Source organism: Paraburkholderia sp. (assembly GCF_024281035.1).
In the GTDB taxonomy this organism is placed as follows: domain Bacteria; phylum Pseudomonadota; class Gammaproteobacteria; order Burkholderiales; family Burkholderiaceae; genus Paraburkholderia.
Genome location: NZ_JAMXLH010000078.1, coordinates 113232 through 210688 on the forward strand (window position 1 = coordinate 113232; position 97457 = coordinate 210688).

Annotated in this window: 101 protein-coding genes and 1 pseudogene; 47 read left to right on the top strand and 55 right to left on the bottom strand. The window is 61.9% G+C overall.

Annotated features, from left to right (window positions below):
* Positions 1 to 460: 460 nt before the first annotated feature.
* A complete protein-coding gene (locus Q0L30_RS25210; protein ID WP_296663461.1) occupies positions 461 to 1141 on the top strand; it encodes a class I SAM-dependent methyltransferase in 681 nt (226 codons plus the stop codon).
* A gap of 161 nt (positions 1142 to 1302) precedes the next feature.
* Here the strand turns inward: Q0L30_RS25210 and Q0L30_RS25215 are convergent, their stop codons facing one another.
* From Q0L30_RS25215 to Q0L30_RS25255, 9 genes are all read right to left on the bottom strand, one after another.
* A complete protein-coding gene (locus Q0L30_RS25215; protein ID WP_296663463.1) occupies positions 1303 to 1674 on the bottom strand; it encodes a Mor transcription activator family protein in 372 nt (123 codons plus the stop codon).
* On the bottom strand, positions 1671 to 2030 hold the full coding sequence (locus Q0L30_RS25220) for a regulatory protein GemA (protein WP_296663465.1): 360 nt from the start codon (positions 2028 to 2030) through the stop codon (positions 1671 to 1673). The genes Q0L30_RS25215 and Q0L30_RS25220 overlap by 4 nt, the downstream gene beginning before the upstream one ends.
* Before the next feature lie 64 nt (positions 2031 to 2094).
* On the bottom strand, positions 2095 to 2256 hold the full coding sequence (locus Q0L30_RS25225; protein ID WP_296663467.1) for a hypothetical protein: 162 nt from the start codon (positions 2254 to 2256) through the stop codon (positions 2095 to 2097).
* An 88-nt stretch (positions 2257 to 2344) separates the two neighbouring features.
* The gene (locus Q0L30_RS25230) at positions 2345 to 2674 is read right to left on the bottom strand and encodes a hypothetical protein (RefSeq protein WP_296663470.1); all 330 of its coding nucleotides are present in this window, start codon (positions 2672 to 2674) and stop codon (positions 2345 to 2347) included.
* A gap of 1 nt (position 2675) precedes the next feature.
* On the bottom strand, positions 2676 to 3890 hold the full coding sequence (locus Q0L30_RS25235; protein WP_296663471.1) for an AAA family ATPase: 1215 nt from the start codon (positions 3888 to 3890) through the stop codon (positions 2676 to 2678).
* The gene (locus Q0L30_RS25240) at positions 3887 to 5692 is read right to left on the bottom strand and encodes an integrase (RefSeq protein ID WP_296663474.1); all 1806 of its coding nucleotides are present in this window, start codon (positions 5690 to 5692) and stop codon (positions 3887 to 3889) included. Before Q0L30_RS25240 ends, Q0L30_RS25235 begins: the two co-directional genes overlap by 4 nt.
* An 8-nt stretch (positions 5693 to 5700) precedes the next feature.
* Entirely contained in the window at positions 5701 to 6663 is a 963-nt protein-coding gene (locus Q0L30_RS25245; RefSeq protein WP_296663476.1) for a hypothetical protein, read from the bottom strand.
* A gap of 51 nt (positions 6664 to 6714) precedes the next feature.
* Positions 6715 to 7023 (bottom strand): helix-turn-helix domain-containing protein, encoded by a 309-nt coding sequence (locus Q0L30_RS25250; protein ID WP_296663705.1) that lies wholly within the window; start codon positions 7021 to 7023, stop codon positions 6715 to 6717.
* A 306-nt stretch (positions 7024 to 7329) separates the two neighbouring features.
* The gene (locus tag Q0L30_RS25255) at positions 7330 to 7581 is read right to left on the bottom strand and encodes a DNA-binding protein (protein ID WP_296663477.1); all 252 of its coding nucleotides are present in this window, start codon (positions 7579 to 7581) and stop codon (positions 7330 to 7332) included.
* 52 nt (positions 7582 to 7633) lie between these two features.
* Here Q0L30_RS25255 and Q0L30_RS25260 point away from each other — a divergent pair, with 52 nt between their 5' ends.
* The 23 genes from Q0L30_RS25260 (at position 7634) to Q0L30_RS25370 (ending at position 26139) form a co-directional block, all read left to right on the top strand.
* Positions 7634 to 8002: a helix-turn-helix transcriptional regulator gene (locus Q0L30_RS25260; RefSeq protein ID WP_296663480.1), complete on the top strand. Its 369-nt coding sequence runs from the start codon at positions 7634 to 7636 to the stop codon at positions 8000 to 8002.
* Between the two features lie 585 nt (positions 8003 to 8587).
* Positions 8588 to 8935: a putative holin gene (locus Q0L30_RS25265; RefSeq protein WP_296663482.1), complete on the top strand. Its 348-nt coding sequence runs from the start codon at positions 8588 to 8590 to the stop codon at positions 8933 to 8935.
* Positions 8936 to 8937: 2 nt separating this feature from the next.
* A complete protein-coding gene (locus tag Q0L30_RS25270) occupies positions 8938 to 9555 on the top strand; it encodes a transglycosylase SLT domain-containing protein (RefSeq protein ID WP_296663485.1) in 618 nt (205 codons plus the stop codon).
* Positions 9556 to 9614: 59 nt separating this feature from the next.
* Complete coding sequence (locus tag Q0L30_RS25275; protein ID WP_296663488.1) at positions 9615 to 10151, top strand: hypothetical protein; 537 nt, start codon at positions 9615 to 9617, stop codon at positions 10149 to 10151.
* Positions 10152 to 10529: 378 nt separating this feature from the next.
* The gene (locus Q0L30_RS25280; protein WP_296663490.1) at positions 10530 to 10730 is read left to right on the top strand and encodes a hypothetical protein; all 201 of its coding nucleotides are present in this window, start codon (positions 10530 to 10532) and stop codon (positions 10728 to 10730) included.
* Positions 10730 to 11203: a Gp37 family protein gene (locus Q0L30_RS25285; RefSeq protein ID WP_296663492.1), complete on the top strand. Its 474-nt coding sequence runs from the start codon at positions 10730 to 10732 to the stop codon at positions 11201 to 11203. Before Q0L30_RS25280 ends, Q0L30_RS25285 begins: the two co-directional genes overlap by 1 nt.
* Positions 11200 to 11433 (top strand): hypothetical protein, encoded by a 234-nt coding sequence (locus Q0L30_RS25290; RefSeq protein WP_296663496.1) that lies wholly within the window; start codon positions 11200 to 11202, stop codon positions 11431 to 11433. Before Q0L30_RS25285 ends, Q0L30_RS25290 begins: the two co-directional genes overlap by 4 nt.
* Before the next feature lie 3 nt (positions 11434 to 11436).
* Positions 11437 to 12891: a phage tail sheath subtilisin-like domain-containing protein gene (locus Q0L30_RS25295; protein WP_296663497.1), complete on the top strand. Its 1455-nt coding sequence runs from the start codon at positions 11437 to 11439 to the stop codon at positions 12889 to 12891.
* Positions 12892 to 12893: 2 nt separating this feature from the next.
* Positions 12894 to 13418, top strand: coding sequence for a phage major tail tube protein (locus tag Q0L30_RS25300; RefSeq protein WP_296663500.1), 525 nt, complete (start codon positions 12894 to 12896; stop codon positions 13416 to 13418).
* Positions 13419 to 13583: 165 nt separating this feature from the next.
* Complete coding sequence (locus Q0L30_RS25305) at positions 13584 to 13862, top strand: phage tail assembly protein (RefSeq protein WP_296663502.1); 279 nt, start codon at positions 13584 to 13586, stop codon at positions 13860 to 13862.
* Positions 13863 to 14065: 203 nt separating this feature from the next.
* Positions 14066 to 16846, top strand: a complete 2781-nt coding sequence (locus Q0L30_RS25310; RefSeq protein ID WP_296663505.1) for a phage tail tape measure protein — start codon at positions 14066 to 14068, stop codon at positions 16844 to 16846.
* 1 nt (position 16847) lies between these two features.
* Complete coding sequence (locus Q0L30_RS25315; RefSeq protein ID WP_296663507.1) at positions 16848 to 17783, top strand: phage tail protein; 936 nt, start codon at positions 16848 to 16850, stop codon at positions 17781 to 17783.
* Positions 17783 to 17989, top strand: coding sequence for a tail protein X (locus tag Q0L30_RS25320; RefSeq protein WP_296663510.1), 207 nt, complete (start codon positions 17783 to 17785; stop codon positions 17987 to 17989). Before Q0L30_RS25315 ends, Q0L30_RS25320 begins: the two co-directional genes overlap by 1 nt.
* Positions 17977 to 19191, top strand: coding sequence for a phage late control D family protein (locus Q0L30_RS25325; RefSeq protein WP_296663512.1), 1215 nt, complete (start codon positions 17977 to 17979; stop codon positions 19189 to 19191). The genes Q0L30_RS25320 and Q0L30_RS25325 overlap by 13 nt, the downstream gene beginning before the upstream one ends.
* The gene (locus Q0L30_RS25330; protein ID WP_296663515.1) at positions 19188 to 19802 is read left to right on the top strand and encodes a phage baseplate assembly protein V; all 615 of its coding nucleotides are present in this window, start codon (positions 19188 to 19190) and stop codon (positions 19800 to 19802) included. The genes Q0L30_RS25325 and Q0L30_RS25330 overlap by 4 nt, the downstream gene beginning before the upstream one ends.
* A 113-nt stretch (positions 19803 to 19915) precedes the next feature.
* Positions 19916 to 20209 (top strand): GPW/gp25 family protein, encoded by a 294-nt coding sequence (locus Q0L30_RS25335; RefSeq protein WP_296663517.1) that lies wholly within the window; start codon positions 19916 to 19918, stop codon positions 20207 to 20209.
* A complete protein-coding gene (locus tag Q0L30_RS25340; RefSeq protein ID WP_296663520.1) occupies positions 20206 to 21336 on the top strand; it encodes a baseplate J/gp47 family protein in 1131 nt (376 codons plus the stop codon). Before Q0L30_RS25335 ends, Q0L30_RS25340 begins: the two co-directional genes overlap by 4 nt.
* On the top strand, positions 21329 to 21970 hold the full coding sequence (locus tag Q0L30_RS25345; RefSeq protein ID WP_296663522.1) for a phage tail protein I: 642 nt from the start codon (positions 21329 to 21331) through the stop codon (positions 21968 to 21970). The genes Q0L30_RS25340 and Q0L30_RS25345 overlap by 8 nt, the downstream gene beginning before the upstream one ends.
* 11 nt (positions 21971 to 21981) lie before the next feature.
* On the top strand, positions 21982 to 22527 hold the full coding sequence (locus tag Q0L30_RS25350) for a phage tail protein (protein WP_296663524.1): 546 nt from the start codon (positions 21982 to 21984) through the stop codon (positions 22525 to 22527).
* Positions 22528 to 22540: 13 nt separating this feature from the next.
* Positions 22541 to 23998 (top strand): hypothetical protein, encoded by a 1458-nt coding sequence (locus Q0L30_RS25355; protein ID WP_296663526.1) that lies wholly within the window; start codon positions 22541 to 22543, stop codon positions 23996 to 23998.
* A 26-nt stretch (positions 23999 to 24024) separates the two neighbouring features.
* On the top strand, positions 24025 to 24438 hold the full coding sequence (locus tag Q0L30_RS25360; RefSeq protein ID WP_296663529.1) for a hypothetical protein: 414 nt from the start codon (positions 24025 to 24027) through the stop codon (positions 24436 to 24438).
* Positions 24439 to 24509: 71 nt separating this feature from the next.
* Positions 24510 to 25712: a hypothetical protein gene (locus tag Q0L30_RS25365; protein WP_296663531.1), complete on the top strand. Its 1203-nt coding sequence runs from the start codon at positions 24510 to 24512 to the stop codon at positions 25710 to 25712.
* Positions 25713 to 25725: 13 nt separating this feature from the next.
* Positions 25726 to 26139: a hypothetical protein gene (locus Q0L30_RS25370; RefSeq protein ID WP_296663534.1), complete on the top strand. Its 414-nt coding sequence runs from the start codon at positions 25726 to 25728 to the stop codon at positions 26137 to 26139.
* Between the two features lie 514 nt (positions 26140 to 26653).
* Here Q0L30_RS25370 and cyoD read toward each other — a convergent pair.
* The 5 genes from cyoD to Q0L30_RS25395 all read right to left on the bottom strand — a co-directional run bounded on the left by cyoD (position 26654) and on the right by Q0L30_RS25395 (position 33228).
* Entirely contained in the window at positions 26654 to 26983 is a 330-nt protein-coding gene (cyoD, locus tag Q0L30_RS25375) for a cytochrome o ubiquinol oxidase subunit IV (protein WP_296663537.1), read from the bottom strand.
* Positions 26980 to 27594 carry a cytochrome o ubiquinol oxidase subunit III gene (cyoC, locus tag Q0L30_RS25380; RefSeq protein ID WP_296663538.1) on the bottom strand — a complete coding sequence of 205 codons (615 nt, stop codon included), beginning with the start codon at positions 27592 to 27594 and terminating at the stop codon, positions 26980 to 26982. Before cyoC ends, cyoD begins: the two co-directional genes overlap by 4 nt.
* Complete coding sequence (gene cyoB / locus Q0L30_RS25385) at positions 27594 to 29630, bottom strand: cytochrome o ubiquinol oxidase subunit I (protein ID WP_296663541.1); 2037 nt, start codon at positions 29628 to 29630, stop codon at positions 27594 to 27596. Before cyoB ends, cyoC begins: the two co-directional genes overlap by 1 nt.
* Before the next feature lie 7 nt (positions 29631 to 29637).
* The gene (gene cyoA, locus Q0L30_RS25390; RefSeq protein ID WP_296663543.1) at positions 29638 to 30525 is read right to left on the bottom strand and encodes a ubiquinol oxidase subunit II; all 888 of its coding nucleotides are present in this window, start codon (positions 30523 to 30525) and stop codon (positions 29638 to 29640) included.
* 1239 nt (positions 30526 to 31764) lie between these two features.
* Positions 31765 to 33228: a catalase gene (locus Q0L30_RS25395; RefSeq protein ID WP_296663545.1), complete on the bottom strand. Its 1464-nt coding sequence runs from the start codon at positions 33226 to 33228 to the stop codon at positions 31765 to 31767.
* A 530-nt stretch (positions 33229 to 33758) separates the two neighbouring features.
* Here Q0L30_RS25395 and phaP point away from each other — a divergent pair.
* Positions 33759 to 34307, top strand: coding sequence for a phasin family protein (gene phaP, locus Q0L30_RS25400; protein WP_296663548.1), 549 nt, complete (start codon positions 33759 to 33761; stop codon positions 34305 to 34307).
* Positions 34308 to 34477: 170 nt separating this feature from the next.
* Here phaP and Q0L30_RS25405 read toward each other — a convergent pair whose 3' ends face one another.
* The 4 genes from Q0L30_RS25405 to Q0L30_RS25420 all read right to left on the bottom strand — a co-directional run bounded on the left by Q0L30_RS25405 (position 34478) and on the right by Q0L30_RS25420 (position 37911).
* A complete protein-coding gene (locus Q0L30_RS25405; RefSeq protein ID WP_296663550.1) occupies positions 34478 to 35167 on the bottom strand; it encodes a FadR/GntR family transcriptional regulator in 690 nt (229 codons plus the stop codon).
* Positions 35168 to 35271: 104 nt separating this feature from the next.
* Complete coding sequence (locus tag Q0L30_RS25410) at positions 35272 to 36195, bottom strand: aldose epimerase (protein ID WP_296663553.1); 924 nt, start codon at positions 36193 to 36195, stop codon at positions 35272 to 35274.
* A 23-nt stretch (positions 36196 to 36218) separates the two neighbouring features.
* Positions 36219 to 37151, bottom strand: a complete 933-nt coding sequence (locus tag Q0L30_RS25415) for an SMP-30/gluconolactonase/LRE family protein (RefSeq protein WP_296663708.1) — start codon at positions 37149 to 37151, stop codon at positions 36219 to 36221.
* 25 nt (positions 37152 to 37176) lie between these two features.
* A complete protein-coding gene (locus tag Q0L30_RS25420) occupies positions 37177 to 37911 on the bottom strand; it encodes a ribonuclease activity regulator RraA (protein ID WP_296663555.1) in 735 nt (244 codons plus the stop codon).
* A 490-nt stretch (positions 37912 to 38401) separates the two neighbouring features.
* On the opposite strand from Q0L30_RS25420, the gene Q0L30_RS25425 reads away from it, so the two are divergent.
* The 4 genes from Q0L30_RS25425 (at position 38402) to Q0L30_RS25440 (ending at position 42279) form a co-directional block, all read left to right on the top strand.
* Positions 38402 to 39649: an MFS transporter gene (locus Q0L30_RS25425; RefSeq protein WP_296663710.1), complete on the top strand. Its 1248-nt coding sequence runs from the start codon at positions 38402 to 38404 to the stop codon at positions 39647 to 39649.
* A gap of 62 nt (positions 39650 to 39711) precedes the next feature.
* On the top strand, positions 39712 to 40539 hold the full coding sequence (locus Q0L30_RS25430) for an NAD(P)-dependent oxidoreductase (protein WP_296663558.1): 828 nt from the start codon (positions 39712 to 39714) through the stop codon (positions 40537 to 40539).
* 276 nt (positions 40540 to 40815) lie between these two features.
* Positions 40816 to 41085 (top strand): MoaD/ThiS family protein, encoded by a 270-nt coding sequence (locus Q0L30_RS25435; RefSeq protein WP_296663560.1) that lies wholly within the window; start codon positions 40816 to 40818, stop codon positions 41083 to 41085.
* Between the two features lie 33 nt (positions 41086 to 41118).
* Positions 41119 to 42279 carry an exo-alpha-sialidase gene (locus tag Q0L30_RS25440; protein WP_296663562.1) on the top strand — a complete coding sequence of 387 codons (1161 nt, stop codon included), beginning with the start codon at positions 41119 to 41121 and terminating at the stop codon, positions 42277 to 42279.
* Positions 42280 to 42324: 45 nt separating this feature from the next.
* On the opposite strand, the gene Q0L30_RS25445 is transcribed toward Q0L30_RS25440, so the two are convergent.
* From Q0L30_RS25445 to Q0L30_RS25480, 8 genes and pseudogenes are all read right to left on the bottom strand, one after another.
* Entirely contained in the window at positions 42325 to 43677 is a 1353-nt protein-coding gene (locus Q0L30_RS25445) for a TRAP transporter large permease (RefSeq protein ID WP_296663565.1), read from the bottom strand.
* Positions 43678 to 43683: 6 nt separating this feature from the next.
* Positions 43684 to 44163 carry a TRAP transporter small permease gene (locus tag Q0L30_RS25450; RefSeq protein WP_296663566.1) on the bottom strand — a complete coding sequence of 160 codons (480 nt, stop codon included), beginning with the start codon at positions 44161 to 44163 and terminating at the stop codon, positions 43684 to 43686.
* Between the two features lie 178 nt (positions 44164 to 44341).
* Complete coding sequence (locus Q0L30_RS25455; RefSeq protein ID WP_296663568.1) at positions 44342 to 45331, bottom strand: TRAP transporter substrate-binding protein; 990 nt, start codon at positions 45329 to 45331, stop codon at positions 44342 to 44344.
* Positions 45332 to 45697: 366 nt separating this feature from the next.
* Positions 45698 to 46867 (bottom strand): porin, encoded by a 1170-nt coding sequence (locus Q0L30_RS25460; RefSeq protein WP_296663571.1) that lies wholly within the window; start codon positions 46865 to 46867, stop codon positions 45698 to 45700.
* A 126-nt stretch (positions 46868 to 46993) separates the two neighbouring features.
* A complete protein-coding gene (gene araD / locus Q0L30_RS25465; protein ID WP_296663573.1) occupies positions 46994 to 48742 on the bottom strand; it encodes an L-arabinonate dehydratase in 1749 nt (582 codons plus the stop codon).
* A gap of 139 nt (positions 48743 to 48881) precedes the next feature.
* Positions 48882 to 49298, bottom strand: a pseudogene (locus Q0L30_RS25470) (ATP-binding cassette domain-containing protein); the annotation flags it as partial.
* 186 nt (positions 49299 to 49484) lie between these two features.
* Complete coding sequence (locus tag Q0L30_RS25475; protein WP_296663577.1) at positions 49485 to 51065, bottom strand: aldehyde dehydrogenase (NADP(+)); 1581 nt, start codon at positions 51063 to 51065, stop codon at positions 49485 to 49487.
* Between the two features lie 35 nt (positions 51066 to 51100).
* Complete coding sequence (locus Q0L30_RS25480) at positions 51101 to 52039, bottom strand: dihydrodipicolinate synthase family protein (protein WP_296663580.1); 939 nt, start codon at positions 52037 to 52039, stop codon at positions 51101 to 51103.
* A 182-nt stretch (positions 52040 to 52221) separates the two neighbouring features.
* On the opposite strand from Q0L30_RS25480, the gene Q0L30_RS25485 reads away from it, so the two are divergent.
* From Q0L30_RS25485 to Q0L30_RS25495, 3 genes are all read left to right on the top strand, one after another.
* On the top strand, positions 52222 to 52419 hold the full coding sequence (locus Q0L30_RS25485; protein WP_296663583.1) for a hypothetical protein: 198 nt from the start codon (positions 52222 to 52224) through the stop codon (positions 52417 to 52419).
* Between the two features lie 548 nt (positions 52420 to 52967).
* Positions 52968 to 53126 (top strand): hypothetical protein, encoded by a 159-nt coding sequence (locus Q0L30_RS25490; RefSeq protein WP_296663585.1) that lies wholly within the window; start codon positions 52968 to 52970, stop codon positions 53124 to 53126.
* Between the two features lie 54 nt (positions 53127 to 53180).
* Positions 53181 to 53522, top strand: a complete 342-nt coding sequence (locus tag Q0L30_RS25495) for a DUF4148 domain-containing protein (protein WP_296663588.1) — start codon at positions 53181 to 53183, stop codon at positions 53520 to 53522.
* Positions 53523 to 53578: 56 nt separating this feature from the next.
* Here Q0L30_RS25495 and Q0L30_RS25500 read toward each other — a convergent pair whose 3' ends face one another.
* Positions 53579 to 55207 carry a methyl-accepting chemotaxis protein gene (locus Q0L30_RS25500; protein ID WP_296663590.1) on the bottom strand — a complete coding sequence of 543 codons (1629 nt, stop codon included), beginning with the start codon at positions 55205 to 55207 and terminating at the stop codon, positions 53579 to 53581.
* A gap of 478 nt (positions 55208 to 55685) precedes the next feature.
* Between Q0L30_RS25500 and Q0L30_RS25505 the strand changes: the two genes are divergently transcribed.
* The 4 genes from Q0L30_RS25505 to Q0L30_RS25520 all read left to right on the top strand — a co-directional run bounded on the left by Q0L30_RS25505 (position 55686) and on the right by Q0L30_RS25520 (position 60949).
* A complete protein-coding gene (locus Q0L30_RS25505) occupies positions 55686 to 58076 on the top strand; it encodes a DNA polymerase II (protein ID WP_296663593.1) in 2391 nt (796 codons plus the stop codon).
* Between the two features lie 243 nt (positions 58077 to 58319).
* Positions 58320 to 58994 (top strand): response regulator transcription factor, encoded by a 675-nt coding sequence (locus Q0L30_RS25510; protein ID WP_296663596.1) that lies wholly within the window; start codon positions 58320 to 58322, stop codon positions 58992 to 58994.
* A gap of 209 nt (positions 58995 to 59203) precedes the next feature.
* On the top strand, positions 59204 to 59896 hold the full coding sequence (locus Q0L30_RS25515) for a response regulator transcription factor (protein ID WP_296663599.1): 693 nt from the start codon (positions 59204 to 59206) through the stop codon (positions 59894 to 59896).
* 186 nt (positions 59897 to 60082) lie between these two features.
* Entirely contained in the window at positions 60083 to 60949 is an 867-nt protein-coding gene (locus Q0L30_RS25520; RefSeq protein WP_296663601.1) for an EAL domain-containing protein, read from the top strand.
* A 50-nt stretch (positions 60950 to 60999) separates the two neighbouring features.
* Here the strand turns inward: Q0L30_RS25520 and Q0L30_RS25525 are convergent, their stop codons facing one another.
* From Q0L30_RS25525 to Q0L30_RS25535, 3 genes are all read right to left on the bottom strand, one after another.
* On the bottom strand, positions 61000 to 62190 hold the full coding sequence (locus tag Q0L30_RS25525) for a diguanylate cyclase (RefSeq protein WP_296663604.1): 1191 nt from the start codon (positions 62188 to 62190) through the stop codon (positions 61000 to 61002).
* A gap of 178 nt (positions 62191 to 62368) precedes the next feature.
* Complete coding sequence (locus Q0L30_RS25530) at positions 62369 to 64528, bottom strand: EAL domain-containing protein (RefSeq protein WP_296663606.1); 2160 nt, start codon at positions 64526 to 64528, stop codon at positions 62369 to 62371.
* Between the two features lie 915 nt (positions 64529 to 65443).
* Positions 65444 to 65890, bottom strand: a complete 447-nt coding sequence (locus Q0L30_RS25535) for a CBS domain-containing protein (RefSeq protein WP_296663609.1) — start codon at positions 65888 to 65890, stop codon at positions 65444 to 65446.
* A 561-nt stretch (positions 65891 to 66451) separates the two neighbouring features.
* Between Q0L30_RS25535 and Q0L30_RS25540 the strand changes: the two genes are divergently transcribed.
* From Q0L30_RS25540 to Q0L30_RS25555, 4 genes are all read left to right on the top strand, one after another.
* Positions 66452 to 68695 carry a TonB-dependent siderophore receptor gene (locus tag Q0L30_RS25540; RefSeq protein WP_296663611.1) on the top strand — a complete coding sequence of 748 codons (2244 nt, stop codon included), beginning with the start codon at positions 66452 to 66454 and terminating at the stop codon, positions 68693 to 68695.
* 3 nt (positions 68696 to 68698) lie between these two features.
* Positions 68699 to 69454: a tetratricopeptide repeat protein gene (locus Q0L30_RS25545; RefSeq protein ID WP_296663614.1), complete on the top strand. Its 756-nt coding sequence runs from the start codon at positions 68699 to 68701 to the stop codon at positions 69452 to 69454.
* Positions 69451 to 70134 (top strand): Fe2+-dependent dioxygenase, encoded by a 684-nt coding sequence (locus Q0L30_RS25550; RefSeq protein WP_296663615.1) that lies wholly within the window; start codon positions 69451 to 69453, stop codon positions 70132 to 70134. Before Q0L30_RS25545 ends, Q0L30_RS25550 begins: the two co-directional genes overlap by 4 nt.
* A gap of 263 nt (positions 70135 to 70397) precedes the next feature.
* Positions 70398 to 70730, top strand: coding sequence for a DUF6693 family protein (locus Q0L30_RS25555; protein ID WP_296663617.1), 333 nt, complete (start codon positions 70398 to 70400; stop codon positions 70728 to 70730).
* Positions 70731 to 70794: 64 nt separating this feature from the next.
* Here the strand turns inward: Q0L30_RS25555 and Q0L30_RS25560 are convergent, their stop codons facing one another.
* From Q0L30_RS25560 to Q0L30_RS25650, 19 genes are all read right to left on the bottom strand, one after another.
* On the bottom strand, positions 70795 to 71163 hold the full coding sequence (locus Q0L30_RS25560; protein ID WP_296663619.1) for a hypothetical protein: 369 nt from the start codon (positions 71161 to 71163) through the stop codon (positions 70795 to 70797).
* A gap of 93 nt (positions 71164 to 71256) precedes the next feature.
* Positions 71257 to 71643 (bottom strand): BON domain-containing protein, encoded by a 387-nt coding sequence (locus tag Q0L30_RS25565; RefSeq protein WP_296663621.1) that lies wholly within the window; start codon positions 71641 to 71643, stop codon positions 71257 to 71259.
* 61 nt (positions 71644 to 71704) lie between these two features.
* On the bottom strand, positions 71705 to 72757 hold the full coding sequence (locus Q0L30_RS25570; RefSeq protein WP_296663622.1) for a porin: 1053 nt from the start codon (positions 72755 to 72757) through the stop codon (positions 71705 to 71707).
* Between the two features lie 126 nt (positions 72758 to 72883).
* Positions 72884 to 73705 (bottom strand): alpha/beta fold hydrolase, encoded by an 822-nt coding sequence (locus Q0L30_RS25575; RefSeq protein WP_296663625.1) that lies wholly within the window; start codon positions 73703 to 73705, stop codon positions 72884 to 72886.
* 56 nt (positions 73706 to 73761) lie between these two features.
* The gene (locus Q0L30_RS25580; protein ID WP_296663626.1) at positions 73762 to 73953 is read right to left on the bottom strand and encodes a 2-hydroxymuconate tautomerase; all 192 of its coding nucleotides are present in this window, start codon (positions 73951 to 73953) and stop codon (positions 73762 to 73764) included.
* A 13-nt stretch (positions 73954 to 73966) separates the two neighbouring features.
* Positions 73967 to 74755 carry a 2-oxo-3-hexenedioate decarboxylase gene (gene dmpH / locus Q0L30_RS25585; RefSeq protein ID WP_296663629.1) on the bottom strand — a complete coding sequence of 263 codons (789 nt, stop codon included), beginning with the start codon at positions 74753 to 74755 and terminating at the stop codon, positions 73967 to 73969.
* Positions 74752 to 75816 (bottom strand): 4-hydroxy-2-oxovalerate aldolase, encoded by a 1065-nt coding sequence (gene dmpG, locus Q0L30_RS25590; RefSeq protein ID WP_296663630.1) that lies wholly within the window; start codon positions 75814 to 75816, stop codon positions 74752 to 74754. Before dmpG ends, dmpH begins: the two co-directional genes overlap by 4 nt.
* 77 nt (positions 75817 to 75893) lie before the next feature.
* The gene (locus Q0L30_RS25595) at positions 75894 to 76817 is read right to left on the bottom strand and encodes an acetaldehyde dehydrogenase (acetylating) (protein ID WP_296663632.1); all 924 of its coding nucleotides are present in this window, start codon (positions 76815 to 76817) and stop codon (positions 75894 to 75896) included.
* A gap of 56 nt (positions 76818 to 76873) precedes the next feature.
* Positions 76874 to 77656, bottom strand: a complete 783-nt coding sequence (dmpE, locus tag Q0L30_RS25600; RefSeq protein ID WP_296663634.1) for a 2-oxopent-4-enoate hydratase — start codon at positions 77654 to 77656, stop codon at positions 76874 to 76876.
* A gap of 28 nt (positions 77657 to 77684) precedes the next feature.
* Entirely contained in the window at positions 77685 to 79196 is a 1512-nt protein-coding gene (locus Q0L30_RS25605) for a 2-hydroxymuconic semialdehyde dehydrogenase (protein ID WP_296663637.1), read from the bottom strand.
* A 53-nt stretch (positions 79197 to 79249) separates the two neighbouring features.
* The gene (locus Q0L30_RS25610; RefSeq protein ID WP_296663639.1) at positions 79250 to 79699 is read right to left on the bottom strand and encodes a heme-binding protein; all 450 of its coding nucleotides are present in this window, start codon (positions 79697 to 79699) and stop codon (positions 79250 to 79252) included.
* A gap of 13 nt (positions 79700 to 79712) precedes the next feature.
* Positions 79713 to 80657, bottom strand: coding sequence for a catechol 2,3-dioxygenase (locus Q0L30_RS25615; RefSeq protein WP_296663641.1), 945 nt, complete (start codon positions 80655 to 80657; stop codon positions 79713 to 79715).
* Positions 80648 to 81040, bottom strand: coding sequence for a 2Fe-2S iron-sulfur cluster-binding protein (locus Q0L30_RS25620; protein ID WP_296663645.1), 393 nt, complete (start codon positions 81038 to 81040; stop codon positions 80648 to 80650). The genes Q0L30_RS25615 and Q0L30_RS25620 overlap by 10 nt, the downstream gene beginning before the upstream one ends.
* A gap of 1 nt (position 81041) precedes the next feature.
* Positions 81042 to 82106 (bottom strand): NADH:ubiquinone reductase (Na(+)-transporting) subunit F, encoded by a 1065-nt coding sequence (locus Q0L30_RS25625; RefSeq protein WP_296663646.1) that lies wholly within the window; start codon positions 82104 to 82106, stop codon positions 81042 to 81044.
* Positions 82107 to 82179: 73 nt separating this feature from the next.
* On the bottom strand, positions 82180 to 82536 hold the full coding sequence (locus tag Q0L30_RS25630) for a phenol hydroxylase subunit P4 (RefSeq protein ID WP_296663649.1): 357 nt from the start codon (positions 82534 to 82536) through the stop codon (positions 82180 to 82182).
* A 16-nt stretch (positions 82537 to 82552) separates the two neighbouring features.
* Positions 82553 to 84103 carry an aromatic/alkene/methane monooxygenase hydroxylase/oxygenase subunit alpha gene (locus Q0L30_RS25635; protein ID WP_296663652.1) on the bottom strand — a complete coding sequence of 517 codons (1551 nt, stop codon included), beginning with the start codon at positions 84101 to 84103 and terminating at the stop codon, positions 82553 to 82555.
* 59 nt (positions 84104 to 84162) lie between these two features.
* Positions 84163 to 84432, bottom strand: coding sequence for an MmoB/DmpM family protein (locus Q0L30_RS25640; RefSeq protein WP_296663654.1), 270 nt, complete (start codon positions 84430 to 84432; stop codon positions 84163 to 84165).
* 49 nt (positions 84433 to 84481) lie between these two features.
* Positions 84482 to 85480, bottom strand: a complete 999-nt coding sequence (locus Q0L30_RS25645) for an aromatic/alkene monooxygenase hydroxylase subunit beta (protein WP_296663657.1) — start codon at positions 85478 to 85480, stop codon at positions 84482 to 84484.
* Positions 85477 to 85704 (bottom strand): phenol hydroxylase subunit, encoded by a 228-nt coding sequence (locus Q0L30_RS25650; RefSeq protein WP_296663658.1) that lies wholly within the window; start codon positions 85702 to 85704, stop codon positions 85477 to 85479. The genes Q0L30_RS25645 and Q0L30_RS25650 overlap by 4 nt, the downstream gene beginning before the upstream one ends.
* A gap of 294 nt (positions 85705 to 85998) precedes the next feature.
* On the opposite strand from Q0L30_RS25650, the gene Q0L30_RS25655 reads away from it, so the two are divergent.
* The 4 genes from Q0L30_RS25655 (at position 85999) to Q0L30_RS25670 (ending at position 89221) form a co-directional block, all read left to right on the top strand.
* The gene (locus Q0L30_RS25655; RefSeq protein WP_296663661.1) at positions 85999 to 87705 is read left to right on the top strand and encodes a sigma-54-dependent Fis family transcriptional regulator; all 1707 of its coding nucleotides are present in this window, start codon (positions 85999 to 86001) and stop codon (positions 87703 to 87705) included.
* Between the two features lie 2 nt (positions 87706 to 87707).
* Complete coding sequence (locus Q0L30_RS25660; RefSeq protein WP_296663711.1) at positions 87708 to 88418, top strand: GntR family transcriptional regulator; 711 nt, start codon at positions 87708 to 87710, stop codon at positions 88416 to 88418.
* A 215-nt stretch (positions 88419 to 88633) separates the two neighbouring features.
* Positions 88634 to 88933, top strand: coding sequence for a hypothetical protein (locus Q0L30_RS25665; RefSeq protein WP_296663663.1), 300 nt, complete (start codon positions 88634 to 88636; stop codon positions 88931 to 88933).
* A 60-nt stretch (positions 88934 to 88993) separates the two neighbouring features.
* The gene (locus tag Q0L30_RS25670) at positions 88994 to 89221 is read left to right on the top strand and encodes a hypothetical protein (protein WP_296663714.1); all 228 of its coding nucleotides are present in this window, start codon (positions 88994 to 88996) and stop codon (positions 89219 to 89221) included.
* 193 nt (positions 89222 to 89414) lie between these two features.
* On the opposite strand, the gene Q0L30_RS25675 is transcribed toward Q0L30_RS25670, so the two are convergent.
* The 3 genes from Q0L30_RS25675 to Q0L30_RS25685 all read right to left on the bottom strand — a co-directional run bounded on the left by Q0L30_RS25675 (position 89415) and on the right by Q0L30_RS25685 (position 91999).
* Positions 89415 to 89837, bottom strand: coding sequence for a hypothetical protein (locus Q0L30_RS25675; RefSeq protein WP_296663665.1), 423 nt, complete (start codon positions 89835 to 89837; stop codon positions 89415 to 89417).
* A gap of 88 nt (positions 89838 to 89925) precedes the next feature.
* A complete protein-coding gene (locus Q0L30_RS25680) occupies positions 89926 to 91170 on the bottom strand; it encodes an FAD-binding oxidoreductase (protein WP_296663667.1) in 1245 nt (414 codons plus the stop codon).
* A gap of 31 nt (positions 91171 to 91201) precedes the next feature.
* Positions 91202 to 91999, bottom strand: coding sequence for an ABC transporter substrate-binding protein (locus Q0L30_RS25685; protein ID WP_296663669.1), 798 nt, complete (start codon positions 91997 to 91999; stop codon positions 91202 to 91204).
* Positions 92000 to 92158: 159 nt separating this feature from the next.
* Here Q0L30_RS25685 and Q0L30_RS25690 point away from each other — a divergent pair, with 159 nt between their 5' ends.
* Both Q0L30_RS25690 and Q0L30_RS25695 read left to right on the top strand, forming a co-directional pair.
* Complete coding sequence (locus Q0L30_RS25690) at positions 92159 to 93136, top strand: ornithine cyclodeaminase family protein (protein ID WP_296663671.1); 978 nt, start codon at positions 92159 to 92161, stop codon at positions 93134 to 93136.
* Positions 93137 to 93201: 65 nt separating this feature from the next.
* Positions 93202 to 93879, top strand: a complete 678-nt coding sequence (locus Q0L30_RS25695; protein WP_296663674.1) for a PAS domain-containing protein — start codon at positions 93202 to 93204, stop codon at positions 93877 to 93879.
* Positions 93880 to 93910: 31 nt separating this feature from the next.
* Here Q0L30_RS25695 and Q0L30_RS25700 read toward each other — a convergent pair whose 3' ends face one another.
* Positions 93911 to 94315: a hypothetical protein gene (locus Q0L30_RS25700; RefSeq protein ID WP_296663677.1), complete on the bottom strand. Its 405-nt coding sequence runs from the start codon at positions 94313 to 94315 to the stop codon at positions 93911 to 93913.
* Between the two features lie 4 nt (positions 94316 to 94319).
* Entirely contained in the window at positions 94320 to 95222 is a 903-nt protein-coding gene (locus Q0L30_RS25705) for a LysR family transcriptional regulator (RefSeq protein WP_296663679.1), read from the bottom strand.
* 843 nt (positions 95223 to 96065) lie between these two features.
* On the opposite strand from Q0L30_RS25705, the gene Q0L30_RS25710 reads away from it, so the two are divergent.
* A complete protein-coding gene (locus Q0L30_RS25710; protein ID WP_296663682.1) occupies positions 96066 to 96986 on the top strand; it encodes a LysR family transcriptional regulator in 921 nt (306 codons plus the stop codon).
* 103 nt (positions 96987 to 97089) lie between these two features.
* Here Q0L30_RS25710 and Q0L30_RS25715 read toward each other — a convergent pair.
* The coding region (locus tag Q0L30_RS25715; RefSeq protein WP_296663685.1) for an alginate export family protein at positions 97090 to 97457 on the bottom strand (368 nt) is incomplete at its 5' end.

Genomic DNA, 97457 nt, shown 5'->3' on the forward strand with positions numbered 1-97457 from the left:
CGGGATGAAAAGGACAGTGCGCTGTGGCGCGACGACGCGCGACCAGAACGCGCACAAGGTCGACTGCCGCGGAACAGAGCCCATTATGCAAATCGGATCACGGCGACCTGAGAAAGAGGAATAGCTAACGCTTCTAATCGCGACGCCCCGTCGCATTCCTTCTGGATACGCAAGGCTTATACTTCACCTCGTCTCCTCCATGTTTTACCTCAATATGGATTCAAGCCCGCTATCTCGCGGGCTTTTTTTTTGGTTCATCGAAGCGTACCGATCGAATCCGCCATCCCTGCGCGGCGGTCAGTCTCGTCCGGAGCACTCGCTCAATGCGGACTTGCGGCAACGGCCAAAACCGCTGTCACGATGTTCTGCGACACTGCGAATTGCGTGATCGCGCGCGACTGTGCAGCCTCCTCGCTCATCGCACCGAACAGGAAACCCCACCAAATGTCACGGATGAGCAATGCCGAACAAACGGTCCGAATTTTTTACCAGGGTCTACAAGGAAAATCTCTGGAAGAGCGAAGAAAGCCGATCAGGATATGGGTCGGCTCAGCGTTTCACAAAGAAGCTGGCCGAAGGACTCCCCATCGCTTTGCGAAAACTCGGCGTGTCTCGTCTGCTCGACCTTCCGTGTGGTGACTTCAACTGGATGAAGACCGTCGATTTGACCGGCATCGATTACGTCGGCGGCGACATCGTCCCCGACATGATTAAATCCAACACCGCTGCCTATGGTTCGTCCTCTCTGAAGTTTGTTGTACTTGACATCGCAACAGATATTCTGCCATCGGCAGACATGATCTTCATACGTGACTGTTTCATCCACTTCTCGAACGAGCTTATCTTTCAGTCATTGAAGAACATCATTCGAAGCGATATTCGGTATCTGTGTTTGGGTACGCTTCCTCGCAGGCTTTATCCTCAAATCGCCAACATCGATCTGGCTAGAAATCAGAATGGCGTCAACTTCGAATACCGGCCTGTCCAATTCGAATCGCCACCCTATTCTTTTCCCAAGCCAATTCTTGAGATAGAAGACCACACGGCAGATTCTGGCGCTCACTGGGTCACGACAATGGCGGTATGGGAAATGTCTACTATTCGGGATTTGCTGCTCGACGCGACCGCGCTACAGAAGTAGTGGCCGTAATTGTCTGAACGGAGATGAGATAAACAACCGGAAACCCGTGCGATAAATGTAGCTCTCGCCGGTACGGGCCGCGATCAAATGGCAAGAACGTTGAAAATCTGTTCCAACATTTGAAAATGGCAGCGACCTTGCAAACCGACCACCGCCGTCATTCAAACATCATCGCCCGCATCGAAAAGCCGGCTCTGGCGTCGCTCGATTTCCTCTTGACGAACCGCCTTCACGATCGCATAGACCCATTGCAGCGACAAGCCGAACTTCCGCGCCAATTCGCTGTGATTCTCCCCATTGAACTCGGCGTATATCTGGCGATCTCGCCGGGACAGCTTCAGAGCCTTGCCCATCGGGAAATAGAGATTCTGGCCGCCCCAATGCAACGCCATGCGCTCGGCAACCTCTTCTCCGATCATGGCGGCCACATCTTGCCGAACGGTTGCCAGCTCGACGAGCATGTGCGCTACCTGTTGTGCAAGATCGGTCAGCAACTCCAGGTTTCTTTTCTGCTGCTTCGATTTGGTCTTCATACTGCCTCCTTCATGCGATCCCGCCACCGCTTTAAATGTTCGATGACCCGCGATGCCTGCGCGGAACTGAGCCAGTCGAGTGCGTCGACACCTGTCATGCGTTTAACGAAATCGGCCAATGCTTCCTCGGCCCGATTCTGCACAACGCCGCGTTCCGCCAACTCGAGCCACAAACCACGGATCATCCTCGATTGGGCGTCATCGGCCTGCCGACGCCCCCCTTTACTGGAGCGAACCTTAAACCCGCAGCGCTTCAGATGCGCCAGAACCTTCTCCAGTTCCGTAACCGTAAGATCGGCGGCAGATGCTTTCCCGCCAATCTGCCTCAGCACGCCGCGGTAGCTGTCGTCGTGCATGTTTAAATCCCGTTTTGCAACGTGAATCAAACGAATGAGCCTCGGCCGAAACTGAGGCCCCCGGTCAGGTTTCGAATGCATTGATGTCCTCCGCTTTCATCGCCACTCCGTAGGGTGAATACCGCGAAACGCTCACGGCTAGCGAGATTGCCCAACGTCGCGCTTTCGCGTTCGCGATATCGAGCAGAATCTGGATGTATTGGTCGGTGATTGATCGAAAGTTCATCGGCGCTTCCTCCAATGGCGTATTTCCTTGCGGCAGAGGCAGATAAGGAAAACCACGCCGACGACGATAACGACACTGTCGACGTCGATCATGTCGCCACGTCCCACGTCACCCGTACGCCCATCCAGATGACGCAGGCAAACTGACGATGGCCTCGCCGCAGGATAGATACGCCGCCCGCGAGCTGTCGCAACAGGTCTGACGATTTCTCCGTGTACGGACGAATGCGGATCGTCGGCCGGCCGCCATCCCGAGGCGCAATTTCTTCCGATAGCACGCGGTGGCCCAGGCCACGCAGCGCCCGCGCGCAAGCGTTAAGCAACGTGAGGCGCGACACACATTCCGCATCGAATACCCGTGCGCCATCAGACAGGCGCTCTCGCGGGGCCGACAGGTTCATCTGCACGATGGCGCTCATATCAGACTCCCCTGACGACGTCCGCTGTCACGACCGGCACGCCGAGGCCGGCGGCCAGATTCATCGCGGCGGTCATTAGATTGCCAACCGCCAGCGGGTACAGGAGCGACACAGTTTCGGCACGATCGCGCCGCGTGCTGGTCATCGTGAGCCGCGCACGCAGCGCGTCGATGCCGCTGGCGTCGATCACGTCGCCGACCGGTTTGTCGAGGCGGCCGAATCTGAATCGCAGGTATTCGTCCAGGCGGGCGCTGTCGAACGGAACGAGCTCGACCATTTCGCATCGCTGCACGACTTCACGGACATCCTGATTGCGCTCGGAGAGTTTGACCTTCAATTCCGGCTGGCCGATCAGGATGATCGACAACAGCTTCTTAAAGCCCATTTCCAGTTCGAAGAACCGCTTCAGATGCTTGAGCGTAGCGATCGACAATGCGTGAGCCTCGTCGATTACGAGGCAATGGCGATAGCCCGCTGCATGGCTTTCCTTTAGTGCCTTGTGCAATTGCGCGAAACGCGCTTCGGGGCTGCTCCTGATTTTTTCCAACGGAGCGACAGCGGCCATGATCGCCTCGGCGATATGCGTAGCCTTCAGCGTTTTACCCTTCTTGTCGTTGTCTTCCATCGCCAGCACATACGGCTTGATCACGATGATCGAGTGATTCTCGCGCGTCACCCGGTCTTCGAGGTCGCGCATCAGCGTCGTCTTTCCGCCGCCTGATTCCGACACAACCGCCAGCAGCCCGCCATGCTTCGCGGTCTGAAACATCGCCTCGCGGACATAGCGAATGTCGGGACTGACGAACATGTCTTCATGCGAGTGGATGTCGTCCGCGAACGGATCGCGGAACAGACCAAAGTGTTTCCGTGTGGCAGGTGCGAGAACCTGTTTGCGCAGCAACATAGATTCCTCCTGGTTGAGATCGGTATGGCCGTTCGGCCGGGGGACCGGGCAGTCCGCCGTATCCGCCAGGATTCTTTGCGGACTGCCCACCTTCACGACTTCATCGAAGACGCCGGAGTCAGCATCCGGTACGCCCTTGTGCTGTAAGTAATCGAGAATGCGCATCTGTAGTGCGACGTTGTCGAGGCTGCGCGGCCACGCACCGTGATTGACGATCTGAGCGACCGCTGCATGCGAGAGATTGAGATGCTTTGCGAGTTCGCCCTGTTTAAGGCCGGCGCGTTGCAGGACGTTTTTCAGAATCAGCATCATCGACCTCCCGCCGCTGCGCGCACGACCTGCAGCGGCTGCTGAAGATCCGCGCGCGGGCCGGTCAGTTCGGCCACGATTGCGTCGAGTTTCTCTTGCGAAACGCCATCGGGATAGCGCTGCTGCAGCCAGCGAAAGCGCTCGGATGACCATTCGCCGCCCGCCGTTTCGACAGCTGCCTTGATCCGTATCGCGGCCTCGATCAGCGAAAGCGCAGCCACTTCGATTTTGGGTGCGGACAGCTCATGCGCAGTCCCACGACGCGGCAGGTAGGTCGGCAACTCGACATCCGCCAGATACGAATGCGCGTCAAGGCGGCCTTCGAATGGCGTAACGCGCCTTGCGCGCGCGGCCTCGGCCTCTTTCGACGACATGCCTGGATAGGCCTGAGCGTCCATGTCGGCTGCGGCGCGCTCAATAGCGGTATGCGGCATGGCCTTGTATTCCTCACCGACAATGGCCGCGTTCAATGACTGGCCGAACGCGTCGTAGCTCTGCTCCGGTTCGACCTGATACACACGGTCCTCGCCGTTGTAGACGCGCACCGTCACCTGAATGGCGCGATCACCGAAGATCAGCGCGGATACCGAAACCTCGTCGCCGCAACACACGCCGTCGAAGCCGCGCAAACTATAGTCGGCAGAACGTTTTGCCTGAGGGTGCCGAAAGGAAATCATCAGATCTGCACGCACCTTGCGCGTTTCTTCCCGGGCCGTCATGAATGCGCGGCAGACGTCAACTGGCGGCAACAGCACCAGCTGTTCGGGACGAATCAGCTGCCATAGGTCGAAGCGCGCAACAGGCTCGTCCAGCCCAGGCCGGTGCAATCGCGTGTCCTGGCCGGGGATCAGGCCGGCGTTCCACGGATTGCTCCAGGCCACCGCCGCCGCGTTTAGTTGTTCGATGCTGTCCACGGGTTCAAACCGCAAACGCGATTCGAACTGCGTTTCCACGATGTTGTTGCCGACTTCGACGCCGCCCTTGACGCGCGCCTGACCCGCCTTGTGTTCGAGCGTGCGAACGCCGAGCGCACGGCACAGGTTTCCGATCGCGGCACTGGTGTTCGCGCTCCCCTTGTCCCACAGCAGGAACCGGCACAGGCCATGGAAGACGCGGCCCGGCTGCTGCCCCCAGGCGAACATCAGAAAATTGAACAGGTTGTGCTGATTCTCGCCCGCCGCTTCGCAATACCACACGATAATCACGCCGCTCGCGCGGTCGTACAGAACGTAGCGCCATACCTTGAACTTGACCTTGGCGTAGTTCTCCAGCTTGTTCTTGTAGAACTCGCGATCGCGCATGATGTACTGGCTCCCCTTGAGGTAGTACACCAGGCACAGCGACGGATCGACCTCATGCAGATAATTCGGATGCGGAGCGCGCAGCGCCTGCACCGGATTTGCGTGCCGCTGCGAACCGGCATTCAGCTTGCGATCGCGCATCAGGCGGTTGAGCTGGCCGTTACTCACCTTCAGTCCGACGCCGTTTTGCTCCAGCAGGCCGCGCGCAGTCGTGGTGAACAGCGTTTGCTTGCCGTTGTCGCGCACGGCTTCGCGTTGGACCGAACCGAGCATCGTCAACGCCTGTTCGCTGACCGATGTCGAGCCCTTGTCGGCGCGCGCTTTCCGGGTCGTTTTACGCCCGGCCACCCGCTTTAGCTGGCGATAGACCGTCTGAACCGACCACCCGAGGAACTCTGCCGCCTCCTGCACCAACGGAGTTTGTTCGCCGTGACGGGCGGCGTCGAGTCGGCGGGCCAGGTCACGCAGCATCTCGCGTACGTCCGGAGGCACCGAAGTTGCCATGGTCAGCCTCATGCGTCGGCATCGAGAACGTGTCGGCGCGCATCGGCAATATCGCCGCCGAATCGCAACCGCAGCTCGTGTTGCAGCCCGGCCGCGAGTGACGCGGTGCGATTCACCGCGTCGTCCAGATGCAGCAGTACGGCGCGCACCGGCGGCGGCAACGCGACAGGGGCTTCCGGATCGTAGTCCGGCTGGCTGGTGATCTCGGTCGTCAGCCACGCGTCCAGCGCCTCGACGGCCTTTTTATGCTGTCCAATCGCCGCGTCCAGCAGCGATTGCCGTTCGGTAATTTCCTTCTGGAACGGCGCGACGCGCTCGTCCCACGGCACGACCGCGAGCGGTTTCGACAACCGGATCACCTCGCGCTGAAGCTTGTTGATGGTCTCTTCCTTGCCCTGCGCGACGCGCTCGCTCGCCTCTTTGTCGGCGGCGATGGCTTCCACTTCCTTGGTCAGCGCGTCCTTCTCCTTCGCGTGCTTCGCGATCATGTCTTCGGCCAGTTCGAGGAATGAATCCTTGTCGCCAGACCTGGCGACTTCAATGAGCGCGCTCTTCTGGTCCTCCGGCAAGCGACGGAACTGGCGCAGCTCGCGGTAGCCGATGCCCATGCGGGACATGCTTTCGAGCGCCTCTTCACCAAACGACCGGAGATTGGCGATATCGCGCTCGACGTGTTCCCGTGAGCGCCCGATCAAACGGCAAAATTCATCCCAGGTTCCATCCAGAAACTGGTCACCGTGTCCGGATTTAATTCCCTTCAAGGCCCGATAGAGCTTGTTTTCCTTTACGAAAGCCAGTTTTGAAGTGGTCACGGTGACCGAAAATCTGGCGAACGCATCCGCCATCTGAGCCTGTCCAAGAAGCTGGTTGAGCAGGTCTCGCTCATCGTTGTAGTTCGCCTGAACAGCGGCCAAAACGTTCGCCGCTTCCGCGCTTTCTTGCAGCACTGGTGCGAGCGGCTCAGGCGTCAAATTGACGGTCGTGGGCGTGGCCTTTTTACGTGCCATGGTTACTCCGGGCGGTTATTGGGGTGTACAGACGCGGTGGACGATTTCGTCGACACGCTGCCGGGCGGAATCGAGGCTGCGCAGGATGACGACGGCCTGCTGGGCGAGCCGGACTGAAGGGCGAATACGCCCGGTTTCGGCGACACGCTCTGCGAAGCCCTTCTCTTCGAGAGTCGCGATATAGCGCGTGATATTCGACGGCGACAGACTGGTCGCCTTCGCCAGTTCGCCGGGCGTCAGCCCGTGCGCGAAGTTTCCGAGCAGAACATTGAGGACTTCCAGCACCTTTCCGGCGGATTGGGCCGTACTTTTCTGCTCACTCATCTTGATCACGGTAAAACCTCCTCTTCATCGAATCCGCGCCCGCCTTCGCGTGCAATGACCTGGCGCAGACGATTCAAATCTGGCTGCATATCTGGATTCCTAAATAAAACGAAGGCGATTAATCCTTTTCCGGCGACGCTCACTTGAAGTTCACGCGTCCGGATTCTCGGCTTCCGAAGCAGTCAAGGGATATTCAGGCAAGGGTAATGCGACGCAGCAGGCACGACATGTGAACGCCGCAGAAATACGAAACAGCCATGTGCTTGGCCGACGCGGCCGGCACCCATTGCGGCAGGTTTCGCATCGTCAACTTCCGGCAGCACCTTGCGACGGCTGCATGCCGGTCATGCACAGATAACGAACCGGCTCAAGCGTGCCTGCCTTCAAGCCGAGCGCTACCGCCACCTTGTGGGCATCCCCACGCGTTGCGGGTCGGCCCGCCAGTACGCCATGGACCGTGTTCACGTGAACGCCGAGATCGCGAGCGACTTCAGCAACCGCCTTACCGCTCTCGGAGAGCATTTTCCGAACCTCCGTCCTCGTTCGAAGTTGCGTCATCGTGTGATACCGTGCTCAATCGTGTTGGTGCGTGTCACTATAAGTTCCATAAATGGAACTGTCAAGCCTACTAGGTTCATTTATGGGAATTGGGGATCGACTAAAAGAGGAGCGCGTCCGCCTGGGATATACGCAGCCCGACTTTGCTGCACTGGTCGGGGCGTCAAAAAGCTCGCTCATTCGCTGGGAGGCCGGCACAAAGTCGCCCGACATTGCCCATCTCGCCGAATGGTCCAACGTGGGCCTCGACGTGCTTTACGTTGCGACCGGTACGCGATCCCAGCCGCTTGAGAGCACGCTGACAAAAGAGGAAGAGGTGTTGCTGGACAACTACCGCCACAGCGCGCCCGAAGACCAGGCCGTCGTTCGGAGGACGGCCTCTGCAGTCGCGAAACCAGGGAAGCGCAGCTCGGCCGCCTGATGGCCTGCCGCCGGATCGAATCGAGATCGTTTGCGACGAGCATGGACGCAGACATCGTTTTGTCGTTCGGGCCGAACGCATCGATGACGAGCGCATTGGAATGATCGCTGCGGAATCCGGCGGCGGCGGAATGGAGGTACGCGCAACATCCCGAACGGCGACGTATCCAGTATTGCTCTCGCGACTGCGAGAGAAAATCAGGCGCCGGATGACGATCGTGATATTGTTTTTCGCGGTCGGCTGCAGCGATGACGTGACATTTCAATACGCTGAGGAAGAGAGAGCGGGAGACCGGCGACAGCGAACCGCCAGCCTCCGCTTTCGCACAGCGTCAAACAAGATCAGGCAGTCGTCGTTTATTGCCTGCAACAGCCCGAGTTCCGCGCAACCTTGCAGTGCATGGTTCAGCCCCGATTCTTCGGTCTTTTTGACCGTGCCGAATCGGGTGCTCCTCTCCCGGCATGCATGCGCGACGGAAAGCGCTGTCCAGTCCGCCGCGTAGTGCGGCGTCGCTGCTAAACCCGATTAAAAGACCCCCTCCTGACTTGCGCCGATCATGGCGCCATGTTGACTCAGGAGGCGCACATGTCTTTCAGCACCCGCTTTCCGCGCATGGTCGGCTGGCTTGTTGCCGCCGTGCTGCTCGTGGTTGAGATCGCAATCATCTCCCCGCAACAACTCCCCGTCTCGCTCTATAAACTGAGCCTCATCAGCCTCGCCGCGGTCGTCGCGTACTGGCTCGACCGCGCGCTGTTTCCGTATGCACGCCCGGACAGCTACCTCGAATTCGACTGGCGATCCGGTTCAGCCGAACCTGCGCTCGACGCGGATTACCGCGTGGTCGCCGGATACGAACTCGTGTTCGCCGCCGCCATGCTCCGGCGCGCGCTGATCGTTTTCGGTGTCGTGGTCGGCGTCGCGCTGGGCCTTTGATCATGCGTGTGCTGACCGCCGTCGTCCTCGCGCTCATCGGCGTGACGGCATTCGCGCAGGTGCCCGCTCAGGTGCCTAAGGAAGCGCTGGCGTATCGCGCCGAGCTGACGCGCAACGCGCGCGCCATCTGGGGAATCGATGCGCCTGTCGCATCGTTCGCCGCGCAAATCCATCAGGAGAGCCGCTGGCGTGCTGACGCCGTCAGCGTCGTCGGCGCACGCGGGATGTCGCAATTCATGCCCGCGACGGCGGACTGGATCGCCGGAGCCTATCCCGCCGAACTCGGCGACGCGCGCCCATTCAATCCGTCCTGGTCGATTCGCGCGCTCGTGCGTTACGACCGGCACCTGTGGCAGCGCATCATGGCAGCAAGCGCGTGCGAACGCATGGCGATGACGCTCTCCGCCTATAACGGCGGCCTCGGCTGGGTCTATCGCGACCAGCGACTCGCGCTGACAAATGGTGCCGATCGGCAACGCTGGTTCGGCCACGTCGAACGATTCAACGCCGGTCGGCATGCCGCCGCTTTTCGAGAAAACCGCGGCTACCCGCGCGTCATTCTGCGCACGTTCGAACCGCGTTACATGAAGGCCGGATTCGGGCCGGGAGTGTGCTCATGAGTTTTCCTGCCCCGCGGTCGCGCGGTCGGTGCGCGACGGCGGTCATCAGCATCGCCGCGATGATCGCGGTGGCGGCGGGCGCAATCGCCTACTTCAGCGGATATCACGCAGGCGCGCGTGCTGGCGACGCGAAGGTCGCGGCGCTCGAACGCCAGTACGCGGATCGCGCACGCGCCGCCATCGAACAGGCCCGCGCGAAGGAACGCCAGCAAACGCAACGCGCAGCCGCCCTGGCGGGCGACCTGTTTGCCGAGAAAGCCCGGCACGCACTCGAAGCCGATGAACTGAAACGGAGCATAGCCAATGTCACGAGTCAATATCGCCCAACGCCGGAAGCGCCTCTCGAGGATCTGCCTCGCTGTGTGTTCACTGGCGGCTTTGTCCGCTTGTGGAACGCCGCTGCCGCCACCGATGACGTGCCCTCAGCCGGTGCTCCCGCCGGAACTGTTGCGCAGGCCGACGCCGATGAAGCCCTTGATTCCGGGGTATGCCTGGGCGACGTCCTCGCGCATCACGTCGACGCCGCCCAGCGCGCCCGCGACATCGAATCGCAACTGAACAGGCTGATCGACTTTATCGAGGGAGAAGCGCGGTAACGAATGAGGTGGCATCATGGCGACGCGTCTCGATGCCCGATCCGATCAGCCGCTCGATGAATTCCTTCTCCAGCATCGAGCGTAACGTCCTTAAATAGCAGCTCCAGTCTGAGGCCGCACCCGAAGTGCAGGGCGCCGTCTTGCGTCATCTTCGCGACGCGATCTGAGAATCGTCTCCGTAACGGCCCGGTGTTTCCAATCCGCCCGAAGCCACCCGCCCGAGCCTGGCGGACCACCGAATCGTTTTATAAACCTGTTGCTGCGCGTCTATGATGCGAGGGGCGGCATGCGTTTCTCTCTCGTTTCCCTCGCGCGTCCTTTCGCGCATACCGCCCTACTCTTCACGTCAATTAAAAGACCGTACCGGTCAGCCGCCCCATGATGGGCGGCATGGACACAACGCCCCTCCACATTTTTCAATCCGGCCAGCGGACCGCCCTGAGCGGCCGCGTGCTGAACATTTCCGAAGCGAAATCTGCCGCAACGGCGAGCACCTGTGATCCGAAGCAGTACGAATCGCTAAACGCGAACCAGAAACAAAAGCTTGCCGATGGCCGCCCCGCGCGGGAGCGCGACTGATGGCGACGACCCTCGAAATGATCGACACAATCGTCGCGCGACTGAAGGCGAAACTACCGGCGCTCGCGGTGGAGTATTTCCCCGAGCGGCCATCGGATTACCGGCTGAACGATTCGGTCGGCGCACTGCTGGTCAGTTATCCGGGCAGCCGGTTCGATGCAACCGTCGACACCGCAGCCGTCGTGCAGCCGCGACGCATTCAATTCTCCGTGACGATCGTCGCGCGTCAATTGAACGGACGCGGCGGTGCGATCGACGTGCTCGATCAGGTTCGCGCCGCCCTGGTCGGTTTTCGACCTCCAGACTGCTCGAAGCTTGCAGCGGTCTCCGAAACATTTCTCGGCGAAGAAGCCGGGTTATGGCAGTACGCGCTGGACTTGTCGTCCGCCTCCGTCATCGTGGAGGAAAGCGCCCCCAATGATGCGCGGCCGCTTACGCGTGTCCAATACGAACCCGATGAGGAACACTCATGAAATACATTTACAGCGGGCCGCCCAGCGGTGTCACTTTGAAGGATGGCGACAATGTGCGCGAGATCATCCTCCTCCCCACGCGCGAGGTCGATCTTCCGGAAGCGCACGAATATACCCAGACGCTGCTCGCGCTCGGGTACGTGACGCCCGTTTTGGCCGACGAATCTGCATCCGGCCAGCAAGAAACTGCATCGGCCGGCGAGGCCGGTGCCACGAAACAGGGGGAATAAGCGATGCCCGCTAACTATCTGCATGGTGTCGAAACCATCGAGAGGGAAACCGGCGCGCGTCCGGTCAAGGTCGTTAAATCCGCCGTTATCGCGCTGATCGGCACGGCGCCGATTGGGCCGCTCAATGAACCGACGCTGTGCTTATCTGAAACGGATGCTGAACAATTCGGCAAGGCGGCACACCGTTTTGCGAATCCGGACAACTATGCATTCACGATTCCGCAGGCACTGAAGAGCATCTACGATTTCGGCGCAGGTACCGTCATTGTCGTGAACGTGCTCGATCCGAACGTGCACAAAACCTTCGTTCCCGGACAGCCTGTAGTGTTCAACCCGGTGACGAACCGCGCCCGCTTGCCACATCGGGATGTCTGGCACCTGACACTGAAGGACGTCACTAACAAAACCGAATTCGTGTATGGCGCCGACTACATCTACGATCGGGCTTCGGACGAGTACGTGCGCATCGAGGGTGGCGCACTCGTGCCGAACGTCCAGTACTACGCCCATTACAATTTTGCCGATCCGAACAAGGTGACTGCCGCCGATATCATCGGCGGCGTCGACGCCGCAGGACGCCGACTGGGAATGAAGGCGCTGAAGGACACCTTCAATCTGTACGGTTTCTCCGCGAAAATCCTGATCTCGCCCATGTACGGCTGCCTGAATTCTGTGGCTGCCGAGCTTGACTCGATGGCGAACCAGCTCGGCGCGATCGCATACATCGATGCGCCAATCGGCGTCACGTTCGACCGGGCGATGGCCGGTCGAGGTCCGTCTGGCGCGATCAACTTCAATACGTCGAGCGATCGCGTGCGCCTTTGCTATCCGCACGTCAAGGTATACGACCCGACAATGGACACGGAACACCTCGAACCCCTGTCGATCCGCGCAGCCGGCCTTCGCGCGAAGGTCGATCTGGACAAGGGCTACTGGTGGTCGAGTTCGAACCAGCCGCTCATCGGCGTCACGGGCGTCGAGCGCCCGCTGACCGCGATGATCGACGATCCGCAATCCGAAGTGAACCTGCTCAACGAGGCAGGCATCACGACGGTATTCAGCAGCTACGGCTCGGGCTACCGTCTGTGGGGCAACCGCACCGCTGCCTTCCCCACCGTCACGCACATGCGCAACTTCGAAAACGTGCGGCGGACGGGCGACGTCATCAACGAATCACTGCGGTATTTCAGCTTGCAGTACATCGACATGCCCATCGACAACGCATTGATCGATTCGCTGATCGAATCGGTGAACGGTTTCGGCCGCAAGCTGATTGGCGACGGCGCGCTGCTCGGCTTCAAGGCATGGTATGACCCGAGCCGGAATCCGGAGCAGGAACTGGCGGCCGGGCATCTGTTGATCAATTACAAATACACGGTGCCTCCGCCGATGGAGCGCCTGACGTTCGAAACCGAGATTACGTCGGAATATCTGCTGACGCTCAAGGGAGGGAAGTAATCATGGCAGGCGGTATCCAGATCAACCGTATCGTGAACGCCAACGTATACGTGAACGGCAATTCGATGCTCGGCAAAGCCGAAGAAATCAAGCTGCCGGACGTGCAGACGATCATGCAGGAGCACAAGGCGCTCGGCATGGTCGGCAAGATCGAACTGCCCGCTGGTTTCGACAAACTCGAAGGCGAAATCAAGTGGAATTCGCTCTATTCGGACGTCGCGCTCGTGATGGCCAATCCGTTCAAGGCCGTGCAACTGCAATGCCGTTCGAGCATCGAGCAGTACACGACGCAGGGCCGCTCGCGCGAAGTCGCACTCGTGACGTACCTCACGGTGATGTTCAAGAAGAATCCGCTCGGCACGTTCAAGCAGCACGAGAACGTCGATCTTTCGTCGTCGTTCGGCGCGACCTACGTCAAACAGGTGGTCGACGGCGATGAAGTGCTGGAGATCGACTACATGGCGAACATCTTCCGCGTCGGCGGAAAGGATGTGCTCGCAACGTACCGGTCGAACATCGGCGGTTAAGAACCTTCGAAGGTCATTCACCGGCGCACGCCGAAGACCCGCTCCGGCGGGTCTTTTCCCCTTTTTTCACCGGGGCAGGCATGAACGTCCGTTAATAGCCTGCGGCGTGCCGTCCGCCGACAATGGCCTCATCTGTTACGCACTCTTCATTCAACGGAACGAACGATGTCTACCATCATCCCCTTGAAATTCCCGATTAAAAGCGCCACCGGCGCGACGATTTCGTCGCTCACGCTTCGCCGCGGCAAGCGCAAGGACATTGCCGCCGCCGCAAAGCACAGCGACGATCCGGCCGAGCAGGAAGATTTTCTGATGGCGCGCCTGACCGATCTCACGCTGGAGGACATCGGCGAGCTCGATATTTCCGATTCGAAACAGCTCACCGATTCCTTTCGTGACATGGTTGACGGCATCGCGGCAGGCGACGCAAAGCAAGCCGCGTAACTCCCGGCGAACACGCGAATCGCTCGATGCGATGTTGCGTCCGCTAGACGAATTGATGTTGCTGGTGATGAAAATGCAGCCGTCCGAAATTGCCGAACTCGACATGGACGACTACTGGTGGTGGGTCGGTGCGGCGGAGCGCGAGGTGGCGCGCCGGATCGAGGGCGCGCGCGGATAACGCACGATAATGCGCAAGGATTGACATGGCAGGCAAGTTCTACGTTGGCGCCAAGAGCGGCGCAGGGATCATGGGTAGCTTCAGCGCCGGGATCATGGCGAGCTTCGGCACCTTGTTTTCCGGCACCCGAACCACGCTCCGCGACCTCGGCCAGCTTTCCGGCGAACTGCGTGCCAGGCAAGCCCACCTGGGCAAGACGCTGGCCCATCCGCCCAGTTCACGCATGCGCAACGGCCCCGCGCGCAACACTGGCGAAGTGCGCACCGAGCACAAGCAGCTTGGACAGACGATCGAACAGGTTAAGGGCCAGCAACGGACGCTCACCGACCTGCGCGCGCGCGGCAACGCGCTGCGCCAGGAACGCGGCGCCATCTGGTCCCAACTGACGGGCTCGCAAGGAGCGCACGTTGCGACCGGGCCGTCGGCCATCGGCACGGTCAAGTTCGTGGCAGCGCCGATGATCAGTGCCGCCAATCAGGCGGCGAACTTCCAGGCGAAGCTGCGCGACATTGCGATAGCGGGCAACCTCTCCCGCCAGGAAGAAACCGCACTTGGCAAAACCCTCCGGGAAGCGGCGGTCACGTCGAATCAGAGCCACGATGCGATTCTTGGCGGCACCAAAGCGCTCGTGACGGCGGGTATGAAGCACGGCGACGCCGGGCGTTATGCCGGGCTGCTTGGCAAGGTCGCCACGGCGACGCAGTCCGAGATAACCGATCTCACCGGCATGACCGTGTCGTTTACCGAAACGCTTGGCCTTAAAAACGAAGACCAGCTCAAGGAAGCGTTTGGCAGCGTGGTGTATGGCAGCAAGATCGGGCGTCTGGATCAGAAAGACCTGGAGCAGAACCTGCCGGAGTTGAACGCGGCATTTGCCGCCGAAGGCATCACGGGGCAGGACGCGCTCACCCAGATCATGGCGAGCCTCGCAGTCGGGCGCGAAAGCGCCGGTTCGGGCGAAGATGCCATGGCCAACATGCGCAGCTGGGTTGCGCACATGAGTGCGCCCTCAACGATCAAGGCCTATGAGAACGCAGGCGTCGACTATCGGCAGTCGATGTCGAGCCTCGTTGCAGAAGGCAACTCAAGCTATGAGGCATCGCTTGCCATTGCGATGAAGCTCATCGAATCGCGCGGCGACGCATTCGTCAAACAGTGGAAAGAGGCGGCGGCCAGAGGGGACGAAAACACGCAGCGCCAGCTGATGGAAAGCAACGGTCTGGGTGAGATTTTTCAGGACACCAGGAGCGTCAACCACGTGCTGGCCATGCAGGAAGGCGGAGATAAATACAGGCAAAGCAAGGCGGCGATCGCGAGCTCGCAGGCGCGCGGCACAATCGACGGCGACTTCGCCAGGCGCAGCGAAACGACCCAGTTGGCATGGCTGCGCATGAAAACGCAGCTTGCCGAGCTGGGCATTACGGTCGGCAACGCGTTGCTGCCGCCTCTGGTCACCCTGATGAACACGCTCACGCCGATCATCGCGCGCGTCAATGAGTGGGCGCAGGCGCACCCCGGGGTCGTTCAGGCTATCGCCGGACTGGCCATCGGCATTGCCGGCTTCAGGGCTATCGGACTGGGCGCCCTCTTCGGCGTCAACCTGGTCCTGTCCGCCTGGAATATCTTCAAAACGGTCATTGCGCTGTTCGCCTCCAAATGGACGCTGCTGCGCTCGCTCTGGAGCGGCGGGAAAATGGCGTCGGGCCTCGGCGGTTTCTTTCGCGGCGCACTAGGGCTCGGCAAAGTGCTCGGCGGCATCCTGCTGCGCAGCGCGTTGACGATCGGGCGCATCCTGCTATGGGTTGGCAGGCTGTTCCTGACGAGCCCGATCGGCCTGATCGTGACCGGCATCGCGACCGCGGGTTACCTGATCTATCGCAACTGGGACAAGATCAGCGAGGTCTTCGGCAAGGTCGTCGGCGCGGCGAAGAAATATTTGGGCGAGCTCTGGACGAGCGTCGCGGAACTCCCCGAGCGCTTCCTCGCCATCGGCCGCGACATTGTCATCGGCCTCATCAACGGCATACAGGAAAAGCTGGCCGCCGTGAAGGACGCCATCTTCGGGATTGCCGACAACATCAAGAACTGGTTCGCCGAAAAGCTCGGCATCGGGTCTCGCTCGCCCGTCGCCGACGCCACCGGCGGCAATGTCGTGCAGGAGAACGCCGCGAAGGACCACGTCACGCACGGCACGGTCATCGGGAATGGCGGCGAGTCGCCGATCACGTCGCACGGCGCACCTGGCGCGGTGCTCAAAGAGCGGGCTGCCACGCCGGTGGTCGACGGGACGAAGGACAGCATTGGCGGCGCGTCGCCGATCACGCCGCATACCGCGACCGGCACGGTGCTCAAGGCGCAGGTGGCTAAACCGGTCAGCGGCGCGAAGAACAACATCGTCCAGTCTGGCGGCGGCATCGAGAACAGCGTCGCCACCACCACACTCGGCCTCCGGTCTCCCTCGCCTGTATCCATGCGCCCGCGCAGCGACATCGCCCAGCGCGCGACCATCGGCATCGGCGACGCGACGGTAATCGCGTCGCGCGCCACGGCCGGCACGGCACTCCAGGCCAAAGCGGCTGCATCGGTCAACCGTATTCAGACCGCGCGCGCAGGCGGCAAAACCAGCGGCACATCGACCGGCGGCCCCGCCATCACGGTCCATTTCTCACCGACGATCACGATTCAGGGCGGCAACGGCGGCGCCAGGGAGCAGGTCATGCAAGGGCTCAAAGTGTCGCTGAACGAGCTTGAACAGATGATGGCCCGGGTCACGGCCCGACAGGCCCGCCGATCATACGGAGGGTGACATGTTTGCATTATTGGGCGACATCCAGTTCGACCTGATCGGCTACTTCGACGGCTTCGAATCCACCTTCGGCGCGAACTACGCCGAGCACGGGCTGATTCACGGCAAGCCGCGCCTGCAGCGCGTCGGCGACAACCTCGACGAAATCCGCATCGCGCTTTCATTTCACTTCAAGTACTGCGACCCGGAAGCGGAACTGCTCAAGCTGCGCACGGCGCTGGCGGCGCGGCAGGCGATGGCGCTCGTTTTCGGCAACGGCGATTACAAGGGCTGGTTCGTGCTAACGACGGTCGAAGCCACCAGCAAGCAGACCGACGCGTCGGGCACCGTGATGGCCCTCGAAGCCAACATTACGCTGCGCGAATTCGCGGGCGACAAGAAGCGTCCGCTCAATCCCCCCGCCGTCAAGCCGAAGGTGCCGCCCGTCGCCGCGAAGGCGGCCAAGGCGGTTGCGCGCGCACCGACAGCGGCTGGGACGGCGACAGGGTCGGCAATACAGTCGGCGGAAAAATCTGTACGCAAGATCGTCAAGCAGGGCGTCGCATATGCGAACCAGGCGCGCACGGCCATTCGTATCGCAACCGATACCGTGCAGGCCGCGAAGCGGCTGACGCGAGATCCGGCCGGCGCATTGGAGCAAATCGGCGGCATCGTCGGCGATCTGCAACGCGCATCGGGGCCGCTCGCGAAACTCGGTTCGGTCCTCGCGCCGCTCGCCGAGCCGCTGCCCGATGTGGTGAGCGTCATACGCGCGAGTTCGACTGCGCTCGACTCGGTTCGCGGCGCAAAGAATGCACTGGCATCTGCCAACCTCGGCAATATCGGGCAGGTGCTCGACACCACGCTATCGAATCTGTCGAATGCAGCGGATGCCTTCAGCAACGCGGAACCGGCAATCAGCCGGCTCGCCGCCAGGGTCATCACGAGGGCAGACTAATGTTTTTGAGCCACGTGACACGCGATGGTGAGCGCTGGGATCAGCTCTCCTACCACTACTACGGGACGCCGTTCGAGTACGAACGCATCGTCGGCGCGAATCCGGATGTGCCGATTACACCGGCCTTGCCGGGCGGCCTGCTGCTCGCCATTCCCGTGATCGCCACCGATGAACTGACCGGGGATTTGCCGCCGTGGATGCGATAAACGATCTCGCTCCCGTGGCGGCCGCCGCGGTTCCCATGCCGATTTTCGTGCTCATGTACGAGCAGAAGGACATCACCAACGATGTCACGCCGTACGTGATCTCGGTTTCCTATACGGATTATCTCGACGGGCAATCGGACGAACTGAACGTCGAACTCGAAGACACGGACGACCGCTGGCGCAATGCGTGGTACCCGGGCAAGGGAGACACGTTGTCGCTGAAGATCGGCTATGAAGCCGAGCCGCTGCTGCCATGCGGGAGCTTCGAGATCGACGAGATCGAGTTCGCCGATCCGCCGTCGACGGTCACGATCCGTGGCCTCGCGACCGGCGTCAAGAAATCCGTGCGCACGCGCCAGCCGCACGCGTACGAGCAGACGACGCTGGCTGCGATTGCCGAGCGTATCGCACGGCGCAATCATTTGACGCTGGTCGGCACGATCCGCGATATCCGCCTCGATCGGGTGACGCAATTCCAGGAGCGCGATGTCGCATTTCTCGCACGGCTGGCGCGTGAATACGGCTATGTCTTCAAGATCACCGGGACGAAACTCGTATTCACCGAGCATGCCGCACTACGTGAGGCCGATCCGGTCATTCGCCTGGGGCCGTCCGACCTGACGTCGATTCGCCTGCGTGACAAGATCAAGGATATCTACGCGCAGGCCAAAGGCGCGTACCACGATCCGAAGACCAAAAAGGCGGTGTCGAACAAGCTGGTTGCCAATGACGATAAAGACGGAAAGGTTGCGGGCACATCAACGAAACCCGCCGACAAGCCGCGCTCCGGCCAGGAAGCCAGCGGCGATACGCTGCGCCTTTCGGCGCGCTCCGGATCGAAGGCCGCATTGGAAACGAGGACACAGGCGGCGCTGGATCGCGCGAATCTTCAGCAAACCAGCGGCTCGCTGACGACTGCGGGCAATACCCGACTTGTCGCGGGCAACACGTTTGCCTTCGCGGAATACGGACGATTGTCGGGCACATATCTGATCGAATCGGCGCGGCATCAACTCAATCGCGGCGGCGGCTATACGACCGAGATCGAAATCAAGCGCGCATCGCAGGCTGTCAAGTCGCATAAAGGCGGCGCAGCGAAAAAGTCGAAGAACGAAGCACCGGCTGTTTACGGCGATATCGGCGGAAAAGTCGACGCTGCCGGAACGACATCCGTGAAACGAAACCCCATAAACAACCCATGAATGGCATCGACGAAACATTCGACGAATTCGGCGCGACGATCAAATACGGCACCGTTAGCGCCTCCCGACCGGGATTCGCCCGCGTGCGCCTGACCGATCTCGGCAACCTGCGCACCATGTGGTTGCCGATCGCATACCCGAAGACACAAGACGATCAGTGTTGCTGGACCTACGACAACGGCGAGCACGTCGCACTGCTGCTTGACCGGCGCGGCGAGGATGGCGTGATTCTCGGCGCAATCTATTCCGACGTGGATCGCCCTCCCGTCACCGATCCGAACAAATTCGTCATCCGATTCAAGGATGGCGCACTGCTCGAATACGACCGCGCCACGCATGTATTGCGAATATCGGGTATGCAGCGGGTCGAGATGGAAGCCGGTGTCGAGGTCGTGGTGCGCGCACCGAAAGCACTGTTCGACGTGGCCGACACGCGGTTTACCGGCAGCGTGACAATCGACGGACAACTGGCCTACAAGGGCGGCATGTCCGGCTCCGGCGGCGACGGCGCGACCGCGGTCATCAAGGGCCGCGTGCGCGTCGACGGCGACATCGAAGCCTCGGGCAAGGTGATGGACGCGGGCGGCAACTCGAACCATCACAGGCATTGAGTCTTTAAGCTACATGAATAGCCAGCCTGCCGGCAGCGCCGCATCATACCGGCATGACGCGCTTATCCGACATCACCTCCGTTCACTGGCAGCCCGCCCTTAACCGCGACGACGTGGTCGAAGGCATCGACGATATCGATCAATCGATCCGCATCATCCTCAAGACTCCGAAAGGTAGCGACCCACATCGGCCGGAGTTCGGATCGAACCTGCATCTGTATCTCGACATGCCGATCCAGCAGGCCACGCCGCACGTCGTGCGCGAGTCGGTCGACGCGATTCGCGAGTGGGAACCGCGTTGCGAAGTTGTCCGCGTCATTCCCGCAATTGATGAAGCACGCGAAACGTTGCGGGTGCAATGGCGTTTGGCCGATGGCCTGATCCGCGAAACGGAGGTGCCGCGATGAACCTGCCCGAGCCGCATTTCATTGATCGCGATCCGCAGGCGATCACGGCGGAGATCGTTGCGGACTACGAGAAACGATCCGGCAAGACGCTTTATCCCGCGCAAGTCGAGCATTTGCTGATCGACCTGATTGCTTACCGCGAAAGCCTCGTGCGTATCGGTTTGCAGGAGGCCGCGAGACAGAATCTCGTGGCTTACGCGCGCAAGCCGATGCTCGACTATCTCGGGGAGCTCGTGGGCGTGACGCGCCTGCCGGAGCAGCCCGCCCGAACGACGCTGCGATTTGGCGTCGGAACTGCCCTCGCACATAACGTGCTGGTGCCAGCCGGAACGCGCGCCGAGAGCAGCGACGGCGCTGTGATCTTTGTGACGAGCGCGGATGCCGTGCTCCAGGCGGGCCAGCGGTCCGTGGATGTTGGCGCGGTCTGCGAAACAGACGGCATTGTCGGCAACGGGCGTGCGCCCGGGCAGATCAACCGTCTGTTCGATGCGCTCGATGTGAGCGATGACGTGGAAATCACCGTCGCCAACATCTCGCCAACAGACGGCGGCGCCGATGAAGAAGAGGATGACCCGCTGCGCGAACGCATTGTTCTGGCGCCCGAAAACTACAGCAACGCCGGACATGGCGAAGCCTACGAGGCCCGGGTGCGCGCGGTTCACCAGAACATCATCGACGTGGCGGTGCTCGGCCCCGAGGATGGCCTGCCCGACGGGCACGTCGAAACGTACCCGCTCACGCGTGACGGATTGCCCGGCGACGATCTGCTGGTGTTGATCGAAGCGCAACTGAACCAGCGCAAACGACGGCCTTTGACGGACTATTTCCGGGCGAGGACGCCGCAGGAAGTGCGCTATCGCATCGCTGCCGAACTCGTGCTATTGCGCGGTTTCGATCAGGATGCCGTCATGAGTCGTGCGCTGGCAGCCGCGCAACGCTATGCACAGGATCGCCGGAGCAGACTCGGCCGCGATCTGGTGCGCAGTCAACTAAGCGCTGCATTGCATGTGCCAGGCGTTTATCGCGTGATCCTGAATGACGCGTTCCCGGATCGCGAACTGGCTCGTCATGAATGGGCGACGTGCGAGGACATCGAGCTGGCCATGCAGGGCATTCACGATGAGTAAGACGCCGTTGACCCCGGTTCTGATGGCCGACGAGCGCTTTCGCATTCTGGCGGAACTGGTCGACGAGCGCTTCGGCAACATCGATCTCTCGGCGCTGCTCGTCTATCTGATTGACACGGTTCACGAAAGCGCTCTGCCCCACCTCGCCGAACAATTCCATGTCATGGGTTTCGAGGGCTGGGAACTGGCGAGAAGCGCGGAGGAACGCCGGACGTTAATCCACAACGCCATCGAACTGCACCGCTACAAGGGCACGCCGTGGGCGATCGAGCAGATTCTCGTGACGCTCGGCATGACCGGCGTGGTTTCCGAATGGTTCGAGTACGGCGGCAGCCCGTATCGCTTCAGGCTCGATATCGATCTGTCCGGCCGCGGCGTCAACGCGGCCGAATACGCGTGTCTGGAAGCGCTGATCCTGAAGTACAAGAACAAGCGCTCGCGCCTCGAGGCGCTGACGATGAACGTGACGGTGCGCTCGTCCATTCCGGCGTTCGCCATGGCGGTGTCCGCCGGCGAAATCGTCACCGTCTACCCCTGTAGCGTTTCCGAGCTTGACCAGATGAATCCGTTGCCGCGCATCGGCATCGGTCACTGGGGCGTCGAAACCGTTTCGGTCTATCCGTGTACTGCGTAGAAGGAGCCTTCATGGCGAGTGAATTTTTTACGATCCTGACCGCCGTTGGCCGCGCCAAAATCGCCAGCGCCATGGCGGGCGGCCCGAAACTGGCGTTGACCGAAATCGCGGTCGGCGATGGCCGTAACGGCGCTTATTACGATCCGGACGAAGCGCAACGCGCGCTTCATCACGAAGTCTGGCGCGGCCCGATCAATCATCTCGAAACGGATCCGGCCAACCCGAGCTGGGTGGTTGCCGAACTGGTGATTCCCGATCAAGTGGGCGGTTGGTCCGTCCGCGAAGTGGGACTGTTCGATACCGCTGGCGACATGATCGCGGTCGGCAAATATCCGGAGAGCTATAAGCCTTCGATGTCGGCGGGCTCGAACAAGCAGTTGTACATCCGCATGATCGCCGATGTGACTAACGCATCGGCGGTCGAATTGAAGATCGATCCGGATGTTGTGCTTGTCACGCGCACCTCGCTCGATCAGATCCAGTCCCGGCAGCTTGCGGCCGTGCTCAAGGCTTTGTGCGACACGAACCGTGTGCTGCTTGGCCAGCATTATTTGTAGGAGATCGTGATTCATGAGTCTTTCTGAACAACTTACTGACGCCATTGACGCGCAGAATGCATTGACCCAGGCCGTCGCGGACAAGATGGGGCAAGTCGGTGGTAGCGTCGGCCAATTTCAAGGTCGTGTCGATCAACTCGCGAACGACATTGCCGCGCAGATGGCGTCGACCCAGGCCGTTGCGGGCAAGGTGGGGGAAATCGATGGGCGTGTGGAGCAATTTCACGGTCGCATCGAGCAACTCTCGAACGACATTGCCGCGCAGATGGTGTCAACCCAGGCCGTTGCCGGCAGGGTGGGGGAAATCGATGGGCGCGTCGAGCAATTCATCAAGAACTGGGGGATCGACGGCTATACCACGCTTGAGGTCGGTTCTGGTAAGCCGTTCGACAGCATTCAGGCCGCGTGGGACAGTCTGATCGGCAAGACCTTGAAGGCGGACGTGCTGATCAAGGTGGCTGATGGTGTGCATACAACCACCGGCTTTACCTTGACGAATCAACCCTTTGCGCAGCGCATCCGTATTGAAGGCAATGTTGGCGATCCTGCAGCATGCCAGATCAAATTCACGCCCGATGCGAACGGCGCGAGCCACGGCGTGATCTTCGATAACGTGCGCAACGTCGTCTTTAGCGGGTTCAAACTGGTCGGTGAGACAACCGATAAAAACTGGACGATCCGGTGTCTGCTGATTCATCTAGGCAGTCGAGTCTGGAGCGCGCCTGGCAGCGTGCAAATCCAAGGTGGTGCGTACGGTCTCTTTGTCGATCACGGGGCGCAGTACGAGTGTAGCAAGCTGCACATCTCCAACACGGTGATATGGGCTGCGTATATCACGGCTGGATCGCGGGCCAATCTGCCGTCGCTCCGTCTGGCCGGTCCCGGTAAGGACGTTCGAGCTACCCTTCCTGCTGGCATTTATGGTGTTGAATCAACCACGGCATCTCATGGATTAGTTGTCCTCGACGGCGCACAGTGTTGGGCCGGCGAGGCGCATATCACGGACTGGTCGCACGGCGCGCACGTTGAGCGCAATGGCTACCTCTGGTGTGACGTCGTGAGGGTCGAGCGCTGCGAATATGGCTGCTACGCTGCGCAAGGCGGGGTGTGCTGGTCGTTTTGGTGGCCCGTAGCGCCCGGACGTCCAGTGGAACGACGGTCCAGCGTCGTAGGCGCGGCCGTTGGGTTCTTCGCGGACCTCGGTGGAAAGATCGTCGCCGTCGGCGCCGAAGCTGAACGATGCAACACCGGTTTCCACGCCGCTTACCATTCACTGCTCTATGCAAACGAGTCGTTCGCGTCTAGATGCATCACGGGCTATTCGTCGCACGCACAATCTACGGTGATTGCCTACAACGTTACGCTATACGAATCGCATACCGACTTCACGCCACCGACTTCGGACGTACCGGGCAATGGCAACGCAATCATTCGCTATGGCAACGTCTCCTACCTCCGCCCGTATGACTGACATTCGCCGCTGACCAGGACCGCAAGATGAATTACACCGATTTTTGTACGACGACTAGCGTCATATTTCCCGCAACCGCAATCGACGGCGCACGTGCCCGCCTGAACCAGCTGCGTAACCGGATCAATACGGTAGCCGAACCGCTGTCGCGCGAAGGCACGATGTCTGACGCGCTGGTCGTGTTGATGACGAGCTACGCGGAACTGGTCACAGCACTCGCCACGGCCACGGATCTGAAGAGCGTGGGCGCGGCGGTGAAACATCAGGCCGCGCTCGTCAAGCCGATCATGGACGGTATCGCTGACGTGACGCTGCGATTCCCGTTCCAGTCCAAGCAAGTTGACGCTGCAGCCGTCATCGCGGAATTCATCGACTTGAATAAGGGCGTTTCAGCGGCCTTCGAACAAGAGGGTTTGGCATCCGTGAATTTGGATAACTGATCGATCACGAAAACATTGAGCGACACGAACCGCGTGCTGCTACCAACATCATTTGCAGGAGATCACGATTCATGAATCTTTCTGAACAACTTACGGATGCCATTGACGCGCAGAATGCGTTGACCCAGGCCGTTGCGGGCAAGATGGGACAAATCGATGGCCGCGTCGAGCAATTCATCAAGCAATGGGGGATCGACGGCTATACGACGCTTGCGGTCGGTGCTGGTAAACAGTTCGGCAGCATTCAAGCCGCGTGGGACAGTTTGATCGGCAAGACGCTGAAAGCCGACGTGCTGATCAAGGTTGCCGATGGCGTGTACACCACCCACGGCATCACCTTGCACAGTCAACCCTTTGCGCATCGTATCCGCATTGAAGGCAACGTCGGAAATCCTGCCGCATGCCAGATCAAATTCACGCCCGATACGAATGGCGTGAGCCACGGCGTTATCTTCGATAACGTGCGTAACGTCACCTTTAGCGGTTTCAAGCTGATCGGTGAGACAACTGACCAGAACTGGACGTACCGGTCTCTGCTGATTTACGTTGGCAGTCGAGTCTGGAGCGCGCCTGGCAGCGTGCAAATCGAAGGCGGAGCAAACGGTCTCGCGGTCGATCAAGGGTCGCAGTATGAGTGCAGCAATTTGCAAATTTCCAATACGCGGCAGTGGGCCGCGCATATTTCGTCTGGAGCGCGGGCCTATCTGCCGTCACTCCGTCTGGTCGGTCTCGGCAAGGACTTTCGAACCACCCTTCCTGCTCGCATTTACGGTGTTGAATCAACCACGGCACCTCATGGGTTGGCTGTCGTCGACACCGCACAGTGCTGGGTCGGCAAGGCGCAAATCACGGATTTTTGGCACGGCACGTACGTCGAGCGGAATGGCTACCTCTGGTGCGACAGCATGAAGATCAAGTGCTGCGAATATGGCTGCTACGCCGGGCACGGCGGGGTGTGCTGGTCGGCTTTATCAGGCACAGTGGAACAACGCGCTACGATCGTGGATGCACGCTTTGGTTTCCTCGCGGACCACGGTGGAAAGATCGTAGTCAACCACGCCATCGTTGAACAATGCGAGAAAGGTTTCCACGCCGCTCACCATTCACAGATCCTTGCCAACGATTCGATCGCGCGTAACTGCGGGACGGGCTATGCGTCGCACGGACAATCTACGGTGCTTGCCTATAGGGCTACCCCGAGCGAATGCCAAATCGACTACACCCCGCCGAATCCGGACGTGCCGGGCAACGCCAACGCAATCATTCGCCGCTAACAAGGAGCGCAAGATGGACTACACCGATTTTTATACAGCAACCGACGTCATGTTTCCCGAAACGGCAATCGACGGCGCACGTGCCCGGCTGAACCAGTTGCGCAACCGTATCAACACAGTTGCCGAACCACTGTCGCGCGAAGGCACGATGTCTGACGCGCTGGTCGTGTTGATGACGAGCTACGCGGAGCTGGTCACGGCACTCGCTACGGCCCCGGATCTGAAGAGCGTGGGCGCGACGGTGAAACATCAGGCCGCGCTCGTCAAGCCGATCATGGATGGCATCGCTGATGGGACGCTGCGGTTCCCGTTCCAGTCCAAGAAGGTTGACGCTGCCGCAGTCATCACGGAGTTCGTCGACTTGAATAAGGGCGTGTCGGCGGCCTTCGAACAAGAGGGCTGGGTGTCCAGGACGTTGGAAAGCTGAGCGATCACGAAAAAACAGCGCGGCCGCTTCGGGTGCAGATACATCAGAAGCGGCCGCCGCATTTCTAACGCAGCCATTGAATCAGCCAACGCCCCTCCACCTTCCGGAACGCGGTGTAGTTCTAGCCCACGAAACAGGCTTTCACCACATGAGCCAGCGCTTCACCGAAAGTCGCTGGCCGTCACGGCGCAATCAGCCCATCAAGGCCGCGGTTTGCAATTCCTTTGCGACATATGCAAACCCAGCCCCGCCGATTTTTCGCACGCCAACACGCTCAAATATCGCGCCGCGCTTCAGCGTAGATCGACGCCGACAATCAAACAAATTGTCCGCGCCAGAAAATTGAAGTTGGTAAAACTGGAAACGCACGCCTCGGCGATAACCGATGAAAGTCTTTGCGACTTCATCACTGCACACACGCAGTTGGCGGGAAATGGAAGCAGGAAGGAAAACAGCGGAGTGAAACGACCGAAGAGTCTCAAGAGCAACAAGACTCTCCGGTCACGATGCCCTTTTAACGCGACATCATATTCATACTGACGTTGTGCATGACCCAGACCGTGCCGACGATAACGATCAGCACCGTCATCACCGTGAAGCCGAACGCCGTGACGTTCCAGCGCTGGCTCGACGACGAGTTCATGTGCAGGAAGAACACGAGGTGAACGACGATCTGCACCGCAGCCAGCACTGCAAGACCGAGCAGCGCGGTCTCATGCGGAAAACCGCCGTGCAGCACGAGCCAGAATGAAGCGGCCGTGAGCACCACCGCCAGGACGAAACCCGCCGCATAGCTGCCGTAGCTGCCGTGGCCTTCTTCTTCGTGGATGGAATGAGCACTCATTTAATCACGCTCGCAAGATAAACAAAGGAGAACACGCAGATCCAGACGATGTCCAGGAAGTGCCAGAAGAGGCTCAGGCACGTCAGTCGGCGCAATTCGCGCTCGCCCAGCGTCGGCGCCTGCACGACCTGAATCATCAGCACGATCATCCACAACATGCCGAACGTCACGTGCAGACCGTGCGTCGCGACCAGCGTGAAGAACGACGAGAGGAACGCGCTGCGGCTCGGGCCCGCGCCAAGTTCGATCAGGTGCGCGAATTCATGCAGTTCGAAATACAGGAACGTCGCGCCCAACAGGAACGTGATGGCCAGCCAGAACAGCACCTGAGAAGTACGCTTCTTGTACGCGCCGATCATCGCGAAGCCGTACGTGATGCTCGAAAACAGCAGCACGGCGGTTTCCAGCGCGACTCCGGGGATGTCGAACAGGTCCTTGCCCGAGGGGCCGCCTGCGAACTGGTTCTGCATCACGGCGAACACTGCGAACAGCGAGCCGAATACGATGCAGTCCGTCATCAGATACAGCCAGAAGCCGAAGACCGAATGCGACGGCGGGTGATCGTGGTGATCGTGTTGCGCCAGCGCGGCGGCGCTTGTTTTCTGCAACATCAGTTGGCCTCCAGTGCTTCTTCGTCAACCTTGCCACGGCGCTGCTTGCCTTCGAACGCCTTGACGAGTGCGCGGTTGCGCAGTTCTTCATCTGCCCGGACCTTGGCAGCCGGAATGTAGTAGCCCTCGTTCTTGCCGAAGCTGTAGGCGATCGCAGTACCGATCACGCCAACGAGGCCGACAATCGCCATCCACCAGATGTGCCAGATGCCTGCGAAGCCCAGCACGAGGCTGAACATGCCGATGAAGACACCGGCGCTCGTGTTCGACGGCATGTGGATGTCCGTGTACTTCGTGTTTGCAACATCCCGCGTTTCGCGACCCGTTTCCTTCATGTGCGCGAATTCGTCGAGTTCGCTCACGTGCGGAATAATCGCGAAGTTATACGACGGCGGCGGCGACGAGATCGACCATTCCAGCGTACGACCGCCCCACGGATCACCCGTCAGGTCGCGGTTTTCCGGCAGGTTGCGGTCGCGGATCGAGACGTAGAGCTGCGCGAGCTGGTGAACGATGCCGATCAGCACGAGCACGGCGCCGAACCACGCGATGAGCATCCACGGATGCCATGCCGGATCGTCGTAGTGGTTCAGACGGCGGGTTGCACCCATGAAGCCCAGCACGTACAGCGGCGTGAAGGCAACATAGAAACCCGTGAGCCAGAACCAGAACGCGCGCTTGCCGAGTTTTTCGTTGAGCTTGAAACCAAACGCCTTCGGGAACCAGAAGTTGAAACCCGCGAGATAGCCGAACACCACGCCGCCGATGATCACGTTGTGGAAGTGCGCGATCAGGAACAGCGAGTTGTGCAGCACGAAGTCCGCACCCGGGATGGCCAACATCACGCCGGTCATGCCGCCAATGGTGAAGGTCACCATGAAGCCGATCGTCCACAGCACAGGCGTCGTGAATTCGAGTCGGCCGCGATAGATCGTGAACAGCCAGTTGAAGATCTTCACGCCCGTGGGGATCGCGATGATCATCGTCATAATGCCGAAGAACGAGTTGACGTTGGCGCCCGAACCCATCGTGAAGAAGTGGTGCAGCCACACGAGGAACGAGGCCACCATGATCGAGCAGGTTGCGTAGACCATGGTCTTGTAGCCGAACAGCGGCTTCTTGGCGAAGGTCGACACGACTTCCGAAAAGATACCAAACGCCGGCAGGACGAGGATGTACACCTCGGGGTGACCCCACGCCCAGATCAGGTTCAGGTACAGCATGGCGTTACCGCCGGCGTCGTTCGTGAAGAAGTGCATGCCGAGGTAACGATCGAGGCCGAGCAGCGCGAGCGTCACGGTCAGGATCGGGAACGACGCCATGATCAGCACGTTCGCGCAAAGCGCCGTCCACGTGAACACCGGTATCCTCATCGCCGTCATGCCCGGGGCGCGCATCTTGATGATCGTGACGAAGAAGTTCACGCCGGACAGCAGCGTGCCCACGCCCGAAAGCTGCAGCGCCCACAGGTAATAGTCGACACCGACGCCCGGACTGTACGCCAGCTCCGAAAGCGGCGGATACGCGAGCCAGCCGGTCTGCGCGAATTCGCCGACCACCAGCGAGATCATCAGCAGAGTCGCGCCTACGGCAGTCATCCAGAACGACAGCGAATTCAGGAACGGGAACGCCACGTCGCGCGCACCGATCTGCAACGGCACGATGATGTTCATCAGGCCGACCATGAGCGCCATCGCCATGAAGAAGATCATGATCACGCCGTGCGCCGTGAAGATCTGGTCATAGTGGTGCGGCGGCAGGAAGCCCGGCGCGTTGTACGCTACGGCGAGCTGCGAGCGCATCATGATCGCGTCGGCAAAGCCGCGGATCAGCATCACGAGTGCGAGGATGATATACATCACGCCAATGCGCTTGTGATCGACGCTCGTCAGCCACTCGGTCCAGAGGTATTTCCACTTGCCGAAGTAAGTAATCGCGCCGAGCACTGCTATTGCGCCGATCGCCATGCCGATCGCCGTGATCACGATGATTGGCTCGTGATACGGAATCGATTCCAGTGTGAGTTTTCCGAACATGCTGGCTTTACCCCTTCGTCCCGCACGACGCGTCGCTTGTTTCAGTGACGTGGCCGTTGTTGTATTTCGCGATGATGTTGGTGAAGAGCTTCGGATCAACCGTCGAGAAGTACTGCACGGGCGTCTTCTCGCTCGGCTTCGCAACCGTCGCGTATTGATCCATCGAGAGCGTCGTCGTCGATGCCTTCACCTTCTGAACCCACGCGTCGAAGTCTTGCTGGTTCGTGGCAAGCGTGCGGAACTTCATGTCCGAGAAGCCCTGACCGCTGAAGTTCGCCGACATGCCCGCGTAGTCGCCCGCCTGATCGGCGATCAGGTGCAGACGCGTCTGCATACCTGCCATCGCGTAGACCTGCGAGCCGAGTTGCGGGATGAAGAACGAGTTCATCACCGAATCCGACGTGATACGGAAGTTCACCGGCGTGCCAACTGGAACAGCAAGCTGGTTCACGGAAGCGATGCCGAGGTCCGGATAGATGAAGAGCCACTTCCAGTCGAGCGCCACGACTTCGACGTTGATTGGCTTGACGTTCGATTCAAGTGGTTTGTACGGATCAAGCTCGTGCGTGGTCCTCCAGGTGAGGATGCCGAGAAAGAGGATGATCAGTGCAGGTATGGTCCAGACCACGATTTCAATTGCCGTGGAATGGGCCCATTTCGGCGCGTAGGTCGCGTTGCGATTCGACGCGCGATAGCGGTATGCGAACCACAGCGTCAGCGCGATCACCGGAATCACCACGATGAGCATCGTGTAGGTGGACAGCGCAATCAGCTGCTTCTCGGCTACACCGATACTACCTTTCGGATCGAGTACTTCCATGTTGCATCCGGAAAGACACGCGGCCAATCCTGCTGCGACGGGAAGCAATAACCTTTGCAAGGTTGTTCTTTTCATCACGTTTGCCTGAATCTCATTCGTTGAATTTCTCCGGCACATTCCCTGATCTTCAACAAAGGAAGCGCGCCCGAATCATACAACTTGTTTGATCGATAACAACTATTCTTTACGTAGAATGACCCTTGCCAAAATGCCACTGAGACACTTTGTCGCAGATTTTTGCCGCATTTCGCATCACCGGCGAGCATTCGAACATCGAACCCCGTATGATTTAAAAAAGCGATTTTTCGTAGATCTTTCGAATTCCCCAACCACACATCCGCACATCGTTTCGCACGCAACGGAATGTCGCGATGCCCGGGCAATCACGCCGGCACGTGCCGCACACAGATCCAGAGCCCGCATGATGAAATTCGCAGCGGGCACATCGAACGTATGAGACTGGCTACAGGGAAACAGGATCGAGGCTGAATGAGCATCGATCCGACGAACGGGAAAACGAAGAACTACATCCCATCAGCCTGCGCGAAGGCGCTGACCATCCGCCCGGTGAGAACAAGAAAGCTGGAAACGCGCAGGGCAGGATGGGCATTCAGGTCGCCAGATCTAGGACCGCAATGACTGCATGCACACGGACCTAAAGATGTGTGACGAGCAGCAGCACCCGCGCACCGCAATCAACGAAAGCAAAATGCAAGTTGATCGCGAAATGAGCCTCGGAACAGGCAGACAGTAATGCATTTGTTAGCCACGCAGCGGAGAGCCGCACATGGCCAAAGGCTTATGAGCGTAAACGGAACGCAGATTTTTTGCAGTGCGACAATGCAAATAATTGCGCGCGCTGATCCACATCATTGTTTTAAATCGTATTTTCGAAGCAAAGGAAATCAGTGTCGGGTTGCATTCGCGGCTAGGTTGGCCAATTCGTATGGCTACCGTCGTTTTGCGCGCATGCCGGCCAGGGAGCAGCACCCACCACGTTGCCTGAGCAATACCTTACTTTTATCTTTCACGAATACAACACGGGCGATTAACCGCCCGACCGCACCAGACGAAAAAAAAGCCCTGACCGTCATCGGGTCAGGGCCAACTTCTCAGTTTGCGTCAGGGATTCCACCGCGCAAGGCTCGCACGTTAGCGCTTCCCCACTCGCGCATTAACCGCCGTGACTGGAAGAGTCCTTTCTGGAATTCCTCAGATTTCGGCACGGCCTAAAAAAACCGGATCAGCCCCCTTGCGTTGTTCCAGTCCGCACGCGCTTTCTTCCCACGTTTTAACGAGCCCAACCGCTCGCGGCTATTCCGCGCCGCTCGCCAGCGCTTCGATGCGTCGACCCACGTCGGGGTCGATATTCTTCCAGTATTCGAACACGCGCTCGCGCACCGGGCTGCGCACGCCGTTCAGGCTCGCCACCACCTGCTCCACAAGTTTCATGCGCTGGTCGTCGTTGTAGACGCGCCGCACGAGATCGCCGGCCTGGCCGAAGTCATCGTCTTCCGCGTGCAACGCATAGGCGCTGCGCACCATGTCGCCATCGGCTTCCCAGCCGTCTTCCACCGTACCCGTCTGATCTGCCCAGGGACGCCCGCCGCTGTTCGGCGCGTAAGTCGGCGCGTTGCCGCTATGTTCGTAGGTCATGTTGCCGTCGAACATATAGGTCTGCACCGGCACCTTCGGACGGTTCACCGGCAACTGGTGGAAGTTCGTGCCGATACGCACGCGCTGCGCGTCGTTATAGGCGAACGCGCGGCCCAGCAGCATCTTGTCCGGCGAAAGCCCGATGCCCGGCACCGTATTGCCCGGCGAGAACGCGGCCTGCTCGATCTGCGCGAAAAAGTTGTCCGGGTTGCGGTTCAGCGTCATCGTGCCCACTTCGATCAGCGGATAGTCCTTGTGCGACCACGTCTTGGTCAGATCGAACGGGTTGAAGCGATAGCTCTTCGCCTGCGCATAGGGCATGACCTGCACGGAGAGCTTCCAGGACGGATACTCGCCGCGCGCAATCGCGTCGAACAGGTCGCGCCGGTGGAAATCGGCGTCGCGGCCGGCCATCGCTTCGGCCTCGGCGTTGGTGAAGCTCTCAAGACCCTGGTTCGTATGGAAGTGATACTTGATCCAGAACTTCTCGCCGCTGGCGTTCACCCACATGAACGTGTGCGAACCATAGCCATTCATGTGTCGCCAGGTCTTCGGGAGTCCGCGATCGCCCATCAAATAAGCGACCTGGTGCGCCGATTCCGGATTGCTCGTCCAGAAATCCCACTGCATGTGGCTGTCGCGCAGCCCCGAGTCGGGCAATCGTTTCTGGCTGCGGATGAAGTGCGGAAACTTCATCGGGTCGCGCACGAAAAAGACCGGCGTGTTATTGCCGACGATGTCGTAGTTGCCTTCGGTCGTGTAGAACTTCAGCGAAAACCCGCGCACGTCGCGCCATGTATCCGGGCTGCCTGCTTCGCCCGCCACGGTCGAAAAGCGTGCGAGCATTTCGGTCACCGCGCCCTTCTGGAATAGCGCCGCCCGGGTGTAGCGAGACACGTCCCCCGTGGTCTTGAACTCGCCAAATGCGCCTGCGCCCTTGGCATGCGGTTGTCGCTCCGGCACCTTCTCACGATTGAAGTGCGCCATCTGCTCGATGAAATGCACGTCGTGCAGAACGATCGGGCCGTCCGGTCCGATCGTCAGCGAATTGCGGTCGCTCACCGCCGGCGCGCCCGCACCGGTCGTGGCGGCGCCAAGAGGCTTGTTGCTCGAATCAGCCATTTCAACTCTCCAGTGGACTCGCAGCGCTGCCGTCCCGCACTGGCTCATCATCCGAAAAGCGCAAACGCATGCCTTCCGTGCTGGAACCGGCGCCGCGTGATCGGGGGATCAACCCGGGAGCCGCAACGGCGCCCGAATCAAAAGCCATTGTGCACGGAGTCACATTACGCTGCGCACGCAGCGTGACCTGGTCATGCGCCAGCGCGGCGTCTACGCAATCCCTGTTTGATTGGTGCGGGAACCGCCTGAGATGGCCCGACCGAAGGCACAATGGCACCGCGTTTGTCACCACGCTCCGCCCCCGTTTCCGATCCGAAACCCCAGCCTGGTGATGGCAAATCTTCTTCATACAAATCAGCGAATTGCCGATTTGCTGCGACGCACAAATTTTGCTTGACAGCCCATTTTGGCGCGCTATCATTCAGTCAGATTGCTGCATCGCACAAACGCGCGAACCGGTGATCGATACGAAAGTTTTCTCATTTTCCAACCGGAACCGGCCACACCGGCTCCTCCTCAGGAACGAAGACATGACTCTGCCGACACCCGAACAATTCGCCGCCACCCAGAAAGCCAGCCTCGAGGCATTTTTCGGCCTCTCGAACAAGGCGTTTGAAGGCGCCACGAAGCTCGCCGAACTGAATCTCCAGACCGCCCGCGCCGCCTTCGCACAAAGCCAGGAGCACGCTCACGCCGCCCTGTCCGCCAAGGATCCGCAAGGTTTCTTCGCACTGCAGGCCGGCTTCGCGCAGCCCGCAGTGGAAAAGGCACTCGAATATGGCCGCGCTGTCTACGACATCGTGTCCGCCACGCAATCGGAAATCACGCGTGCCGCCGAAGCCCAGCTCGCGCAACAGCAACGCGCTGTGCAAGCGTTGGTCGAAGACGCCGCGAAGAACGCACCGGCAGGTTCGGAAAGCGCCGTGGCCGCGATCAAGTCGGCGTTCAATGCCGCCAGCACGGCCTATGAAACGGTGAACAAGGCGACGAAAGAAGCCGTGGAAATCGCCGAAAGCAACTTCCAGGCGGCCACCAAGGCCGTGTCGAAGGCTTCGCGCGCTGCAAAGCAGGCCGTCTAAGTTTCAAGCATCAATGGGTTGAGTCAGAGTCGGGCGGGCGACGCGCAAGCGGAGCCCGCCCGTGACGGCCCCCTCACTCTCGCCCCCGCCTCTCTTCTTGCGCACCACGCTCAGTCAATGAGCGCCGCCGATCAGCAAGTCGGCCATTGCATGCGCAACAATCCCGCTCGTCAGGACCCGAACATACGGTTGACCGCATGTTCGAGATGCACGCGCATTGCACGCGACGCGCGTTCGGGATCGCGTCCGCGCACCGCTTCGAGCACTTCGAGGTGCTCCTGCTGAACGATGCGCTGCCGCTCGATCGACTTGACGAGCGACAGATTGCGAGAGAGGTTCATGCTGAACACCATCTGCTCCTGGATCGACGAGAGCGCGGTGATAAAGAACTGGTTCTTCGACGCCCGGGTCACGGCGAGGTGAAAAGCGAAGTCGTCTTTCGCGCCAATGCCCGAGGTCTCGATGATCGTCTGAAGGTTGTCCCACTCGTGCTGGATAGCTTCGACGTCGGCATCGTCAGCCTTTTGTGCCGCCAGCGCGGCTGCGCCCGATTCCACCACGACGCGGTATTCGTAGCAACGACGTATGTCTGACAACGATTCCAGCGGTGCGAAACGGCGCACGTCCGGGTCGGGTCGCCGCATCACCGTCGTTCCCGAACCGTGGCGCGTCGCGATAATGCCGTCCGCGCGCAGTTGCGCAAGCGCTTCGCGCACGGTCGGCCGCGAGGTCGCAAAGCGCTCCGCGAGCATATGCTCGGTTGGCAGGCGTTCCCCTTCCTTGTATTCGCCTTCGATGATGCGATTGAGAATATCGCTGTAAATCCGCGCCGGCATGTTCGGCGCTTTCTGCTCAGCCATGGTGAGACGTACGCTGTGAGTGTTCAGGGGTGTCGTTAATTGTATGTCATATGACGCACGCATTGGCCCATCCTTCCTGCGACCACTGCGCGTTTACGCCGTTTTTACGCGAGCCGATCAACCACTCCGGCGCTCAGACTGATACGCAGTGCAGCGGTTTCTGTTTGCCCCGGCTCCAGCCAGCGCAGACCGAGCCCGTTGTGGATCGCATCGGGCAAGCCAAGCCACGGTTCGACGCAATAGAAATCCGATTGCGGCGCCTCCGTCCAGGAAGTCACCGCGTACCACGGCACGGATCCCGGGCGCTGCAAATCGATCTCGATGATGCGCCGCAAGGCCGGAATGTCGATTCGAACCGGCGCCTCGGGCGCACCATCGAGGCAATGAAAGCGGTCGTGAATCTGCGCATCGTCAAAGGTGTAGCGCAGCGCGCCTTCAACCGGATCCGTGATCGTGCCGTCCGGACGCTGATGGCGCGCAACGGTGCGCGGCAGCGTGAGCGTCGAATCGTCGCGACTCGCGTGCGGCAGCGTGAAATAGAAGTGATGCCTCGCGTAATACGGCAGACGCGCCGCGCCCGTGTTTCCGGTCGTCAACTCGACATCGAGCGTCGCTTCGTCCACGAGCCGGTAGGCGGCTTCGAAGCGAAAACCGAACGGGTAGCCCGCGCGCGTCGCTTCCGTATCGGTGAGCGTCATGCACACGGCGTCACCCTGCGGCGAAACTTGCGCGGTGAACGGCAAATCACGCGCGAAGCCATGCAACGGCACGGCGCGCACAACGCCCTGGTCGTCCCGCCACCAGCCGATCTCGCCATTCACGCGATGCCGCCCGACGAACGGAAACAGCAGCGGATTGCCGCCGCGAACCGCGGCGGGATGACTCCAGTCGGCCGCATCGGGCCAGTGAATCACCGACGCCCCATCCTGCCGCCACGACAGCAGCCGGCCGCCCGCCTGCGGCGCAAACAGCAGGCGCGACACGCCAGATTCGATCTCGACGACGTCCTGGTCCTGAAACTTCAGCATGGCGATTCGATGGTGACGAAAGTTCAAAGCACGCCGTCGAACACGGGCTCGGGCAATCCGCGCACGCCGGTTTCGAGCACGAACACGAAGCCGTCCTCATCGCCTGCTTGTGGCGGACAGATGGTCGTCACCAGCAGCAGGTCGAGGTGAGGCCCGCCGAACGCGCACATCGACGGCTTCGAAACCGGCACCGCGACCTTACGGTCGAGGCGGCCCTCAGGCGTGAAGCGCAGCAGCAGGCCCGCATCGTTTGCGCAGATCCAGTAACAGCCGTCGGCGTCGACGGCCGCGCCGTCCGGGCGGCCCACATAGTCGTGCAGATCGGCAAACACGCGGCGGTTGGTCGGCACACCGTCATCGGTGTCGTAGTCGAACGCCCAGATCACGCGGCTCGACGCATGCGAGTCCGAGAGATACATCGTGCGTCCATCCGGCGACCAGGCCAGCCCGTTCTGCGTGCACAAGCCTTCCACGACAGGCGCGGACAAGCCGTCCTGCGCCGTGTAGCGATAGAGTTTGCCCGCGGGATTCGGCGCCGCCGCGTCCTGCACCATCGTCCCGGCCCAGAAACGTCCCTGGCGGTCGCAGCGGCCGTCGTTGAAACGCATGTTGCCGGTTGCGTGCGCAACGACTGCAAGCCGGCGCACGTCGATTGTGCCCTGACGTACGCCCGTTTCTCCCGGCGCCGGTTCGTGCAGCGTCAGTGCGAACAGGCCGGTTTCCAGCGCCGCCAGTACCTTCCCGTCACGCGCGAATGCGAAACAGCCGATACGCTCAGGCAAATGCCACTCCGTGCGGCGCTGTGTGTCGAGTTCGCAGCGCACGAGCATCTGCGCGGGAATGTCCTCCCAGTAGAGCGCGTTCTCTTGCTCTCGCCAGACCGGACATTCACCCACCGATGAGCGCCGCGCATCGCGCGCTTCCAGCCGCCGGACCGGCGTGTGCCCCGTTTCCATCGTCATCGCTTCATCCTCGCTACGCTCAACGCCGGTTTTTTTGCCACTCGGCGAAGGCCGCGAGCGTTGCCTCGTTCGGCGGATAGGTGCCCGGCAGCGGCGCGCCCGCCTCGATACGCGACGTAATGAAGCGTTCGAGTTCTTCCTGCTCCCACGCCGCCTGCGCGACTTCCTCGGCCAGATGACGCGGCACGACGACCACGCCGTCCGCATCGCCAACCATGATGTCGCCCGGATACACGGCGACGCCGCCACATCCGATCGGCACGTTCAGATCGACGGTGTGATGCTTCGACAGGTTGAGCGGCGCCGATGCGCCCGCGCAAAAGATCGGCAGTCCGAGCGCGGCGATGGCCGCGCTGTCGCGCACCGGGCCGTCCGAAACCATGCCCGCGACACCGCGCACCTTCAGGCGCGTGGCGAGGATCGAACCGACCGACGCCGCCGCATGCTCGCCGTGGCAATCCTGCACGAGCACCGCACCGGCCGGTACGGTTTCGACGCCCTTACGCTGCGGGTGCTCGGGATTCTGGAACGCGCCTAGCTGATCGAGGTCTTCACGCGCCGGGATGTTGCGCATCGTGAAGGCCGGGCCGACCAGGTTCGGCGTACCCAGTGCGGGCGCAACCAACGGTTTCACACCCTGGAGAAATACGTTGCGCAGACCGCGCTTGAAAAGCTGCGTGGTGAGTGTCGCATTGGAAACATGCCGCAATTGTTCGAGCGCGGCGTCGCTGACGGGGATAGCGGGTGAATTCATCGTGTCTCGTCCAGTGTCGTGAAGTGCGAATCGAGCGGACCACGGTGCCCGACGGCTGCAAGATGGAATGCCAGCATTGTTGTAATACAACATAAGAATTGTCAACCGGCTAACGATCGGTCGAGCGCGGGCTAGCCCCTGCTTCCGCCCACTCTCCGGCACCCTTGAAGCGCCCTGTCCTTCTCTGTATTACGGGCCTGTTGCTGCTCCCACTGCCTCGAAACGTTCCTGACGCAGCGCAACACCAGGGGAAATCCCAACCCGATTCAGATTTGCTTTACAACTTTTCCACCCATAGAATGTTGCCTGACATAGCGACCCCTCAAGGTCAGCCAGGGCCATCAAGGATACGCAGTTGCACCGCGCGCGATCCATCGAGGGACCGCACCAAGCCACGGCAAACCGACCGCGCGCGACCGCCAAAAGCAGGAGACACGCAGTGCAACGCAAGACAGTCAAGGGGCTTCGGTGGTGGATCATCGGCCTCATCATGATCGGCACCATCTTCAACTATCTCGCGCGCAGTTCGCTCTCGGTCGCGGCTCCCACACTCACTCAAACGCTCCATATGAGCACGCAGCAGTACGCCTATGTCGTCATGGCGTTCCAGGCTTGCTACGCGCTTGCGCAACCGGTCGCCGGATTCGTGCTCGACACCGTTGGCGTCAAGTTCGGCTTTGCGATCTTCGCATTCGGCTGGGCTGCCGCCAACATGCTGCACGGCCTTGCGACCAGCTGGCCATTGCTCGCTTTTTTCCGCGGCATGCTGGGCGCAAGCGAAGCCGCGATCTTCCCCGCCGGAATGAAGGCGATCAGCCAGTGGTTCCCGGCGAAGGAGCGCTCGGTCGCGACCGGCTGGCTCAACACGGGCACATCGGTGGGCGCGATGATCGCGCCGCCACTCGTCGTCTGGTGCATCCTCCGGTACAACTGGCAGCTCGCGTTCGTGCTGACCGGCGGCATCGCGTCGATCTGGGTCGCGCTGTGGCTCGTGTTTTTCCGCACGCCCGAAGAGCACCCGATGCTTTCGTGCGAAGAAGCCCGGTACATCCGCGCGGGTCAGGAGCGGGGCCGGCAGGCGACGGCTGGCAAGCGTACGTCATGGAAAGCGGTGCTCAAGCAGCGCCGTTTCTGGGGCATCGGCATTCCCCGCATGCTCGCTGAACCGGCCTGGCAAACCTTCGGCGCGTGGATTCCGCTCTACATGGTCACCGTGCGCCACATGGACCTGAAGGAAATCGCACTCTTCGCGTGGATGCCGTTCCTCGCCGCCGACCTCGGTTGCCTGACCGGCGGCTATCTGGCGCCGCTCTTCATGCGCTGGTTCGACTGCTCGCTCATCACGTCGCGCAAGCTCGTCATCACGACCGGCGCGCTGTTGATGATCGGGCCAGCCTGCGTCGGCCTCGTGGCCAGCCCGTATGCGGCAATCGCGCTCTTCTGCGTCGGCACGTTCGCGCACCAGACCATTTCGGGCGCCCTGTTCACGTTGGCCGCCGACGTCTTCGGACAACACGAGGTAGGCACCGCAACCGGTCTCTCGGGCATGTTCGGCTACCTCGGCGCAACCGTGTTCTCGCTGATCGTCGGAGCGCTCGCCGGCACCATCGGCTACAGCCCGCTGTTCGTCTGCCTGATGCTGTTCGATGTGATTGGCGCAATCGTCGCCTGGCGCCTGATCTGCGCCCCGCAAAAGATCGACGCTGCCATCCCGGGCGTAGAGCAAGCGACGGCCTGAATTTTCGGCCAGGGCCCTTCGGCGCACCGGTTTTCCGCGTTTTTATGTGAGGTAACTCCACTGTGAAGAAAGTTGCATTGACCGGCGCGGCTGGCCAGCTCGGCACCGTGCTGCGCCGGGCGCTCCTCGCCCGCGGCGTGAACCTGCGCTCCGCAGCCGGTTCGAAGCCGCTCACACCGATCGTGGACGGCGAGGACGTCATGCACGGCGACCTGCGTGAGCGCGCGGTGGTCGATCGCCTGCTCGAAGGCGTCGATGTGCTGATCCACATGGCCGGCACGAGCGTCGAGCGCCCGCTTCCCGAGATCATCGAAAACAACCTGCGCGGCCTCGTCGAGGTCTACGAAGGCGCACGCCGCCACGGCGTGAAGCGCATCCTGTTCGCCAGCTCGAATCACGCGATCGGCATGTATCCGGTGGAAGAGAAACTGACGCTCGACTGCGCGTTTCGCCCGGACGGCTTCTACGGTCTCAGCAAGGCGTGGGGCGAATCGCTCGCGCGGCTCTACTGGGACAAACACGGCATCGAGACCGTGTGCGTGCGCATCGGCAGCTGCGTTCCCGAGCCAACCGAGTTCCGCCATCTGAGCACGTGGCTCGGCCACGACGATCTGATGCAACTCGTGGACCGCGTTATCAACGTGCCGGAAATCGGTTTCGCTATCGTGTGGGGCGTTTCGAACAATACGCGCAGCTACTGGGTGCAAGAAGGCGCGAACAACGACGCCGAACGGCTCGGCTATCTCCCGCAGCAAAACGCCGAGGACTACGCGGGAGAAATTCTCAAGAAGGAAAATCCGCTCGATACCGTGGCGCAGCGCTACCAGGGCGGCGGATTCGCAAGCATCGATTTCACGCCGCCAGAAGCGCGCGGCAAGCACGGAGAGTGATCGCGCGCGAACCATCTGCGCCACGCCACGAAGCCGATTTCCCCGGCACAGGTAAAAAGCGCCCATACTCGCGCGCTTTTTTTGCCTTCAGTTTCCGTTGCACAATTTTCGCGCGTGGCGTTGCCTATCGGAATCCGGCGTCGTATCCCATTTTTTCCGCACTGGCGCAATGACGCGCAGCCTGCTCGCTTGTGCAGTGCAACGTCTCGAAGCCAACAGCAGATCGCCTAAACTACAGAACCATCGGACCCGGCTACGCCCGTGCGGCGACCCGCCATGGCGCACATCTTCTTCGCGGCATCGATTCAGCGGCATATCGCGACACCCGAGCGTGAGATCGACGCACGCACGCTTCACGATGCGTTCGAAGCCGTGTTTGCCGAGCAGCCCAGGCTGCGCGGCTACATCCTTGACGATCAGGGCTTACTGCGGCGGCATCTGGCCGTGTTTATCGACGGACATCCGGTGCGCGACCGGCAACGTCTGTCCGATGCACTGGGCGAGGAAAGCAGGATTTACGTCGTGCAGGCGCTATCGGGCGGATAAGGGATTCCATCCGGAATCGAGGAGAGACTCGACATGAGCGATCGATTGCTTGTCGCTACCCGCAAGGGACTGTTCATTCTGGAAGCCGATGGCGCGAACGGCTGGAAGCTCGGTGAGCCGCATTTCATCGGCGAACCGGTGAGCATGGTGTTGCCCGATCCGCGCGACGGCTCGCTGTATGCCGCACTCAATCTCGGCCATTTTGGCGTGAAGCTGCATCGCCGTCGCGCGGGCGTGGCGCAATGGGAGGAATGCGCGGTCCCCGTCTACCCGCCTCAGCCTGCAGAGGCGACGAATGACGCTAACGGCTCGAACCCAGGCAATCAAGGAAGCACGGACAATACGAGCGCGACCGCGCCGACTCCACCCTCACCCGCGTGGACGCTTCAGCAGATCTGGTCGCTCGAGCCTGGCGGCCCGGACAAGCCCGGTGTTTTGTGGGCTGGCACGATTCCGGGCGGGCTCTTCCGTTCCGCCGATCGAGGCGATACATGGGAGCTGAACCGCGCACTGTGGGACCGTCCCGAGCGTCGCGAATGGTTCGGAGGCGGCTATGACGCACCCGGCATCCATTCCGTGATGATCGATCCGCGCGACAGCGATCACGTGACGATTGGCGTGTCGTGCGGCGGCGTCTGGCAAAGCACGGACGGCGGCGCGACCTGGCGCGTGAGTGCTGAGGGAATGGAGGCCGACTATATGCCGCCCGAGCGGCGCGGCGATGCCAACGTGCAAGACCCGCACCGTGTCGTGCAGTGCGCGGCCAACCCGGATGTGCTGTGGACGCAGCATCACTGCGCGATCTTCCGCTCGATCGATGGCGCAGCGCACTGGCAACGTATCGAAGCACAGCCATCGAGCTTCGGCTTCGCGGTTGCAGTGCATCCGCACGAACCGGACACGGCCTGGTTTGTGCCGGCCGTGAAAGATCAGTATCGGATTCCGGTGGACGCACGCTTCGTTGTTACGCGCACGCGCGACGGCGGCCGCACATTCGAGCAATTCTCGAAAGGATTGCCGGATGCACCGGCCTACGACCTCGTGTACCGGCACGGACTCGCTGTCGACGAGTCCGGCCAGCGCCTCGCGATGGGATCGACCACGGGCGGGCTATGGACGTCCAACGACAGCGGCGAAAGCTGGCAACTGATTTCAGCGCATCTGCCACCGGTTTATTGCGTGCGCTTTGGATGAGCGCGCGGCGCCACCGTGGCGCCGCACACTCACGTCTGGTTGCGGCTAGAACACCGGATGTCCGCTGATCAGACTCGGCAGCCAGGTTGAAAACGCCGGGAAATACGTGACGATATTGATCGCGCTGAAGATCGCGAGATAGTAAGGCCAGGCGATCCTGGTGGTCTCCCCGATCGATACGTCGCCGATGGCGCAGCCGATAAACTGCACCGAGCCGATCGGCGGATGCACGAGACCGAGCGAGCAGTTCAGCAGAATCATGATGCCGAACTGCACGGGGCCGACGTTGTAGTGCATCGCGAGCGGCAGAAACAGCGGCGTCGTGATCAGGATGTGCGCGGCCATATCGACGAACGTGCCGAGAAAGACCTGGATGATATTGATGTACAGCAGCATGAGCCAGGGCACCGTGGTCGCGTGTTCGAGCAGGCTCTGGATGGCTTCCGGAATCTGGAGGTACGCCATCTGGAAACGCAGCATGTTGGACACGCCGATCAGGAGCAGCACCACGCCCGTCGTCCGGCCTGCGCGCGAGAGCGACTTGAAGAATTTCTCGCCCGACATGCTCTTGTAGAAAACGATCGTCAGCACGAGCGAATACGCCACGGCAATTGCGGCCGCCTCGGTCGCCGTTGCGATACCTTTCGCCACGCAACCGAGAATAATCAGAATGACGAACAGGCCCGGCAGCGCGCCGATAAACGTGCGGCCAACTTCGGTCCAGCCCGGGAATATCGTGATTCTGGTCGTACCGTCGGGGTGGCGCGGGAACCCGAAGCGCACGGCTTGCCAGTACGCGGTCAGCAACACGAAGCCCATCACCCACAGCACCGGTACGAGGCCCGAGAACATCAGGTCGCCGATCGACACGCCGCTCACCATGTTGCCGGCCACCATGCCGGTAATCCCCTGGGCGGCCAGCGCGTAGATGATCATGTTGGTCGAGGTCGGCATCAGCGCGCCGGCCAGCGACGAGTGCGTGGTCACGTTGACCGCGTACGCGGCGCTGTAGCCCTCGCGCTTCATGAGCGGAATCACGACGCCGCCCATCGCCGAAGTATCGGCCGTGGGCGAGCCGGACACGCCGCCGAACATCGTGCAGGCCACCACGTTGGCCATGCCCAGACCGCCGCGAAAATGGCCGACGCTGGCCTGCGCGAAGCGCAGGATCCGGTCGGCGATGCCGCCGTGCAGCATCAACTCGCCCGAAAAGATAAAGAACGGGACGGCAAGAAACGAGAATGCATTGATGCCCGAGACCATCGATTGCATCGCGGTCGCGAGCGGCAGGCCTTCGTGGAGATACGTGAGCATGCATGCGAGGCCGAGCGAGAACGACACCGGCACCCCGAGCATGAGGAGAACGAGAAAACTAACGGAAAGGATGGCAAGTTCCATGGTCAATCAGGTCCGCTTGCGTGCGAACAGCTTCAGCAGATGTTCGAGGGAAAAGAGCACGATGGACACGCCGGCAATCATCGGGAGGTAATAACGCGTCGCTTCCGGTACGCCGATGATCGGAATCGGGTCGTCGCTGGTGGTGAAGGCCATTTCGTGGCAGCCCGCAACGATCGCGATCGAAAACGCGATCATGCACAGGTACTGGAACACGACGGCCGCCTTGCGGCCGCTGGGCGGAAATTTGTTGATCAGGGAATCGAGCCCGATATGACCGCCGTCGCGCACCTTGAGCGCAGCGCCGAAAAACGCGATTGCGATCACGAGCAGAAGCGCAATCGGTTCGACGTAGTCGGGCGCGTCATCGAACACGTAACGCATCACGACGCTGTAGAGCACCAGAGCGCAAAGCACGACCAGACAGCCCGAGGACAAAAACGTCAACCCGCGGGCAACCCAGTCGTTCAGCCGTTTCATGAAACTCATCTGACTTCCTCATCCATCGCACGCCGGAACGTCCCGCCCGCAACGGGCCGCAGACGCTTCCCCGCTCGCAGTGCAACAAGCCGGAACATCGCCCGGCATGGTTGCTGGAGCAACGTTCCGGCAGAGCACACTCAATGCATTCGAGACGCTCGATACACTCGACGCACTCACTTCGAAACTACTTGACTGCCTCGATCTCGTCGACGAGCTGCTTCATCTGCGGCGTCGATGCGTACTTCGCCCAGACCGGCTGCATGGCCTTCACGAAGGCCGGACGGTCGATCTGCGCGGCCGGGACGATCGTCGAGCCGCCCTTGGTGACGGCCTGGCGCGCTTCGGTCTCATGCGCGGTCCACAGCTTCACGTACCCCGGCACCGAGTCCGCAGCGGCCTTCCTGATCTGGGCCTGCTCCTGCGGGGTCAGCGTGTCCCAGATCTTCTTCGAGAACACCAGCACTTCCGGTGTCATCGCATGCCCGGTTTCCGAGTAGATCGGCGCGACTTCGTAATGCTTGGTTTCGGCGTACGACGAGATGTTGTTCTCGGCCGCGTCGACGAGGCCCGTCTTCAAGCCCGTGTAAACCTCGGCGTACGGCATCGGAGTCGGCGTGCCGCCCATGGCCTTGATCTGGTCGACCATCAGGTCGGACGGTTGCACGCGCACCTTGAGGCCCTTCATGTCGGCCGGCGAGTGGATCGCCCTCTTCGCGTACATCGAACGTGCACCGCTTTCGTAGAAGGCAAGCGCGACCATGCCCTTGGACGAGAACGCGTCGAGCAGCTTCTGGCCGACAGGGCCGTACATGACTTTGCGGAAGTGGTCGATGTCACGGAACAGGAACGGGAGTTCCGGAATCAGGGATTCCGGCACGATCGCGTTGAATGCCGAACCGTTCGCCCAAACCATATCGATCGCACCCACGCGCACCTGGCTGATCGTGTCGTCTTCCGAACCCAGCGCGCTATTGCCGAACACCATCATGGTGTCCTTGCCGCCGGTCTCCTGGCTGAGTTCCTGACCCATTGCCTTGAGCGTCACGACTGTCGGGAACGTATCGGCATGAACATTCGCCGCGCGGAACATGCGCGCCTCAGCGCTCCCTGCGCCGAATGCCAGCACCATGGCGGCGACCATCACCGAAACGCGGGACAGCGGAATCTTTTTCATCGTGCCTCTTCCTTGTAGTAGAACCATCGTCTGGCGACCGGAGCCACCCGGATGCGCGGCCCGGCCCCGCCCGGCCGCTATTGTTGTTTGACAACACGGAATTGTATAGACCTCGATATCAGCCGGATTCTAGTGAATACCCGCATGCCGCAGCCAGCCGAACACGTTATTTGATCGAAAACACAGGCGTTTTGACGCGGCTTACTCGTCAGGGACGGCCTCGGGAAGCCGTGCGAAGCCGCCCTAATCAGCCGGACATTTGATTGACAACTTTCATCCCGGTTGTCACTGTGGCTTGCTGACGCGGGGGCGTTACCGGCCGGTGCGAGGAGCGGCACAGCGCGTCACTCCTCGCTTCTCACGCCGTTAGAACGAGTGGTTGATGCCAAGCGTCACTGCAACCTGGTTGCGGTTGCCCGACTGGGTCGCCTCGGCGATGTTGGCCACCGCCCGGATCACCTTGCCGTTGCTGTCCACCGTCTCGCCGTTGGCGCGCTGGAACGCTTCCAGCACGTAGATCCGCGTGCGCTTCGACAGGCTGTACAACTGGGTCAGGTTGAACTGGTTATAGCTCGCCGGAGACGTGATGCCGTTGGCTCGCGTACCGCGCGTATAGGCGTAGCCCGCCGCGAAATCCCATGCGGTGGCGGGATGGTAGTGAAGCACCACGCCGCCCGTGTTGAAAATCGCCGTCGAGGCGAACAACGAGCCCGGACCCGCGACGTACTGCACATTCGAATACGAAACCGACACGTCGAACTTCGCATTGAACTGATAGCCGCCCGTCACCGCGAGGCGGTTCTGTGCCGCCGCGGTCTGGTAGCCCGCCGTAATCCCGGTGTTGCCCTGCTCGCCGGTGCCCGACCAGGCGGTCGAGGCGGAATTCCACGCGCCGCCGCCCGGCGTCGCGTTCTCGAAGCGCTCGTAGCCGATGCCGATACCGGCAGGACCCGCCCGATACTGCGCGGCGAGGCTCCAGGACTGGCCGCGCGTGAAGCTGCCTGCCTGGCCGCCGAGCGCATACAGCGCGCCGAACGTCAGTCCGGCGAAAGTCGGCGACTTGTACGAAACCGAGTTGCTGACGCGATAGTCGGTATCGAGGTTGTCGATATCGCCCGGGTGCGCGCCCAGTGCGCCGGTGAGCCAGTTGGTCGGGCTCCACGGAGCCAGCAACGTGTAGTACGGCGTGTACTGGCGTCCGGCCGTGAACGTGCCGTACGCGTCGTTGGTCAACCCGACCCACGCGCCGCGGTTGAACATCACGCCGCTCTTTTGCATCGCACCGTTGTCGGCGTTGAAGCCGTTTTCCAACTGGAAAATCGCCGCGGTGCCGCCGCCGAGATCTTCGCGCCCCCGCACGCCGAAGCGCTCGCCACCCCAGATGCCTTCGTTCAGGCCGAGGAAGGAGCCCTGCCCCTTGACGTTACTCAGGTACTCGACGCCCGTATCGATAATGCCGTACAGGGTCACGCTGCTCTGGGCCTGCGCGCCCATTGCAGCAAGACCCAACGCTGATGCGATGACTATCTTTTTCATCTGTACTCCTATATTTAGTTTTTGTGGTTTTAATACGACTTATTTACTGCGCTTGAAATCACTGGTCGAAACCGTCACAAGACGCGCCTCGCGTACGCCTTGTGACGGCCAGTGGAACCCGTATCGTCAGTGGATCTCGGGCTCGCCTCCTCCTCCGCAACTGCATCCGGCGCCATCACGCTGCAGGAAATCGAAGTCGCAGCCCTTGTCCGCCTGCATGACGTGCATCTGGTGCATCGCGCCGTAGCCGCGCGTAAAGCGCGGTTCGGGCGCCACCCACGAAGCCTTGCGTCGCACGAGTTCCTCATCGGAAACCAGCACATTCAGACGGCGTTCGGGCACGTTCAGCTCGATCATGTCGCCGTCCTGCACCAGCGCGAACGGACCGCCAACGAACGATTCCGGCGCAACGTGCAGCACGCAGGCCCCGTAGCTCGTGCCGCTCATGCGCGCATCGGAAATGCGGACCATGTCGCGCACCCCCTTCTTCAGGATCTTCTGCGGGATCGGCAGCTGGCCCCACTCGGGCATGCCCGGCGCACCGATCGGGCCCGCGTGCTGCAGCACGATCACGCAGTTTTCATCGATGTCGAGTTCCTCGCTGTCGACGCGCGCAGCCATGTCGTTGTAGTCCTTGAACACGACCGCCCGGCCCGTGTGCACATGCAAATGGGGCTCCGCGGCGCCCGGCTTGATCACGGCGCCGTCCGGCGCGATATTGCCGCGCAGCACGGCAAGACCGGTATCGCGCATCAGCGGGTTGGTGCGGCGGCGGATCACGTCGTCGTTGAAAATCCGTGCCTCGGCGATGTTCTCGCCCAGCGTCTTGCCGTTCACCGTGAGTTGCGTGCCGTCGATCAGGTCGCCCAGCTCCTTCAGCATCGCCATCAGGCCGCCTGCGTAGAAGAAGTCCTCCATGAGGAACTTGCCGGTCGGGCGGATGTTCGCGAGCACCGGCGTGCGGCGCGCGATGTCGTCGTATTGCGCAAGCGTCAGGTCCACGCCCGCGCGGCGCGCAAGCGCGATCATGTGGACGATCGCGTTGCTCGATCCCGAAAGCGCGAGGCAGGTCGTAACCGCGTTGTCGACGGATTTGCGCGTGATGATGTCCGAGGGCTTGAGGTCTTCCCACACCATGTCGACGATCCGTCTACCCGTCCTGGCCGCGAACTGTGCATGGCGCGAATCGACCGCCGGAATCGAGGCGTAGCCCGGCAACGTGAAGCCGAGCGCTTCGGCCGCGCTCGTCATCGTCGAGGCCGTGCCCATCGTCATGCAGTGGCCGGGCGAACGCGCAATGCCGCCTTCCACGCCCTTCCAGTCCTGCTCGGTGATCTTGCCCGCGCGCAGGTCGGCCCAGTACTTCCAGGTGTCCGATCCCGAGCCGAGCGTCACGCCGTTCCAGTTGCCGTTGAGCATCGGGCCCGCAGGCAGGAAGATCGCGGGCAAATCCACTGAAATCGCACCCATCAGCAACGCGGGCGTGGTCTTGTCGCAGCCGCCCATCAGCACGACGCCGTCCGCCGGATACGAGCGCAGCGTTTCTTCCGCTTCCATCGCGAGGAAGTTGCGGTAAAGCATCGTCGTGGGCTTCTGAAACGGCTCCGAGAGCGTCTGCACCGGCAATTCGACCGGAAAGCCACCCGCCTGCCAGATGCCGCGCTTGACCTCTTCCACGCGCTCCTTGAAGTGCGTATGGCACGGGTTGATTTCGCTCCACGTGTTGAGGATCGCGATGACCGGCTTGCCCGCGTACTCTTCGCGGTCGTAGCCCATCTGCGCCGTGCGCGAGCGGTGGCCGAACGAGCGCAGGTCGTTCACGCCGTACCAGCGATGGCTGCGCAGTTCTTCGGGGGTCTTGCGTTTCTTGCTCATCTTGCTTTGCTCCAGGTGTTTCTGTTAAGGCCGCCGTTGCCGGTCAGCGCCGCTCTTTCACGCGCGACGACGCGTGTTTGCGTATCGGATCCGGCGGTGAATAAAAGTGAGTTCGAATATGCCGGGCGTCGCAGCCGCGACGCGCGAGTGTCGGGTCGATACCGGTCATATACGAAAGCGTGAGCAGAAATGCGAAAGGAAAACCCGAGACGATCAGCGGAATCAGCACGCCCCAGCCGTTGTGCGTGAGACGAATTTCATCATGGGTGTAGAAATGCAAGGCATGCACCGCGAGCGGGAACCGGCCGCCCGGGCCGAAGTCGCTCAGCCTGCGGTCGGCGATCGGCACGGTGCCGGGCGTCACCGGAATCACATGCAGCGTCGTCACGAGTTTCTGGAACACCATACCGAAGCCGCGCTTTTCCGGCGGCGGGACGTCGATTCGCGTGTCGTCGAACCAGATGCTGGCGCTCGTGAGCGGCAAAAGTCCGGCGATGCAGTTGAGCGCAGTCGATTTTCCGCAACCCGACGGCCCGGGCAAAGCGATGCATTCGCCGCACCCATGCCGAGCGTCGCCGCGGCCGCCATACCGGGGGCCAGGAGTCTGGCCGGCAAGCGTCCTTCGAACATCGCGTCTCCTCCGATCCGTTTATGGAATTTTGCTCTGTGGCCCGCTTGTCTTTAGCCTCTATCGGGCGGCGGGCACAGGATGCCGAACCACACTACAAGTTGTCAAGCAACATTAGGCGCGCACCAGCTCGCCATCGCGCAACCGCCACAGCGCGAGCGGATTGTCGTCCTGCAACGCGGGCGGCAGCAGGTCCGCAGGCAGATCCTGATAGCAGACCGGGCGCAGGAAGCGCTCGACCGCCATCGTGCCCACCGACGTCGTGCGCACATCCGAGGTGGCCGGGAACGGCCCGCCGTGGATCATCGCGTGCGACACCTCGACGCCCGTCGGGAACCCGTTCGCGAGAATCCGGCCCGCCTTGCGTTCCAGCACCGGCAACAGACGGCGCGCCAGCGCGTAGTCGCCGCTGTCGATCTGCAACGTTGCCGTCAACTGCCCTTCCAGATGTTCGGCGACGCGCAGCAGCTCGGCCTCGTCGCGGCATGCCACGACGAGCGAAGTCGGCCCGAAGATTTCGTCGCCCAGCGCGTGCTGCGCGAGAAACTGCACGGCGCTTGTCTTGAACAGCATCGGCACCGCCGCACAGTGCGCGCCGGACTGCGTGCCCTGCGCGACGCGTTCGACACCGGCAAGCTGCGCGCGTGCGCCGACGGCGTCGCCATAGTTCGCGGCAATGCCCGCGGTCAGCATGGTCTGCGACGTCTTCTGCGCGAGCGCTGCAGCCGCATCGCTGACGAAGCGCTCCAGGTCGGGCCCTTCGAAGCCGAAGACGAGGCCCGGATTCGTGCAGAACTGCCCGACGCCCAGCGTCAGCGACTCGACGAAGCCCTTCGCAAGCGCTTCACCGCGCGCGGCCAGTGCAGCGGGCATCACGAACATCGGGTTGATGCTGCTCATCTCGGCATAGACGGGAATCGGCTCGGGACGCTGCGCGGCGACGCGCGCCAGCGCGAGGCCGCCGCCGCGCGAACCCGTGAAACCCACGGCCTTGATCGCCGGATGCGCGACGAGCGCCTCGCCCAACGCATTACCGCCGCCGAACAGAAGCGAGAACACACCCGCGGGCAGGCCCGCATCGGCGACAGCGCGCCGGATCGCGCGGCCCACCAGTTCGGATGTGCCCGGGTGCGCCGGGTGCGCCTTCACGACGACCGGGCAGCCTGCCGCGAGCGCCGATGCGGTATCGGCGCCAGCGACCGAAAATGCCAGCGGAAAATTGCTTGCGCCGAACACGGCCACGGGGCCGAGCCCGATGCGTTGCGCGCGCAAGTCGGAGCGCGGCAGCGGCTTGCGCTCGGGCAGCGCCGAGTCGAGCACGGCGCCGCACCAGCGGCCATCGCGCACGAGCGCCGCGAAGAGGCACAACTGGCCGACCGTGCGACCGCGCTCACCTTCGAGACGCGGCTTCGGCAGCGCCGATTCGAGATGTGCGCGCTCGATCAGCGCGTCGCCGATTTCGAGGATGCGCTCCGCAATCGCTTCGAGCAGCCGCGCCCTCGTTTCGAGCGGCGCGGCGCGAAACGGATCGAAAGCCTGCGCAGCCAGCGTGCAGGCGCGCTCGACATCGGCGGGGCCGCCGAGACCGAAGGCAGGCTCGATCGCCTCGCCGAGCGCAGGCGCGAAAGCGCGCATCTCGCCTTCGGTTCCGCGCACGGCGTCGGCGCCCAGCAACATGGTTCCGGATATCTGCATGTTCGCTCCGTGGATGCCTTCAGGACCGGCGGCGCTCATGCACGCGCTGCCTGAACCAGCGATTTCTCGAACGCAAGCAGCGCCTTCGCCGCCTGCTCGACGGCGGGCAGATCGGCTTCGGGCGTGCCGGAGAGCAGCGGCAGGATCGGGCCCATGTCGGCGATGCCGGTGAGCGTCACCGCGTCGTGCAGGACACGGATCAGCGAGATCTCGTCGCGCAGCGTTTCGAGCGGCATGAACGCATCGTAGAGGCACTGCGCTTCATCGGTACGGCCCGCCTTCACGGCGGCGAGCAGCGCCATCACCGCGCGCGGCGCGATGCAGCCCGAACCCGTGGTCCAGGCGGCAAGACCGAAATCGCGCACATGGACGATGGCCGGACGCTCGCCCATGCCCGAGACGAGCTTCGATGCGGGCACGCTCTGCAGCAGGCGGTGCAGATACGGGTCATTCGCCGGGTCTTCGCGCACGATTGCGTACTTCACGGAGACCAGCGTGCCCCGGTCGACGAGGCGCGCCAGCGTATCGACGTCCACATAGTCTTCGCTCTTGACGTAGAGCGTGAGCGGGATACCCGCTATGTCGGCAATCCGCGTGAGGCCCGCCTCGACGCCGGCCGGCGTCGTGAAGCGGCCGAACGGCAGCACCATCGCGGTCTTGTAGCTGGTCTGCGCGAGGATGCGCGCCTCGTCCCGCATCTTGCCGAAGTCCGGACCGATCGCGGGAATCACGCGCGTATCGGGACCGGCGAGTTCGGCGAGCATGTCAAGCAAGTCGCGGTATTCGCTAACGGCGACATGGTAGAGATTGGCATTACCGCCATAGAGCAGCGTGCGGATACCGCCCGCTTCCATGTGGCGGATCAGGCGGCGGTTTTCGTCGACGTCGAGCGAAAGATCGGGGCGGCGTGCCAGCGGCGGCACAGCCATCACCGTCGAGGCAAATTCGCTCTCGACAATCGGGGACACGTTCATGAGGCCTCGTGCGGGGTAGAGGGTTGTCAATAGCGTGCACGTTAGCATCCACCCCCATTGTTGTCAAACAACTTAGCTATTTGTTAGGGTTTGTCAGATACCCAGGGCCGTAATGTTTAGACACACATCGTTGCGAATATGAATGCCGAGGACGCAGACAATAGCGCCATGGGAGAACTGCAATGATCAAACGCCTTTGTGTAATCGCTAGTGTAGTCGCCGGAGTATTGGCATTGACCACCGGACTTTCGGGATGCGTGGTCGCCCCGCCTTACGCTTACGGACCCGCACCCGCATACGGATATGCGCCGGGTTACTACGCTGCGCCGTCCGTCGATGTCGGCGTCGGATTCTACGGAGGACATGGCTGGCGCCATTAAGCGCTCGTATTAAGCGCGCGTTCCACCGCCGCAAATCGTTTTCAATGTTTGTTTTCTGGTCAGCGGATAGTCTGGGTGACGCACGCGTTACGGCCTATCCGATCAGATAGCTGTGCACGGCAAGCGGGATAGCTAGAGTCAAGCGTATGCAATTTCGCCTGACTGATGGCCCGACTCATCACCCAACTTCAGCACCCGCAGCGCTGCACCGTCACCTGAGCGCGTAAGGTGCGTCGACATGTTTGGCGAAAGCAACACGTCGGCCCCTTTCTCTTCACCATGTCACCCGAGCATGGATCGGCCCGCAACCTCGCGGGCCTTTTTTTGTGCGCATACAAATTCCTATCAGACCTTGCGGATAGCCTTCGACTTTTCATTTTCGCCGCAGGACCGAATTGATCTGATTTTCAAGTTCGGAACGAGCACGCGACGGTAGCGCAAAAAGCTGGAATAGATCGTCGGGGGCCGCTGTATACCCTGCTGAGACCAGTCGAAACAACGTACACCGTTCTCACCACCAGGTCCGTTCATCTTCGCAGGAGCGCAACATGTCCGTCCGTTATGCAACGTTCTCCGCCTCGATGCACGAACTGTCCCGCGCCGAGGAGCGCCAACCCACCATCGATGCCGAAGCCGATGGCAACCGCTTCGTCGGCGAAGCGGTCTATCCCAGCGCCCGCCATTGCGCGGTCTACTTCGGCAGCTGAACACACACGATTCTTATCATTTCAATCCGAATTTCTTACTAAGGAATGCATACCATGAACAGGATCATGAACTTCACGCTCGCGCTCGCCGTGCTCGCCAGCCCCGCATTGTCGTTTGCCCAGGAGAACACAGCGCCGGTCACACGTGCGCAGGTGCGTGCCGAACTGGTCGAACTCCAACAGGCCGGCTACAACATCTCCGCGGGAGAGGATGCGAACTATCCTGCCGCCATCCAGGCAGCCGAAGCAAAAGTTGCGGCCCACTCCGGCGCGCAACAGGCCGCCAGCGGCGTTGGCGGCGTCTCGCTGGGCGGGTCGTCTGAATCGGGTTCTCCGATGCACACGCCGGGCTGTATCGGTCCGGCGAGCTTCTGCAATCTGTATTTCGGCAATTGAAGCGCCGTATCCGGCCGCGAGCCGCGCAGACTTGCGCCGCTCGCGGTCGCAGCGGACTAGACGAGCGCCGCGCGATGCGCGTTGCCTGCCGCACTGCCGCACTCCTGTGCCGCCAGCGCTCCGGCAATCGTGAAGACCGCCACCGATTCGCGCAATCCAGTCGCACCGCCAGCCAGCGTCTGCGCCGCAGCGGCGAGCTGTTCGACGAGCGACGCGTTCTGTTGCGTGACTTTATCCATCTCACCGACGGCACGATGGATCTGTTCGATATCGTTCTTCTGCGCATCCGACGCGTGCGCGATCTTGCTCATCAGGCCGTCCAGATCCTGTACCGATCGCACGAGCTTTTCAATCGTTACGCCAGCGTCGGCGACGAGCTTCGAACCCGCCTCCACGTGACCCGTCGATTCGCCGATCAGCGTCCTCACCTCTTTGACGGCGTCCGCGCTGCGTTGCGCCAGCATGCGCACTTCGCTCGCCACGACCGCGAAACCGCGCCCCTGCGCACCCGCGCGCGCCGCTTCGACAGCCGCGTTGAGCGCGAGAATATTCGTCTGGAACGCAATGCCCTCGATCACGCCGATGATGTCGGCCACGCGCGCGGAGCTTCCCGCAATGTCGGCCATCGTGGTCACGACGCGCCCGACGACCTGGCCGCCCTGAACCGCCGCCTGCGACGCAGCATTGGCGATGGCGTGAGCCTCGACGGCATCGCCGGTGTTCTGCGCGACCGTCGCGGTCAGTTCCGCCATGCTCGCAGCCGCCTGTTGCAGCGATGCCGCCTGCTCCTCGGTACGCTGCGAGAGATCCATATTGCCCCCGGCAATCTCGCCCGCGTGGACTGCGATCGTCTCAGCCGACGTCTTGATCTGCGCGACTATCGACATCAGTTGCGAGCGCATCGATTCGAGCGACGCCATCAGACTGTGCCCGTCGCCCGCGCGCAGCTTCACCGAAGCGGCGAGATTGCCGCCCGCAATTTCCCCGGCCAGTTGCTGCGCGCGGGCCGGGTCAGCCCCAAGCTGCCGGAGGATGCTGCGCGTAATCAGGACCGCCGCCGCGACGCCGATCAATAACGCGGCGACTACCGCAGCCACCGTGATGGCGGCGACTCTCGACCATGTCGTCGCTGCGTCGTCCGCCGCCGCGCGCGCGCGTCCCTGTTCGAGCGCGAGCAACTGGTCGAGCGTCGCGAGCCACTGAACCTGCTTTGGCCGCACCTCATTGACGAGCACTTTCAGCGCCGCATCCTGATCGTTTGCGAGCGCCCAGTTCATCGCTTCCTTCTCGACGAGCGGCAGCGTTTGCGCCTCTTCCCGCTTGAGCGTCGCAAACAGGTGCCGCTCCTCGTCGGTTGTCAGCGGCGAAGCATCGAACAGATGGCCCAACGCCTGATAGTTCTCGGCATATACCGCCTCGAACGCCTTGATGGCGGACTGTTCCCCTGCCACATCGTTTTCGTTCGTCATCACGGCCATATTGCGTATCGCGATGGCGATGCCGCTCACCGCGCCGCGCAGGTTGGTCGCGCGCATGGTTTCCGCGTCGTGCACGAGCACGACTTCATCCAGCCTGCCGCGAATATTTGCCATGCCGGCCATACCGACGACTGAAAGTGCGACGAACAGCACAAGCACGATGCCGAAGCCCAGTGCGAGCCGTGCGGTAACGGTGATTCGAGCCATGGTGATAGGGGTAGCAGCACAACATCGGAGCCCACGCGCCATACGCGCCATACGCAACGATATGCGTCGATCCACGGCCAACCTGCGTAGCCGGGCCGATCAGTTAGCGATGCGTGGGAATTCAGGTGCGATTCGGTGCCCGCGGCATCAGCGCCGCATGCTGGGTCCGTCAAGCGCTGCCTTGCAGGCACAGACGGCTCTTTTTGTTGTGATCGGTATAACGAAACGCCTGCTTGTCGCGCCGGTTCTCATCGTTGTCCCCAGTGGTCGACGACAGCGCACCGCTCCCTGCAATCTCGCGCGCCGCCGCAATTATTTTTTCTGTGAGCCTATGCTAGAGCACTTGCGACAGTGGAAATTAATCTTTTTTTCAGGTTTTCAGTCGTTTGATATCGGCTGGTGCGCCCCGTCAACAGGCAAATCGATGCATCGCGGGCGTTAAAATCCCGGCAGACGTGCCGACATGCGAGGTTGTTTTTTGACTGGGTTTCAACAGGGCTTCATTCTTACGCGCCATTGGCGCGATACGCCCACTCATACCGAAGTGGAATTCTGGCTGGCGACCGATGACGGGCCGCGCAAGATTCGCTTGCGCCAGCAGGAATCGGTCTGTTTTATCCCAGCCGAACAACTGCCGCGCGCGCAAGCCGTGTTGAACGACAACCCGGCATTCAGATCGCGCGCGCTGGAATTGACGGATTTCCAGCACAGGCCGGTACTCGGCATCTATTGCGCTCAATACCGGGCGTTGCTGGGTCTTCAGAAGCGTCTGCGTCAGGCCGGTATCGACGTCTACGAAGCAGACGTACTCCCGCCTGAGCGCTACATGATGGAGCGTTTCATCACCGCACCGGTTTCGTTCAGAGGCGAGCCGGGCCCAGACGCTGTGCTGCGCAACGGCGAAATGAAACCGGCGATGGGCTATCGCCCGACGCTGCGTCTCGTCTCGCTCGACATCGAAACCAGCGCGAAGGGCGAACTGTATTCCATTGCACTCGAAGGCTGCGGCGAGCGGCAGGTTTACATGCTCGGCCCCGCAACTATCGGCAATCCGCAGAACGACTCGCAAGTCGACTCGCAGGTCGACTTCCAGCTCGAATACTGCGCGAGCCGCGCCGCCATGCTCGAACGGCTGAACGCGTGGATGGCGCAGCACGATCCAGACGCCATCGTCGGCTGGAACCTGATTCAATTCGATCTGCGCGTCCTGCTCGCGCACGCCGAACAACTCGGCGTGCCGCTGCGTCTCGGCCGTGGCGGCAACGAACTGGAATGGCGCGAGCACGGGCAAAAGCAAAACCACTTTTTCGCATCGGTGCCGGGACGGCTCGTCATCGACGGCATCGAAGCGCTGCGGTCCGCGACGTGGAGCTTTCCGTCCTTCAGCCTCGAATACGTCGCGCGGGAGTTACTGGGCGAAGGCAAATCCATCGACAACCCGTATCAGCGCATGGACGAAATCCAGCGCCGCTTCGACGAAGACAAACCCGCCCTCGCCCGCTACAACCTCAAAGACTGCGAACTCGTCACGCGTATCTTCGATAAAACCGAGCTACTGCCGTTCCTGCTCGAACGCGCCACGGTTACGGGCTTGCAGGCCGACCGCAGCGGCGGATCGGTCGCCGCCTTCACGCATCTGTACCTGCCGAAAATGCACCGGCTCGGCTACGTCGCGCCCAACCTCGGCGACGTCGTCGGTCAACCGAGCCCGGGCGGATTCGTCATGGATTCGCGTCCCGGTATCTACGATTCGGTGCTCGTGCTCGATTACAAGAGTCTCTATCCGTCGATCATCCGCACGTTCCTGATCGACCCGGTCGGGCTCATCGAGGGACTGCGCACGCCGCGCGACGACCAGTCGGTGCCCGGCTTTCTCGGCGCCAGGTTTTCACGCACGGCGCATTGCCTGCCGGACATCGTGCGCCAGGTTTCGGAAGAACGCGACGGCGCAAAGCGTCACCACAACAAGCCGCTGTCGCAGGCGCTGAAGATCATCATGAATTCGTTCTACGGCGTGCTGGGCTCGAGCGGCTGCCGGTTCTTCGATCCGCGGCTCGCCTCCTCGATCACGATGCGCGGCCACGAGATCATGCACCAGACGCGCGCGCTCATCGAGGCTCAGGGTTACGACGTAATCTACGGCGATACCGATTCGACGTTCGTATGGCTCAAGGGCGCGCACGCCGAAGACGACCCGCGGCAGAAAGGACATGCGCTCGTCGAGCACATCAACACCTGGTGGACGCAGCATTTGAAGCAGCGCTTCGGTCTCGATAGCGCACTGGAATTGCAGTACGAAAGGCACTATCGGCGCTTTCTCATGCCGACCGTGCGCGGCATGGAGGAAGGCAGCAAGAAGCGCTATGCGGGCCTCAGTCTCGCGGCCAATGGCCAGGAGGAACTCGTCTTCAAGGGCCTGGAAACCGTGCGCACCGACTGGACACCGCTTGCGCAGACGTTCCAGCGGGAACTCTATGGCCGCGTGTTCCATCGCCAACCCTATGCCGATTACATTCGCGATTATGTGCAGCGCACGCTCGCGGGCGAATTCGACGACAAACTCGTCTACCGCAAGCGGCTGCGCCGGCCATTGAGCGAATACCAGCGCAACGTTCCGCCGCACGTTCGCGCCGCGCGCATGGCCGACGCGTTCAATCGCGATCAAGGACGCCCGCTTCAGTACCAGAACGGCGGGTGGATCAGCTACGTCATGACGTCCAGCGGGCCACAACCACTGGAAACATTGAATTCGCCCATCGACTACGGCTTCTATCTCGCCCGCCAGCTGCAGCCCGTGGCGGATGCCATCCTTGCGTTCCTCGACGACGACTTCGAAACCGTGACCTCGGGTCAGGGGAAGCTTTTCTAGTTACCGGTTCGCGCGGACTACGCCGCTGAATGCGCTTGCGTTAGCGTTCGGATCGCGCCATTTCCTGCCTGACTGGCTGACCCAGGGTGGATGACGTACATGATCGCGGAATGAAAAAATTCAGACCACTCCTACCCACCCGACCATCAACTTCAGACGCTTCCTAACCAAACTTCGCACCAAGCCCCCTACAGTCGTTTTTTTCCGATAGCTCAGCGCCTGCTGACTGAACCAAGGGCCTGCATGGGGATCAACATCGCACTGGCCGACAGCCATCCGGCCGTCCTCGCTGGCGTCGAACTCGTGCTATCGAAGTTTGGCCATTTCAAAACCGCAGGAACCGCCCGCAATTCGACTGAGCTTGAGACAATTTTGGCCACCACGCACTGCGACGTTCTCGTCGCAGACTATCTGATGGACGTCGGCGCACATCGCGACGGACTCGCGTTTCTCGCCGATATCCGCCGCCGGTATCCCGCGCTCCAGATCGTGCTCTTTACGCTTGGCGATCACGTCAGTCTCCGGCGCGCCGCGATGAAGATCGGCGTCCACGCGGTAGTCAGAAAATCCGAGGGTGCTGAATTGCTCATTGAAGCGATACGCGCGACGTGCCATCGCATTCCGTCCGATGGGGGCGACGCGGCCAATGCGCCTGAAACCCGCGCTCCGGGTCCCCCGCTGCCGCTCGATTACCTCACTCAACACGAGCTTGATGTGCTGCGCCTTTATGCATCGGGGCTCACCGTGACCCAGATCGCCGCACGGCTGAACCGCACACGGCAGACGGTCGCCGCACAGAAACGCAGCGCAATGCACAAATGTGGCGTGATGCGCGATGTCGATCTCTTGCGGCGCATCTACGAATACCATCTGTTACCGGCAATCGAAACCGGATCGGAACAACCACCGTCTTCCTGAATACGTGACAGTCATCCGATTCCTTGTGCCATCTCAGCGGATTTATTGCATCGGCGCGATAATTGCCGAATTATTTTGTAGAACGACCATTTTCAATCGTTAACTAACACCGAATCGACGCATTCAAAGTGATCACGGCGTGCGCAAACGCTATACTTGGCCCAATAGTCCCAAGAACTCTGTCCATAATTCCCATCGAGGGACTTGTCATGCAAATCCACGTCGTACTTGCTGACGACCATCCTGCTCTCGTCGCCGGAGTGAAGTACGCGCTTGATTCCGTCAAAACCATCAAGGTCACCGGCACGGCGCAGAATTCGAGCGAGATCATCAAGTTGCTGGACACGGTCCCGTGCGACGTGCTCGTGGCGGATTACGCGATGCCGCACGGAGCCTATGGCGACGGAATGGCGCTGTTCTCCTATCTGCGCCGCCGCTATCCCGAGCTGAAAATCGTGGTCTTCACAACGGTCGACAATCCGGCCATCGTGCGTGAAGTCGCGCGGCTCGGCGTTCATTCGTACATCAACAAGACCGATAACCTCGACCGGCTGATTTCCGCCATTCACGCTGTGTACGCACAGGCGGTGTATTTCCCGAGCGAAGGCCTGCGCCAGGATCTGGCAGCAAAGCCCACGGGCAGCCCTGCGGGCGAGCGCACAGAATTGTCGAAGCGCGAAGTGGAAGTAATCAGGCTCTACGTTTCGGGTATGTCGATCGGCGAGATTGCTAAAAAGCTCAATCGTAGCAAGCAGACCATCAGCTCGCAGAAGGTCACCGCCATGCGCAAGCTCGGTATCGCCCGCGACGCCGAACTGTTTCGCTATGCATGGGAAACCGGACTCGGCGGCACGGGAGCCGCCCCGCTTCCCGACGATCCCGCAGCCGGCGGCGCGCATTGACACGCATGGGCATATAGACCGCCGCGTCGCCGCGCCCCAACCGGCAGATTGCCTGGCCGCTACGCCTGGCGCACACCGCGCGCTTTTTAGGACGTGTCCGATATTCGTCCGACATACGCATTAGCACAATGGCGATCCGATTCCCGCAAACGTTGCGTCCCGCCGCGCGTTCCCTGTCGATCGCCCATGCCTCCGAAAGCGCACCGCCCCCTTCCGCCCGAGCGAGTCCTGGCCGAGACGCCAGCACCGCTCATTGCCGATGCCGATGCGACGCACGCAGCGCAATGTGCACGCGTCTGCCAGGGCATCCGCGAAGGCGAGTTCAGCCTCGCGTATCAGCCCATCGTGGACGTGCGCGCGGGAACCGCAGTCGGCGCCGAAGCGTTGCTGCGCTGGCGCCATCCGCAGCATGGCTGGCTTCGACCCGGCGCATTCGCACAGGTACTTCACCAGCCCGACGTCGCCCGCGCGGTGACGGCTTTCGTGATCGAAAGAATCGCCGCGGATCGCGCGGCGCTGCCGGTCGCACATCGTCATAAATTCGTTTCGTTCAACGCCTGGCCATCGCAGCTGGAGGACGGCGAGCTTGAGCGGCTCGTCACGACGCACTACCTCGCGCGCGGCGGCGCTCCCGAAGTCCTCATGATCGAGCTGCTGGAAAGCGGGCCGCACGTTGCGGGCGATGAACTCGCCATGCCCGTGGAGGCGCTTCGCAAGATGGGCTTGAAGGTCGCTATCGACGACCTCGGATGTGGCGCGTGGACCCTGCTGGATCTCGCGCATTTCGAAGTCGACGCGGTAAAGCTTGCGAGGGAATTGATCTGCAGGCTCCCGGCATCGGACGCCGCGCAGCATGTCGTTACCGGCACCCTGCAGATTCTCAAGGCGTTGGGCACTCAGGCCATCGTGGAAGGCATCGAAACACCGGAGCAGGTCGCGTGGGCAGCGACAGTGCCGCACCTGTGGGCGCAGGGCTACGCATTCGCGCGGCCCATGCCGGATCTTGCAGGCGCAATCGGCTGGGCACAGTCAACCGCCGAAACGAACGACTAAAACGTACACCCCTAAAACACGCGGCTAACCGTCCCGGCAAGCCGCACGGCTCACAAGCTTGTCTCTGTCTGCGCCAATCGCGCGGGCGAGAATTCCCGCTTCGTTGCAACCTCTTCGTCCCGGCTGCAGACCTGGTTGCGGCCGTTTTGCTTTGCACGATACATGCGCCGATCCGCGATTTCGAGCAGCGATTTCCAGTCGCTCGCGTGATCCGCCACCAGCTCCGCGATGCCAATGCTCGCCGTGACCGGCGTATCGATCGGCGTGACGCCGAAGCCGTTCTTGCGCAAGCGCGCCAGTGCCGCTTCCGCATGTGCGAGTCCGGTATCGGGCATGACCAGCAGGAATTCCTCGCCTCCCCAGCGTATGAGCATGTCGCCGCGCCGCAGATTGCGAAAAACGATATCGGCCATGTTGAACAACACCTTGTCGCCCGCTTCGTGCCCGAACTGGTCGTTGATATTCTTGAAGTGATCCAGATCGACAAAAGCGACGGACAGTTTTGCGCCGCTGCGCGAAGCGATGCTGCATTGCAGTTCCAGCACTTCTTCGCCGCCGCTGCGCGAGAGCGCGCCGGTCAATGCGTCGCGGACCGCCTGCCGGACCAGCCCGATCATGAAGCCTAACTGGCTCATGCCCGCCAATGTCGAAACACCGGAGATCAGAACGAGCAACCAGAATTCACCGGCAAACGACGGCCAGTCCATGCCGGCCCAACGCATGAGACCGGCGATCAACTGGGCGAACAGGATTGGTGCGGCGAAAAACAGCGTTTCAAGCAACGTCAACGGAAAAATCGACAATCCCGCAAGCAGCACAAAAGGCAAAAACGCGTAACCGACGCTGATAGCCGCCGACAACCCCGTGAGCCTGTGATGACCGAGCAGCGTGTACGACGCCACGAAAAACACCGTTGGGATTGCGAATAATAGCGCCATCGCACGGTAAGCATCGAGCAGATTGCCATTGGGGCGATAGAGCAACAGGCCGGCGAACGCGGTGCAGGCGACCAGACGAATCAGCGCCAGGTTGAACCACAGATCGAACGGAAACACGATCAGGTCGACGCAGCTCCACGCCGCCGTTAAAACGGCAAACAGGAAGGCGAGCAGACGAACGCGATTGACGATTGTGTTGGCGCGTCGCCGCGTCAACAGACCCAGATGCGGACGCGGCGATACCAACCACTTGTATTCCGAATTTTCCAGCTCCCCCGGAATGAGGTCAGTCAGGTATAACATAAGTTCTTTGAATTGCTGTCGACAGCTATCTTTAAAGGGCTTGAGGCCCGGCGCTGAAACCCGATGCAAAAGTTCTCGCGACGAACGTTCCCGGCGATTGCACGTCCGTGCGCCGGTTCCACCCGTTGCAACACAACACCGTAAGCGCTCATCCCTGGTCCACTTGTGACGGCCCGGATTACACGGCGCCCAACATGATCGAATCGATCAGCTGCCGACGGGCCAATCGATAATCCGCACTGCGTTGCCCGTTTTGCATCGCAGCCGTGATCAAGGCGTGAGGTAGTGCCGAATCTCCAGACTCGTTCTCCAGAATGGACTCCATTTCAATAAAGAAATTCGTAAACGAGCAGGTCAGGCAACCCGGATCCTGCTGCGCCAACGTTGAAACCGCCGGAACGGCTGCGTTGCCGGCCGTCTTGAAGAGTTTCTCCAACCGCTCGAAAGCCGTCTGATCTTCGGAAATCAGATGCAGGCGCTCTTCCCAGATCAACAAGCGGGCCAGTTTTCCCAAAGGCGTTTTCGGATTCTGCGAAACGCGCGCGCCAGGCTGGTTTCCCATCCATGCGACCACCTGTTGCGCCGGCATGGGACGAGCGATCCAGTAGCCCTGGGCGGTATCGACGCCGAGAAGCGCGATCGCCTCCAGCAGATCCTCGCCCTCGACGCCTTCGACGACCACACGCTTGTCGAGCGAGTGGCCCAGCCGCGTTAATTGATAGATAAAACGCAGTACATCCAGCGCGTCGGTGCCGGGCAGGCTCACGATGCTCCGGTCGATCTTGATCCAGTCGAAGGGCAATTCACGCAAACGATGCAGGCTGCTATGCCCGGAACCGAGATCGTCTTCAGCCAGGTTGATGCCGAGCGCCTTGAATTTCACCAATTCGCGCGCCCCGTCGAGGCCCGGCAGCGTGGCATCGGTTTCGAGCATCTCCAGCGTCAACGTGCCGGGTTCGCATCGATACTTTTGCAATGCCTGTTGCGTGGCGTCGAAATAGCGGACATCGCTTAACGCGCTGGGCGGCAGATTCACGGACACTTTCAGATCGATTCCGCTTTTCAGCCAGCGATCCCGATGGGACAGCGCCTGCCCTAACCCGCGAATATACAGTTCCAGAAAATCATCCGAGGACAGCGCGGGGAAGAACTCGCCGGGCGCCAGGAATCGATCGCCCTCCTGCAAGCGCGCGAGCGCCTCGACTTTGGTGACGCGTCCGGTCCGGAGATCCAGCAGCGGCTGATAGTGCATCTGCAGCGCGTCCGATCTGAGCAGCGTCGCCCAGCTTTGCCGCGTCGCAATCGGCACGGTACGCGTATGCCCTCCCAGATGTTCGATTCGCGATACGGCGAACGCGAGCAGCGTTTGCAGCAATTCGACGAAAGCCCGCTGATCCGCGCCGGTAAATCCGCCTGGCAGGACACTGTACAAGGAAAGAACGGCCATCGGAGCACGCCCCGGCTCGCTCAGGGGAATCGTGACGACGGAGCGAACGCCTTTACTCAGCGCAACATCCTTCCAGGGCGCGGCATGGGGATCCGTTTCGTAACTGAGAAGGTGTTCCGCCCGCCCGCTGCGCCATGCCCGGCCAATCGAGCCCTGCCCATGAGGATCGTCGTCTGTCGCCGTGATCTGCAACTGCTCGGAATGTTCGATATCCGCGATGAAGGACGCGATATTCTTCGATGCCGCCTCGAACCGGAAGACACCTCGATGGTCCGGCCGTCCCACCGAGCAGCCCGTCACCTCGTCGTGAGCACCGATGATTTCAATGACATTGCTGATGAGGTCGGTATAGCTCTCCGTATTCCACGCGAGTCGGGTGATACGCAGCAATACGTCCTGCCTTGCGCTCTGCAGACACTGATAAGCCTGCGCCTGCAAGGCCAGTTCGCGCGTGAGCCGGCGCGCGAACACGCGTAGCGCCTCCGCATGTGCAGTCGTATCGACGTAGCGGTGAACGGCAGCGAACACGAGCCCCCAAACCCGGATCAGTTCTTCCTGATCCAGTCCCATGACGGCGCAGACACGCCCGACGCGCAACGCCGTCGCGCGGTGAGTCGCGGCAGTCAGATCGGGGGCGGCGAGTGCGTACAGGCTCTGTGTTTGTTGCGCTCTGAGACGCTCGACCTCCGGTTTCGACAGGGCTTCCAGGATGTGTCTCGACTTCGGCAAGCGCATCACACCTTCATAGAAGCGCTTGTCGATATCGGCTGCATGTTGCTGCAATGCTTCGCCTAACGCGCTCAGTGCGTCAGTCCACGTCGAACCGTAGAGCTGCGCCTCGTCATCCCCCGGTACGCTGCCGGGGGGAGCTTTAGAAGCATGGGTGAACATCGCTGGGCTGCCTCCAGAGTTGCCCTCGCTTCGCGCACGTTCGCACCCTGGCGAACATGGCAAGAGCAGGTATCGACTCGAACCCGCGACAGCGGGCAATCACGCGTGTTTGATGTGGGTACCTAATAGCTGTTCCACGTATCGACCGGACTGGCCGGTGCCGCTTTGGCCGGTTGAGCGCCGATCATGTCGGCCATGCACACTTCCAGTCCACGTTCTTTTGTATGAAGAAAGATGCGATGAATCGACGTTCCGCAAAATCGGGGCCGACTCAGCGCGGGCGGTAACCAGGGCTTTCGCACAAACGACAGTTTCATGGTTTTTTATGATTTTCGGTGGAAACGCCGCCGCTCTGTGCGGGCACCTGCCGCCTGGCCACTGTCTCGCGAAACGCGGCATGGAACCGATCGAGCGACGGCACCATTCGCGGTGGCAATGGCCAGAAATCAATACAGCTACTACACACGATATCGGTTCAAATGTCACAGGCTTGAGCACTTTTTATCGTATGCGACGATATATCACACAAATCAAGGAGTTGGGAACGATGCAAAAGTGCGCGGTGCGGAACACGCCGTTCCACCTGTCGCGAAATCAGGCTGTTTAGCAAACCGGCCCTTAAATAAACGCCTAATGATGTGCAGGATTGTTGAATCGCTTCCCGGCTGAAGCGATGCACAATTGGACATTCATTGCGCAGCCAGTTCGCAAGCCTTATTACATGTCCCTTATGCACATATTTCATTCGAATATCGTCTGATTTCCGCGAGCACGGTGGGGACATTTTTTCAAAAGATCCGAGACGGTTTCGCTCACGGCACTATCGAGTTCGTCATACAGGATCACTCGATGAATCAACCCGATTCGAAGCGCGTGATCCGCGCAATATCGTCGTTGCAGTTGCCTTGCCTGGTGTTACGCCACCGCGTCCGCAGCGTTTTCAGCGTTCGGTAGATTCAGCACCGCCGCATAGCCCTTCAGCAGATCCCGCCAGCTCACGATCCCCACCGGCCTGCGTTTGTCGTCGACGACCGGAATGCAGGAGATTGAATGCGCGAGCAACAACTGAATGGCTTCCGCCACGTCGGCGTCGGGATGCAGCGTAATCGGCGTGCGGGTCATGATCTGATGCACGCGCTTGTTCAGCGTACCCACATCGCGCCGCGTTTCCACCACGCTGTCGATAAACGGGCTCAACGCGCGCAGGAGATCCCGATCGGACACGACGCCTTGCAGCGCTCCGTCTTCGAGAACCAGCAGGTGATGAATCGCCGCTTCCTTGAAGATCTCCCTGACCGTTTCCAGCGTGTCATCGAAGCCCACCGTCACGATGCGCTTCGTCATGAGGTCTTCTACTTTCATTACTGCACTCCTTGCTTGCGATGGTTATTGAGGAAGGCGATCAGGTGCGACGCGGCGCCCGGCACGGCGACGCCGCGCAGGCCTTCAATGTCCGGCCGATACGGGATGCGGCCTGCGGCGGCAGAGCCGGTGTGAGGTACAGCGGGCCAGGCTCCGCGTCGTAGCGCGTCCCGGCGTGCCTGGTCGACGGCAGCCTTCGTGGACTGTCATCTACAACGTCCTCGCCTGCGTCGGCGATGACCGCCGGGCGAGATAAATCCACGTTTCCTCCGCGACCGCGAATGCGGCGCGCCAGCCGCTTCGATTCCCGCTCTTCCCGCCGGTCGTCTGCCCGGTGCGCGCACCGTCCGCAAGCCTCCCAGGGCGCAGCCTTTCTTGCGACCAAACAAGAACGCTTCTCATTTACACAAAGTTTAATTAGAATCCCACCCGAAAGCTTTCCGTAATGATCCGTGGCGGGAGGAGCATTCTGACAGATTGCTCCTCCCATCACATCCGCTACATCCACCGCATCCGCTACATCCGCCGCATCCGCCAAAGCCACACGAGGGAAACCCATCGATGAGACCGCATTCCGACGAGATCAAGCTCGGAAAATTCACCGCGCTGTTCGGCGCACTGGCCGCGAGCCCCGCGTTCGCACAGGACAACACCGCAACGTCCACCGTCGACGCCGAACGACAACTCGCGCCCATCGAAGTCAAGGGCCAGGCCGAACACAGCTACAAGACCGAATTCGCGTCGTCGGCCAAATTCACCGCGCCGCTCGTCGATACGCCCAAATCCGTCACCGTGATCCCCGAAGCGTTGATCCAGAACAGCGGCGCATCCACGCTCACCGAGGCGCTGCGTACGGTGCCCGGCATCACGTTCGGCGCGGGCGAAGGCGGCAATCCGCTTGGCGACCGCCCGTTCATCCGCGGCTACGACACGCAGGGCAGCATGTTCGTGGACGGCATGCGCGATATCGGCGCGACCACCCGCGAAATCTTCAATGCCGAGCGCGTCGAAGTCACCAAGGGCTCCGACGGCGCATACGGCGGCCGCGGCGGTGCAGGCGGCAGCATCAATATGGTCACCAAGGCGCCGCATTCCGGCACGGCCGCCTCCGGCAGCGTCGGACTCGGCACGGACCGCTACCGCCGCTTCACCGCGGACGGCAACTGGCAGTTCGCCGATCACGCCGCATTCCGCCTGAACCTGCTGCGCCACGACAGCGACGTCGCTGGCCGCGACGTGGTGGACAACAGCCGCTGGGGCGTTGCGCCCTCCGTCGCATTCGGTCTCGGCACGCCGACCCGCGTGACCGCGAGCTACTACCATCTGTCGACCAACGACACGCCCGATAGCGGCATTCCGTATTTCTATACGTCGGCCAACAAACCCGCGAACGTCGACACGATCTATCCGGCGAACGTCGACCGCCACAACTTCTATGGACTGCGCGACCGCGATTTCCGCTACACAACCTCGGACATCGGCACCGTGAAGATCGAGCACGACATCGCGTCGTCGCTGACGGTGCGCAACATGACGCGCTATACGAAATCGACCCAGGACTACCTCTGGACGCAGCCCGACGACAGCCAGGGCAACGTCGTCAACGGGATGGTCTGGCGCCGCGGCAACAACCGCGACAGCGCGGTGTGGAGCGTCGCGAACCAGACCGAGCTGTTCGGCGAGGCCACGACCGGCCCGTTCAAGCACAGCTTTACGACGGGCCTGGAGTTCTCACGCGAATCGGGCCGACGCGATGCGTACACCGTCGCAACCGGCACCGGCGCGATCTGCAAGAACGGGATCGGCGTCGCGTCGGGCTATAACTGCACGAGCCTGTGGTCGCCGAATCCGGGCGATCCGTGGGCGGGCTCGATCAAGCGCAACAACGACCCGGCCTATGCGCGCACAACGACCAAGTCGCTCTATGGCTTCGACACGGTTGAACTGACGAAGCGCTGGCAGATCAATGCGGGCGCACGCATCGACGACTACTCGACCCGCTTCACCGACACGCGCGCGAACGGCTCGAAAACTTACACGCGCGACGACACGCTCGTGAACTGGCAGGTCGGCCTCGTGTTCAAACCGGCGAAGAACGGCAGCGTATACGGGTCGTATGCAACGTCGTCGACGCCCGCCGGCATGCTGCTTGGCGAAGGCCTGGAAGGACAGTCGCTGACACCGGGACGCGGCGGCGTCGGCGCGAACGCGGACCAGATGGCGCCCGAAAAGAACCGCAGCATCGAATTCGGCACGAAGTGGGACGTGCTGAACAACAAGCTGTCGCTGACGAGTGCGCTGTTCCAGATCGATACGACCAATGCGCGCGTGACGCTGCCGAACAACGAGTACGCGATGGTCGGCGGCAAACGCGTGCAGGGTCTCGAACTCGGTGTCGCAGGCCAGCTCACGAACGCGTGGCAGGTCTTCGGCGGCTACACCTACATGAAGAGCGAACTGCGCGACAACGGCAAGGATTCGGCGAACAACGGCCATCAGTTTCCGAACACGCCGAAGCACAGCTTCACGATGTGGACCAACTACGACGTGACGCCGCAGTTCACGATCGGCGGCGGCGCGTTCTACATGTCGAAGGTGTTCGGCGACCCGGCGAACCTGCGCGCGGTGCCCGCGTACTGGCGCTTCGACGCGACCGCGCAGTACCGCTTCAACAAGCGGCTCGATCTGCAGCTGAACGTGCAGAACCTGTTGAACCGCACGTACTTCGACCAGGCGTATCCCGCGCACTACGCGTCGATTGCGCCGGGCCGCTCGGCGTTCGTCACGCTCAACGCGCGCTACTGACCGATGCGGCCGGTTTCGCTGACAACGCTCGCATCGGCATCCCCGGACCGGCTCGCCGCCGCGCTATCGGGGCCGCCCGAGGTCGCGGCTGCATGGATCGCGGCGGCGGCGGAGAACGGGATCGTGGAAGCGCAAGCCATGTACGGGCAGATTCTGCTCGACGGCCGCGGCATCGCGCGCGACCCCGCCGCCGCGCTCACGTGGTTCAAGCACGCGGCTAACGCCGATCATCCAATGGCGATGAACATGGTCGGCCGGTGCTACGAGCACGGCTGGGGCACGACCGCGTGTGCGAGCGTCGCCGTGTACTGGTTCCGCCTCGCCGCGCGCGCCGGCCTCGACTGGGGCATGTACAACTACGCGACGGCACTCGCGCTCGGTAACGGCGTCGATGAAAACCGCGCCGAAGCGCTCGCGTGGTTCGAAAAGGCCGCCGCACTCGGCCATGCGAAGTCGATCAACCTGGTCGGCAGCTTCTACGAAGACGGCTGGGTCGTCGAAGCCGATCCCGACACGGCGTTCGACCATTACCGGAGCGCGGCCATCGCTGGTGACTTCCGCGGACAGTTCAACTACGCGCGCTGCCTCGCCGCGCGCGGCCGCATCGAGGAAGCGCTCGAATGGATCGCCCGTGTGCCGCAGACGGCCACCCCGGCGTTCATCGAGAAGATGCGCGCGCATCTGGCCGCGTCGCCCGTCGCCGCGTTGCGGGCAGCGGCCTCCTCGCTCCCTTCGCCCTTTCAGGAATCCGCATCATGATGCTGCATATCCCCGGCGTGCTGACCAAGGCGCAAGTCGCGCAATGCCGCGAGATACTCGATGCCGCCGACTGGATGGACGGCAACATCACGTCCGGCTCGCAATCCGCGCTCGCGAAGCGCAACCGTCAACTGCCGGAAGGCTCGCCCGCCGCGCGCGCGGTCGGCGAAGCGATTCAGGATGCGCTCGCACGCAATGCGCTGTTCTTCTCCGCAGCGCTGCCGCTCAAGGTTTTCCCGCCGCTCTTCAATCGCTATGAAGGCGGCGAAGCGTTCGGCACGCACGTCGACAACGCGATCCGGCTGCTGCGCGGCACCGATTTCCGCATCCGCAGCGATCTATCGGCGACGCTCTTTCTCGAAGAACCGGAAAACTACGACGGCGGCGAGCTGTGCGTCGAGGACACCTTCGGCGAGCATCGCGCAAAACTGGCGGCAGGCGACATGGTGCTATATCCGGCATCGAGCCTGCATCGTGTGACGCCTGTCACGCGCGGCGCACGCGTCGCGTCGTTCTTCTGGCTTCAGAGCATGGTGCGCGACGATGCCGAGCGCGCGCTGCTGTTCCAGCTCGATACGCAGATCCAGCAGTTCACCGCAGAAAAAAGCGGCGCCGATGCGGGCGTGATCGCGCTCACCGGCATTTATCACAACCTGTTGCGGCGCTGGGCCGACGCGTGAGAATTGACCAAACCACCCAGTAGTCTGCACGGCACTAACGTGTGTGCGAACTTTTTCGCCGTTGCACGCGGTGCCGTGGTCATGTAAATTTTCGCGTTCATCATCACATGGCCTGAGATCGGTCTTCGCACAACGAATCAAATCGAATCGCATAACACGTGTAGCCGCGAAAGCGGCTATTTTCTCGCCGCATCTATAGCTTTTATGTATTAATCGTTTCTTTTTCTAAGATTCGTCCTATTTCAACGACCCACGAGAAAAGCATGACCAACCTTTCCCTGAAATCGAATCTGACCATCACGGACATCATCGGCCACGCAGTCATCTGGATTCTGCTGACGATCGTCACACTCGGCCTCGCCATGTTCGTTTACCCGTACTACCTCTATCGGTTCGTCATCAACAAAACGGTTGCTGTCGATCCCAACGGCATGGTCACAGGCCGCCTGGAATGCACGATCGACCTCACAACGATTACCGGCAAGACCGTGATCTGGACCATCATCTCGATCATCACGCTCGGCCTCGGCTATTTCGTCTTCCTCTACAAGATCGTTGCGCACTGCATGGATCACACGCGACTCACCCCCGCCTGATGCTTCAGGGCAAGGTCAAACGGCGGGTGTCCAATCGCGACGAAACGAGGAAACGAGGAAAACTTCATTCCTCGCCGAGGTCGTCGAAGATGCGATCGTCGAACTCGATCGGGAACGGTTCGGTTCGGCTCAGCGTTCCGGCTTGACTCGCGTTCCGGTAGTCGGCAAGACGCGTCGTCACGACCTTCCGGATGTGATTCTCAACGATGGCAGAACGTTTCGGCCCCAACGTTTCCAGCCGATCCAGCAGGTCGCCGGGGAAGCGAAGCGAAATGTAGGGCGTGTCAAGCCCGGCCGGATTGCGGATGATCAGCACTTTCATCTTGCCGTCCGGCGCGGGCTTTTCGCTGTAAATGGCGTCGTCGTGAAAGGAGCGCGATACTGCCTGCGCGACGCGCTCCAGAACACTGCGAGTGATCTGATAGATGGGCATCTTCGTCTCCTGACAGAACGTGCAGCCATCCTATCACTTTCCTTTTTGCGGGCTATGCGCATTGGCCGCACAACGGGCGCGCTTCGCGCCCGGCTACTGCCCCGGCGCCTTCACACTCAGGTTATCGGTCACGTTGCGAACGCCGCTCACGCCCGCTGCCGCCGCATGCGCAACGCCTGTCTGCTCCGCCTCCGGCACCGAGCCACCGAGCGTGACGTCGCCGCCCCGCGCGATCACGACGATCCGGCTCGAATCCAGTCCCTTGACGCGCACGAGCGCACGGCGCACCTGCTTCGCCAGCAACCGGTCGGCCTTGCGGGTCGCCCTGCGCGTCTGGGCGGGTGTCGCCGCCGGCACAGAGGCGGTCATGCCCGAATCGCCCTGCGGCTGCGGCTGCGCATGCGCCCCCGGTGTGCCGATTGCGGCGGCAAGCAGTACGCCCGCAGTCCATTGCGCAAGTTTGTTTTTGTTCGCTTTCATATGACCTCGACTTTTCTGTTGAGCGATTCTCATACCTTCTCATACCGTCTCGCAGCACGAATCAGAAAACATGGCGAATGCCGATGTTCACGCCGGTCGTCGTTCCGGCCGGGCTGAAGAGCGCGTTGTTGACCGACAGCCCCACGTCCATCGCGCCGCGGTTGTTGACCACCGCGACCTGGCCGTACAGCGTCGTCCTGTGCGACAGGAAGTACTGCACGCCGAGCGCGCCCAGCAACGCGTGATTGGCCGTTTCGTTGCGGTCGCTCACATACCAGATACCGCCGTTGAGGTCGAGGTCCGGCATGGCGAGGAAGTCGAGGCCCGCATCGTAGACGTTGCTGTTGAAGCCGCCCGCCACCTTGTAGTTCGTGAACGCCGCCTTCGCGGTCAGCTTGCCGATCTTGTACGACGCGCCCAGCATGCGCCCCACGAACGCCACATTGGTCGGCGGCGCGGTGTTCACCGTGCCGCCGCTATTGCCGTTGTAGAACGCGCCTTCGACCATTACCGTGCCGTTGTCGTATTTGAGGTTCACGGAATATTGGCGGCCCGACTGGAAGTTTCCGGGCACGCCGCCAAACGCGAACATGGCGCTTCCCGAGAAACCCGCGACTACCGGGCTCGCATACGATACGGCGTTCGCGTTGAAGACGCCGGTGCCCAGCACGTGATCCAGATAGATCGGCAAGCCGCTGCCGAACTGCGACAGCCCACGCGGATCCAGGTCGTACAACGCCATGAAGAACGGCGAGAACTGCAGACCCAGTGTGACCGTGCCGAACGAATTCGTGAGGCCGATGTAAGCCTGTCGCCCGAACAGGTTGCCGTTCGAATTGTTGAAGGCGCCGTTCGCGACGCTAAAACCGCTCTCCAGTTTGAATGTCGCCTTCATGCCGCCGCCCAGGTCTTCCGTACCGGTCAAACCGAATTGCGTCGGCGCCGAGCCGCCGTCGACAAACGAGAACTGCTTGCCGCCATTGCCGCCCGTCGCATCGAGCGTCTTGCTCGTATACAACAGCCCGCCGTCGACGACGCCATACAACGTCACGTTGGACTGCGCGTGTGCGGCGCCCGAAAGCAGCAGTCCTGCTGCGCCGGCGATCCCTGCCATGCGGAATTTTCGTTGACTGAACATCCGGTTGTCTCCTTTCCTTCGGATCATGCGATATGTTGTTTTGTTGTCTTTAGTACTGCTTTATTTGAAGCGCATAAACCAGCCTTAAACGCAACTTCACTGCTATTCGATTAAATGCCGCATCACGAGATCGTTGAAGCGGTTGGCGTTCTCGATCTGCGTCCAGTGCCCGCATTGACCGAACACGTGCAATTGCGCGCGCGGAATCAATTCGGCGAGACGCAGCGAGTTGGCGAGCGGAATCACACGGTCCTCGCGGCCATGCACGATCAGCGTCTCGTTCGGCAGCGCGCGTATGGCCGGCTCCGGGCTTGCGAGCGCATCCACCCAGCGTTGCCTCGGCGCAGGAAACATCGCGGCAAACGACTCCTGATAGCCGGGCCGGATGCTCGCTTCGTAGCGCAGCTTCGCGAGTTCGTCGCTCACCAGCGTTCGATCGAACGCGAAAACATCGAGCAGCGAGCGCATGTTCGCGATCGACGGCGCGTAGCCCCACACCGCGTCGAGCCCTTCGGTGATCGGAAACGGCACGCCCGCGCTGCCCATCAGCACAAGCCTGCCGACCCGCTGCGGCGCGCGGATCGCAAGCGAAAGCGCGAGTGCGCCGCCGAACGAATTGCCGACGACGTGTGCGCGCTCGATCCCGAGCGCGTCGAGCAGGCCGAGCACGTGCGAAACCCAGGCGTCCATCGTGTACGAAAACCCTTGCGGACGCACCGTTTCGCCGAAGCCGACGATGTCCGGCGCAATCACGCGGAACTGCTTTGCGAGCGCCGGCATCGTGAGCCGCCAGTTCGCCCAGGCCGTCACGCCCGGCCCGGAACCGTGAATGAGCAGCATGGGCGGTCCGTCGCCCACATCGTGATAGTTGGTCCGGATGCCGTCGACCATGATGCTGCGGCCGATTTCTGGATTGGTCTGCATGCTTTAATCCTGTCGTTGATCCTGTCGTTAAGCCCGTCGATAAACCGGTGCGTTAATCAACGTCCGCGCTTTTTCGCGCTCTGCCCGCCAATGCCGAAATGCTCCTTCGGCATTTCGATAATCACCACGCGCACCGATTCGAGCGGCGCATCGATCGCGCGATGAATGGCGTCGCTCACTTCGGCGATGAGCCGCTCCTTTTTCTCGTCGTCGCGGCCTTCGAGGATGTACAGATGGGCGATGGGCACGATGATCTCCTTCTCAGATGAAGCGCAGGCTGGTCGAGCCCATGTCCTGCACGCGCAGCGTGACGTTGTCGCCCGCGGCGACCGCCACCGCTTCCGTGATGCCGCCCGAGAGAATCAGGCTGCCCGCCGGAATCGATTCGCCGCGCGCGCCCAGATGATTGGCGAGCATTGCGATAGCCGCGGCCGGATGGCCGAGCACGGCGGCGCCCGCGCCGAACGCAACCGGCACGCCGTTCTTCTCCAGTACGACGCCGATCGTGCGCAGATCGACGTTTTCGACTGCGAGCGGCTGGCCGCCCACGACGAAGCGCGCCGCCGAGGTGTTGTCGGCCACGACGCTCTTCAGGTCGAAGCGGAAGTCGCGATAGCGGCTGTCGATCACCTCGATGCCGGGAATCACGAAGTCGGTCGCGGCGAGCACGGCGGCGATATGGCAGCCCGGCCCCTTCAGCTCCGTCTTCGTGACGAACGCGATCTCCGGCTCCACCTTCGGGTGGATCAGCTCGGCCACCTTGCAGGCGCCGCCGTCGGGCACCGAAAACGTGTCGACCAGATAACCGAATACCGGCGTTTCGACGCCCATCTGCCGCATCTTCGCGTGCGACGTGAGGCCCGCCTTGTAGCCGACGATGCGCGCGCCGCGTGCGAGCTGACGCCCGCGTATCGCATCCTGCACGGCGTACGCGTCGTCCCAGTCCATGTCCGGATGCGTGTCGGTGATTTTCGGCGTGTCGTGCGCTTGCCGCGCGCAATCGTCGAGGTGCCGGGCGAGCGACTGGATCGTTTCATTCGACAGCTTCATGCGGCCTCCTCGTGGTTCCGACTCGCGCGTGGCTGGCCTTGCTGACGTTGCCGCGCAAGCGTGAGCGCGGTGTCCTCGATCATGTCCTCCTGGCCGCCGACCATCTTGCGGCGGCCAAGTTCGACGAGAATCTCGCGCGACGGCACGCCGTACTTCGCGGCTGCGCGCTTCGCGAACAGCAGGAAAGAACCGTAAACTCCCGCGTAACCGAGCGTGAGCGCATCGCGGTCGATGCGGATCGGGAAGTCCATCATCGGCACGACGAGATCTTCGGCGACGTCCTGGATCTTCCAGACGTCGATACCGGTCTCGATGCCCATGCGGTCGCACACGGCCACGAACACTTCGAGCGGCGTATTGCCCGCGCCTGCGCCAAGACCGGCCGCCGCGCCATCGATGCGGTTCGCGCCCACCTCGATTGCCGCGATCGAGTTCGCGATGCCCATCGCCAGATTGTGGTGGCCATGAAAGCCCAGTTCCGTCTTCGGATCGAGCGCGTCTCGCACCGCACCGAGGCGAGCCTTCACATCGTCGGGCAGCATGTAGCCCGCCGAATCGGTGATGTAGATGCAATTCGCGCCGTAGCTCTCCATCAGCTTCGCCTGCTTGACCAGCCCTTCGGGGCTGTTCATATGGCTCATCATCAGAAAGCCCACGGTGTCCATGTCGAGCTTGCGCGCGTAAGAGATGTGCTGCTCCGATACGTCCGCTTCCGTGCAGTGCGTCGCGACGCGGATCGTGTGGACGCCAAGTTCATGCGCCATTTTCAGGTGATCGACGGTGCCGATGCCCGGCAACAGCAACGCCGAAACTTTCGCGCGCTTGAGCAGCGGAATCACGGCGCCGAGATACGCCTCGTCGCTGTGCGCGGGAAAGCCGTAATTGACCGACGCGCCGCCGAGCCCGTCGCCGTGCGTGACCTCGATGAGCGGCACGCCCGCTTGATCGAGGCCGCACGCCACCGAGCGCATCTGGTCGAGGGTCATCTGGTGACGCTTCGGATGCATGCCGTCACGCAGCGTCATGTCGTGAACGGTGATTCGCTTGCCTTGGAGATTCATGTCGATTCCGTTTTGGTCCGATTGGGTCCGGTCGTTTTCGTGTGAAGACTGGCGATGCGCTGGCTGCGCGACTCGCCTCAGGCGGGCGCGCTCTCGACAGGCGCGAGCGTGATACGGCCCGCGAGCAGCTCTTCGGCGAACATCTCGGCGGTCCGCGCGGCGGCGGCCGTCATGATGTCGAGATTGCCCGCGTAGCGCGGCAGGTAATCGCCGAGCCCCTCGACTTCGAGAAACACCGACACGCGATTGCCGTCGAACACCGGGCCGTTCACCAGCCGGTAGCCGGGCACGTAGCGCTGCACGTCGGCAATCATTGCGTTGACCGACTCGATGATGCGTGCCTCGTCGGGCACGTCCGCGGTCAGGCAATGCACGGTGTCGCGCATGATGAGCGGCGGCTCGGCCGGGTTGATGACGATGATCGCCTTGCCGCGCGTAGCACCCCCCACTTTCGCGACCGCCGACGCCGTCGTGCGCGTGAACTCGTCGATGTTCTTGCGCGTACCGGGGCCGACCGAGCGCGACGACACGGTCGCGACGATCTCCGCATAGTCCACCGGCTGCACGCGCGAAATCGCACGCACCATCGGGATCGTCGCCTGGCCGCCGCAGGTCACCATGTTGACGTTCATCTCACGGCTGCCGATGTGCTCCCTCAGGTTGACGGGCGGCACGCAGTACGGCCCGATTGCAGCGGGCGTGAGGTCGACCATCATCACGCCGAGCGCATTGAGCTTGCGGCTGTTTTCCGCGTGAACGTAGGCACTTGTCGCGTCGAACGCGATCTGCACGTTGTCCGCCAGCACGTGCGGCACGAGGCCGTCCACGCCTTCTGCGGTCGTCTTGAGGCCCAGCTCGCGCGCCTTCTTCAGGCCGTCCGATTCGGGATCGATGCCGACCATCCACACCGGTTCGAGTACGGGGCTGCGCATCAGCTTGGCGAGCAGATCGGTGCCGATGTTTCCGGGTCCGATGAGCGCGCAACGAATTTTCTGTGTCATGAGGATGTCCTCTTGCCTGTCATTGAATGCGGTAACGATGAAACGGGCCGTGGCGGTCAGGCGAAGCGCACCGAGCAGGCGCCGATGCCGCCGATCGACACGCGGAAGCTGTCGCCCGCCTGGATCGTCGCCATCGCGGCCAGCGCGCCGGAGAGGACGACCTCGCCAGCCTTGAGTCCGATGTCGAATGCGCCGAGCGTGTTGGCGAGCCATGCGATGGCGTTGACGGGCGAGCCGAGCGCCGCTGCGCCCGCGCCGGTGCCGATCACTTCGCCGTTCTTTTCCAGCACCATGCCGCAGGTCGCAAGATCGACGCGGCGCGGGCTCACGGCCTTGTCGCCCAGCACGAACACGCCGCACGATGCGTTGTCCGCGACGGTGTCGCCGATCTTGATCTTCCAGTCGCGAATGCGTGAATCGACGATCTCGAAGCACGGCATCACGCATTCGGTGGCGGCCAGCACCATCGCGTTCGTGACGCCCGGCCCCTTCAGGTCGCGCTTGAGAACGAATGCGATCTCGCCTTCGGCCTTCGGCTGGATCAGCGTATCGAGCGGGATGCGCTCGCCCTCGCCATACACCATGCCCGACAGCAGGTAGCCGAAATCGGGCTGATAGACGCCCAGCATGTCCATCACCGCCTTCGACGTGACGCCGATCTTCTTTCCGACCACCGTTTCTCCCGCGTCGAGCCGCCGCTGCACGAAGCGTTGCTGGATGCGGTACGCGTCGCTTACCGTGAGGTCCTCGTGCTGGGCGCTGAGCGGCGCGATGGGTTCGCGCGCAACGAACGCGTCGTGGAGCCGGTCGCCCAACCTGTCTATCAACGTAGTTTCCATATCCAATCCGAAAGAAATCGAAATTTCGTCAGAGCTTCACGCAGACGTTCTTGAGTTCGGTATAAAACTCGAGCGAATGCACGCCCCCTTCGCGGCCGATGCCCGACTGCTTTGCGCCGCCGAACGCGGTGCGCAGATCGCGCAGGAACCATGAGTTGACCCACGCGATGCCGACTTCGATAGCCGCTGCGACGCGATGCGAGCGCGAAAGACTCGTCGTCCAGATCGCGGTGGCAAGTCCGTACTCGTTCGCGTTCGCGCGGCGCACGACTTCGGCTTCGGAGTCGAACGGCATCACGAGCGCGCACGGGCCGAAGATCTCTTCGCGTGCGATCGGCGAATCGTCGCCGAGGCCGGTCCACAGTGTCGGCTGCACCCACGCCCCGTCGCGCAGATTGCCCGGCATGTCGGGCACGCCACCGCCCGTCACGACCGTCGCGCCGAGTTCGGCCGCCTTGCGGTAGTAAGACAGCACCTTGTTGCGGTGCTCCTGGCTGATCAGCGGGCCAATGCCGGTCGCAGCGTCCTCGGGCAGGCCCGGGCGCAGGCGTTCCGCGCCTTCCTTGAGCGCGGCGACGAAGCGCTCGAAAATCGGCCGCTCGACATAGACGCGCTCCGTGCCGAGGCAGACCTGTCCGGCGTTGGCGAAGCAGGAGCGCAACGTGCCTTCGATCGCGGCATCGAAATCGCAGTCGGCGAACACGATCGCCGCATTCTTGCCGCCCATCTCCAGGCTGACCGGACGCGCGCCGTCCGCAGCAGCTTTCATGATCGCGGCGCCGGTGCGCGTCTCGCCGGTAAACGTGATCGCGTTGACGCCCGGATGGGTCGTCACGAATTCGCCCGCCGAACCGGGGCCGAAGCCGTGTACGACGTTGTACACGCCGCGCGGCACGCCCGCCGCGTTCATCACCTCGCCGAGCAGCGCGGCCGTTTGCGGGGTTTCTTCCGATGGCTTGACGACCACGGTATTGCCGCACGCGAGCGCCGGGCCGACCTTCCACGTCATCAGCAACAACGGCAGGTTCCACGGGCAGATCACGCCAACCACGCCGACCGGCCTGCGGATCGCGTAGTTGAGTGCACCCGCACCGTCCGGCGTCGTCATCTCGAAGCATTCGCCCGGCACGTTCTTCACGACGTCGGCGAAGATCTTGAAGTTCGCCGCACCGCGCGGGATATCGATGTGCCGCGCAAGGCTCTGCGGTTTGCCCGTGTCCGCCACTTCGGCGTCGAGAAAATCGTCGAAGCGGCGCTCGATCCCGTCCGCCACGGCGTACAGGAGATCGACGCGCTGCGCGGCGCTCAGGCCGCCCCACGGTCCGGCGAGCGCGGCACGCGCGGCGCGCACGGCGGCGTCGACGTCCTCGCGGCTCGCCTCGGCCACGCGCGCAATCACGGCGTTATCGAGCGGCGAGCGTTTATCGAACCAGCGCGCGCCGTCGCGGTATTCGCCGTCGATGAAATTGCGGACCGTTTTTGCCTCAGCAACGCGGCCTGCCGCGCCGCTTGCAGCGGCGCACGGTTTTGTTTCGTACATGATCGTTCCAACCAGGTTGTCGTGATCGAGGAGTAAAAAAGAGCGGCGTCCGGTCACGGACCGGCGAGCCCGAGCGCGTCGAGACCCGCACGCGCACAGGCAACGTCTTGCGCCTCACTGCCGCCGGACACGCCGATGCCCCCGATGACCCGGCCGTCCTCGGCGACCGGCATGCCGCCGCCGAACGCGACGAACCGGGGGCGCAGCACGATGCCCTCGCGCACCGCCGCCGAATGCGCCTGCAGCGCGTCGTGCCAGAGGCCCGTTTGCAGTCCGAAGCTCGCCGCCGTGTAGGCCTTGTCGATGGCGATGTCGATCGAATGCAGCGGCGCGCCGGGCATCCGGACGAACGCGGCGAGGTGGCCCGCCGCGTCGACCACCGCGGCGTTCACACGCACGCCGAGCCGTTCGGCCTCGCGCACGGCGGCCTCGACCGCACGATGCGCGGCGGGCCAGTCGATCACACGCGCTTCGACGCTATGCAGTGAAACGGTCTGGGTCATCGTGCGCCGTCCATCAGGTGTAAACCGTCGTGAAAGCTTCGTTGAGCTCGCCCGAGTGATAGAAGATCGCCCGGCCGATTTCGTCCTCCGTCCACGTCGTCACCGGACGGTCCGGCTGCGCGAGATAGCCGAGCCCCGCGAAGGTCTCGTTGCGGTTGCCGCTCGGATCGAAGAAGTAGATCGTCGTGCCGCGCGTGATGCCGTGCCGCGTCGGCGCGACGTCGATCTTCACCTTGTTCTTCGCCATCACGTCGGCGGACTTCAGCACGTCGGACCAGTCGTCGAGGAAGAACGCGATGTGGTGCAGGCCGTTGCGCGGACCACCAACGAACGCGATGTCGTGCGGCGTCGAGCTGCGGAACAGCCACGTCGCAACCGGGAGCTTGTGGCCGGGGCCGACCATCAACTGCTCGGACAGATAGAAGTCGAGGCAGGTCTTCATGAAGCGCGTGTTGTCCTCGACGCGGTTCACGCCGCGCTCCGGATCGAACTCGCACATCAGCAGGACATGGTCGAGCCAGTGCGCAGCCGAGCCACGGACGTCGTCCGGCCACGGATCGGGATTAAGCGAGCCGACATCGGTGCCGACGAACTCCTTGTGCGCATAGAGGCGCATCTCGTGCCCGCTCGGCAGATTGAACTTCAACAGGCGGCCGATCGCGGGCATGCTGCCCTCGGGCAGCATTTCGGCCGGCGTGCCGTAGGCCTCGATGCGCGCCTTGAGTTCGTCGAGATCGGCGTCGCGCTCCACCTTGTACGCGACGTGCCTGATCCCCGCGGAATCCGAGGGAGTCAGGATCAGCGAGTACTTGTCCCACTCGTCCCAGCATTTCAGATAAACATTGCCGTCGGCATCCCGATGCGTCTCCTTGAGACCGAGCACGCGTTCGTAATGCCGAAGCGCCGCATCCATGTCCATGACCTTCAGGTTGACATGGCCGATACGCATCACACCCATGTTGTGTCTCCTCCAGACTGCTTTGTGGAAATTGGGACTGCCGCTGTGGCGCATCCCTTGAAAAAAGGCTTTTGCATCTTTCCCGCCACTTCAAGCTCGACGTCGCACTGCGGCGCGACGCGGCACGCGAGCGAATAGCCCGCGCATTCCTCCTCGGCGCTCACGTGCGCGCGGCTGACCGGGCCGAGCCGGCTCACCTCGCCGCACAGCACGCGCACCTTGCACACACCGCAGCCGCCGTTCAGGCAGCCGACCGGAATGCCGCGCCGGCCCAGCTGCGCCATCGCCGCGAGCAGCGACTGACCGGGCGCGCACGGAAAGCGCTCGCCGGTCTGCGCGATCGTGACGGTGACTTTCGCGTCTGCTGTATCTTTTGTGCCCACGTCACACCTTGCGAAAGAGCGGACTGCGCACCTGCTGCACGTCTGCCGCGGAGATGAACTTCTCGTGGAAGATGTCGCGCTCGAACAGACGTCCCTGCATCAGCGTCGAGATGCACGCGTCGATCATGGCGGGCGGTCCGCACAGGTAAGCCTGATGGCCGGAGAAGTCGTTCTCGAAGTGCGCCTTCGCCACTTCATGCACGAAGCCCTGCCCGACGCCCGCACCCGATTCAGCCGCGCCCTCGGAGAGCGCGGGCACGTACGTGAAGCTCGGATAACGCTCGCTCAGCGCGCGGAATTCGTCGTCGTAGTAAAGCTCGGCCGCGTTGCGCTGACCGTAGATCAGCGTGATCGGCGTGGCGGTTCCCTGTGCGAGCAGATCGAGGATCATCGAGCGCGGGCTCGACAGCCCCGAGCCGCCCGCCATGAAGATCATCGGCCGGCCCGCGGACTTGCGCACGAAGAAGCGCCCGTACGGTCCGGACAGCGGCAAGCGGTCGCCAACGGCGAGCTTCTCGTGCAGCCACGCGGTGCCGAGGCCGCCCGGCACCTGGCGCACGTTGAGTTCGACTTCGCCGGTCTTCGCGACGTCGTCCGGTGCGTTCGCAATCGAGAACGCGCGGGTCTGCGCAATCCCCGGAATCGAAAGCTGCACATACTGACCCGCCTGAAAATGAATGGGCCGGTCAAGGCGCAGGCGAATCGACCTGATGGTCGGTGTGAGCGCATCGATGCGCACGACCTCGCCTTCGAAGTCCTGTACCGGGATGATCTCGGCGTCCGGTTCCTCGTCCACATCGGCTTCGATCACGGTGTCCGCCTGCAGCGTCGCGCAACAGGCCAGCGCCTTGCGTTCCTCGCGCTCGAAATCCATCAGCGCGAACGGACTCGCCTCGCCGAGATCCGCCTCGCCTTCGACGATCTCGACCTTGCAGGTCCCGCACAGGCCGTGACAGCACGCGTGCGGAATGTAGATGCCCTGGCGCAGCGCAGCGTCGAGAATGGTCTGCCCTTCCTCGACCTCAATCGTGGCGCCCAGCGGCTCGATGGTGAGCTGATAACTCATGTCGGTTCCGTTCCTGATCCGGCAGGCCGGGCATATTGTTTCGCCCGGTCCTGCACATTTGCGCGTGTTGCGTTCAGCTGCACGACCCTGCAATGCCTTCGAGGCCCGGCGTCCTGAAGCGAATCAGGTCCTTGTGGCCGACGCCGTTTTCCGCGAGGCTCTTCGACGGATCGGGCGTCCACGGCTTGCCCGACTTGAACCACTGGACCTGGCTCCAGTCGATCTTCGCGAAGTCCGGGTGATAGCCGTAGATGCCCGGCAACACCTGTGCGGCGAGCGCGCCGAACGGCATGTCCGGCGGCAGCGGCAGGCAGAACGGCGCCGGAAACATCAGGTGGTCCTCCCAGCCGACGTATGCGAGCGGCGCCGGGAATTTTTCTACTGCGTCCTTGAGCGCAAACTCGTAGGGCTTGAGCGCGATAACGGTCACGATGGTCTCCCCTGCCTCAGTTGCTCGACGCTTCGCCGCGCCATGCCGCGAAGTTCTTCTGGTCTTCCGAACCCTCGAAATCCATGGTGTCGCGCTTCGGGTCCACTTCGTAGTAGTCGAGCACCGCCGCGAGCGGATCGAAGCCTTCGCGCGTCGGATCGACGCCGGGCTTGAAGCAGTTGCCCTGGTAGATCTGGTGCACGGGCAACCATGCCTGGGTGTACTTCTGCGGCTCGTCGTCGAAGATCTCCTTGCAGTGATCGCTGCAGAAGTGGAATTTGTTGCCGAGGTAATCCGATTCGCGCGCACAGATCTTCGTCGGGTCGCCGGGCTCGGTGAAGAGCATCGGGATCTGGCAGGTCTGGCAGAGCATGGGCAGCGTCTTGATGTAGAAGCGGTTCCCGGCGTCCGCCTGCTCGCGCCAGTGCTCGAAGCGCGGCCGGTAGTAGCGGTCGAACGTGTCCGGATAATGCGCGGACAACCACTTCATTTCGTCCTCGTGCGGCACCCAGGTATGGAACGGCGCAGCGGCGCCAAAGCCGTAGAACGTGGCCCATGCCTGGTGGCTGATGTGGTCCTTGCCTTCGCAAGCATCCTTCCAGCCCTTCGGCTCGCGTATGCCATAGCGCGCGAGATCCTTGAAGAGCGCACCGCCGTTCTGCTCGGCGTACATGTCCCACGCCTCTTTCCAGCTCATCACGCGCTTGGGCTGCATGTAATCCATCATCATTGCGACGAGCGTCAGCAGCCGGTAGCCGCGCCAGAACCACTTGTCGATCCATTTCTGCACGATCGGCACGTTGCCCGGGTCCTGTTCGAGCATGAACTTGATGCACTCGATGCCGAGCGTCATATGCCGCGACTCGTCCGACTGTGCGGAAAAGCCGAACGTGACCGTGGACATGTCGCCATTGAACGCCGCCCCGGACATGAACGGCACGAACAGCAGATTCGTCAGCACGTACTCGAACGAGAAGCTCACCGCCGTCAAGAATTCGAACGGCCCGGATGTTGAGGCATCCTCGAAGAACGACTTCGGCACAGACAAGTACCAGACGCGGTCGAACCAGTGGTTCGTGTGGTGCATGCCGTTGAAGAACCGGTTGTAGGTCGAAACCGCATGCGTTTCGGTCTGATAGTGGCGCAGCTCGTCGATCGACTGCATCTGGCAGGCCACGCGTGCACCCTCGCCGGTGAAATGCCTGCCGACGTGCGCGAAACCGCGGTGCGCGTAGTATTCGAGCGGCGTCACGCCCTGGATGAAGAGTTTCAGCGCGTTGATGTAACGCGCGTCAGTGACGCCAAGGAATGCGTTGTTCTGCGTGAACGCTTCGATCACCGCGTAAAGCTTCTTTTCCTTCTCGCCCTGGTATTTCCAGTACGCGTCCATCGTGAGGCGGAACGGGTCCACCCACTGATCCCAGTCGTGAATCTTGATGCCTTCATAACGGTCGTACGGAAAGACCTTTTCCATCGGCTGATAGGTCGTCTCCCAGCCGAGGCCGCGCGTCATCGCGGCATAGCGTTCCTTCAGGCCAAGCTTTTTCTTCAGCACGGGCGTGTCCATGCATGTCTCCTTCATGGGTCGGCGTTCGTTGCGCCGCGTTTAATCGTGTTTAATCGCGTTTAATGTTTCCAGCTGAGCGTGAACTGGTCGTCGTCTTCGTCGACGTGTCCAGAAATCGTGATCAGGTTGACGTGGAGTTGCTGCAGGTCGAAGCGGGCGCCAGTCAGGTCCTCGATCGTCTGGCGCCGGATCGTCAGCTGCCCCGGCGCATCGATCTTGACCATCCCCGGCGACTCGACAGCGACCGCGTTCGGGTTGTCGGCAAGAATCGCCTCGACGACGGGCCGCGATTCCTCGTTGGCCTGAAATGCGATAAAGACGTTGGACATGCGTTTTCCTTCGGTCGGTTCAGGTCGGTTCGGGCGTTACTGCCGCGGGTTACTGCCAAACAATGCCGAGCTTCGCGATACGTCCACGAAGCTGCTCGCGCACTTCGTCGAGCACCGCGTGCGCGCACGCGGGGAACGCGAGTTCAGCAACGGGCAACAGCGCCGCGGCCGCCTGCTCTTCCCACTGGTGCGTCCAGTGCGCAAGGCACGCGCGGTTGTCTTCGGATTCGGCGGCCATCGTCTTCACGACCGCGTCGACCCAGCGGCTCGATTCGTCGTGCCACTCCGGCATGAACGCGGTCAGCATCGCGATCGCGGAGCCGTTTTTGAGCGCCACCTGCTCGTCGACGAAGCGGTCATAAACGAGCGGATACAGCAGGCCGTCGAGCACGAGGTTCTGCGCAACGAAAAGCTCGACCGGGTCGGCGACTACGAGCGTGTCCTCGACGTAGCGTCGCAGCGCCTGCCACAGCGGATCGTCGAGCCAGGCGGCCTTTGCGTCGTCGAGCACCTGCGGGCCGGACACCGAGAGCGCGAGGCGCGTGAGGTACTGCGCGATGCCGAGGTTGTCCATCGCATGGAACATGGCTGGCGCGGTAAACGCCGTGCCGTAGCCGAGCGCGCAGATCTGCGAGTTGTTCATGTTCGCGCCCCACGCGGCGTGACGCAGCGGCACCAGCACGGCGAGCGCCTGCGCTGTGAGCGCTTCGGGAATCAGGTCAGCCATCCCGCGCGACTCGACGAACTCGAAGTTGGCTTCCATCGTGTCCTGCTGGCGCGCGCGCGTCATCGTCCACGACGCGTAGTAGAACTGCCGCGGATCCTTCAGCGCGTACCAGTTCGACATGACGATCGCGGTGCGCGCCGGATCGAACAGATCGTGATCGGGGTCCCACGTCGGGCGATAGTGGAAGTTGGCCGCGGGCTGCGCGCCCATCGTGCCTTCCTGGTAGCGCGAAGCCGTCTTGTCCGCGCCGATGTACTGGGCGACGTGCGCGTAGGTGTGCCGCAGCGGCTTGATGTCCACTGTCTTCAGATCGATGGTCACTGCTTGCTCCTCCGGATCATGGTTTCGCTCGATTGCCCGAGCCGCGAGACGTTCTGCGCAAGGCAGAATTCCTCGAACGCGGCGGGCAGCAACATCAGTTCGACGCAGAGATCCGGCTGCCCCACCGAGAATTCGAACTCCACGAATCCCCGGGTGTTGATGCCGGTCACCTTGACGAACCTGCGGCCTGGATCGAACCGTTCTTCTGCTGTCTGTCGTTGCATGGGTGTCTCCTCCATTGCGCTGACCTTAATGCACCATCCGTGCCACATACCTGGCGCTCACAGCAAAAATCTCGATAATTCAGGGTAAGCACCGACGCCAAGGCGACGATTAAGAAACGCAATACCGGTAAACCAGAGCCGTTACAGCTCAAAAACACCCGCTCCAACCAGTTGATCTGTGGCGGCTTTTTATGATTTGATCAACCTGTTCAAACGCGATTGACGAAATCGTCACAACGCCGCCCACATCGGTGCTCAAATCGCGTAGAAATGTAAAATCTCGACGGAGGAGACATGACGCGGTCCGATCTACCCCCCTTGCCGACCGACGCCGATCTGCGGCGGCTGATCCATTTTTCGGCAAGCGACGGCCGTATCTGGCTCGCCGGGCAGCGGATGGTGCTGATCCACACGGCGGCGCTCGGCTCGCTGCGCCGCGAACTGCTGGAAAGCGTCGGGCCGGTCGAGGCGCGGCGGATTTTCACCCGCGCAGGCTTCGCGGCGGGCGAGCGCGATGCGAACCTTGCTCGCGAGATTCGCGGCAACGCGCCGCTCTACGACATGTTCGCGGTCGGCCCGCAGTTGCATATGCTCGAAGGCGCGGTGCAGGTCACGCCGATCCGCTTCGAGGCCGACCGGGAAACCGGCCGCTTCTACGGCGAGTATCACTGGGAGCATTCGTGGGAGGCCGAAGTGCACAAGCGCAATTTCGGGCCGCAAACGCAGCCCGTGTGCTGGATGCTGATCGGTTATGCATCCGGTTACACGAGCACGTTCATGGGCCGCACGATCCTGTTCAAGGAGATGTCGTGCGTCGGGATGGACGACGCGCATTGCCACATCGTCGGCAAGCCGCTCGACGAGTGGCCGGACGCAGCCGAGCTGTCGTCGTGGTTCAAGGCCGAGTCGCTCCTCAACACGATTCGCGACCTGCAGACCGAGGTCGAATCGCTGCGCCTCGAAATCGCGCCCGACGCGGACAAAACCCGCCTCATCGGCCGCTCACCCGCATTTCGCGCCGCCTATGGGCTGCTGCAGACCGCTGCGCCGACCAAGGTCACCGTGCTGCTGACCGGCGAAACCGGCGTCGGTAAAGAGCGTTTTGCACGTGCGCTGCACACGCTCAGCGCGCGTGCGTCCGGCCCGTTCGTCGCGGTCAACTGCGCAGCCATTCCGCACGCACTGATCGAATCGGAACTGTTTGGCGCGGAGAAAGGCGCGTATACCGGCTCGCAGGCCGCGCGCCCCGGCCGCTTCGAGCGCGCCGAAGGCGGCACGCTGTTCCTCGACGAAATCGGCGAGTTGCCGCTGGAAGTGCAGGCCAAGCTGCTGCGCGTGATCCAGGAAGGCGAAGTGGAGCGGCTCGGCTCGACGGATAGCCGCAAGGTCGACGTGCGGCTCGTCGCGGCGACGAACCAGGATCTCGCCCGCGCAGTCCAGGAAGGCCGCTTTCGCGCCGACCTCTATTACCGGATCAACGTCTACCCCGTGATCATTCCGCCGCTGCGCGAGCGCCGCGATGACATCGAGCCGCTCGTGTACGCCATGCTCGAGCGCTTCGCGTCGCTGCACGGCAAGCCGGTCCCCGCGCTCACCGATCACGCCTGTAACGCGCTGCGCGAGCACGCATGGCCCGGCAACGTGCGCGAACTGGAGAACATCGTCGAGCGCGCCGTGATCCTGTCGCGGCCGGATTGCGCTGTCGACGCGAAGGCTCTCTTTCCCGGCATGAACCTGCCCGAAGGCGCAACGATCGATCGCATGGGGCAGATTCAGGAAAGCAGCGCCGCGCGCTTCGACTGCCACGCGCTGCTCGACCGGCTTCAGGACTGCGGCGGCGGGCTCGAAGGGCTTGAGCGCGCGCTGCTGCACGAGGCCGTGGACCGCGCGAACGGCAACCTGTCCGCAGCCGCGCGGCTGCTCGGCATCACGCGTCCACAACTCAGCTACCGCCTCGGGCGCAAGCAGAATCAGAATCAGGATCAGGAGGCGCAATCGTGAACCTGTCACCGTCCATCGAAACGCTCCTCGCCAAAGACACCGGCGAGCCGCACGCCCGCACGCTCGGCGAGCAGGCCTATCACCAGTTGCGCAAGCACATCATCGAGGGCCGCTATCCGCCCGGCACAAAGCTGCGCGTCGAGCACCTGAAGGACGTTTATGGCGTCGGCGCGGGCACGCTGCGCGAGGCGCTCACGCGGCTCGTCAGCGATGCGCTCGTCGTCGCCGAGGGACAACGCGGCTTTCGCGTCACGTCCATGTCGATCGCCGATCTGGAGCACATCACGCAATTGCGCATCCTGATCGAGGTGAACGCGCTGCGCGAATCGGTCCGGCACGGCGACGCCGCCTGGGAGCAGCGCGTGCGGCAAAGTTTCGAAATGCTTTCAGCGTGGGAACAGCCGGTGTCGATTGAAAATCGGCCCGCGTGGGAAGTCCACAACCGGCAGTTTCATGAAGAGTTGATCTCGGCCGCGGCGTCGCCGTGGACCTATCTGATTCTGCGCGTGCTGTCCCAGCATGGCGAACGCTACCGGCGCGCGTGCATCGGCCTCGAAAGCTCGAACCGCGACGTGCATCGCGAACACGCATGCATTTTCGAAGCGGCGATGAACCGCGCCGACGCGCGCGCCGCGTTAGCGCTGGAAGACCACATCAGCACGACGCTCACGACCATGAAGCAGGCGCCCAAAGGGACTTTCCCGTTCGAGTAGGCAACGAAGTCTTCTGTCACGGAAGGCCGGTGGTTTCGACAACCTGACATCTGGCCAACATCCGGCGCGAGGTTCACGACGGCGATGCCAGACCGGGTTCCGGATACGCCCGGTTACGAATCTCGCAACGCGGTTTCACCTTTACCCAGGTCCGCCACCTACACTCCGAACCGTGCTAACCAACAACGCACGCAACGTACGCAGGAGTGGGGGAAATGAAAAAGACGATTCTCGGCGTGGTATTGGGCGCGACCGCATTGATCGCGTCGACGGCAGCAAGCGCGCACGTGGATGTTGACGTGGGGATTGGCGTACCAGGCGTCATCTACGCCCCGGCCGAACCCGTGTACGTTGCGCCTCCGCCTGTCGCCTACGCGCCCGTTCCGTATGTGACGGGCTATCCCGACGACGAGGACTGGCGTGCACGTAAGTGGCGGGAACACGAATGGCGAAAACACGAGTATCGCGAGCACCAGTGGCGCGAGTGGCACGACCGCGGCGACCACGACGATTAAACCAATTCGACGCGTAATACGAGGCTGACGCCAATCATGAAACTGAATCTACGGGTCGGTATGTTCGTTGTGGCTGCTGCCCTGGGACTGGCCGCGGCCGGAACGGCAGACGCCGCCGGCTGCCTCAAGGGCGCAGTCGTCGGCGGTGTCGCCGGGCACTATGCGGGGCACCACGCAGTCGCTGGCGCGGTCGGTGGCTGCATCGTCGGACATCACGTTGCGAAGAAGCATGCGGAGGAGCGGGCCGCACAACAGCAAGCAATTCGTTCGCAAAAGCTGGGTACGTGATACCAGGCACTGGCCTTGTTAGTTGCCGCTGGGAGCGCCCATTCGAATTGGGTTCTCCCAGCCGCATGGGACTTGCACTTGTTTGCTCAAAGATTGCATTCAGAGCTTAGCGGTCGCTGCCACCCTTGGGATTCGTGACACCCTGCAGGCAACCTGGATCGGTATGGCGGAAGTGACTGGAAGCCCGCCTGAATTATTTCCCCACGGGCGGCTGCGGATTGTTGGCGGGGTTCGTATCGTACCGGCTCACGTTCTCGATGCCGACCTTGCCTGCGAGGGCCGAAAGCCTTGCATGCAGCCAGTCGGCGGTTTCCTTGTCGTAGACCTCCTCCCCGCGCACGTAGACCGTAAACGACTTCAGATATTTCGCCTTTTTCTCGGGGTTATCGAGCGTGTCCTTCGTCCATTGATACAGCGGATAATGGTCCCGCCCCGCACCTTCCGCCTCTTCGAGATATTCGGCGAATGCGTCGAACTGGCATTTCAATGTGGCGTTGCGTTCATGCAAGACGGCTTCCAGCAAATCGCGGCCCTCATACGGCACACGCGCACGCAACGCATCGGCCAGTTCAGGCACGACGGTGATCCTGATCTGGAATTGCCAGGTTTCTGCCATGTCTGCCTCCTGTGGTTAATGATCATTCCGCTCATCTGGTTCAAGAAGTCTACGCAGGATAGCGGTGGCGTGTATCGACACGCGCGGGTTAGCTAAATCGCGCGGGCCAATACGGCGTGGGATCGATGAACGGCGTTTCGCCGACGATTTGCTCGGCAACGAGGCGCGCCGAGACCGGCCCGAGCGTGAGCCCATGGTGATTGTGACCGAATGCGAACCACAGCCCTGCGTGGTGCGGTGCAGGCCCAAGCAGCGGGCGCATGTCGGGCGTGCAGGGGCGCAAGCCCATCCACGGCGTTTCGTCTAGCCGGGCGCCAAGGCCGAACACGGGACGTGCCTCGCGCTCGGCGGCGTCGAGTTGCGCGTAGTTGGGCGGACGCTCGCGCGTGGCAAGCTCCACACCCGTGGTGAGACGCAGGCCGCGACGCATCGGCGCAACCACGTAACCGCCTTCGATATCCACGACCGGGTGCACGAGCGGCGCACGCGCCTCGCTCGCGTAGTGCATGTGATAGCCGCGCTTGACCATGAGCGGTACGCGGTAGCCGAGCGGCTGCGTCACCAGATCCGACCAGGGACCGAGCGCGACGACGGCAAGCCCGGCACTCAACGGTCCTGCGTCGGTCAGCACGCGCCAGCCCTTGCCTTCGGGCATCAGCGTGCGCGCATCTCCCTGTGCAAAGGTACCGCCCTCGCGCAGGAACAGTTGCGCATAGCCCTTCGTCAGCGCACCAGGATCCGTCACGCACGCGGGATCGATCCAGTGAATCGCGCCCGCATAGCCCTCGCCTAACGATGGCTCCAGCGTCCGCAAACCCGGCGCATCGAACATCTGCACGTGAAGGCTGTGCGCGTCGGCCACCGCGCGGGCCGCGCGCATTTCGCGCTCGAAACCGGCGGGTGAGCGCCACGCTTCGAGCCAGCCGATAGAACGCACGATTTCGCGCATGCCCGCGCGCGCGATCAGCGCCTCGTGCTCGGCCACGCTGCGCTCGATAAGCGGCAGCATGTCGCGCGCAGCGTTTGCAAGGCGCGCCGGCGACGACTCGCGCCAGAAAGACGCGAGCCAGCGCGCGTAAGCAGGCAACGAACGCACGTCGTAGCACAGCATGGTCGAGTTGTTACGCACGAGGCGCAGCAGCATGCGCCAGTCGCGCGGAAAACCGTAAGGCACGACCGACGACGACTCGATCAACCCGGCATTGCCATGGCTCGTTTCCTCGCCGGGCCCGCGCCGGTCGACGAGCGTGACCTGCACGCCGCGCGCCTGCAGATGCAGCGCGACGCTCACGCCCACGATGCCCGCGCCGAGAACGATCGCGCTCTTGCTCATGTCCCTGCTCCGGATTGCAAAGTCATCGACATTACTTCGCGACGATATCGCGGCCGAAGTACTTCATCGAGAGCTTAGTCAGTGTGCCGTCCTGGCGCAGCGAATCGATCGCGGCGACAACCCGGGCCTTGAGCGCCGCGTCGTCCTTGCGCATGCCGAAACCGGTGCCTTCGCCGAGCGTGGCCGGATCCGTGAGCGGCGTGCCCGCGAAGTCGAAGCCCTTGCCCTGCGGTTTCGCGAGGAAGCCGTCCGTGGCGGTCTGCACTTCCTGCACCGCACCGTCCAGACGCCCGGCCGCGAGATCCGCGAAAATCTGGTCCTGGTTCTCATAGGAGACGACGTTCACGCCCTGCGTGCCCCAGTGCTTGCGCACATAGTCTTCCTGCGTCGAGCCCTGCAGCACGCCAACCGACTTGCCATTCAGACTGGCGGGCGTGGGCAGCAGCCCCGAGCCGCGCTTCGCAACCATCTGGATCGGCATCACATAGATGGCGGGCGTGAAGGCAATCTGCTGACGCCGTTTGTCGGTGATGTTCATCGCCGAATCGATGACGTCGAACTTGCGTGCCTTGAGTGCGGCGATCAGGCCGTCGAAGCTGTTCTCCACCCAAACGCACTTCATCTGCAGCTTCTGGCACACCGCGTTGCCGATGTCGATGTCGAAGCCTTGCAGATCGCCCGAGGGCGTCTTGCTCTCGAACGGCGGATAGGACGCTTCCACGCCAAAGCGCAGTGTTTTCTGGTCCTGTGCGAGCGCCGCACTCGCCGTCATGCCCGCAAAGCACGCGAGGCTGGCTGCAGCCGCAATGCGAATGATTTTCCTGTTCATCGTCGTCACCCAATTCGTAATAAGTGTCTGTTCAAGTGCGTTGCGTCGTTATACAGCATCCTCTCCCGAGAGGCCGCGGCCGCAGGAGGAATATAGACGAAAACGAAAAAAAGTCTAGAATGGACAAAAATGTCTACCCCGCGACTCAGGAGCCCCAACATGAACGAGACGTTTCAACCCATCGCCGCGCCGCTCGTCGTCGACGCCGCCCAGGTGCGCGCCGCTCTGCCGAGCCTCGACGTGCGAGGCGAACTGACCCGCCTGTTCGCTTCACTCGGTCGCGGTGACGCCGTGCAGCCGCCGCAGACGCTCGCGCTGTTTCCGAAGCAGGCGGGCGACTTCATCACTTATCTCGGCGTGCTCGCCGAAGCGGGCGTCTTCGGCGCGAAGCTCTCGCCGTACATCGCGGGCGCCGACGGCCAGCCGCCCGTCATCACCGCATGGACCGCGCTGATGTCGATGAAAACGGGGCAGCCGCTCATGTGGTGCGATTCGGCGCTGCTCACCACCGAGCGCACCGCGGGCACAACTGCGCTCGCCATCGACCAGCTCGCACCGCGCGAGGCGAAACGCCTGGCCGTGATCGGCTCGGGCGCCGTCGCGCTGGCACACATTCGCCATGCCGCGCCGCTGCGCGCGTGGGAAAGCATTCGCGTCTACTCGCCGACGCTCGCCGGCAATGCGCAACGCCATGCGCAATTGCGCACGCTGGACGCACGGGCAAGCGTCACGGAGACGACCGAAGCCTGCGTGCGCGACGCCGACGTGGTGATGCTGTGCACCTCATCGGGCAAGCCCGTGCTCGCGCTGGATGCGCTGACGAAACCCGCACTCATCACCTCGATCAGCACGAACGTTGCGTACGCACATGAGATCGATCCGGCCGCGCTGCCGACGCTCGACGTATACTGCGACTATCGCCACACCACGCCGCAAAGCGCGGGCGAAATGGTGCTCGCCGCGCGCGAGCACGGCTGGTCGCCGGATGCGATCGCGGGCGATCTTGCCGAACTCGCGAACGACGCGTGCCCGAGACCCGCTTACGCACGTCATGCATTCTTCCGCTCGATCGGCCTTGGTCTCGAAGACATGGCCGTCGCGAACGCGCTCTATGAGCACCTGCGCAATGCCCGCTGATGGGTAACGCCAGGTAAAACGCACCATCATCGACGTCCTACCTGCCGCAACCCGGCCCCAGTCCGATGCCGAAACGAGAAAGCGACACGCCCCGTGTGAGAAGGATCGCCAGCCCGAAAACGTCGCGCGACGTGCTGCTCGCGCGCTACGCGCACGTGGCGGACAGCATCACCACGCTGTTTTTCCCGTTCGCGGAAGTCGTGATTCACGACCTCTCGGACCAGACCGTGGCGTATCTCTCGAACAATCTCTCGAAGCGCGAGATCGGCGACGACGCCGCACTCGAAGACGTCGAGGAAACCACGCGCAACAAACTGCTCGGCCCCTACGAGAACGTGAACTGGGACGGCCGGCGCATGCGTTGCGTGAGCACGGCGCTGTTCGACGATGAAGGGCGCGCGACAGGTGTCATGTGCATCAACTTCAACATTGCGGCCTTCGACGACATGCAGGCCACGCTCGATCTCTTCCTGCGTGGCGCGGGCGTGATCGCGCAGCCCGAGGAGCTCTTTAAGGACGACTGGCAGGAACGCATCAATACCTTTCTGCACGGCTGGCTTCGCGAACGGCAAATCGCGCTCAACTCGCTCACGCGTGAACACCGGCGTGAACTGGTCGAGGCGCTGTACGCCGAAGGCGCATTCAAGGGCAAGAGTTCTGCCAACTACGTGGCGAAGGTGTTGGGCATGGGGCGGGCGACGGTCTACAAGCATCTGCGCGAAATGAAGGTGGACGCCGAATAGCCGCAATGAAGCCACGATGTACGCCGGGCGATTACCGACGGATGACTCGCCGGGAACACGAGTCGGTATTGGAAGCTCTGGATATCCGGCAGCAGCGGCCCCCCTGCTTCACAACGACCGCCTTACCCGGTTTGGCGTGGTCGACGTACTGCTGTGGCACGTCACTCAATGCTCGATTGGCCGTACTCAGATCGCTGCCCAGCAGATAGCCGGTATGGCCAGGCGTATGCCCAAACAGCGGCACTGTCTGGATACCGGGCAGAATCGACGCCTGATGGAACGGCACCAACTTCTCGCCGTAGGCGTTGAACGCGTTTCGTGCCGCGTCGAAGAAAGGGCGAAAACCGTCGGGTGCGCTCGAATAGATGGCATCGTCGCGCCAGAATGAGAGTTCCTTCTCATGGACGAACAGCCGCTGCACATGATTGACAGGCAATCTTCTACGACACGGACGGCAAACTCTCCGAAAGATAGTCGAGCAATGCCGCAACACACGTAGGTCGGATAGGTTGCGATGGCGTGACGACACTCAGGTATACCTGCCCGATTTTCCAGTCGGGCAGCACCTCAACCAGATCTCCATGTTCCAGCGCGTCCGCCACAATGAACTCTGGCTGTAGCGCGATCCCGACACCGGCCAGTAGCGCCGGCATTAACGACTCGGCATTATTGGTTCGTATCCGGCTGTCAATCGCCACATTGCATTCTTCACCGGACGCATGCTGGAAACGCCATGACAAAGATGCCGGATGAGTCTCATAGCAAAGACACGCGTGCGTTTCAATTTCCTGGGGGTGGCGAATGGCGCCATACTGCGCAAGGTAGCTCGGACTTGCTACCAGGATACGGCGTATGACGCACAAATTACGCGCGCGCAAGGACGAATCCTCTGGTTCCGCGATTCGGATAGCCACGTCGAAACCGCCGCCCACGACGTCTACGACAGCGTCGTCGAATGAGACATCGAGGTTCACATCCGGATAGCGGTCGAGAAACTCCGGCATGAGCGGCGCCACATACTTGAGACCGAAAGACATCGGAGCCGAAACGCGCAGCAGCCCCTTCGGGGTCCGGGCGTGTGCAGAGGTCTGTGCTTCGATCAGTTCGAACTCTCTGACGATGTGTTGGGCTCGCTCCATCACCAGCCGACCTGTTGGCGTGAGAGAAATTCGACGCGAGGTTCGGTATAGAAGCGTCGTGCCGAGCCGCCTCTCAAGACGTGTGATCGCCTTCGACACAGTGGGCTGCGACATGCCAAGTGTTTCTGCAGCTTTCGCGAAAGAGCCTGTAGTGGCCACGCGCGCGAAAATCGCCCAAGCCTCGAGATCGGGAAGACTTTGCATGCAATTGTTATAGCTGGGTGTATTACACCGGTTCTATTGTCCAGAGATGACCGGGCCGCTCGCCACCTGAAACTACCCGCACACCCAACTTCAAGGATGCGACGGCTGCTTCGGGTGCTCTGTTCGCCACCCGATCTCGCAGAGACATCCGCGCCGGCGCTTAGCCAGTTGACGATCCGGTATGGAAATGGATCGAACATCTCTATTGCGTGTGATGAAAATTCGATCGCGTTGTTCAGGCTCGTTGTTCAGGCTGTTTCCCGCGGTGAAATTACCTACGCAACAGTGTGAGTCTTGTGGAGCAATGTTATCGGACCCGGGACGAACTATAAATAGAACAAATGGAATAGAAGGCATTCCAGTATCGATGGCGTAGCAGACCCTCCAGCGTTCGACGTCCACTGCGCTCCATCTTTCGGCTGCCGTAATAATTGACGCCGCGCAATTGCATTGAAAGCTCAATAACCGCCGTACACAGCGCCCCCATGTACGAGTAGCTTGCTGGTTGACCACGATTCATGACGTTGTATTTTTAACATTCAGGTGCGGCAATGGTTTTCTAAATAGCCAATGAGCGATGAACGCGCCCGCGCGAATTTATATTTAAAGAAATAAGGCCCGCACTTTTACCCCCACACTGCTTTCAATGTCCCTTCGCAAGCAGGAACGACAGGGGCGTATGATAAGTAACATTCGAATCCAGAACCGGATGCCTGAATCCTCCTCTGTGCAGTTCGATGGGACGCCTCGTTGCGGCTCATGCAAATCGTCAGCATCGCGATACCATAAGAACGCTCTTCAAGTAACATCGAAAAAATGAAATAGCATCAATTCCATTTTTATATGCAAACACTCCCTGACCTTGAAGCGTGGGCAATCTTCGCGCGCGTTGTCGAAGCCGGTTCTTTCGCCAAAGCCGCAGACTCGCTTGGCATCTCCCAGCCAACGGTGTCAAAAGCGATTTCCCGTCTCGAACGCCGGCTTGGCACGGCGCTCCTCTACCGCAGTTCGCGCCAGCTTTCTCTGACACCAACGGGTGAACTTGCCCGGGCACGGGCCCTTCGCATCCTGACCGAAGGCGAAACTGTGGAAGCGGAGGCGTCCGCGCAAGCGATACAGCCGCGGGGCATGGTTCGCATTACCGCGCCGATGTCATTTGGAATCCGCTATCTGGCGCCGCTGATCCCCACGTTCCTTGACCGCTATCCCGAAGTGAATGTCGACCTCTCCCTGACCGATCAGATTGTCGATGTGGTGGCCGGCGGCTTCGACGTAGCCATCCGGATCGCGGAACTTGGCGATTCCTCTCTGCGCTCGCGCCGGCTCTGCGTCGTTAATCGACCGCTGGTAGCCGCGCCAGCGTATCTCGAACGTAGTGGGCGACCTGTACATCCGCGAGACCTTGCGCAACACGAATGTCTTATCTATACGAATCTGCCCACGCCGGAGTCATGGCAATTCCGGCATGCCTCCGGCGAGGAATATTCCGTAGCGGTGAAAGGCAGAATTCGCAGCAACAACGCGGACGTGATCGCTCCAGCACTTCTAGCGGCCCAAGGCCTCGCATTACAACCTGAATTTCTCGTATGGGACGCGATCAAACAGGGGCAACTGATCGATGTGTTGCCAGACTGGAGGATCAGCCAAATTAACGTGAATCTCGTGACTCCGCCGAACATCCTGCGCCCCGCACGGGTCACGGCGTTACTGAACTATCTGGCGGAGTGTCTCGCGGCGGCGCCATGGGCTAACGTTGACGCGTGACTCCCCCCTGGCGCCAGGGCCGGGAAGTTTGCGCAATCGCGATCTGCACGTCCAATGCCGCGCCAGGAAAACAGATCGGCCAATACTCAAGCGCTTGCGGGGCTTACCATCCATATTTCAGTTCGAGGCCGGCGTAGTCGGCGTTGTGTCCGCCCGCCTGGCGGATCGAGTTGCCCACCTGGAAGTGCACGGCTTCGATCGACCCGATCAGGTTTGCTGCAATCGTCCAGTCCGCGCGCAACTGCACGTACATCCCGGTCCACAGACTGCCCTTGCCCGCCGTGCCTGGCACAACCTGATTGCCCTGCTGATAGACGGCGTCGCCGGTCGTTTGGCGCCACTGGAAACCCAACCCGCCGAGCAACACAAGATTCGGGGTTGGCTTGAGCGTGATATTCGGCTTGATGTGAATGAGGTTCGTGTAGCCCGTATAGCCTGCGAGCGAGAAGTAGTAACCGTTCGGGAACAGGG

Excerpts from the sequence above, each read along its gene's own strand:
- Q0L30_RS25420 (WP_296663555.1), bottom strand. The coding sequence starts at position 37,911 with ATGAATTCACCCGCTATCCCCGTCAGCGACGCCGCGCTCGAACAATTG.
- Q0L30_RS25215 (WP_296663463.1), bottom strand. The coding sequence starts at position 1,674 with ATGAAGACCAAATCGAAGCAGCAGAAAAGAAACCTGGAGTTGCTGACC.
- Q0L30_RS25240 (WP_296663474.1), bottom strand. The coding sequence starts at position 5,692 with ATGGCAACTTCGGTGCCTCCGGACGTACGCGAGATGCTGCGTGACCTG.
- Q0L30_RS25545 (WP_296663614.1), top strand. The coding sequence starts at position 68,699 with ATGCGGCCGGTTTCGCTGACAACGCTCGCATCGGCATCCCCGGACCGG.
- Q0L30_RS25520 (WP_296663601.1), top strand. The coding sequence starts at position 60,083 with ATGCCTCCGAAAGCGCACCGCCCCCTTCCGCCCGAGCGAGTCCTGGCC.
- Q0L30_RS25555 (WP_296663617.1), top strand. The coding sequence starts at position 70,398 with ATGACCAACCTTTCCCTGAAATCGAATCTGACCATCACGGACATCATC.
- Q0L30_RS25535 (WP_296663609.1), bottom strand. The coding sequence starts at position 65,890 with ATGAAAGTAGAAGACCTCATGACGAAGCGCATCGTGACGGTGGGCTTC.
- Q0L30_RS25360 (WP_296663529.1), top strand. The coding sequence starts at position 24,025 with ATGAATTACACCGATTTTTGTACGACGACTAGCGTCATATTTCCCGCA.
- Q0L30_RS25670 (WP_296663714.1), top strand. The coding sequence starts at position 88,994 with ATGTTCGTTGTGGCTGCTGCCCTGGGACTGGCCGCGGCCGGAACGGCA.
- Q0L30_RS25450 (WP_296663566.1), bottom strand. The coding sequence starts at position 44,163 with ATGAGTTTCATGAAACGGCTGAACGACTGGGTTGCCCGCGGGTTGACG.
- Q0L30_RS25455 (WP_296663568.1), bottom strand. The coding sequence starts at position 45,331 with ATGAAAAAGATTCCGCTGTCCCGCGTTTCGGTGATGGTCGCCGCCATG.
- Q0L30_RS25625 (WP_296663646.1), bottom strand. The coding sequence starts at position 82,106 with ATGAGTTATCAGCTCACCATCGAGCCGCTGGGCGCCACGATTGAGGTC.
- Q0L30_RS25210 (WP_296663461.1), top strand. The coding sequence starts at position 461 with ATGCCGAACAAACGGTCCGAATTTTTTACCAGGGTCTACAAGGAAAAT.
- Q0L30_RS25225 (WP_296663467.1), bottom strand. The coding sequence starts at position 2,256 with ATGAACTTTCGATCAATCACCGACCAATACATCCAGATTCTGCTCGAT.
- Q0L30_RS25460 (WP_296663571.1), bottom strand. The coding sequence starts at position 46,867 with ATGAAAAAGATAGTCATCGCATCAGCGTTGGGTCTTGCTGCAATGGGC.
- Q0L30_RS25485 (WP_296663583.1), top strand. The coding sequence starts at position 52,222 with ATGATCAAACGCCTTTGTGTAATCGCTAGTGTAGTCGCCGGAGTATTG.
- Q0L30_RS25560 (WP_296663619.1), bottom strand. The coding sequence starts at position 71,163 with ATGCCCATCTATCAGATCACTCGCAGTGTTCTGGAGCGCGTCGCGCAG.
- Q0L30_RS25270 (WP_296663485.1), top strand. The coding sequence starts at position 8,938 with ATGCGTGTGCTGACCGCCGTCGTCCTCGCGCTCATCGGCGTGACGGCA.
- Q0L30_RS25655 (WP_296663661.1), top strand. The coding sequence starts at position 85,999 with ATGACGCGGTCCGATCTACCCCCCTTGCCGACCGACGCCGATCTGCGG.
- Q0L30_RS25570 (WP_296663622.1), bottom strand. The coding sequence starts at position 72,757 with ATGGCAGGGATCGCCGGCGCAGCAGGACTGCTGCTTTCGGGCGCCGCA.
- Q0L30_RS25285 (WP_296663492.1), top strand. The coding sequence starts at position 10,730 with ATGGCGACGACCCTCGAAATGATCGACACAATCGTCGCGCGACTGAAG.
- Q0L30_RS25295 (WP_296663497.1), top strand. The coding sequence starts at position 11,437 with ATGCCCGCTAACTATCTGCATGGTGTCGAAACCATCGAGAGGGAAACC.
- Q0L30_RS25650 (WP_296663658.1), bottom strand. The coding sequence starts at position 85,704 with ATGCAACGACAGACAGCAGAAGAACGGTTCGATCCAGGCCGCAGGTTC.
- Q0L30_RS25340 (WP_296663520.1), top strand. The coding sequence starts at position 20,206 with ATGAACCTGCCCGAGCCGCATTTCATTGATCGCGATCCGCAGGCGATC.
- Q0L30_RS25490 (WP_296663585.1), top strand. The coding sequence starts at position 52,968 with ATGTCCGTCCGTTATGCAACGTTCTCCGCCTCGATGCACGAACTGTCC.
- Q0L30_RS25365 (WP_296663531.1), top strand. The coding sequence starts at position 24,510 with ATGAATCTTTCTGAACAACTTACGGATGCCATTGACGCGCAGAATGCG.
- Q0L30_RS25500 (WP_296663590.1), bottom strand. The coding sequence starts at position 55,207 with ATGGCTCGAATCACCGTTACCGCACGGCTCGCACTGGGCTTCGGCATC.
- Q0L30_RS25370 (WP_296663534.1), top strand. The coding sequence starts at position 25,726 with ATGGACTACACCGATTTTTATACAGCAACCGACGTCATGTTTCCCGAA.
- Q0L30_RS25250 (WP_296663705.1), bottom strand. The coding sequence starts at position 7,023 with ATGAGTGAGCAGAAAAGTACGGCCCAATCCGCCGGAAAGGTGCTGGAA.
- cyoB (WP_296663541.1), bottom strand. The coding sequence starts at position 29,630 with ATGTTCGGAAAACTCACACTGGAATCGATTCCGTATCACGAGCCAATC.
- dmpE (WP_296663634.1), bottom strand. The coding sequence starts at position 77,656 with ATGGAAACTACGTTGATAGACAGGTTGGGCGACCGGCTCCACGACGCG.
- Q0L30_RS25350 (WP_296663524.1), top strand. The coding sequence starts at position 21,982 with ATGGCGAGTGAATTTTTTACGATCCTGACCGCCGTTGGCCGCGCCAAA.
- cyoC (WP_296663538.1), bottom strand. The coding sequence starts at position 27,594 with ATGTTGCAGAAAACAAGCGCCGCCGCGCTGGCGCAACACGATCACCAC.
- Q0L30_RS25550 (WP_296663615.1), top strand. The coding sequence starts at position 69,451 with ATGATGCTGCATATCCCCGGCGTGCTGACCAAGGCGCAAGTCGCGCAA.
- Q0L30_RS25680 (WP_296663667.1), bottom strand. The coding sequence starts at position 91,170 with ATGAGCAAGAGCGCGATCGTTCTCGGCGCGGGCATCGTGGGCGTGAGC.
- Q0L30_RS25525 (WP_296663604.1), bottom strand. The coding sequence starts at position 62,190 with ATGTTATACCTGACTGACCTCATTCCGGGGGAGCTGGAAAATTCGGAA.
- Q0L30_RS25575 (WP_296663625.1), bottom strand. The coding sequence starts at position 73,705 with ATGCAGACCAATCCAGAAATCGGCCGCAGCATCATGGTCGACGGCATC.
- Q0L30_RS25665 (WP_296663663.1), top strand. The coding sequence starts at position 88,634 with ATGAAAAAGACGATTCTCGGCGTGGTATTGGGCGCGACCGCATTGATC.
- Q0L30_RS25530 (WP_296663606.1), bottom strand. The coding sequence starts at position 64,528 with ATGTTCACCCATGCTTCTAAAGCTCCCCCCGGCAGCGTACCGGGGGAT.
- dmpH (WP_296663629.1), bottom strand. The coding sequence starts at position 74,755 with ATGAAGCTGTCGAATGAAACGATCCAGTCGCTCGCCCGGCACCTCGAC.
- Q0L30_RS25495 (WP_296663588.1), top strand. The coding sequence starts at position 53,181 with ATGAACAGGATCATGAACTTCACGCTCGCGCTCGCCGTGCTCGCCAGC.
- Q0L30_RS25435 (WP_296663560.1), top strand. The coding sequence starts at position 40,816 with ATGGCGCACATCTTCTTCGCGGCATCGATTCAGCGGCATATCGCGACA.
- Q0L30_RS25540 (WP_296663611.1), top strand. The coding sequence starts at position 66,452 with ATGAGACCGCATTCCGACGAGATCAAGCTCGGAAAATTCACCGCGCTG.
- Q0L30_RS25445 (WP_296663565.1), bottom strand. The coding sequence starts at position 43,677 with ATGGAACTTGCCATCCTTTCCGTTAGTTTTCTCGTTCTCCTCATGCTC.
- Q0L30_RS25230 (WP_296663470.1), bottom strand. The coding sequence starts at position 2,674 with ATGAGCGCCATCGTGCAGATGAACCTGTCGGCCCCGCGAGAGCGCCTG.
- Q0L30_RS25475 (WP_296663577.1), bottom strand. The coding sequence starts at position 51,065 with ATGCAGATATCCGGAACCATGTTGCTGGGCGCCGACGCCGTGCGCGGA.
- Q0L30_RS25410 (WP_296663553.1), bottom strand. The coding sequence starts at position 36,195 with ATGCTGAAGTTTCAGGACCAGGACGTCGTCGAGATCGAATCTGGCGTG.
- Q0L30_RS25330 (WP_296663515.1), top strand. The coding sequence starts at position 19,188 with ATGAATGGCATCGACGAAACATTCGACGAATTCGGCGCGACGATCAAA.
- Q0L30_RS25480 (WP_296663580.1), bottom strand. The coding sequence starts at position 52,039 with ATGAACGTGTCCCCGATTGTCGAGAGCGAATTTGCCTCGACGGTGATG.
- Q0L30_RS25675 (WP_296663665.1), bottom strand. The coding sequence starts at position 89,837 with ATGGCAGAAACCTGGCAATTCCAGATCAGGATCACCGTCGTGCCTGAA.
- Q0L30_RS25690 (WP_296663671.1), top strand. The coding sequence starts at position 92,159 with ATGAACGAGACGTTTCAACCCATCGCCGCGCCGCTCGTCGTCGACGCC.
- Q0L30_RS25320 (WP_296663510.1), top strand. The coding sequence starts at position 17,783 with ATGTTTTTGAGCCACGTGACACGCGATGGTGAGCGCTGGGATCAGCTC.
- dmpG (WP_296663630.1), bottom strand. The coding sequence starts at position 75,816 with ATGAATCTCCAAGGCAAGCGAATCACCGTTCACGACATGACGCTGCGT.
- Q0L30_RS25440 (WP_296663562.1), top strand. The coding sequence starts at position 41,119 with ATGAGCGATCGATTGCTTGTCGCTACCCGCAAGGGACTGTTCATTCTG.
- Q0L30_RS25610 (WP_296663639.1), bottom strand. The coding sequence starts at position 79,699 with ATGACCCAGACCGTTTCACTGCATAGCGTCGAAGCGCGTGTGATCGAC.
- Q0L30_RS25510 (WP_296663596.1), top strand. The coding sequence starts at position 58,320 with ATGGGGATCAACATCGCACTGGCCGACAGCCATCCGGCCGTCCTCGCT.
- Q0L30_RS25265 (WP_296663482.1), top strand. The coding sequence starts at position 8,588 with ATGTCTTTCAGCACCCGCTTTCCGCGCATGGTCGGCTGGCTTGTTGCC.
- Q0L30_RS25425 (WP_296663710.1), top strand. The coding sequence starts at position 38,402 with ATGATCGGCACCATCTTCAACTATCTCGCGCGCAGTTCGCTCTCGGTC.
- Q0L30_RS25565 (WP_296663621.1), bottom strand. The coding sequence starts at position 71,643 with ATGAAAGCGAACAAAAACAAACTTGCGCAATGGACTGCGGGCGTACTG.
- Q0L30_RS25710 (WP_296663682.1), top strand. The coding sequence starts at position 96,066 with ATGCAAACACTCCCTGACCTTGAAGCGTGGGCAATCTTCGCGCGCGTT.
- phaP (WP_296663548.1), top strand. The coding sequence starts at position 33,759 with ATGACTCTGCCGACACCCGAACAATTCGCCGCCACCCAGAAAGCCAGC.
- Q0L30_RS25305 (WP_296663502.1), top strand. The coding sequence starts at position 13,584 with ATGTCTACCATCATCCCCTTGAAATTCCCGATTAAAAGCGCCACCGGC.
- Q0L30_RS25605 (WP_296663637.1), bottom strand. The coding sequence starts at position 79,196 with ATGTACGAAACAAAACCGTGCGCCGCTGCAAGCGGCGCGGCAGGCCGC.
- Q0L30_RS25415 (WP_296663708.1), bottom strand. The coding sequence starts at position 37,151 with ATGGAAACGGGGCACACGCCGGTCCGGCGGCTGGAAGCGCGCGATGCG.
- Q0L30_RS25635 (WP_296663652.1), bottom strand. The coding sequence starts at position 84,103 with ATGGACACGCCCGTGCTGAAGAAAAAGCTTGGCCTGAAGGAACGCTAT.
- Q0L30_RS25345 (WP_296663522.1), top strand. The coding sequence starts at position 21,329 with ATGAGTAAGACGCCGTTGACCCCGGTTCTGATGGCCGACGAGCGCTTT.
- Q0L30_RS25615 (WP_296663641.1), bottom strand. The coding sequence starts at position 80,657 with ATGGGTGTGATGCGTATCGGCCATGTCAACCTGAAGGTCATGGACATG.
- cyoA (WP_296663543.1), bottom strand. The coding sequence starts at position 30,525 with ATGAAAAGAACAACCTTGCAAAGGTTATTGCTTCCCGTCGCAGCAGGA.
- Q0L30_RS25595 (WP_296663632.1), bottom strand. The coding sequence starts at position 76,817 with ATGACACAGAAAATTCGTTGCGCGCTCATCGGACCCGGAAACATCGGC.
- Q0L30_RS25290 (WP_296663496.1), top strand. The coding sequence starts at position 11,200 with ATGAAATACATTTACAGCGGGCCGCCCAGCGGTGTCACTTTGAAGGAT.
- Q0L30_RS25405 (WP_296663550.1), bottom strand. The coding sequence starts at position 35,167 with ATGGCTGAGCAGAAAGCGCCGAACATGCCGGCGCGGATTTACAGCGAT.
- Q0L30_RS25515 (WP_296663599.1), top strand. The coding sequence starts at position 59,204 with ATGCAAATCCACGTCGTACTTGCTGACGACCATCCTGCTCTCGTCGCC.
- Q0L30_RS25280 (WP_296663490.1), top strand. The coding sequence starts at position 10,530 with ATGATGGGCGGCATGGACACAACGCCCCTCCACATTTTTCAATCCGGC.
- Q0L30_RS25310 (WP_296663505.1), top strand. The coding sequence starts at position 14,066 with ATGGCAGGCAAGTTCTACGTTGGCGCCAAGAGCGGCGCAGGGATCATG.
- Q0L30_RS25275 (WP_296663488.1), top strand. The coding sequence starts at position 9,615 with ATGATCGCGGTGGCGGCGGGCGCAATCGCCTACTTCAGCGGATATCAC.
- Q0L30_RS25640 (WP_296663654.1), bottom strand. The coding sequence starts at position 84,432 with ATGTCCAACGTCTTTATCGCATTTCAGGCCAACGAGGAATCGCGGCCC.
- Q0L30_RS25705 (WP_296663679.1), bottom strand. The coding sequence starts at position 95,222 with ATGCAAAGTCTTCCCGATCTCGAGGCTTGGGCGATTTTCGCGCGCGTG.
- Q0L30_RS25355 (WP_296663526.1), top strand. The coding sequence starts at position 22,541 with ATGAGTCTTTCTGAACAACTTACTGACGCCATTGACGCGCAGAATGCA.
- Q0L30_RS25235 (WP_296663471.1), bottom strand. The coding sequence starts at position 3,890 with ATGATGCTGATTCTGAAAAACGTCCTGCAACGCGCCGGCCTTAAACAG.
- Q0L30_RS25315 (WP_296663507.1), top strand. The coding sequence starts at position 16,848 with ATGTTTGCATTATTGGGCGACATCCAGTTCGACCTGATCGGCTACTTC.
- Q0L30_RS25695 (WP_296663674.1), top strand. The coding sequence starts at position 93,202 with ATGCCGAAACGAGAAAGCGACACGCCCCGTGTGAGAAGGATCGCCAGC.
- Q0L30_RS25300 (WP_296663500.1), top strand. The coding sequence starts at position 12,894 with ATGGCAGGCGGTATCCAGATCAACCGTATCGTGAACGCCAACGTATAC.
- Q0L30_RS25395 (WP_296663545.1), bottom strand. The coding sequence starts at position 33,228 with ATGGCTGATTCGAGCAACAAGCCTCTTGGCGCCGCCACGACCGGTGCG.
- Q0L30_RS25220 (WP_296663465.1), bottom strand. The coding sequence starts at position 2,030 with ATGCACGACGACAGCTACCGCGGCGTGCTGAGGCAGATTGGCGGGAAA.
- Q0L30_RS25255 (WP_296663477.1), bottom strand. The coding sequence starts at position 7,581 with ATGACGCAACTTCGAACGAGGACGGAGGTTCGGAAAATGCTCTCCGAG.
- araD (WP_296663573.1), bottom strand. The coding sequence starts at position 48,742 with ATGAGCAAGAAACGCAAGACCCCCGAAGAACTGCGCAGCCATCGCTGG.
- Q0L30_RS25685 (WP_296663669.1), bottom strand. The coding sequence starts at position 91,999 with ATGAACAGGAAAATCATTCGCATTGCGGCTGCAGCCAGCCTCGCGTGC.
- Q0L30_RS25260 (WP_296663480.1), top strand. The coding sequence starts at position 7,634 with ATGGAACTGTCAAGCCTACTAGGTTCATTTATGGGAATTGGGGATCGA.
- cyoD (WP_296663537.1), bottom strand. The coding sequence starts at position 26,983 with ATGAGTGCTCATTCCATCCACGAAGAAGAAGGCCACGGCAGCTACGGC.